The organism is Sorangiineae bacterium MSr12523, assembly GCA_037157775.1.
In the GTDB taxonomy this organism is placed as follows: Bacteria; Myxococcota_A; Polyangia; order Polyangiales; family Polyangiaceae; genus Pendulispora; species Pendulispora brunnea.
The window spans coordinates 13,314,410-13,401,787 of the sequence record CP089982.1; the positions used below are offsets into that span (position 1 = coordinate 13,314,410).

64 protein-coding genes, 2 tRNA genes and 1 pseudogene (1 of these 67 running past the window's edge) are annotated in these 87,378 nt (G+C 64.7%); 34 read left to right on the forward strand and 33 right to left on the reverse strand.

All coding sequences use genetic code 11. The annotated features are described in order from the left end of the window. Together LZC95_53145 and LZC95_53150 are read right to left on the reverse strand one after the other, a co-directional pair. On the reverse strand, positions 1 to 493 hold the beginning of the coding sequence (locus LZC95_53145; GenBank protein WXA95157.1) for an AgmX/PglI C-terminal domain-containing protein. Its footprint begins 1,670 nt before the window's first position; only the first 493 of its 2,163 coding nucleotides appear in the window; its start codon is at positions 491 to 493; its stop codon lies off the left edge, out of view. Between the two features lie 129 nt (positions 494 to 622). Then, positions 623 to 1,567 carry a hypothetical protein gene (locus tag LZC95_53150; protein ID WXA95158.1) on the reverse strand — a complete coding sequence of 315 codons (945 nt, stop codon included), beginning with the start codon at positions 1,565 to 1,567 and terminating at the stop codon, positions 623 to 625. Between the two features lie 123 nt (positions 1,568 to 1,690). On the opposite strand from LZC95_53150, the pseudogene LZC95_53155 reads away from it, so the two are divergent. Continuing rightward, a pseudogene (locus LZC95_53155) lies at positions 1,691 to 2,689 on the forward strand (PLP-dependent cysteine synthase family protein). A 119-nt stretch (positions 2,690 to 2,808) separates the two neighbouring features. Beyond that, positions 2,809 to 4,698 carry a CocE/NonD family hydrolase gene (locus LZC95_53160; GenBank protein WXA95159.1) on the forward strand — a complete coding sequence of 630 codons (1,890 nt, stop codon included), beginning with the start codon at positions 2,809 to 2,811 and terminating at the stop codon, positions 4,696 to 4,698. A gap of 141 nt (positions 4,699 to 4,839) precedes the next feature. On the opposite strand, the gene LZC95_53165 is transcribed toward LZC95_53160, so the two are convergent. Together LZC95_53165 and LZC95_53170 are read right to left on the reverse strand one after the other, a co-directional pair. Continuing rightward, positions 4,840 to 5,226, reverse strand: coding sequence for a VOC family protein (locus LZC95_53165; protein ID WXA95160.1), 387 nt, complete (start codon positions 5,224 to 5,226; stop codon positions 4,840 to 4,842). A gap of 22 nt (positions 5,227 to 5,248) precedes the next feature. Then, entirely contained in the window at positions 5,249 to 6,217 is a 969-nt protein-coding gene (locus LZC95_53170; GenBank protein ID WXA95161.1) for a helix-turn-helix domain-containing protein, read from the reverse strand. 72 nt (positions 6,218 to 6,289) lie between these two features. On the opposite strand from LZC95_53170, the gene LZC95_53175 reads away from it, so the two are divergent. Beyond that, on the forward strand, positions 6,290 to 6,880 hold the full coding sequence (locus tag LZC95_53175; protein ID WXA95162.1) for an isochorismatase family protein: 591 nt from the start codon (positions 6,290 to 6,292) through the stop codon (positions 6,878 to 6,880). Here the strand turns inward: LZC95_53175 and LZC95_53180 are convergent. The 3 genes from LZC95_53180 to LZC95_53190 are packed head-to-tail and all read right to left on the reverse strand — an operon-like array spanning position 6,871 to position 8,061. Next, positions 6,871 to 7,371 carry an SRPBCC family protein gene (locus tag LZC95_53180; GenBank protein ID WXA95163.1) on the reverse strand — a complete coding sequence of 167 codons (501 nt, stop codon included), beginning with the start codon at positions 7,369 to 7,371 and terminating at the stop codon, positions 6,871 to 6,873. The two genes, LZC95_53175 and LZC95_53180, sit on opposite strands and share 10 nt — an antisense overlap. Next, a complete protein-coding gene (locus tag LZC95_53185) occupies positions 7,368 to 7,697 on the reverse strand; it encodes a metalloregulator ArsR/SmtB family transcription factor (protein WXA95164.1) in 330 nt (109 codons plus the stop codon). Before LZC95_53185 ends, LZC95_53180 begins: the two co-directional genes overlap by 4 nt. A 52-nt stretch (positions 7,698 to 7,749) precedes the next feature. Continuing rightward, complete coding sequence (locus tag LZC95_53190) at positions 7,750 to 8,061, reverse strand: hypothetical protein (GenBank protein WXA95165.1); 312 nt, start codon at positions 8,059 to 8,061, stop codon at positions 7,750 to 7,752. A gap of 99 nt (positions 8,062 to 8,160) precedes the next feature. Here LZC95_53190 and LZC95_53195 point away from each other — a divergent pair, with 99 nt between their 5' ends. Next, on the forward strand, positions 8,161 to 8,709 hold the full coding sequence (locus LZC95_53195; GenBank protein WXA95166.1) for a DUF420 domain-containing protein: 549 nt from the start codon (positions 8,161 to 8,163) through the stop codon (positions 8,707 to 8,709). 287 nt (positions 8,710 to 8,996) lie between these two features. Here LZC95_53195 and LZC95_53200 read toward each other — a convergent pair whose 3' ends face one another. Continuing rightward, positions 8,997 to 10,394, reverse strand: a complete 1,398-nt coding sequence (locus LZC95_53200) for an alkaline phosphatase family protein (GenBank protein WXA95167.1) — start codon at positions 10,392 to 10,394, stop codon at positions 8,997 to 8,999. A gap of 210 nt (positions 10,395 to 10,604) precedes the next feature. Then, entirely contained in the window at positions 10,605 to 12,206 is a 1,602-nt protein-coding gene (locus tag LZC95_53205; GenBank protein ID WXA95168.1) for a CehA/McbA family metallohydrolase, read from the reverse strand. Positions 12,207 to 12,343: 137 nt separating this feature from the next. Between LZC95_53205 and LZC95_53210 the strand changes: the two genes are divergently transcribed. Further along, entirely contained in the window at positions 12,344 to 12,955 is a 612-nt protein-coding gene (locus LZC95_53210) for a hypothetical protein (GenBank protein WXA95169.1), read from the forward strand. On the opposite strand, the gene LZC95_53215 is transcribed toward LZC95_53210, so the two are convergent. Next, positions 12,944 to 17,053: a protein kinase gene (locus LZC95_53215; GenBank protein WXA95170.1), complete on the reverse strand. Its 4,110-nt coding sequence runs from the start codon at positions 17,051 to 17,053 to the stop codon at positions 12,944 to 12,946. The genes LZC95_53210 and LZC95_53215 overlap by 12 nt on opposite strands. Before the next feature lie 190 nt (positions 17,054 to 17,243). Then, the gene (locus tag LZC95_53220; GenBank protein WXA95171.1) at positions 17,244 to 19,784 is read right to left on the reverse strand and encodes a GH92 family glycosyl hydrolase; all 2,541 of its coding nucleotides are present in this window, start codon (positions 19,782 to 19,784) and stop codon (positions 17,244 to 17,246) included. Between the two features lie 814 nt (positions 19,785 to 20,598). On the opposite strand from LZC95_53220, the gene LZC95_53225 reads away from it, so the two are divergent. Continuing rightward, the gene (locus LZC95_53225) at positions 20,599 to 22,140 is read left to right on the forward strand and encodes a M4 family metallopeptidase (protein WXA95172.1); all 1,542 of its coding nucleotides are present in this window, start codon (positions 20,599 to 20,601) and stop codon (positions 22,138 to 22,140) included. 262 nt (positions 22,141 to 22,402) lie between these two features. Further along, on the forward strand, positions 22,403 to 22,804 hold the full coding sequence (locus LZC95_53230) for a hypothetical protein (GenBank protein ID WXA95173.1): 402 nt from the start codon (positions 22,403 to 22,405) through the stop codon (positions 22,802 to 22,804). Positions 22,805 to 22,834: 30 nt separating this feature from the next. Here LZC95_53230 and LZC95_53235 read toward each other — a convergent pair whose 3' ends face one another. Further along, positions 22,835 to 24,805, reverse strand: a complete 1,971-nt coding sequence (locus LZC95_53235) for a thioredoxin domain-containing protein (protein WXA95174.1) — start codon at positions 24,803 to 24,805, stop codon at positions 22,835 to 22,837. 157 nt (positions 24,806 to 24,962) lie between these two features. Then, positions 24,963 to 25,412 carry a hypothetical protein gene (locus LZC95_53240; protein WXA95175.1) on the reverse strand — a complete coding sequence of 150 codons (450 nt, stop codon included), beginning with the start codon at positions 25,410 to 25,412 and terminating at the stop codon, positions 24,963 to 24,965. A 316-nt stretch (positions 25,413 to 25,728) separates the two neighbouring features. Between LZC95_53240 and LZC95_53245 the strand changes: the two genes are divergently transcribed. Genes LZC95_53245 through LZC95_53255 form a run of 3 tightly spaced genes read left to right on the forward strand, consistent with a single transcriptional unit; the run spans position 25,729 to position 30,585 of the window. Beyond that, entirely contained in the window at positions 25,729 to 26,673 is a 945-nt protein-coding gene (locus LZC95_53245; GenBank protein WXA95176.1) for a class A beta-lactamase-related serine hydrolase, read from the forward strand. Positions 26,674 to 26,682: 9 nt separating this feature from the next. Then, the gene (locus LZC95_53250) at positions 26,683 to 27,927 is read left to right on the forward strand and encodes a hypothetical protein (protein WXA95177.1); all 1,245 of its coding nucleotides are present in this window, start codon (positions 26,683 to 26,685) and stop codon (positions 27,925 to 27,927) included. Positions 27,928 to 27,951: 24 nt separating this feature from the next. Then, a complete protein-coding gene (locus LZC95_53255; protein ID WXA95178.1) occupies positions 27,952 to 30,585 on the forward strand; it encodes a hypothetical protein in 2,634 nt (877 codons plus the stop codon). 64 nt (positions 30,586 to 30,649) lie between these two features. On the opposite strand, the gene LZC95_53260 is transcribed toward LZC95_53255, so the two are convergent. Further along, positions 30,650 to 30,958 carry a hypothetical protein gene (locus LZC95_53260; protein ID WXA95179.1) on the reverse strand — a complete coding sequence of 103 codons (309 nt, stop codon included), beginning with the start codon at positions 30,956 to 30,958 and terminating at the stop codon, positions 30,650 to 30,652. A gap of 91 nt (positions 30,959 to 31,049) precedes the next feature. On the opposite strand from LZC95_53260, the gene LZC95_53265 reads away from it, so the two are divergent. Beyond that, positions 31,050 to 32,030 carry an SMP-30/gluconolactonase/LRE family protein gene (locus tag LZC95_53265; protein WXA95180.1) on the forward strand — a complete coding sequence of 327 codons (981 nt, stop codon included), beginning with the start codon at positions 31,050 to 31,052 and terminating at the stop codon, positions 32,028 to 32,030. Between the two features lie 4 nt (positions 32,031 to 32,034). Here the strand turns inward: LZC95_53265 and LZC95_53270 are convergent, their stop codons facing one another. The 4 genes from LZC95_53270 to LZC95_53285 form a co-directional block, all read right to left on the reverse strand. Next, entirely contained in the window at positions 32,035 to 32,928 is an 894-nt protein-coding gene (locus LZC95_53270; GenBank protein WXA95181.1) for a M12 family metallopeptidase, read from the reverse strand. 188 nt (positions 32,929 to 33,116) lie between these two features. Continuing rightward, positions 33,117 to 33,845 carry a hypothetical protein gene (locus LZC95_53275; protein WXA95182.1) on the reverse strand — a complete coding sequence of 243 codons (729 nt, stop codon included), beginning with the start codon at positions 33,843 to 33,845 and terminating at the stop codon, positions 33,117 to 33,119. Next, positions 33,842 to 34,396, reverse strand: coding sequence for a sigma-70 family RNA polymerase sigma factor (locus tag LZC95_53280; GenBank protein ID WXA95183.1), 555 nt, complete (start codon positions 34,394 to 34,396; stop codon positions 33,842 to 33,844). Before LZC95_53280 ends, LZC95_53275 begins: the two co-directional genes overlap by 4 nt. Continuing rightward, positions 34,393 to 35,370: a hypothetical protein gene (locus LZC95_53285; GenBank protein WXA95184.1), complete on the reverse strand. Its 978-nt coding sequence runs from the start codon at positions 35,368 to 35,370 to the stop codon at positions 34,393 to 34,395. Before LZC95_53285 ends, LZC95_53280 begins: the two co-directional genes overlap by 4 nt. Before the next feature lie 79 nt (positions 35,371 to 35,449). Here LZC95_53285 and LZC95_53290 point away from each other — a divergent pair, with 79 nt between their 5' ends. Further along, positions 35,450 to 37,156: a proline--tRNA ligase gene (locus LZC95_53290; protein ID WXA95185.1), complete on the forward strand. Its 1,707-nt coding sequence runs from the start codon at positions 35,450 to 35,452 to the stop codon at positions 37,154 to 37,156. Here LZC95_53290 and LZC95_53295 read toward each other — a convergent pair whose 3' ends face one another. After that, positions 37,157 to 37,732, reverse strand: a complete 576-nt coding sequence (locus LZC95_53295) for an NAD(P)H-dependent oxidoreductase (GenBank protein WXA95186.1) — start codon at positions 37,730 to 37,732, stop codon at positions 37,157 to 37,159. 75 nt (positions 37,733 to 37,807) lie between these two features. Between LZC95_53295 and LZC95_53300 the strand changes: the two genes are divergently transcribed. Continuing rightward, the gene (locus LZC95_53300) at positions 37,808 to 38,728 is read left to right on the forward strand and encodes a LysR substrate-binding domain-containing protein (GenBank protein ID WXA95187.1); all 921 of its coding nucleotides are present in this window, start codon (positions 37,808 to 37,810) and stop codon (positions 38,726 to 38,728) included. Here LZC95_53300 and LZC95_53305 read toward each other — a convergent pair. Further along, a complete protein-coding gene (locus tag LZC95_53305) occupies positions 38,701 to 41,412 on the reverse strand; it encodes a protein kinase (GenBank protein WXA95188.1) in 2,712 nt (903 codons plus the stop codon). The two genes, LZC95_53300 and LZC95_53305, sit on opposite strands and share 28 nt — an antisense overlap. A 54-nt stretch (positions 41,413 to 41,466) precedes the next feature. Between LZC95_53305 and LZC95_53310 the strand changes: the two genes are divergently transcribed. Continuing rightward, positions 41,467 to 42,888, forward strand: coding sequence for a hypothetical protein (locus tag LZC95_53310; GenBank protein WXA95189.1), 1,422 nt, complete (start codon positions 41,467 to 41,469; stop codon positions 42,886 to 42,888). Between the two features lie 136 nt (positions 42,889 to 43,024). On the opposite strand, the gene LZC95_53315 is transcribed toward LZC95_53310, so the two are convergent. Continuing rightward, complete coding sequence (locus tag LZC95_53315) at positions 43,025 to 43,810, reverse strand: helix-turn-helix transcriptional regulator (GenBank protein ID WXA95190.1); 786 nt, start codon at positions 43,808 to 43,810, stop codon at positions 43,025 to 43,027. A gap of 63 nt (positions 43,811 to 43,873) precedes the next feature. Between LZC95_53315 and LZC95_53320 the strand changes: the two genes are divergently transcribed. Beyond that, entirely contained in the window at positions 43,874 to 44,128 is a 255-nt protein-coding gene (locus LZC95_53320; protein WXA95191.1) for a hypothetical protein, read from the forward strand. On the opposite strand, the gene LZC95_53325 is transcribed toward LZC95_53320, so the two are convergent. Beyond that, positions 44,109 to 45,038, reverse strand: a complete 930-nt coding sequence (locus LZC95_53325) for a Gfo/Idh/MocA family oxidoreductase (protein WXA95192.1) — start codon at positions 45,036 to 45,038, stop codon at positions 44,109 to 44,111. The genes LZC95_53320 and LZC95_53325 overlap by 20 nt on opposite strands. 309 nt (positions 45,039 to 45,347) lie before the next feature. Between LZC95_53325 and LZC95_53330 the strand changes: the two genes are divergently transcribed. Then, positions 45,348 to 46,289: a PKD domain-containing protein gene (locus LZC95_53330; protein WXA95193.1), complete on the forward strand. Its 942-nt coding sequence runs from the start codon at positions 45,348 to 45,350 to the stop codon at positions 46,287 to 46,289. A gap of 9 nt (positions 46,290 to 46,298) precedes the next feature. Here the strand turns inward: LZC95_53330 and LZC95_53335 are convergent, their stop codons facing one another. Next, complete coding sequence (locus tag LZC95_53335; protein WXA95194.1) at positions 46,299 to 47,609, reverse strand: amidohydrolase family protein; 1,311 nt, start codon at positions 47,607 to 47,609, stop codon at positions 46,299 to 46,301. A gap of 102 nt (positions 47,610 to 47,711) precedes the next feature. Beyond that, positions 47,712 to 48,617 carry a LysR family transcriptional regulator gene (locus LZC95_53340; GenBank protein WXA95195.1) on the reverse strand — a complete coding sequence of 302 codons (906 nt, stop codon included), beginning with the start codon at positions 48,615 to 48,617 and terminating at the stop codon, positions 47,712 to 47,714. A gap of 105 nt (positions 48,618 to 48,722) precedes the next feature. Here LZC95_53340 and LZC95_53345 point away from each other — a divergent pair, with 105 nt between their 5' ends. The 3 genes from LZC95_53345 to LZC95_53355 are packed head-to-tail and all read left to right on the forward strand — an operon-like array spanning position 48,723 to position 50,553. Beyond that, the gene (locus LZC95_53345; GenBank protein ID WXA95196.1) at positions 48,723 to 49,184 is read left to right on the forward strand and encodes an ester cyclase; all 462 of its coding nucleotides are present in this window, start codon (positions 48,723 to 48,725) and stop codon (positions 49,182 to 49,184) included. After that, positions 49,184 to 50,101 (forward strand): NADP-dependent oxidoreductase, encoded by a 918-nt coding sequence (locus tag LZC95_53350; GenBank protein WXA95197.1) that lies wholly within the window; start codon positions 49,184 to 49,186, stop codon positions 50,099 to 50,101. The genes LZC95_53345 and LZC95_53350 overlap by 1 nt, the downstream gene beginning before the upstream one ends. Then, positions 50,098 to 50,553, forward strand: a complete 456-nt coding sequence (locus tag LZC95_53355; protein WXA95198.1) for a DoxX family protein — start codon at positions 50,098 to 50,100, stop codon at positions 50,551 to 50,553. The genes LZC95_53350 and LZC95_53355 overlap by 4 nt, the downstream gene beginning before the upstream one ends. 21 nt (positions 50,554 to 50,574) lie before the next feature. Here the strand turns inward: LZC95_53355 and LZC95_53360 are convergent. Continuing rightward, positions 50,575 to 50,664, reverse strand: a tRNA-Ser gene (locus LZC95_53360). Between the two features lie 41 nt (positions 50,665 to 50,705). Further along, a complete protein-coding gene (locus LZC95_53365) occupies positions 50,706 to 51,590 on the reverse strand; it encodes a bestrophin family protein (protein ID WXA95199.1) in 885 nt (294 codons plus the stop codon). Positions 51,591 to 51,879: 289 nt separating this feature from the next. Between LZC95_53365 and LZC95_53370 the strand changes: the two genes are divergently transcribed. The 3 genes from LZC95_53370 to LZC95_53380 are packed head-to-tail and all read left to right on the forward strand — an operon-like array spanning position 51,880 to position 63,317. After that, positions 51,880 to 54,945 (forward strand): amino acid adenylation domain-containing protein, encoded by a 3,066-nt coding sequence (locus LZC95_53370; GenBank protein WXA95200.1) that lies wholly within the window; start codon positions 51,880 to 51,882, stop codon positions 54,943 to 54,945. Between the two features lie 3 nt (positions 54,946 to 54,948). Beyond that, positions 54,949 to 62,433: an amino acid adenylation domain-containing protein gene (locus tag LZC95_53375; GenBank protein WXA95201.1), complete on the forward strand. Its 7,485-nt coding sequence runs from the start codon at positions 54,949 to 54,951 to the stop codon at positions 62,431 to 62,433. After that, on the forward strand, positions 62,430 to 63,317 hold the full coding sequence (locus LZC95_53380; protein ID WXA95202.1) for a hypothetical protein: 888 nt from the start codon (positions 62,430 to 62,432) through the stop codon (positions 63,315 to 63,317). The genes LZC95_53375 and LZC95_53380 overlap by 4 nt, the downstream gene beginning before the upstream one ends. Before the next feature lie 82 nt (positions 63,318 to 63,399). Here LZC95_53380 and LZC95_53385 read toward each other — a convergent pair. The 3 genes from LZC95_53385 to LZC95_53395 form a co-directional block, all read right to left on the reverse strand. Next, positions 63,400 to 63,486, reverse strand: a tRNA-Ser gene (locus LZC95_53385). Positions 63,487 to 63,554: 68 nt separating this feature from the next. Next, entirely contained in the window at positions 63,555 to 65,873 is a 2,319-nt protein-coding gene (locus LZC95_53390; GenBank protein ID WXA95203.1) for a sulfatase-like hydrolase/transferase, read from the reverse strand. Between the two features lie 6 nt (positions 65,874 to 65,879). Next, positions 65,880 to 68,384, reverse strand: a complete 2,505-nt coding sequence (locus tag LZC95_53395; GenBank protein ID WXA95204.1) for a response regulator — start codon at positions 68,382 to 68,384, stop codon at positions 65,880 to 65,882. Positions 68,385 to 68,457: 73 nt separating this feature from the next. Here LZC95_53395 and LZC95_53400 point away from each other — a divergent pair, with 73 nt between their 5' ends. The 5 genes from LZC95_53400 to LZC95_53420 are packed head-to-tail and all read left to right on the forward strand — an operon-like array spanning position 68,458 to position 73,339. Beyond that, positions 68,458 to 69,669 (forward strand): GNAT family N-acetyltransferase, encoded by a 1,212-nt coding sequence (locus tag LZC95_53400; GenBank protein WXA95205.1) that lies wholly within the window; start codon positions 68,458 to 68,460, stop codon positions 69,667 to 69,669. Between the two features lie 11 nt (positions 69,670 to 69,680). Next, positions 69,681 to 70,562 carry a hypothetical protein gene (locus LZC95_53405; GenBank protein ID WXA95206.1) on the forward strand — a complete coding sequence of 294 codons (882 nt, stop codon included), beginning with the start codon at positions 69,681 to 69,683 and terminating at the stop codon, positions 70,560 to 70,562. Between the two features lie 42 nt (positions 70,563 to 70,604). Further along, complete coding sequence (locus LZC95_53410; GenBank protein WXA95207.1) at positions 70,605 to 71,354, forward strand: Bax inhibitor-1/YccA family protein; 750 nt, start codon at positions 70,605 to 70,607, stop codon at positions 71,352 to 71,354. A 27-nt stretch (positions 71,355 to 71,381) separates the two neighbouring features. Beyond that, positions 71,382 to 72,188 carry a hypothetical protein gene (locus LZC95_53415; GenBank protein ID WXA95208.1) on the forward strand — a complete coding sequence of 269 codons (807 nt, stop codon included), beginning with the start codon at positions 71,382 to 71,384 and terminating at the stop codon, positions 72,186 to 72,188. Further along, positions 72,185 to 73,339 (forward strand): hypothetical protein, encoded by a 1,155-nt coding sequence (locus LZC95_53420; protein WXA95209.1) that lies wholly within the window; start codon positions 72,185 to 72,187, stop codon positions 73,337 to 73,339. The genes LZC95_53415 and LZC95_53420 overlap by 4 nt, the downstream gene beginning before the upstream one ends. Here the strand turns inward: LZC95_53420 and LZC95_53425 are convergent. Continuing rightward, a complete protein-coding gene (locus LZC95_53425; protein ID WXA95210.1) occupies positions 73,336 to 74,085 on the reverse strand; it encodes a 1-acyl-sn-glycerol-3-phosphate acyltransferase in 750 nt (249 codons plus the stop codon). The two genes, LZC95_53420 and LZC95_53425, sit on opposite strands and share 4 nt — an antisense overlap. 54 nt (positions 74,086 to 74,139) lie before the next feature. On the opposite strand from LZC95_53425, the gene LZC95_53430 reads away from it, so the two are divergent. Further along, entirely contained in the window at positions 74,140 to 74,847 is a 708-nt protein-coding gene (locus tag LZC95_53430) for an extensin family protein (protein WXA95211.1), read from the forward strand. Positions 74,848 to 74,849: 2 nt separating this feature from the next. Here LZC95_53430 and LZC95_53435 read toward each other — a convergent pair whose 3' ends face one another. Beyond that, complete coding sequence (locus LZC95_53435) at positions 74,850 to 76,208, reverse strand: sigma-54 dependent transcriptional regulator (GenBank protein WXA95212.1); 1,359 nt, start codon at positions 76,206 to 76,208, stop codon at positions 74,850 to 74,852. Positions 76,209 to 76,363: 155 nt separating this feature from the next. Between LZC95_53435 and LZC95_53440 the strand changes: the two genes are divergently transcribed. Further along, positions 76,364 to 77,878, forward strand: coding sequence for an ATP-binding protein (locus LZC95_53440; GenBank protein WXA95213.1), 1,515 nt, complete (start codon positions 76,364 to 76,366; stop codon positions 77,876 to 77,878). A gap of 10 nt (positions 77,879 to 77,888) precedes the next feature. Continuing rightward, positions 77,889 to 80,897: a carboxypeptidase regulatory-like domain-containing protein gene (locus LZC95_53445; GenBank protein WXA95214.1), complete on the forward strand. Its 3,009-nt coding sequence runs from the start codon at positions 77,889 to 77,891 to the stop codon at positions 80,895 to 80,897. Positions 80,898 to 81,047: 150 nt separating this feature from the next. On the opposite strand, the gene LZC95_53450 is transcribed toward LZC95_53445, so the two are convergent. Then, entirely contained in the window at positions 81,048 to 81,413 is a 366-nt protein-coding gene (locus tag LZC95_53450; GenBank protein WXA95215.1) for a hypothetical protein, read from the reverse strand. Between the two features lie 38 nt (positions 81,414 to 81,451). On the opposite strand from LZC95_53450, the gene LZC95_53455 reads away from it, so the two are divergent. From LZC95_53455 to LZC95_53470, 4 genes are read left to right on the forward strand one after another with little or no spacing between them, the layout of a single operon-like run. Continuing rightward, entirely contained in the window at positions 81,452 to 81,949 is a 498-nt protein-coding gene (locus tag LZC95_53455; protein ID WXA95216.1) for a hypothetical protein, read from the forward strand. Positions 81,950 to 81,989: 40 nt separating this feature from the next. After that, the gene (locus LZC95_53460; protein WXA95217.1) at positions 81,990 to 82,595 is read left to right on the forward strand and encodes a tRNA-(ms[2]io[6]A)-hydroxylase; all 606 of its coding nucleotides are present in this window, start codon (positions 81,990 to 81,992) and stop codon (positions 82,593 to 82,595) included. Next, complete coding sequence (locus LZC95_53465; GenBank protein WXA95218.1) at positions 82,595 to 83,965, forward strand: hypothetical protein; 1,371 nt, start codon at positions 82,595 to 82,597, stop codon at positions 83,963 to 83,965. The genes LZC95_53460 and LZC95_53465 overlap by 1 nt, the downstream gene beginning before the upstream one ends. Then, positions 83,962 to 84,798, forward strand: coding sequence for a hypothetical protein (locus LZC95_53470; protein ID WXA95219.1), 837 nt, complete (start codon positions 83,962 to 83,964; stop codon positions 84,796 to 84,798). The genes LZC95_53465 and LZC95_53470 overlap by 4 nt, the downstream gene beginning before the upstream one ends. A 107-nt stretch (positions 84,799 to 84,905) precedes the next feature. On the opposite strand, the gene LZC95_53475 is transcribed toward LZC95_53470, so the two are convergent. Next, complete coding sequence (locus LZC95_53475) at positions 84,906 to 85,868, reverse strand: hypothetical protein (GenBank protein ID WXA95220.1); 963 nt, start codon at positions 85,866 to 85,868, stop codon at positions 84,906 to 84,908. Positions 85,869 to 87,378 lie beyond the last annotated feature (1,510 nt).

Genomic DNA, 87,378 nt, shown 5'->3' on the forward strand with positions numbered 1-87,378 from the left:
GCCCGTCGAGTGAGGCCACGCGAAAAAGCGCGGCGAGGGCCACCATGGTGAGCGCGAACGCCGTCATGGTGGTGCCCAGGATGGTGCTCGAGCGAGCTTCGGCCATGCCCTCGGCGAACATGCGCGTCGCATGAAAGCCGCTGACCGCCGGCTCCCGCATCACGGCCAGCGTTGCGCGATGGCTCACCGACGTCCCCGCGACACCCACGAAAAAAGGGCCGAGTGCCACGATGAACATGAGCCAGCCCGGGATGCGGCGCCCCGTGATGTACGAGACGCCGAGGACGCCGAGCAGGATCATCGTCAGCGTGTGCGTGCCCAGGCAGAGGTACGAATAGACGCCCCCATTTCGGAAGAGCTGCCAGAAGTGGAGCCCACCGCCAACCTGGGCGCCGATGGCGATGACCACCAGCGGCAGCGGCCAAACGACGAGCACCGCGGCCACGTACACCGCGATCCAGCCCGCCAGTCCACTTCGAGGCAAGGACCCCATGCCCCGAATCTTACTGAAAATGTGCTGCTCGAAGGCGTTTATGCGAGGGCCCTCGCTTCCGTTTCGAAATTTTCGTGGCCGTCGAGGCGCGGCAGCGAGACATCCCGGCGAGATGGCTCGCTCCGCAACTTACGGTGCGGGATTGAAGACGAACGTGTTCTTTCCCTCGGCCACCAAGGTGATGGCGCAGCTGCCCCAGGGGAAGAAATCGCCGCCTTCGACGCTGTCTCCGGCACTGGTCTTGGACTCGAACACGATGGGGCCGGAAAGGAGGCTTTGCAGAGAGCCCGTACCCTTGCGAACGCGCGTGGATTCGTGCGCGGCGGTCACCATGAAGAGACCGTCGTGCGAGATGGATGCGACCGAGATGCAGGCCGCATTGTCCAGCTCTCCCACTTTTTTGAGCGCGGTGGTCGCACTGGCCGAGGGGTTGTCGAGCACGTAGACCCCCGCAGGGCTGCTCTTCTTGCGAACGATGTGAAGTTTGCCGGTGACCGGCGGAAAGAGAAACATCGATTCGGCATTGTTGGTGGGGCCGCAGGTGCCGCTCGCCGAATCGGGAAATGAATAGCTGTATTTTGCAAGCACCGTAGCGTCGGCCGATCCGTTGGGGTCCGGTTCGGCGAGCTTGTAAACGAGTTTGGCGGCCGTATCGAGTACGTAGAGGACACCTTTGCCGTTTTCCTCGCCGTAGACCACGTCCTCCCAGTCTTTGTTCGTTGCGCCTGCAACCTTGTGCTCTTTGACGGTGAATATGCCGTTGGAATTCGCCTTGATGGCGTACACGCTCGAGGGCCGGCCCGAATCGCGAATGACCCATCCCCAGCCCGCATGGTCTTTGCTGGAGGCAAGCCCGGAGGCCTCTCCCAGATCGGGAATTCCACCGGTGGTTTTGACACCCTCTTTCCATTTTCCACCGCACGTTGCCGCGGTCGCCGACGGATCGGCCGCCTCGTCGCCATTGCCAAGGAGCGAGCCGTCGCCCGCGGTGTCGGCGGGTGCACCATCGCTATCGGCGCTGCTGCAACCGAGCAGCAAAGCGGCTAATGCGAATACGTATTTGTGATTGGCCATGAATGAGGCTTAGCCTCCATCGTGGCCATTGTCCCGCGAAATCGTCTTGAGCAAATCCTGCCCAACCACGTGTAATTCATGCCCAATTGCCAGTTAGGTAACTTTGCTGCAAAAATATGGGGCATGGACGAACCCGTACGATCTCGACGCGCGTGTAGCAGCTGGCAGTGTGCGGCGATGGCGAAACTCGAGGCCGATTTCAATCGGTCTTCGGACACGCACCTGCTGAAGATCGACCTGCCGCATTTTCAAGGGGTGCAGCTCTATCTCAAGGATGAATCCACCCACATCACCGGGAGCCTCAAACATCGGCTCGCGCGCTCGCTTTTTCTCTACGGAATCGCCAACGCGTGGATCCAAGAAGGCACCACGGTCATCGAGGCTTCGTCCGGGAGCACCGCGATTTCCGAGGCGTACTTCGCCCGATTGCTCGGATTGCCCTTCGTGGCGGTGATGCCGCGGGGCACCTCGCCCGAGAAGGTCGCCCTCATCGAGTCGTACGGCGCACGGTGTCATTTCGTGGAGGACGCGAGCCAGATGCACGATGCCGCCGAGCGGCTCGCGCACGAATGCCGCGGTCACTTCATGGATCAATTCATGTATGCCGAGCGCGCGACGGATTGGCGGGGGAACAACAACATTGCCGAATCCATTTTCGAACAGCTCTCGCGTGAGCCGCACCCGATCCCGCGCTACATCGTGTGCGGTGCGGGCACCGGAGGTACCTCGGCCACCATCGGGCGATACATTCGATATCGCTCCCATCAGACCGAACTTTGCGTGGTGGACCCGGAGCACTCCGCGTATTTCGAGCACTACAAATCCGGCGATCCCAACGTGATCGTGGTCCAAGGCTCGGGGGTGGAGGGCATCGGCCGCCCGCGTGTCGAAGCGTCGTTCCTGCCGCAGATCATCGACCGCATGATGAAGATTCCCGATGCAGCCTCGTATGCCACGGTGCACTTTCTGCGCGGCATCTTGCACCGCTACCTCGGCGCTTCCACCGGCACCAACGTGTGGGGCGCGCTCGAATTGATGGCCGAGATGCACGCGGCCGGGGAGAGCGGCTCGATCGTGACGCTCATTTGCGATGGAGGGGAGCGCTACTTGCAGACGTATTTCGACCGGACCTGGCTCGAGCGCAACGCCATCGATCTGGAGCCGTACCGTCGCGTGTTGCAGCGGTTTTACGATACGGGAGAGTGGCAACCGCTGGCCGAGCAGACTATGAGGTATCCGCTTTGAATCCGCGAACCATCGTCAGCATCGCTTGTGTGGCCGTGGCGGCCGGTGTTCTGGGGTACGTAGCGCACCACAGTGGCGCTTCCTCTGCGGAGGGCGCGGCGCGCGAGAGTCGTTTCGAGATGATCCGCGCGATGGTGCCGATGCGCGATGGGGTGAAGTTGGAGACGAATATCTTCGTCCCCAAAGGCAAGCATCCGCCGCTGCCCTTTCTTTTCGAGCGCACCCCGTACGGCGCCCGTGACTCCGAGCCGGGAGCGAAGAGCACCAATTTCGACGCGCTCATTGCCGACGGCTACATTTTCGTCGCGCAGAGCATCCGCGGCCGTTTCAAATCCGAGGGAACGTTCGTGATGCTTCGGCCTCCCCGCGACAAAAGCGATCCCAAGTCGGTCGACGAGGCGACGGATGCGTACGATACGATCGAGTGGCTCCTGCACAACGTGCCCGGTAACAACGGCCGCGTGGGCATGCATGGTGGTTCGTACGATGCATGGACGCAGGTGATGGCGCTCCTCGAGCCTCATCCTGCGTTGAAGGCGGTGAACGAGGCGGCCTCGCCCTCGGACATGTTCATCAATGACGACGACCATCACAATGGGGCATTTCGCTTGGCGTATTCCTTCGAATACGTGGCCATGATGGAGTCGGAAAAGGACAAGAATGCCGAATTCGCGTACGACCGATACGATGCGTACGATTGGTTCCTCGGTCTTGGCGCACTTTCGCACGTGAACGAACGGTATTTCCACGGCCAGCGGCCCACGTGGAACGATTACGTGGAGCATCCCAATCGGGACGAATTTTGGAAGCGAAATGCCGTCGGCACGCACCTCGAACGAACGACGGTGCCGAATCTCAACGTCGTCGGGGTTTGGGATCAGGAAGACTTCGTCGGTCCATTGGATATCTATTCACGGCTCGAGAAGAACGACGCCTCGCACATCAACTACCTCATCATGGGCCCGTGGAACCATGGTGGCTGGGCCGGCAAAACCGGGCGCAAGCTCGGCGCCATCGATTTCGGGAGCGACACCGCGCAAGAGTACCGCGAGATCCAGCGCCAATGGTTTGCCCATTGGCTGCACGACGGTCCGTTGGATTTGCCCGAGGCCACGGTGTTCGAGACCGGCTCGAACAAATGGAAGAAGCTCGACCGCTTCCCGCGCGAGGCGGGCGTGACGAAGCGACCCCTCTATTTGCACGCGGACGGGAAGGCGTCTTTCGAGCCGCCGACGGAGGAGGCCGCGCAGGGATTCGATGCGTACGTCTCCGATCCGGCGAACCCGGTTCCGTACCGCCGCAGGCCGATCGGACCGACCTTCTTCGATCCCGAGATGCCATGGCGCACGTGGCTCGTGGACGATCAGCGCTTCGTGGAGGGCCGCCCGGATGTCCTGACGTGGCAAACCGACGTGCTCGATCGGGATATCACCGTGGAGGGCGATATCGTGGCGGACTTGTTCGCATCGACGTCCGGCACGGACAGCGATTGGGTGGTAAAGCTGATCGACGTCTACCCCGAGGACAAAGCGTGGGCGAAGAACCTCGATGCGGGCACGCCCGAAATGCGCGGCTACCAGCTCATGATCGCCAACGACGTCTTCCGCGCGCGTTACCGCAATAGCTTCGAACACCCCGAGCCGGTGCCGGCGAACGAAGTCGTCGAATACACCATCGACCTGCACCCCAACGCCCACGCGTTCCTACGCGGCCATCGCATCATGGTGCAAGTCCAGAGCACCTGGTTCCCACTCATCGACCGTAACCCACAAAAGTACGTCGACAACATCTACAAAGCCCAAGACTCCGACTTCACCAAAGCCACCCAACGCATCTACCGCGCACACGGCGCCGCGTCGGCCATTGTCTTACCAGTGGTCCAGTAGAAGAAGGAAACCGCCAAGACGCCAATGCCGCCAGGATCGCCAGATGAACAAACAATAACTCAAATGAGGGTTTATTGTTGGTTCATCTGGCGATCCTGGCGACTCTCTTTTGGCGATCCTGGCGATTTCTTCTTCATTGCGCTACGCCGTCGAATGGCAGACTGCTTCGATGTTGTTGCCGTCGGCGTCCAACACGAAGGCGCCGAAGTAGTTCGGGTGGTAGTGCGCGCGCACGCCGGGGGGGCCGTGGTCTTTGCCGCCGGCGGCGATGCCCGCGGCGTAGAACGCTTCGACGGCGGCGCGGGTGGGGGCGAGGAAGGCAACGTGGATGGGGCCGGTCGCGGCGCCGGTGCCGATCCAGAATTCGGGCTTGCCAGCGGGGCCGAATCCCACGCCGGCGTAGGTGCCGCCGGTCATCTCGGCGGTGACCTCCTTGACGGGCGCGTAGCCGAGTGGGGCGAGGATCTTCGTGTAGAACTCCTTGGCCTTTGGGAAATCGCTCACCTTCAAGCCGACGTGATCAATCATGCGCGAAACTCCTTCGTGGCACTCAGGGTAGGGGAGAAGCCTTGCCGCGGAAACTCTGGCGGTAGTCGGCCGGCGAGACGCCCACCACCTTGGAGAAATGCTGGCGCAGGGAAAGCGCTGAGCCGAAGCCGCACTCGTCGGCCACGCGCGCGATGGGCATCTCGGTCGATTCCAGCAGGCGCTGCGCCAGGAGCACGCGCTGGTGAAGGAGCCACTGCAGTGGCGTCTCGCCCGTGGTGGCGAGGAAGCGGCGCGCGAAGGTGCGCTCGGACATGGCCGCACGGCGCGCGAGATCGGCCACGTTGAGCTTCTCGCCCAGATGCTGAAGGGCATATTCGCGCAGGCGCGAGAGGCGGTCGGCGGAGTTGTCGTTTTCCTCGATGCGCCGGTCGATGAACTGCGCCTGCCCACCCGCGCGAAACGGCGCCGTGACCAGCGCACGCGCAATCGTGTTGGCCACGTCGGCACCGTGCGCGAGCCGGACCAAGTGCAGGCAGAGATCGATACCCGCCGCCGTACCCGCGGAGGTGAATACCCCGTCCTCGATGTAAAGCGCCTCCGGGTCGACGCGGACACGCGGGTAACGCTCGGCGAGCTGCGGGGCGAGGCGCCAATGCGTCGTGGCGCTTCGCCCGTCGAGCAGCCCCGCCTCCGCGAGCACGAAGGCACCCGAGCAGAGCGATGCGATGCTGACGCCGCGCGCATGCGCCTTGCGCAAGGCCGCGAGCACCCTCGCATCCGGCAGATGATCCGAGCCGCCGGAGCCGGGAACCACGATGAGATCGCACCCGTGGGCGAGCCCCGCGAGCGTGTGCGTCGGCGTGCACGCGAGGCCGCTGTCCAGCTTCACGGGATGAAGATCCAGCGCGCAGCGCCGCAGGTCGAACTTGGGCACCCCGCGATCCGTGCGGTCGTCGCCCCAGACTTCGTTCGCGACGGCGAAATCGAATGTGCCCACCCCCGGGTAGAGAACGAGACCGACGCGCTCCATTGGCAGAATCTTAACCTAGATTGTCATTTCCGCCACTTTCTCGAAGCCCGTTCGAAGCGCATCATCACGGGCATGCTCGACATCGACGAAAAAGCAGCGCTCGTGGTCATCGACGTGCAAAAAGGTTTCGACGACGAAGCCTGGTGGGGCAAACGCAACAATCCTGCGTGCGAAGCCAACATCGGTCTTCTCTTGGACGTGTGGGAAAGCACCGGGCGGCCCGTCGTGCTCGTGCGGCACGACTCGACCTCCGAAGGCTCACCGCTTCGGCCGGAAAAGCCGGGCAATGCCTTCAAAGCCGGCATCGAAGGGCGCAACCACGACGTGTTCGTGGCCAAATCCGTGCATTCCTCATTTCACGGAAAACCGGATTTGCACGCGTGGCTAAAAGCGCGCGGTATTTCCCAGTTGGTCATCACCGGCATTGCGACCAACATTTGCTGCGAGACCACCACGCGGGTCGCGGGCGATCTCGGTTACGACGTGCTGTTCGCGGTCGATGCGACGCACGCCTTCGATCGCAAAGGACCGGACGGGCGCGTGGTCACCGCCGACGAGTTCACGCGTTCGACCGTGGCCACGCTCGATGGTGAGTTCGCGCGCGTGGTGCGCACCGCCGACGTGGTCGAAGGCGTGCGCGCACGTGCACTCGCTCACGCGTAACTTGGCCCGAGCTCCTGGGAGCGCGCGTACCACTCGGGAAGCGGCTGTTTGGTCAAGTGCGCATAGAGCCGCTCGAAGTAGGCATGCGTTCCTGCTGCGAAGCCGCCCGCATGGGTGCGGTTGCGGAACCCGCGTTGCGTGAAGCGCAGGATCGTCGCGTCGCCGTCGCGCGAAAGCTCGTAGCGCGCGATCGTCTGGCCGATGATCTTTTGGTCCCACGTGTGCTCGAACACGTGGGGCGGCTCCCACACGAGCACGCGGCCGGTGAACGTGCGCACTTCGGGTGGCACCGGCGGGCCATCGGCGACGGTTTCGACGATGCCGTCGACGTGCGGCTCGATGCGCGTTTTTCCGAGCCACGCCGCGCGTTCCTCGGGGTCCGTGATGGCTGCCCACACGTCCTCGATGGGATGCGGGAGGCGCCGCTCGAACAAGATCGTGGCGAATCCGTCGTCGACGACGACAAGTCCATTTCTCTTCGAATCCGTCATGGCTTTCTCTTGCTTCCTTTGGCTGCCTTGCTGGCGAGATGGGCTTCCAGGGCATCGAGGTGCCAAGCCCAGAGCTTTCGGTATGGCTCGAGCCAGGTATCGATTTCAGCCAGCCGCTCCGGGCGCAAGGTGTACACGCGGCGTTGTGCATCGACGCGCACGTCCACCAAGCCGACCTCGCGAAGGACGCGCAGGTGCTTGGACACGCCCGGTTGGCTCAGCGCCGGCAACGCGTCCACCAGCTCGCCCGCGGTGCGGCCTCCGCCGACGAGTTGCTCGAGCAGCAAACGCCGGCTCGGCTCGGCAATGGCGGCGAAGACGTCCATACCGGTGTATTGCTCTGCGGCAATATAACCGTCAAGGCAATTTTTGCGGGCGCTACCGGGAGGCGTCGGCGCCCGCGTCGGTCTCGACACCGCCGTCACGGTCGCGGCTGGTGATCTTGTCACCGGCGCGCTGCAGGCCTTTTCCGGCTTTTTCCAGGCCGTTGCCGATGCCCTCGCCAACTTTGCCAAAGGCCTCGCCCGTCTTTTTGATGCCGGTTTCTACGCCATCGCCTGCTTTGCGCGCACCGGTCTCGACGGCTTCACCGGCCGTGTGGGCGTCTTCCTTGATGGCCGTGGAGGTTTTCGAGTGACAGCCGAAGACGCCCAAGGAAACCGCCGCAGCCAAAAACAAGCACCATTTCATCGTATCGACTCTCCATCGTCTCGGGGTTGCGCCCCTAACATAGGGCGTGTAGGCACTCCTGGGTTCCCACCCCGGGACGATTGCTCTATAGGCGCACCCATGGTCGAGTCCACCTTGTCGAAAAGTTCCGATCGCCCGTTTTGGATCGTCAACGCGGTCGTTTCGATTTTGGCGCTCTGCCTGCTGGCCTATCTGCTGCTCATTCGCCAAACGACGCCGGGCGATTCCGCCGCGCTCGCCTTCATGCCCGCGGTGAACGCGTGCTTCAACGCGACCTCGGCGGTGCTCCTGGTGCTGGCGGTCGTGGCCATCAAGAAGAAGAAGGTGGCGCGGCACCAGGCGCTGATGCTGTCGGCCTTTGCATCGAGCGCCCTGTTTCTCGTGGGGTACCTCGCCTACCACTACGTGCACGGCGATACGAAGTACCCCGGCACCGGTGCCATGCGCGGGGTGTACCTCGCCATCTTGGCTTCCCACGTGATCCTGTCGATCCCCGTGGTGCCTATGTGCCTGGCGGCTTTCTACTACGCCTTCCAGCGCAACTTCGTGACCCACAAGAAGATCACGAAAGTGCTCTTTCCCATCTGGCTTTACGTGTCGGTGACGGGCGTCGTCGTTTTCGCGATGCTCCGCAGCGCGTACGGCTGATCGAAGGCCGTCAGTTCGCCACGGTCACCTTCAGGGTGACCATATCGCCGTCGCGGCCGTCGAACACGACAGTGTCACCGTCGTCACAAAAGCAAGAAGAACCGCCAGGAGCGCCAAGGAGAGTCGCCAGGATCGCCAGAGGAACCATCAATAAACCCTTCTATTTGGTTGTATTGCCGTTTCCGCTGGCGATCCTGGCGGCCCTTGGCGTTCTTGGCGGTACCTTCTTCATATTCGCGAATTGTGTTCGCCCATCTCGAGACCGCTGCGCTCCATCGACGTTTGCCTTAGCGAATGAATCGCACGGCGCCGAGGGATTCGGCTTCGCGCAGCCAGCTTTGAATGCGCGCATCGTGGGGACGCTCGTCGACGATGTGGCTCGGGATCGTGCCGTTTTGGATGGCGTCGTCGAGTTCCTCTTGGCTGCTGACGCCAATCGTGGAAAGGGCCGCGGCATCGAGCTCGATCACCGGAGGATTGGCCGGCGGCGGTGCAGGGTTGTCGAACCGCGCCGGGTCGAAGATGTCGGTGAGGGCGTTGGCGGCGGCCGATCGCGTGGTGAGCGCGGGCAGCCCAAAGCGGGCGGCCACGGTGGCAAGCACGGAGGTGTGATCGTAGGCCGTGGTGCTCAAATGGCCTTTCTTCACCGTGGGGCCAATGAGGATGGCCGGAACACGGAATCCGAACTGCCGAAAATCCGCGCGATCGTCTGGAGCGACGGGCGGTGCCACGTGATCCCAGAAGCCACCGTGTTCGTCGTAAATGAGGATCATCAACGAGCGTGACCACTGCGGGCTCTCGGACAATGCCTTGTAAATGCTGGACACGAAGGACTGCCCGAGGCGAATGTCGTGGGCCGGGTGGTCGTCGGACACGGACCAATCGGGATCGATGTACGAGAGCGCTGGCAACGTGCCCGCCTTGGCATCGGCGAAGAACTTATCCATCTTCGCAAAGGTGGTCACGCCGAGCTTCGTCGGCAGGGCACCTGGCAAGAACGGGGTAGAACCTGCATAGTAATTCTTCGTCGACTTGCCCGCTGCACGCATTTGCTCCCAAATCGTCTTGGGCGGGGTGAGAATGTTCGGCGTATTGTTCTTTTTCCCCGCCGAGGTGCCCGCGTGGAGGTAAAGCCGGTTGGGCCAGGTGGGGCCCATGACCGAGGCGTGCCAGTGGTCGCACACGGTGAAGTTGTCCGCGAGCCAATAGTAAAAGGGAATCTGCGTGCGATCGTAATAGGCCATCACCTGGTTCTGGTTCGGCCCCTCGTGCACGATGACGAATTGGTCGTTCTTTCCGCCATTGAATTGCTTGTGGCTCGCGTCGAAACTATGCGGCGGATCGGCCAAGGTGAAGGTTTCGGCGGGGTGGATGACCACCTCCGGCCCGGTGGGGGCAGGGTTCGATTCCGTGCCGCTCGTCCCCGTGACGCTGCCTGCATTGGGGTAGGCGGCATCGCGCTTCAGCGCGCCGAAATAATGGTCGAACGAGCGATTTTCCATCATCACCACGACGATGGTGTCAATCTGCGCGAGCATTTGCAGCCCAGTGGGCTCGCTCGTAGCGGGATGCGCCAGCGAGCCATGTTGAGACCCCTTCTCCTGACCGGTCTCCGAGCCGCAACCAATGCCCACGGCACCTGCGCCGAGAATTTGAAGTACCTGCCGACGAGAGAATCCTTGCATGACCCACCTCCAGAAGACCGCGCAGGACAGTACGCCGTCTCCACCCATGCAACGTGACGTGTGTGTAAAGGTTTATGCCAGTTAAGCGTTGCTTGTCTCAACTTCGTACGAATACGCGAACCGAGGAACGCTCTGATTTACGAAAATCAGCTTTTGGCGCTCTTGGCGCTCTTGGCGGTTTCCCCCCTCTGAATTCAAGCCAGCAGCACGTTAATGTGAGCGACGCCGTCTCGTAAAGAGTGCGATCGCTCCTGCTGCTGCGAGGCACCAGGCCCATGCCGACGATCGCGCCACCTTACCGGAATGACATCCGCCGTCGTTGCTCACGGAGCCGCTCGAGCTGGAAGGGGGTGGTGCGAGCGGATCGGGGCCATTCGGATCGCGCTGCACGAAGAGGTGGCTCGTGATGGTGCTTCGTTGATCGTCGACGCGCACTTCGACACGCCAGCGCGACTCGCCTGCCTCGGCGGTCACACGCGCCTCGTGGACGAAGGGATCACTCGTCACCGGCACCGCGGCTTCGGGCTCCCCGTTTTTGACGAAGTACACAGTGGCATTTTTCCCGGCGGCGCCCGTGATCTTGGCCGACAGAATCGTGCTGCGGGCACGCACGGTGTCGCCCGAGGGCTCGACGCTCGACGTCAGCTCGATCATCGGATCGGCGGGGCTCTGCAGCTTCACGACCGTGCGGCCATTGCGAATGCCTTCGAGGATGGCCTCGGTGCTCAGCGCATCGGCGAGCACCATCGTGGTGGGCTCCGCGATGGGACTCGACGTGGGGCCATTGGTGTTCCCCGCGCGATGGGAATCGCTCCCGCCGAGGGCTGCGACGTGGTGCCCTTTGGCGCAAAGGTCGTCCCAGAAGGCGAGGGCCTTTTCGATGAAGATAAAGCCGCTTTGCTTCAACCCACCGGTCTCGATTTCGACGGCCGAGACGCGGTTTGGATCGACCTCGAGCTTCCACGCGCATCCAATGCACGCGTTGCCCAGGTCCAGCACCGGATGGTTGATGGAGAAGAGGGCACCTTGCGCGCGAATGGCCTCCGCCGCACCATCGATGGTCACCCCCGGCTGCCCCAATTTGTGATCGACCCACCGCGTGGCGCCAATGGCGTTCGCGTGTCCGTGGTACGTGGTGTATTCGATGCCGGGGACGAAGAGCAGATTCGGATGGCGCGACTGCGCGTCGGCGAAAAATTCGAACTGCGTGACCGTGTTGTGATCGGATATCTCGACGAAATCGAGCTGGCGCGACTCCGCGTAGGTTGCAATCTCGTCGAGCGACGGAATGGCATCGGTGCTCTCCAAGGAGTGCACGTGGAAGTCGCCCGCGTAGTAGCGACGGCCCGGACGCGGCGGTGGCGGTGCATACGGCGTGCGCTGCCTTTGCTCGGGCAACGTGGCCGCCGTGCGAAGGACGATCTCCAGGTGGTAGCGCGCGGGCGAGGTCACGACCTTGGCTTTGCCCACGACGACCTTCCACGCGCCCGCGCGAATGGGCCCGCGCACGTACGCGCGTGATGCCGCGAGCCGGCCCACGATGGCCGGCTCCTCGGTGCCTCCGCCCCAACCGCGGTATCCATCGGGATCGTTCAATCCGAAATCGAGAATGTTGGCTTCGGATTGATCGTCGTGGCGCACCTCGATTTCCTCGATGCCCTCCGGCACGTCGAACGGCACGAAAAAATGCTCCGGTCCGTCGAGCGGCACATCTCCATCGAGGACGATGGGCGCGGGGTCGGCGGCGGCCGCGACACGGGGAATGGCCATCAGGCCGAGGGCGAGCGCGAGGCTTTTTTCGAAGGAGCGCACGGGCTTACAATTGCATATTTCGTGGCGCGGTGGTGGCCAAGGGTAAGTGTCCTCGACATGCGATCAGGTGTGAATCGGGCGGTCGATTGGGTCGCTCGTGCGTGCGGGTTTGCCGCGCCGGGACTATGCTCCTATTCATGCGGGTAGTCGCGGAGGAAACCGTCGTCGCACTCGACGTACCTCGAAATCGCGTACCGCCAACCACGAAATTTCGAAGCACATGGATTGTCGCATCGCAAAATGCGTTGCGCGATTGCGGTTTTTTCGACCGCTACACGAAGCTGCTTTCCCAAGTGCATCGCGAAATTCTGCTCACGACCGTGGTGGGCACCTGGCTTCCCATGAGTTTGGCCATGGCCCACTACACGGCGTGCGATGCGCTCGGGCTTTCGCAAGACGACATCAAGACCATCGGGACGATTCTCACGCGCCACTTGAACAACGCTTTCGTCAGCGTGGCCGGTCGCTTTGCCCGCGAAGTCGGCGCAACGCCATGGCTTCCCCTTTCGTACGCGCGCCGCGTCTGGGACCGCATGTGCACCGGCGGGGCCGTCGCCGTTTACAAAGAAGGACCCAAAGAGGCCCGGGTCGAAGTCGTCGGCTGCACCTTGGCTCACATTCCTTATTTCCGCGAGGGGCTGCGCGATCTGGGGGCGGGCCTCGGCAGCCTGTTTTGCCAAGCCATGTACGTCAAGCTCGTGCCGTCGCTCGGGCCCACGACCATCGTCTTCCGCGCGTCATGGGCATGATTCCGCGAGCGCGCGTGCCATACGAAGGTCGCGCGTCCCATGACCTTCCGTGAAGCTCGCCAGAACCGGAGCAAGGAGCGTCTTTGCCTCGGCCATCCTTCCTTGCCGGGCAAGCAAGCGACCATAGCTGCAAGCCAGTCGCAGCTCCCAGCTCCTGGCATGCTGGTCGCGCGCTCGTTCGAGGCCTTGCTCGAAGACGCGAGCTGCTCGGCCATCGTTCGATGTGCCCATGGCGACCAGTATTTCCCCTTTCAACCGAAGGAGCTCCGCATCGCAATAGTGTTCACCCGTTCGCTCCGAGATCTCCATCGCTTTGTCGACCGAAAGCATTGCCTCGTCGAGTGCGCCAATCTGTAGTTGCCCGTGGGCAAGTACGGAAATATACCGCGTAAAACCGACGGTCGCGCCCATCGATGCTCGATGGGCAAGGGCTGCTTGGAGCTCCGCGACCCCCTCGCGCTCACCGCTCTCGATTTGCGTGCACGCCCGGACGACACGTGCCGCGGCACCGACGAAATGGAAGCCATACTCCTCGCACAGACTCAATATTTCATCGATGAGAGCTCGCGCCTCGGCGAACTCACCACGGTCATTGTGCTGCGAGGCGAGAAGGAGCAACCGGATCGTGAGACTGGCCGGATGATCGTACTTGCGCGCGATCCGCACCCCCTCGTGGCAATGGCGAATCGCTTGGTCAGGCTCGCCCAAGAGCCAGAATGTCCAACCAAGATACAGGTGCAACATCGCGCCGACGTCGGCACCCATATGGACACGAATCGCCCCTCCCGCCTCCGCCTCGTAGAGCCGTATCCCTGCCTCCGCATCATTGCGACACACCGTGAGGTCGCCGCAAAAGAGTGCCGACGACACCTTTGCTTTGTACGCGGCGAGGATCATGCCCTGATGCGCGGCTTTTTCAGCGCGGACCATCAATTGGGCGGCCAACTCGCGACCGGTGCGATGCTCACCCCGGACATGGTCCAACTGCTGAATGCTCAACAGCGCCCAGAACGATTGTTCATCGCCGTCGTACCTCTCGGCGAGTTCCCGAATCCGCGAAAGGGTTTCCCGGACACGGTTGGACTCGAGTCCATGCTCGGCGAGATACACGCCGGCCAGCTGGGCCTTCAGCAAAAGCTCACGTCGGTCGCGACCCGAACTCGATGGCAGCAGATCCAGTTGCGCCATCGCACGCGCGTAGTGGTTGAGCGCGTCGATGTTCGCCGACCTTTGCATGGCCTGCTTCGCCGCCTTTTCTAAATAGACGCAGGCTTCCTCGGGGCGCATCGCCTCGGCGAAGTGCCTGGCCGCAATTTCTGGGTTTTGCTCGGCAATTTGAGAGAATTGCGAAACGAGCACCTCGGCGGCTCGCTGGTGCAACTCCTGCCGCTCTTGCTTGACCAGGGATTGGTATGCAGCTTCTTGCACGAGCGCGTGTTTGAACCGACACGTCGCGCGCGATATGGGACCGATGGGGCGAAAAATCCCTGTTTCGACGAGCTGCAGAAGGCCAATCCGGAGTGATTCCTCGGAAAGAGGACACATTGCCCGAAGCAAATCGTAATTCATCTCGCGCCCCAGCACGGATGCCACCCGCGCCAGTTCCCGGCCGGGTTCGGGCAAGGTGTCCAGGCGTGCGCGCAAGAGTGCCTCGAGGGTCGCGGGCACGGCGCCAACCCAGGACGAATGCTCATTTCCGCCCTTTTGGAGCGCGTCCACCACGCTGTACGTGAGCTCCTCGATGAACAGTGGGACGCCATCGGCGCGCTGCACGACTTGCTCCACGATGGCCGCGGGCAGATGGCGCCCGCGACCTGCAAAGCCGATGAGCGCAGCACTCTCGCTCGGCGAAAGCCGAGGTGGAGCGAGGTGATGCAGGATCGAGGAACGCGTCCAGAGCGGCTGAAACTCCGGCCGCGCGGTCACCAGCACCATGGCGCGCATCCCGCCGAGACGTGATAGCCAGCGCTCCAGCAACTCGAGGGTAATGGAGTCGGCCCAGTGCGCATCCTCGAGGACGAGCAGCAAGGGCTCCTGCTCCGCCAGCCGCTGGAACCAGCCGACGAGTGCTTCGAGCATCTGGTGCTTCAGCAAACTCGCATTTCTCGACATCGGCGGCGCGGCCGCATCTTGCGTGGGAAGCCCCAGGAGGGCCGCTTTCTCGAGCGGAGAGGCATTGGGATCCAATCCCACCGAGTGCTCCAGGCCTTCTAGGATGGGCTGGAGTGGACTGCCTTGCGAGTGCGGCCAACATTGGCAGCGCACGAACCGGTGTCCTTCCGTCGCCAGGGCTTCGAGATGCTGCTCGAGCAAGCGCGATTTGCCGATTCCCGCCTCGCCGACGACCAACGCGAATTGGCCTTTGCCGCCGCCCGCCAATTTCCAAAGGCGACGCAGTTCATCGAGCTCGGACCCACGCCCCACCAACGGAGTGACGTTGCCCGCCGCAATCGGGTTGAAGCGGATTCGATTCTCCTTCCGCCGCAACAATCGGTACAAATGTTGGGGCGCGGTTCCATCCTCGGGCGCCACGTCATCGAGCAGCGCGAGCTCGAAGGTGCCCTGCACGAGCATCTGGGTCGGCCGTTCGGTGAGAATCTCGTTCGGCCGGGCGCGGCGTTCGAGCGATTGCGCGATGTCCAGCACCTCGCCTTGCATCCGCAGGGGCGCGGTTTCCGGGTCCACGGCAAGCGGAATGCAGGGACCTGTCGCCACCCCCACGCAGGCGCCACCCGAGCGCCGATGGTCATCGGGCCGAAATGCATCGACGATCAGTGACGCCGCACGCAATGCGCGCTGTGCGCTGTCTTCGTGGGCTCGGGGATAGCCAAAGCACGCTACGACCTGTCTGCCCAGGGAGGATAAAATCGTGCCCTCCAACTGGTGCACGATCGTGGCACACGCTTCGAAAAATTCGCCCACCGAGTCGTCGAGAGCCTCCGCCGATCGCGTGGACGAAAAGGAGCAAGCCATGGCGGTAATCTGACGTCGCTCGGCATTCGCCGGTAGCCTGTGTGCTCGTCGTTGCCGAAAGCTCGCCGGCGATGCCTCCAAGTCCGGGCTGCTGGCCCCCGTGTTGCTGGCCCCCGTGTTGGATTGTCCGCGCAGGGCATGCTCGAGGAGCACCTCCAAGGCAACCAACTCGTCCAGCAAGTCGTCTGCGCTACCGAATCTCGCACTCTTCTCTTTTTCGAGCGCACGCTTTGCGATTTCTTCGGCTTCCTCGGGAAGCTCGGGCCGTAGCCCTCGCAGCGACGGCGAAGGATCCGACGAGAGCACGGCATTGCGCAATTCGGCAATGTGATGGCCGGTGAACGGAGAAACTCCGGTGAGCAATTCGAAGAATATGACCCCCGCTGCCCAGATGTCCGTTTGGCCATCTTGAACGTGACCATGCCATTGTTCGGGCGACATGTACTGGGGGGTCCCAAGGAAATACTCGCCGGCGACGTCGCTATCCGCGGTCATTTGCGCCACACCAAAGTCGAGAACCTTGGCCGTTCCGTCTCTCGTGATGAAGACGTTGCTCGGCTTCAAGTCGCGGTGCACGATCCCGGCACGGTGTGCGTGCGATAATCCCTTGGCGACGTCGATCATGAGTCGTACTGCTCGCCGGACATCGACGACCGCTTCGTTCGTCTCCCGTGCACGGCGCATGATGACGTCGAGGGGGTGCCCTTCCAGATGCTCCATCACGAGAAAGGGGTGCCCTTCGTCTTGCCCGATATCGAACATGCGCACGATGTTTTCGTGATTCAAACGCGCGCACGCCTGCGCCTCGTGCTGAACACGTCCGAATGCCTCCTTCGTGTTCAGGTCTTTGCGCCGGAGAAACTTTATCGCCACCTTTCGATCGAGAACGGTGTCCTGCGCGAGAAACACGACCCCCATACCTCCGGTGCCCAGGGGCTCGAGCAGCTCGAATCGCGTTTGGGTCATTCCGCCAAGCCGTTTTCCGGGCTTTAGGCCGGCGTTGACCGCGTTCGCCGGATCGAGCGTATTGTCGCGCGGCCGGTTCACCCAACGAGCACCGTCCGTCAGCGTCCCCACCGCGCTTTCCGGCGCGATGGGCATACCTTGGTCCTGTTTCGTCCTCATCGGCTGCAGGTAGAATGCCACGTCGCATTCACGATGCCTGCGTGGCGACAGCAATTCGTCGCTGGCATGGCGCTCGACCTACATCCCGTCACCTATGGACCCGCCCTGCGGTGTCATCCTGGCGCGAAACGCTCCGTCGCGGGCACTCCCAAGGGAGAGCCCGCGTCCGAGCCTAGCCTCTATCCAGTCCTCACGGCGGCGGAGGGAATGACGGCGGGGTATCCGCGGGATCGGCTCCCCAAGCCTTGTTCGGCTGCGGCGATACTGCAAAATCGAGTGTCCCATCGCCCGCGAGGAACGACTCGGGCACCCATGCGCGCGCCGACGTCTGTCCGTTCACGCTGACGCTTTGCACGTAGCGCGTGTTCGCCGTGGCGCCGGGTGCGTTGATCGTGATGGTTCGACCCTTGCTATTGCGAATCACCGCCTTGGTGAACAAGGGCGTGCCCAGCAGCAACTCGGAGCGGCCGATGTACTGTGGGTACAGCCCCAATGCCGACCAGGCGTACCACGCGGACATGGCGCCCAGGTCGTCTTGGCCCGGAATACCGATTTCGCTGTTCTTCCAGTGCTCGTTGATGATCTCGCGCACCGTGTCCTGCGTCTTGTACGGTGCGCCGACGAAGTTGTACATCCAGGCCGCGGCCACCGAAGGCTCGTTGTTGATCTCCGCGTGCTCGCCGCCCGACCCGGTGAGCGCCCAGAGGCCATTGTCGAAATGGAAGAATCGGTCGAGCCGCGCCGTCGCCTTCTCGTTGCCGCCCATGGCCTTGAAAAGACCGCCGACGTCGTGCTGGATCATGAAGGTGTACTGCGCACTGCTGCCCTCGGCGAACCCGTCTTCGGTGCTCGGCGAGAACGGCGTCACCCAGGTGCCGTCGTACCTGCGGTCCTGGATGTAGCCGCCCGTGGAGTGTGCGGCAGGATTGAAATTGTTGCGCCAGTAGCCCGACCGCCGCAGGAATTCATCGTGCGTCGCACTCTGCCCGAGACGGGCCGCGAGCTGCGCCACGCCGAAGTCGGCCACCACGTCTTCCAATGTTTCGCTGGCACCGCCCCACGCATTGCCTTCCTCGGCGCGGGAGCCGTACGCCGGCACGTAATGGAGCGTGAGGTACTTGTCCAACGACGGCCGCTCGCCCACGACCATGACGTTCCACCCGCGCTTGCTCTTGTCGTCCTCCGTCACCGTCGTGGCGGCATGCACCATCGACTTGAGCGCGCTCGTCGCGTCGAAGTTCGTCCCGCCGAAGGCGTAGATGCTCGGCACCGCCGCATGCCCGGGATCGCCGGTCATCACGTGCGTGCCGCCTTGTGCGTGCGTCCATCGATCCCACACGCCATTGTTCTGATCGGCCTGGTTGAGGAGCGATTGGGCGATGTCACCGCCGATGGTCGGCTCCAGAAGGGTGACCAATTGCAATTGGCCTCGGTAAACGTCCCAGCCGGAGAAGTTCGCGTATTGGGCGTTCTGGCCGGCGCTCAGTTTGTGGACGTTGTTGTCCATGCCGACGTAGTCGCCGTTCACGTCGTTGAAGACGTTCGGGTGCAAAAGCGAGTGGTACACCGCCGTATAGAAGGTGGTGCGCTGGTCGTCGGTGCCGCCGGTGACCTCGACGCGATTCAGCTTCTCGTTCCAGGCGTCCCACGCCTTTTGCTTCACGCTCTCGAACGTCGTCCCTTGCGGGTTCTCCGCATCGAGGTTGGCCTTCGCGTTCGCCGCGCTCACGAACGAGATGCCCACGCGCATGTTGACCGGCTGCCCGCCGGTGTCGAACACGGCATAGGCTCCGGACCCTTTGCCCGCCGGCGGGTACCCATCGTTTCCGTAGCTGGTGCCCCCATTGGACTGGGTGCTTCCCGGCGTGACAACGTTGTCATGCCAAGACCCGGTCGCAGAAATGGGGCGGTCGAACTCCGCATGGAAGTAGAGCGTGTAGTAGCTGCGGCGATCGACGTTGCCCGCGGTCCCATAGATGTACCCACAGAAGTTTCCGCTGGTCACCGATCCCGTGATGGTGCGCGAGGCGGCATCGATGGAGACGTGCGCCTCGGTGCTACCCAGCTCGGAATTGGAGGCGCGGATCAACAGGGTGGCCGGCTTGTCGGCCGGGTAGGTGAATCGCGCCGACCCCGTGCGCATCGTTGCCGTGAGCTCGGCGCGAACCTTGGAGTCCATGGTTACGCCGTAGTAACCGGCGATGGCCTGCTCGTTGGGGCGCAGGAACGTGCTCGCGTAAATCTTGTCCGTCGTATCGGCCGTCGGCGATGTCGTGACCGTACCGGCGTGCGGGAAAAAGGGAATATCACCAAATGCGCCCGCGCAGCCCGTGCCCGACAAATGCGTTAGGCTAAAACCGCGGATCTTCATTGCACTATGCGCATAGCCGCCGGGCGCCGGCGTGCGCGTTTGATTGCCCCTGGTCGTTTCCGGGCTGAATTGAAGCATGCCGAAAGGCAAGTCGGCGCCCGGCCAGGTCTCCCCGCCCTTGGTGCCAATGATGGGATTGACGAAGCGAGCCAAGCCAGTGGGAAGCGGTCCGGACGAATCGGGTGGATTGGCCGAATCCGCTGCCGAATCTGCCAGCGGCGAATCAAAGGCAGCGTCCGTCCCGCGAACGATGGAATCCAAGGCGGCGTCGTTCTCTCCACCTCCAGAAGGAGGCGTCGATGGATCCGACGAGGAGCACGCCCCCGCGATGCCGAGGGGGGTCAGTGTAAGTGCCAACATTAGAGAGCGCTTCATGCGACGGACTGTACCAATTAAAGACAGTAAGGGAACTCTTCCTGTCCCAATTGGCGAACCGGACGCGAATGGGACACGGTACCGACCGTTCAGCCTCGCCCTTCGCACGCAGCGCCCTCCCGCAGTCCTCTTCTTCCAAGACTGCAATCGGCGTTCATTGTATTTGCAACTATCGATGTCGAATCGTCGACATTGGACTTCGTCGATTTTAATATTCGTCAAGTAACGATTTGTTGATGAACACCTCCAATCCTCATGATATGCAATCTGCCGTGCGTATCTCCATGGGTGCGGCCAGACGATTTGCAGTCCCGCAAGTGGGGTCTGGGGCGCGCCAGAGCGGCACCTGCAGGTGGGCATCCGGACGAAGCCTTTGCAACAAGGCCCGGGACGCGATCCCCTGTTCCTTTGTCGGGTGAGCTTTCCGCTCACTCGACCGAAAGTGGTGGAGGTCTGCTCTTGATAGCTCCATGTGGGGGCTTGCCCTTGGTTCCGTTCTGCCCATCGTGCACGTTTGCGCAATAGGCTCCTTTCCCGGAGATCGGCGTCGTTGTCGGCGCATGATTCCCATGTAGTGGGGACGACAGCCTATTACGCAATTCGCGTCATTCGATGAGGCGTACTTGAGACACCGGTGTCATCCGGTGGCGACTTAGCATCGTTGCACCCGCCGCGCGCCGTGGCGGTCGAGCCAAGGCCTCTCATTTCACCAGAGAGGTCGCAGGTGGTGCCGTGCCGGTTTTGCCATGAGGGGCGAAATCCGGATTGGGAGTCGTGTTGTCTCTTTTGGAGGTTTCTCATGACGATCAAGTCACCGTTCATCCGTGGCGTCCGCGGTAATTGGCTGTCTCTGGTTGGTTTGACGCTGCTCGCTTGCGCTCCCGCCGCTTGCTCCGGAAATTCCGAGGGCGATGATTCCTCCTCACAGGCCCCCGGCGTCGCCGTCGACACGCTCCCCAATGCGCAAGTCGTCGATGTGGAAGCGGCCACCGGGATTCCGACCCTCGTCACCGGCGATCTCGGGCCGGCGAAGGGCCATGCCCTCTCGGCCATTGCGGCCGTCTTCCACGCCGATGCGTCGGAGCTCTCACTGAAGAACGAGTTCACCGATCCGCAGGGCGAGCAGCACACGCGCTACACGCAATTCAAGAATGGCCTCGAGGTCATTGGCGGCGAGCTCGTGGTGCACAGCCGCGCCGGCGTGGTGTACGCCGCCAATGGCAGCGCGCGCGCGGACATTGCGGGCCCGCCGAAATCCGCCATTTCGACCGCGGCCGCCGTCTCCGCCGCCCTGGCCGGTCGCGTGGGCCTCGCCGCCGAACCGCGAACGGAGCTCGCCTACAAGCGCAGCGAGGCGGGTGACTCTCTTCTTCTCGTCCACAAAGTGACGGTGACCGGCACGCAAGACGATGGCACCCCCATCGCCGATCTCGTGTTGGTGAACGCGGCCGACGGCGCCATCGTCGACGTGATTCCCACCATTCACACGGCCCGCAACCGCGAAGTGCACAACCTCAATGGTGGCACGAGCCTCCCCGGCCCCGTGGCCCGCACGGAAACGGGCGCGGCCAGCTCCGATGCGGTGGTGAACAACAACTTCGCGCGCCTTGGCTCGACGTACGACGCCTACAAGGCACTCTTCAACCGCGATTCCATCAATGGCAGCGGCTCGAAGCTGATTAGCTCGGTCCATTACAGCAGCCGTTACAACAATGCGTTCTGGAATGGCACGCAGATGGTGTACGGCGATGGCGACGGCAACACCTTCTCCAACCTGGCCAACTCGCTCGACGTCACCGCGCACGAGTTGACCCACGGTGTGACCTCGAACACCTCGAACCTCACCTACTCCGGGCAGTCCGGCGGATTGAACGAGTCGCTCTCGGACATCTTCGGGCAGGTCGTCGAATGGTACGCCGCGGGTAAAGTCGTCAGCGCGGGCACGTGGCAAGTCGGCGAGGACGTGTACACGCCGAACAAGGCGGGCGATGCCCTTCGCTACCTAAACGACCCGAAGAAGGACGGTCGCTCGCTCGATTACTATCCGGATTTCACCTCCAGCGTGGACGTGCACTACAGCTCGGGCATTTCCAACCTCGCCTTCTATCTCTTGTCGCAAGGTGGCAAGCACCCGCGCGGAAAGACCACGACGCAGGTCACCGGCATTGGCATCGAGAAGGCCGCGAAGATCTTCTACCGCGCGAACACCTCGATCTTTACCGCCAGCACGACCTTCTCGCAGGCGAAGACCTGGACGGCCCAAGCGGCCCAACAACTCGGTTACACCACGGCCGAGGTGAACTCGGTACGCGCGGCGTGGACCGCCGTCGGCGTTCCGTAATCCAAAAAGACTCATATGCGTGACGTCTCGGCGAGTGTGGGCCTCGTCGAGGCGTCCCGCATCTGGGATTGCTCATCCCAAATAAGCGGTCGCGGCAAATGGACACGTGTCCGGACAGATGTCCGCGCGTTAACCTTTCCTCGGTGAAAACTGCGGGAATGTGCGCGCGACATCACCGGCACGTGCGTTGCTGAATGGTGGGCCACGGCGGGAGATACGGCGGACGAAATTAATCGGACGGCGCCCGCGAAAGGACATCATCATGCGACTTACCATCAAGCGTCTGCTCCCGCTCGTCGTTCTCCCCGTTGCCTTCGTGGGGCTGAGCGCGATTTTTCATCACGACGATCACGCAAAGGATGCGTCGGCGGCCAACGCTTCGCGCATCGTGAGCGTGACGGACGACGTGACGGACCGCGATGCTCCGCTCACGCCGCGCAACCGTCCGGATCTTTTCGTCTATTCGGCGCGCACGCAGGGTTTGGCCGAAACCAAGGTGTTCGTGGAGCACCGCAACGGTAAGAAAGAGCTCGTCTACATCGATGCAGAGCCCGGCGAGCTCGTCGACGTCAGCGCCGACGGCTCGCACGGAGTGTTTCGCCGCTACATCACGCCCGGCAAAACCGAGACGTACACCATCGACTTCAACAATCACGCAAGCTGAGTCGACGGTGCGAGGGGCAATGGAAGTACCTTACTTGCTTTCGGCGAGCGCCCGGTCGATGACCTTGCGAAACTTCGGATAAGGCTCTGCGCCGTTGATGAAGTACCCGTTGATGATGAAGCCCGGTGTGCTGTTGATCCCGGCCTCGCTCACGGCCTTGACGTCCTCGTCGACGACGGCCCGGTGAGTTTGATGGTCGAGCGCCGCCTTGAACTTGGCGAGATCGAGCCCCGCTTGCTCGGCGTACTTCTCCATGGCCTCCCGCTTGAATCCGTTTTGGGTCGGTTGGGCGGCGAAAAGTAGATCGTGCATCTTCCAAAAGCCGTCCGAGCCTTTCTGCTTGAACGCCTCGAGGCTCGCCTGGGCTGCAAGCCCGGCGTCCTCGTGCATGGCGAGCGGGAAATGGCGCCACGTTAGCTTCACGCGGTCGCCATAGTTTTTCATCACTTCCTTCATCGTATCCTCGGCGCGCCGGCAGTAGGGGCACTGGAAGTCGCTGACCTCGACGATGGTCACCTTCGCATTGGGATTGCCCTTGGTCGGCGCGTTGATGCGTGCGGGGAGCGTTTTCTTCTCGAGGTCCGGTGCGCCCTTGCCGTCTTTGACGAGCGTGTCGTAGAGATCCGCCGGTTTCGTGCCTTTGGCGAGAAGTGCGCCGGCTTTGGCGATCTCCTCGTCGATGACCCCTTTGAACCTATCGAAAGGTTCCGCACCGACGATGCGCCGTCCATTGACGAAGTAATGCGGCGTGCTCGCGGCGGCGAATTCGTCGGCCAGCTCCTGATCGGCGTCGATCTCTTTCTTGTATTTGTGCTCCTTGATGGCGCTCTGAACGCGCTCCACCGAGAGCCCGAGCTCTTTGGCCATGCGCGCAAAATCCTCGTCCTCGAGCTTCGGCGCGGACTCGAAAAGCTTGGCGTGCGCGTCCCAGAAGCCTTGGTCTCCTTTTTCGGCGCGTGCAGCGAGTGCGAATTGCGCAGCGGCTTCGGCATGTTTGTGAATCGATACAATCGGCTGATTCTTCCAAACGAAGCGCACTTTGTCGCCGTACGCGTCACGTACTTGTTTCATGGTCGCCTCACTGCGTTTGCAGAAGACGCATTCGAAATCGGAGAACGCGACGATGGTTACAAGAGCTTTGTCGGAGCCGAGCACGGGGCTCTTACCGATCGGCACCTTCCACAAGCCGTCGTCTTTCGCCTCGGCGCGCGGCGGCGGTGGGGCGTTCTTCGCCTCCTTCGAGGATCGCGTATAAATTTCGCTCTTAGGTACGCCCGCCGCAATCTTCGCCTGCGCCTTACCGAGCTCCTGATCGATGACCGCCTTGAACTTGTCGTAAGGTTGTGCGCCCGAGAACGCAACGCCGTTGATGAAGAAAGCGGGCGTTGCGTTGACATTGAGCTGCTGAGACAGCGCTGCATCCTGCGCGCATTTGCTCGCCCATTTGTGCGAGGCGAGACCCGCTTTGTATTTCGCCATATCGGTGACGCCCGATTGTTGCGCCCAGCGCTCGTAACTCTCGGGTGAGAGTGCGTTTTGGTTGCGGAAGGCCAGATCGTGGAACTTCCAGAATGCCTCGCTGCCTTTGAGGGCGAAGACACCCTCCGCGGCTTCGGCCGCCGATTGCGCGTGCGGATGATTGGGAATGGGCAAGTGTTTCCAGATAATGCGGACTTTGTCCGGGCCGTAGTTCTGTTTGATCTGCTCCAGCGCAGGTTCGACGCGCCCACAGAATGGGCATTCGAAATCGGAAAACTCGACGATGGTGACCGGCGCCAGGCGATTGCCCCACATGGGGTCGTTGCTGTCGACCGGAATGGGCGAATCCGAATCGCTCCACGGTGCGGTATCCGCCCCCGCGGATTCACTGCCGCGAAGGGTCTGCAGACGGTGCGCGTCGTAGCCCCACATGAGGGCGCCGCCGGAGAGAAAGCTCAGGAAAAAACCGATGATGGCGACTCCGCCGGGGACGTCGCGTACTTCTTGGGTATTTTTGGACATGACGAATCCTTTGCGTCCAGGCCCAGGGGCCCGCGCGAAACTCGAAAATGGGAATGGCGATGGGCACAGCGCTGCGCCAATGCGCGCGCGAACGTGCCGCGTTCTCGGTCAAGAACGGAAATAGCCGTGCAATTCAGGCCGCGATAAGGCCCCGTGATCAGGCAAGCCGCGGCGGACGTTCGATCGAGTGACGCACGCCAGCGGGCGCGGTTTCTTGGTGAATCGGCCACGCGACGAAGCCTGTTAGAGGCATTCGCAGCGCGTGCGCGTTCCCAGGGGGCAGCCCTTCCGGGGCGGCTTCGCCGGAGGAAGAAGGCGAGGGGTGATGCCCTTGCTCGTAGCTATGGCCTTCGAACGTGGGCAGGCAGCTCGCGTCGGGCTCCCCCACGTCGACGGAGGCGCTTGGGCCATCCAACGTCGGCGTCGGGGCAAACATGGTCGCGCCGCGAATGTCGCAAAGCGGGGCCGCGCGCGACGGGACACTGGGGACGGCGGGGGCCGTGCGGGAAACCATACCTGGAAGCTCCGAAGCCCACGCAGGCGCCGCCGTGAACCATACCGCCATGGTCACCAGAAGGGCCAAGAGGAACTTCAGCTTCGGATGCATTCCGCGCTTCCTACTCTGCACGGGCGCGCCATTCGATGCAAGGCATTGGCGCTCGCGGGGCAAAAATGAAGAGGGGAGAGAATTCACATGAAGGCGGGAAGGCGGGAAGGACGTACGGCGGGCGCGGTGCGGAACACTTTTTAGGGTTTCCAGTTCGTCCGCTGGACGAGTGAATTCCCAAAAACCTTCCCGCCTTCCCGCCTTCCCGCCTTCCCGCCTTCCCGCCTTCATATGAATTTTCTCTTCTTCTTCAGCGCGACTGGGGAGGCGAGGATCCGGTGGGCTGATCCAGGGGGTTGCCGTTTAGACTGCGCGCATGATTCGTTACGTTGCGATGGCGCTTCTCGTGGGCGCCTGTTCCTCTTCCTTGGGCAGTTCCGCACCGCTTCCGATTCGGCCCACCGTCGCCACGGTGCGGGCGCCCGAGTTCGATCGGGTGCTTTCGACGATAGCCACCGAGACGGCGGGCGAGTTTGCGAAGAAGGGGCTCACGCCCGAAGGGCTCTCCATTGCAGTGATCGATCTTCGAAGCGGTCGCTCGGGCGCGTACCGGGGCGACGTTTCGTACTATCCCGCGTCGGTGGTGAAGCTTTGCTACCTCGCCTATTACGAGGCCTCGAAAGAGGCGCGGCAACTCATCGACACACCGGAGCTCGCCCGGGCCGTCAAGGACATGGTGACCGTCTCGTCGAACGACGCGACGGGCTTCGTCGTGGACTCGATCACGGGCACCACCTCGGGGCCGGAGCTCGAGGGCGACGAATGGGAGGCCTGGAAGACGAAGCGCAATGCCGTCACCGAGTGGTACCACCGCCGTGGGTACACGAACCTCAATGCCAATCAAAAGACGTTTTGCGAGGATAGTTATGGTCGGGAGCAGGCCTATCGCGACGGCGGAAAGAATCGCAACCGGATGAGCGCCCTGGAGGCGGCGCGCATCTTCGCCGAGATCGTGCGCGGCGAGGTGGCCGGCCCCGCCGGAACCAACGAGATGATGGCGCTTCTGGAGCGCGCGAGCGGGGAGGTGAAGTCCGAGGAGGGGGAGCTCGAGAATGCCAGGCTCGCGGGACGGGCCCTTCCAAAGGGCTCCCGCATCTGGGCAAAGTCCGGCGACGCGTACGACGTGCGTCATCTGGTGGGGCGCGTGCTCCTTCCCGATGGCCGCGATTTCGTCGTTGCCGTGTTCACCAAGGGCGTGAAGTCGGAGCTCGACGTGATCCCAAGGGTCTACGAGCGCATCGGGGCGCAATCCTTGCTCTGAGCACCCGCCATGCGAGCGTGGATGGCCTTGGGTTGCGCGCTGATGGCGCTGGGATGTGGCTCCGACGATGGCGAGGATGCCGTCACGCAACCAACGCAACAGGTGTCGCAGCCCGCGGTGGCGGCAGCGGCCTTCCCGCGCCTGGACGCGGCCACCGTGGACAGCTACCAGCTCACCGCGGGCTCCACCTTCACCGAGTATGCGAATCGCATTGCGGAGCTGGAAAGGATTCCGCAGCTTCGCGCCAAAGGCGTTTCCGACGTACTCGCGTCGGCGAACCGCACCGGGCGCAATTTGTGTCATCCCACGCACCTGAATGCCAACTTGAATCCAAAGGGATTCTGCTGGCAGGACGGCGAGGACGACGACGAAAACGTGTGGATCCCCCAAGGCGTGACCGGCTCCGGCGACGCCAACCCTGCCTCGGGCACGGTGAATGGCCGCCGCATCGTAGTGGCCACGTGGCACACCAGCGGTGACACGTTCCTTCGCGTCTCCTTTGCCGACGTCACCGATCTCGCGCACGTGACCTATCGCCACGTTCTGCTCGTCGAGCCAACCTCGAATACCAACTTCGCCGCCATCCCAGGACATGGCCACGGTCTCACCTGGTACGCCAATTTCCTTTGCGTCGCCACCACCGGAAGTGTGATTCGCGTGTTCGACGTGCGCCATCTCTGGTCGATGGACACGAGCACCGCCGAAGTCGGGCGCGGCAGCGACGGGAAGTACCACGCGCGCTATCACGCCTTTGCCTTGCCTCAGGTCGGGGCCTATTGGTACCCGGGCGGTGGGGCTTGCGCGAACACCACCGGGACGCGTCCCTGTTTCGCGTCGCTCGCGTTCGACCATACCGGCGCTGGCTCACTCATGGCGGCGGAGCACGTGCCGCGTGGAAAGGGGCGCGTCGTTCGTTGGCCCATGGATCGAACGAGCGGCTTGCTCGCGACACAAGCCGATCAACGGGTGCACGCGTCGGAGGGCTTTCTCTCGCCCGTGTGGGCCATGCAAGGCGCCGTCGCGCGCGATGGGTATTTCGTTCTGACCGGGTTGTGTCCGGAGTACGCGGACGACCCACCGGCCGATCGTCCGTCGTGCCTTCACGGCGGAGTGGGTGGCGTGTCGACATCGCGCCTCGGGCAGGCCCCCGTGAACAGCGAGAATCTCTCGTATTGGCCCGCGACCGGTGAACTCTGGCTCATCAACGAGCAGCTTCGTGAGCGGGTGACGGTGCATATTCCGTGGCCGCGTTGATTCGTTGAGAGCTAACGTGCGGGCGTGAGCTCGAGATTACTGCGCAGTGTGCTTGCAGGTGTGACCGTTCTCGTGGCGGCATGTACGTGCGCCACCGGCGAAGACGAGGAAGCGCGCCTTTCGCAAGGAAACGCGCTGACCTTGTCGTCTGGCTGGTTTTTGCAGGACGTGGCGAAGGTGCGCGAATCCGGCGCCGCGGTCTCGCAAGTCGGTTACGCGGCCTCGGGCTGGTACGCGGCGACGGTGCCGGGCACGGTACTGACGAGCCTGGTGAACGACGGTGTGTACCCCGAACCGCTGTATGGCGAGAACAACCGGCCCGACAAGATTCCCGAGAGCCTGTGCCGTACTTCGTATTGGTACCGCACGGAGTTCCATGTCCCGCGTGTGCGCACCGGAAAACACATTTGGCTCAACTTCGAGGGCATCAACTACACGGCCGATGTCTGGGTGAACGGCCAGCAGATTGGCACCATCGAGGGCGCCTTCGCGCGCGGCATCTTCGACGTGAGCGGCTTCGTCGAGCCGGGGGAGGATGCCGCCGTTGCCGTTCTCATCCACCCGCCGCCGCACCCCGGCGATCCGGAGGAGAAAACCATCGCGACCGGCGCGGGGGTGAACGGCGGCGTTCTCGTGCAGGACGGACCCACGTTCCTCTGCACCATCGGGTGGGACTGGCTGCCGGGCATCCGCGATCGCAACATGGGCATTTGGCAAAAGGTGACGCTTTCCACGACGGGGCCCGTCAAAATCGAGGACCCGTTCGTCACCTCGGACCTTCCGCTTCCGCGCACCGACTCGGCGGATCTCGCCCTCGAGACCACGCTGCACAACGTGACCAATGCGCCGCAGGCTGGCGTGCTCCACGCGATGTTCGACGGCGTGCACGTCCAGCGCAGCGTCACCCTCGAGCCGAACGAGTCACGCACGATCAAGCTGGGCGCCGACACGGTGCCCGAGCTCCACGTGCTGAATCCGCGCCTGTGGTGGCCCAACGGCTATGGGCCGCAAAACCTCAATACGATGCACCTTCGGTTCGATGTCGTGGCGGGCGGTGGCGACGGCCAAACGTCGGACCGGCGGGACGTCACCTTCGGCATTCGCGAAATCAGTTACCACGTGCCGGGGACGGAGAATCTGACCTTGTCGGTCAACGGCGTGCCGGTCATCGCCAAAGGCGGCGATTGGGGCTTGGACGAGGGCTTGAAGCGCATTCCGCGCGAACGCCTCGAGGCCCAGGTTCGCATGCACAAGATGGCCAATTATACGATGATTCGCAATTGGGTTGGCCAGAGCACCAGCGAAGACCTTTACGATCTCTGCGACCAATATGGCCTTTTGCTCTGGGACGAGTTCTTCCAGCCGAACCCGTTCGATGGCCCGAATCCGGACAACGTGCCGCGGTATCTGGCCAATGTGCGCGAAAAGGTGCTGCGCTATCGGCACCATCCGTCGGTTGCGCTCTGGTGCGGGCGCAACGAGGGCGATCCCGAGCCGGCGGCCATCGACGAAGGCATCCAGCGGATCATGTCCGAACTCGATCCGCAGCGCCTCTACCAGCCCAATTCGTCCGACGGGCGGGGCGTTCGCTCGGGCGGGCCGTATTCATGGCGCGAGCCGCGCAAGTTTTACGAGTTTCCGCGGGACGAGGCCTTCAAGACGGAAATTGGCAGTGTCTCGATTCCGACGTTGGAAGCCGTGCAGGCGATGATGCCGGAGAAGGACTGGAATACGATCAACGACGACTGGGCCGAGCACGATCTCGCGCGGGGGGCCCAACAGGGGCGCGACGATCCTCGGATGTACGCGGATGTTCTGACGAAGCGCTATGGGGCCTGGTCGGATCTCGGGGGCTTCGTGCGCCGCGCCCAATTGATGAATTACGAAGCGTACCGCGCGATGTACGAGGGGCGCTTTGCGAAGCTTTTTGCTCCGACGACGGGCGTCATTACGTGGATGAGCAATCCTGCACAACCGAGTTTCGTCTGGCAGCTGTACAGCCATGATCTGGAGCCGAATGCATCGCTGTTTGCCGTGCGAAAGGCGTGTGAGCCGGTTCATATTCAAATGAACCAGAATGACTTTCACGTGATGGTCATCAACGATGGCACGCAGGCGGTGTCCGATCTGACGGCGCGCGTTCGGGTTTACAACTTGGATGGGACCTTGAAGGCCGAGACGCAAACCCCGGTGGTGGCGCGCGCCTCGTCGGCGACCGACGCCGGCGCCATCACGTGGCCCGCGGGCCTGTCCGCGGTGCACTTCGTGAAGGTCGAGCTACGCGATCCGCAGGGGCGGGTGCTCTCGGACAACTTCTACTGGCGCGCCCTGCCCGAGCACCCCGACGATTTCACCGCGCTGAATTCTCTCCCGACCGCCGCGTTGGCCATGAACGTCACGCGCCGCGATGCGCAAGGCAAGTTGCTCCTCGATGTGACCTTGTCCAACCCGACCAACACGGTCGCCCTCCTGGCGCACGTCCAACTGCGCAACCGGCGCACGAACCAGCGCATTTTGCCGGTCTTCTACAGCGACAACTACGTTTCCCTATTACCGGGCGAAACGCGCACCCTCACCGTCGAAGCCGCCGCCAAAGACTTGGGCCGCGACGCCCCGCTCGTGATCCTCGACGGCTGGAACGTGACCAACATGCGGTGAGCCACGGCTCCATGGATCGCCGGCATCACGCTCGTGGGGAAGGCGTGCGAGTGGGCGGAGAAGGCTAATTGGGTTGCGCGATGCGGTAGTACAAGGGGCGCGAGGCGCCGCATTGCATGCACGTGATGTGCGTTACGCGGAGGCGCTGGCCGTCGTGTTCTTCGGCGACGTGTTCGTCGATGCGCACGCTGGCACCGCACAGAGCGCACGGTAGGGCGCGGGCGTGGGATTCGACCACGGATGCGGAAACGACGACGATGGGGCGCTCGGGGGCACCGCCCGGTTCAAACGTGGCGATTTTCCATTTGTCGCGTACCAGTTTGGCGGTGGCGCGCTCGCGGGCGCGCCGTTCGGTTCTCGATCGCTTCGTCACCCGGCGCAGTCTAGCATTGTTGAATCTGGCTCATCCCAATGTGAAATCCGTTTCACTGGTTTCACCTGTGGGCGGCGCTACCTTGGCGAGCATGAGTTCACTTGGTAAATCCTTTTTCTGCCTCGCCTTCCTCGCTCTGGCCGCCTGCTCGTCGGACGACGATGGCAAGGAAAACCCGCCGCCGTTGCCTCCCTCCGTCGTGGCTTCCTTCGACGCCGCCCAAGGCCAGCTTCCCGAAGGCATCGCCTTTCGCGATGGCTCGGCGTACGTCGGATTTGCTCCGCTGGGCATCATCGCGAGGGTCAACCCGGCGACGGGCGCAATTCAGACGTTTGGCAAGCTGCCCGGGCCCTCGTCGCCCACCTCGGGATTCATGACCGGCCTTGCATTCGATGCGCAAGGCTCGCTCTATGCGGCATTGGTATCCCTGACCGGCGACGTCAAATCCGGCATCTACCGCGTTGGCAAGGATGGCGGCGACGCCACACTCTTTGCCGAGCACCCCGATTTGAAGTTCCCCAATGGTCTCGAATTCGACGCCGGCGGTCGCCTTTGGGTCACGGACTCGAACAAGGGCGCCGTGTTTCGCATTGCGAGCGATGGCACCGTCTCCTTGTTCTCGGACCATGCGCTCCTCGCGGGTCAGCAGGGCTATTGCGGTCCTGGGACGGATTCGGGCTTCGTCATCGGCGCCAACGGCATCGCCCTCGGGCAGAACCTCGTGTACGTCGCCAACACCGACAAGGCGAGCATCGTCGAAATCGCCATCAACGCCGACGGCACCGCGGGCGCCACGCGCACCGTTGCAGGTCCCAACTGCGAGCTGCTCGGCGGCGCCGATGGACTCGTGCGCGCGCCGAACGGCTCGCTTTTCGTGGCGGCCAATCGATTGAACCAAATCGCGCGCATCGAACCCAACGGCACGATGGCGTTGCGCGGTCGCGGTGCACCGCTCGATTTTCCGGCGAGCCTCGTCATCTCCAATGACACCTTGTGGATCACGAGCTTCGCCCTCGCGAATGCCAACGCCGGGACGAACCCGAAACCGGCCCTGCTTCGCTCGGCCTTCTAACGAACTACGGATACAGCTTGGCGACGGCCTCGAGATCGCCGGGGCTCAACACGTCGCGTTGGCCGATGGGCTGACCATCGTTCGCCACGATGGTCGGCTGGCCATTCTTCGAAAAGGCATATGGGCCGTAGTGCATGATGGACCCATAGTCGTACGAACCGATGTCGTCGCCGTCGGAGACGTGCTGCTCGAAATTGTGCTCCATGCCTTCGGTAACGTTATCCATGTTGATGGTCACGTGCTCGTTGCGATCTTCGCGTGACTGCTCGTGCCAGAGTCCTACGGCGTGGCCAATCTCGTGAATGGTCGCGCCGGTGCCGCAGCCTTCGGCCAGATTGATGTACTGCACACCGCCTTTGCGTCCGACGGTGGAGCTGCAGCCATCGCCCGCCCGGAATTGAATGTAATCCCGATACTGGCGCTGATTCTCCGGCGTACGCTCCACGAACGTCAGGGACGTGTGCTCCCGCCAATGGGCAATCGCGTCGTGCACGCGCTGCACGTTGGGCAAACCTTCCTGGACGGTGTACGCGACCACCTTGTTCTTCCAGCGACGGTTCTTTCCCGGAATCGCGACACCCTGCGGTGTGACGCTTTGCCCGCGCAGAATGCCCGTCGGCAGCAATTGCTCGCCGGTACGGTCGAGCAGAATGTCGCCCTCGAAAACCGCTTCGCCGTTCACTTCGGAATATTGAATCTTCTGCAACTCGCCGTTGGGCCCGAGTGGGAAATACCCCGTCTTCACGGGAGCATTCGCAGGTATTGCCGTTTCGGCCGCCGTTTGCGTGTGCTCGGCGGATGTTTGCGCGGAAACTTCGGCAGCAGGTCCTCCACTGGAGCACGCCGCGGCGCCCATGGCCAGAATGGCGACCATGGATGCAGATAGAATTTTATGCATATCGGCCCTCGTTTTATTTTGCTCGAAGCGTCTTCGGTTCCCTTCCCACCACTTCGGTTCGGGAGGGGTATACGAGGATATGGCCATGCGCCCCCGATGTCATCACCTGGGACACCATGTTCATGATCGATGATTCGATATTTCGGATCGAGATTCGAAAATATCGTCAATCGTGTAATTCGATGTCGTTACGGCGCGGAGGCTACGGCGGCTTGGATGGCGGGCAGCAGCACGCTCCGGGGATATCGCTGTTGGAAGCGAATCGCGCGGCGTTTGGCGTCATCGGTGCGATTGAGCAGAAGTAAGGCTTGAATGGACAGGGCCTCGCGTTCCTCCGCGAGAAGGCCCGAGGGGAATCGCGATTTGTGGCGATCGGTTGCGCGCAAAGCCTCTTCGCCCTCGCCGCGGTTCAAGGCGGCGCGTGCGATATCCAGCAATGGGCGCTCGCCCGCCAATTGTCGGCTCGTGGGGAGCGCCGCCGCGGAAGGGCTCGGCGCCTGCGGTGCGCCCTCGTCCGGGATCTCCAACGCGACCGTCGCCGACGGCGCCGCGGTCACGGCCGACGGCGAAGGGGCGGCGCGATCGACATAGACGATTTGCGTCGCGGGTGGCGCGGCCGTCTTCGCAGCATCGAACATGTGCATGCCCAGAGCGCCCACCACGATGCCGAGCGCGAAGATCGCCAGCACGGCGCAAACGCGACCGACACGACCGAGGCGCTTACGCGGGCGCAGCATCGCGCCGGAAACGCGATTTTCCGCGCCGTCGGGACCTCCCTCATCGAAGCCTCCTCCTCCGATGGATCGCTCGAGCCGCTCCCACGCGCGTTCCTCCGCGCCCCGCGGCGGGCCGTCGGCGTGGCGCTCCGCGCGGACCAGACGCGCCAAGGACGGCGTCAGAGGCTTGGGCTCTTTCATCGCCCACCTCCTCGCCGCACGGCGGCCGCAAACTCCTCGCGCGCGACACGAAGGCGCGAATAGGCCGTATGCAACGGGATCGCGAGGGAGGCCGCAATCTCGGCCATTGGCACCTCGTCGATCTCGTAAAGGATGAACACCGCGCGCCGATCGAGTGCGATGCCCTCGAGCCCGATTGCGGCGAGTCGCTGATCCTCCGCGCGTTCGAGAAGCTCGTCCGGCGCGGGGCGTGGATCGACCGACTCATCGCCGTCGAACGACGAACGAAAGCGAATGCGCGCCTGCTTGCGGTAGTCGGACGCAAAGCGGAACGCGAACGCGAAGAGCCACGGACGAATGGGGCGGCTCGGATCGTAGGTGTCGAACCGACGATGTACGGCGAGGAAGACCTCGTGCACGACATCGTCCAAGTCGGCGCTGTCCACGCCAAGGCGCCGCAGCGATGTCCAAACGTAGCGAAATTCGGCCGCAAAGAGGCGCCGGAAAGCGTCATCCCGCGCGTGTGCGACCTCCATCTCCTCGTCTTGGATGGTGCGCGCGGCTTTTGTCATAGATTCACGATCAACCCGAGAAGCACGCTGCCTGTGATGGCCGGCTGCGTGTAAACCGTGCGCCGGTCGATGCGAAATTCGGGGCGGGTCATGGGCAGACCCACCTCGGTGGCGCTGAACAGGGCGAGGGGACCGGTGAGGTTCAGCTCGACCCCGAGCCGCGCGCCCCCGCTGGCAAAGAGCGTCGAGGTCGATCGCGGTCCCACGATGCTGCTGGAGGAGCCGTTGAGCACCCCCAACGAAACCACGGGGCAAAGGAAGGCCGGCCCCGCGTGGAAGCACGGCACGATCGAGCCGAGCAGAACATTCGACGAGATTTGGCCTTCGGGCGCGACATCGGTCGAGGTCCCAAGGTCCGCGCGACCCTCGATGGCCACCGAAAAGGTCGTCGCGCGCAGCCCGGCGAAGGCCGACATGCCAAACGACGCCGCCGGTTCGACGCCAAAAGCGCCAATGAAGGTCGTTCCCACGAATGGCCGCGTCTTCGGAGGCGGCGAATTCGTCGCCTCGTGCGGCTCCTCGGCCACCGGCGGCGGGGGTTGGGGCGGCGGCGGTGTGGGCGCCGGCGGAGGTGCCTTCGCGAAGTCGATCACGTCGCTGTTGGCGTCGGGGGGCGGTGCCGACCGCGTCAGGCTCAATGGATCGATGGCAATGCTCACCGTGAGCGCCATCGCCGCCACCACGTCCTCACAGCGATCGGTGCGCTCGGCCAGCGCGCGGGTACCGCGCTCGATGCCGTTTTCGTCGAGAAGCTCGACCTCGCCGCGGTAGAGGCCTGCCACACGCGTGACGCGGGCCACGATGGTGACCGGCGCCGTATGCCGAAACGGCTCGTAGCCGAGGCGCGCAGCCACGGCCGTGCGCAGCGCGTCCTCGTCCGGGCACGCCGTCGCTCCTGCACTGCGCACGTAGACGAGCCGTGCCGTCGGATTCGCGTGCGCCTTCGCACCGAAAAGGAGGACCCCGACGCCCATGCACAAGGAAAAAAGCCGCAGATTGCCCAAGCCGCCCGCCAGTATATCGCGACAGGCACTGTGCTAAGGAGCTCCGATCATGCTCTTTTCGCGAGCCCTTCTGACGACCGTCAAGGAAGCGCCGGCTGATTCGGCCAATGTGAGTCATTTGTTGCTGACCCGCGCGGGGTTCATCCGGCGCGTGGGCGCGGGCATGTACGACTTCTTGCCGCTCGGTCTTCGGGTGCTCCACAAGATCACACGCATCGTGCGCGAGGAGATGGATCGCGCCGGCGCGCTGGAGATCCTCATGCCGGCCCTTCTTCCGGCGGAGTATTACAAAGAAAGCGGTCGCTGGGACGGCTTCGGCGACACTCTTTTCCGCCTCAAGGATCGCAAGGGGAGCGACCTTCACCTCGGCCCGACGCACGAAGAAATCGTGACCGATATTGCGCGCCGCGAAATCCGCAGTTACCGCGATATGCCGAAGAATCTTTATCAGATTCAAACCAAGTTTCGCGACGAACCGCGTCCGCGCGGCGGTCTTTTGCGGACACGCGAGTTTCTCATGAAGGATGCTTACTCCTTCGATATCTCCGAGGAGGCCGCGCTCGCGAGCTTCGAGCGCATGCGTGTCGCGTATTGTCGGATTTTCGATCGCATGGGCCTCACATACCGCATGGTCGCCGCCGATTCGGGTGCCATGGGCGGCTCGATGAGCGCAGAATTCCAGGCCCTCGTCGAATCGGGCGAAGACGCCATCGTCGCTTGCGGCACATGCGATTACGCCGCCAACATCGAAATCGCGACCGTCCAATCTTCCTCGCCCGACGACGTGGCGCTGGAGGCAATGCAAAGGGTGCACACCCCGGGCAAAGGTTCCATCGATGACGTAACGGCGTTCCTCGGCATCGGGCCGGGGCAGATGCTCAAGTCCTTGCTCTACGTTGGCCAGCACGGCGAGATCGTCATGGTCGTGGTGCGCGGCGATCATGCGGTGAACGAGGTGCGCCTTGCCCGCGCCCTTGGGGTGGCCGAAGTATCCCTCGCCACCGAGGACGACGTAAAAAAGGCCACGGGGGCGGCCGTCGGCTTTGCCGGGCCCACCACCTTCCAGGGGCGCATCGTGGTCGACCGCGCGGCCTCGCACGTGCGCAACGGCGTCGCCGGCGGCAACGAGACCGACTACCACATCACGGGGGTCAACTACGGGCGCGACTTCACCGGCGACATCGTTGACGTTCGCCTCGCCGCAACGGACGATCCCTGTCCGCGTTGTGCTGGCGGAAAGCTCGCCTCCTACCGCGGTATCGAGGCCGGGCACATCTTCGTTCTGGGCACGCACTACGCCACGAAAATGGGGGCGATGTTCAGCGACGAACGCCAGGAGAGCCATCCCATCTGGATGGGCTGCTACGGCATCGGCGTCTCGCGCCTGGTGGCCACGGTGATCGAGCAGCACCACGACGACAACGGCATGCACTGGCCCAAGGCCATCGCGCCCTACGACGTGTACATCGTCACGGTGGGCAAGGATGCGCCGGTGCTCGAGGCCGCGCGCAAACTGCATGACGCGCTCGAGGAAAGCGGCGTCGAAGTGCTCTGGGACGACCGCGACGAGCGCCCCGGCGTGAAGTTCAAAGACGCGGATCTGCTGGGCATCCCGCTGCGCGTCACCCTGGGCGCGAAGGCCCTCGCGGGCGGACATCTCGAGCTGAAGCCGCGCAGCGAGGCCGATCCGAAGAAGGTCGAGCTCATTCCCATCGCGGCCGCCGTGGAGACGATCCGCGCGCGCGTTCGCAGCTGATCACGCGGCCACCTGCTCCGCCGGAAAGAGCGCTGCAACTTGGGCGCGGGCCGCGGCCAGCGCCGTCTCCCGCACCTCGCGCATCGCGAGCCCTTCGGCGCGGACGAACTCGATGTCGCGGATGCCCACGAAGCGCAGCACCGTTTCGAGATGCCCCTCGTGCATCTGCACCACGGGCGAGCCTTCGTAGACGCCGCCGCGTGTGGCGACCACGTAGGTCTTCTTGTCGGGCACGAGCCCTTCGACGCCGGCGGGGCCGTATTTGAAGGTCTTTCCGGCGATGACGACGTGATCGATCCACGCCTTGAGCCCGCTCGGGATGGCGAAGTTGTAGAGCGGCGCGCCGATGATCACGACATCGGCGGCCTTCAGCTCTTCGATCAGCGTGTCGATGAGCGTGGCTTCGCGCTTCTGGGTGTCGCCATCGATGTGCGACAGCGGATCGCTGGCGAGGTCGCGGTAGGTCACCTGAAGGTCCGGATGACTCGAGCGGTACCCGTCCACGATGGACCGGGTGAGCTCGCGCGAGACCGAGGAGGAACCGAGGATGCTGGAGTCGAGATGAAGAAGTTTCATGTCGATCATCCTGCGCCGGACACCAAAGCTTCGTTAGATAGTTGATTCGAGATAGATTGTTCTATCCATAGGACAATGGTCGACCTCAACGATCTCTACTTTTTCGCGCAGGTGGTGCAGCGCGGGAGCTTCACGAAGGCGGCGCGCGCCATCGGTGTTCCCAAGTCGCGCCTCTCGCGGAGGGTGGCCGAGCTCGAGACGCGCCTCGGCGTGCGGCTGCTTCAGCGCACCACGCGCCGTCTGTCGCTCACCGACGTGGGGAGCAAGTACTACGAGCAGTGTCAGGCCATGCTCGCCGCCGCCCAAGCCGCGGAGCAAACGGTGGAGAACCTTACCGCGGAGCCGCGTGGCCAGCTTCGCGTCACGGCACCGCTCGGTGTCGCGCAGGACGACGTCGCCGTGCATCTGGCGAGCTTCCTGCGTCGATACCCGCGCATTCGCATGGAGCTCGTGGTGACCAATCGCCGCATCGATCTCGTCGAGGAAGGCGTCGACGTCGCACTGCGCGTGCGTCCGCGTGCCGAGGAAGATCCGCACTTGGTCACGCGCCATTTGCGCATCGCGCGCGCCTTGGTCGTGGCCTCGCCTGCATTCCTGAAACGATACCCCGGCCTCGAAAAGCCCGAAGACCTACGACATGTGCCGGCGCTCGGCTTCGGCACGCGCGCGGGCACGGTGCATTGGGTGCAGACCGGTCCGGCCGGCGCGCTCTCCACGGTGGAGATCTCGCCTTTTTTCTTCTCCGACGACTTCATCGTGTTGAAGTACTTGGCCGTCGATGGCCTCGGCGTGACCTTGCTGCCCGAGGTGAACTGCAAGCACGAACTCGCGCGCGGCCAGCTCGTGCACGTGCTGCCGGAGTGGCAATCCGACACCGGCATTCTGCACGTCGTCTACCCCACGACCCGCGGCCTCTCCCCCACCGTCCGCGCCTTCATCGACTACCTCGTTACTACGCTAGGAGAGCTTCACAAGCCCTTGCAGCCGAGCGCTTGACGGCGCTGTTTGGCCGTATGGGCGGAGATCGAGCGCGGCTTGGCCTCGCCCCATCGCTGAACGACCACGCCGTAGGCTCTGCAGGCGCCTTCTTTGTCGCCGGTGTGCTCTTTCGCGTCGCCGAGCCAGAGATGGGCGCGCGTGTTCATGAAGGGTTGCTCCAGCACATGGCAGCTTCGGGTCATTGGCTCGAAGAGGGGCACGGCCTCGGCGTATTCGCCGACCATCATGCCCACGTGCCCTTGCAGCGTGTCGGTGAGAAGGGTCAACGAGGCCGGCTGCTCGAGCGAGCCCGCAAGCGGCACGGGCGGCGGGCGCAGGCTCCAGGCCTCCATCGCCATCTCGCGCGTTTCGGCGGCCCCGCCCCATCGAAGCGACCATGCCTGGCGCTTGTCCAAGGTGGAGAGCGCGCTCTTTTCCCATGCTTCGGTCAAGCTTCGCCAGCGCTCGCGCGGGATGCGGCCTTGCCGCAGCAAGGTGCCGTACATCATGGGCTCGTAGGGAATGGCGCTCCAGAAGCCCTCGGTCCATGCATCTTTTCGCCGCAAGAATTGCTCGGCCGCGTCCGCCGCCTGCGCAGGGCGCCCCGTCTCGGTGTAGAGCTCCACCTGCATGGCGGCTGCGCGCGCATGGTCGAACAGCGTCGCCGAGTCCTCGATGCGCGCCGAGAACTCCGCGACGAGCTTCTCCAGGTTGACGAAGTCGCCCCGCAACGCGGCGAGCGATGCGCGGTGGAACACGTACAGGGCTTCGCGGCTCTCTTCGTGCGTGTTGTTGCGCCAATGCTGCAGGGCGGTCTCCACTGTTTCGGCCGGCGCACCCTCCGAGGCCAGTCCGTTCGCGAGGTGGCGGTACGCGCCCGAGCTGCGGGGCACGTTCGTGATCCATTGCCGCGCGGAGGCTACCGTCTCGCTGCACTGCCCGCGCGCGCTCAAGATGCGGATGCGATCGAGCAGGCACTCCCCCGAGCCAGGCGCCACGAGCATGCACTGATCGAGCGCATTCATGGCTTCGTCGGCGCGTCCGAGGCGGAGCAGGGCGCCCGCCTCCTGTTGCCAGGCTTCGCCGTACTTCGGATCGACCGCGATGGCCCTTCGCGCAAAGTCGATGGTCCGCTCGAGCGCCGACTGGTCCAGCGCGAGAAAGGTATGGGCCATGGCCGCAAGGGTGAGCATTTGCGCATCGCGCGGGTAGCGATCCACGGCGACTTCGAAGCGGCGCGCCGCCTCCTCGCGGTTGGCCGGCTCCTGCCCCACGAGCGGCGCCCACGCATCGAGCAGCACGCGATCGCGCTCGCTCAGCGCATCGCGCATGGACATGACGCGGCGAAACTGCTCGCGCTCCTTCGTCACCGTGTAGCGGAAATAGGCGGTGACGAGCAGCTGCAGCTGCACTTCGGGGCAGAGCGGATCGGCCGCTGCGGCTTGCTCGAAAGCCGGCCGCGCGAGCTCCCACGTGGCCTCGCGCTGGGCGGCCAGGCCTTCGCGGTAGCGGATCTCCGCCGTCTTGTTGCACGAGGCCGAGAGCGGCAGGGCGGTCACCGGCATGTCCGAGGCCGGCGTTTTCGGAGGTGCGCCAAGCACCGGGGGCGCTGGAGGCTCTTTGGGCGACCGAAGCAAGAGCGCGCTGCCCGCCGCACCAACGAGCGCGAGCGCGACGAGCCACGTGCGCTTCGAACGCAGACGCGGACGCCGCCACCTGGGCTTGGCCGTGGTCTCGGGCGGCCGCGCCGCGAGCAGCCGCGGATCGACCAGCTGCGCGTCCGCCGTCGCGATTTGTAGGGGCTCGGCCGCGCCCGCCGCCTGATTCAGCGCGGCCGCGATGTCGCCCATCGAGGCGTATCGATCTTCGGCGCGCTTCGCCAGCGCGCGGTCGACGACCTGCGCGATCTCGAAGGGCACGTTCGCGAGCGGCTTGGCCACGACCTGGAGCACCGCCGTGGCAAGGGCAGTGGTTCCGCGCGACTCGGGCCAGGGCATCTTTCCGCTGAACAACTCGTAGGCCATCACGCCCCACGCAAATTGATCGGCGCGCCCGTCGAACGGTTCGCCCCGTATCTGCTCGGGGGCCATGTAGCCCGGCGTTCCCACGACGGTGGAGGCCGAAGCGCCCACACCGCCCCCCTCCGACCAGGACGCGTGCGACGAGCGCGCGATGCCGAAATCGAGCACCTTCGCGCTGCCCGTGTCGTCGCGGATCATCACGTTGTCGGGCTTCACGTCGCGGTGAACGAGGCCTTTTGCGTGCGCCGCGGTCAGCGCCTCCGCCACCTCGGCCATCCACCGCAGCTTGGTGGGGAAGGGGAGCGCGGCCCCGATAAACTCGCGCAGAGGCCGGCCCTCGACGTACTCCATCGCGATGAACGGGATGCCCTCGCGCACGCCGACGTCGTGGATGGCCACCACGTGGGGGTGGTTCAACGCGGCTGCGGCCCGGGCCTCGTGCAAGATGCGCGCAGAGGGCGCGTCCGCGGACTCCTGCTCGTCCTTGCGGAGCACCTTGAGGGCCACCCGGCGCTGCAGGCGCAGATCGAAGGCGCGAAAGAGCTCCCCCATGCCTCCGGAAGCGATGCGCTCCTCCAGTGCGTAGCGCGCGCCGAACACGATGCCCGGTTGCAAGGCGATCTCCGGGCGATCTCCAGCGGCCGCCGTGATATCCGTCTCGCTAGGGGCATCGCTGTGCATCCTGGATCTTCGAGCATACATCACCTTCGGCTCGTACACGTCTTCGCGGCGAGCGTGTTCCTCCATGCGAGCTCGGCACGCGCGGACACCGTACCGGCCATCACCAACAGCGACTACGGGCTTGACCTGTTTCAAGGACCCGTGACCACGGCCAGTCGGGTCATCGGAATGGGCGGCGCATATACTGCGCTCGCCGAGTGGTGCGAGGGCGAGTACTCCAACGCCGCATCCCCCGCCGTTCGCGCTCCCTACAGCGTGGGGAAACGAGAACTCGACATATGCTTCGGCTTCACCAACCCCGGTGCGTTCGCTGGCAACGACTTCGAAAATCGAGGCGCACAGTTCTCCTCGTTGCCGACTCGTTTCACGAACGCCACGACCTTCAACTTGGGCCTTCAACTTCAATATGGCCCATTCGGGGGCACCGTCGTTTACGATCAATTGCACGTCGGCCTGGAACAATCGGGGGGTAAAAGCGACATCTCCGCGGTCATCGACCGCGTGACCGGCTCGTTGGCCAGCTCGTTCTCGAACGATCAACTCTTGTTCGGAGTCGGCTTCCGCACGGTGGCCTTCAACTTGAACCAGGTCACCGGTGATGGAAACCTGGTCGGTGGCAACGAAACGACGCTGGTCTCGCGCACGGGGGCGGGCACGCAGTTTGGCGTGATCTGGAAGCCGCGGACGTTGCCCTTCCGCCTCGGTGCCACCTTGCGCTCGGAGCTGGTGGTGCGCGAAATCCGCGGCATCAGCGAGCTGCCCGACGGCTCGCAGGTGGCAGGCAATCGCATTTTGCCGGACCATTTGACCGTGCCGTGGGAGGTCGAAATCGGCACCGCGCTCGAGCTCGGGCGCAGGCCGCTCAATCCTCCGCGCGTGGGCGACGCGGTGCTCGAAGAGCAGGTGCGGGCCCGCTACGATCGCCGGCGGCTCTCCCGGGCCACGGGCTACGCCGAGGAAATCGCCCGGGCGCCGGAGGCGATGCGCGAGCGCGTGCGCCGCGGTCTGGAGCTGCGCGAGCTTCATCTGCAGAACGAGGAGGAGGATGCCATCGGGCGGGAGATCGAAGGCTTTCTCAAGGCGGAAAAGGCGCAAGCGGCGCTCTGGGACCGCCATCAAATGCTGCTTCTGGCAAGCGTGCTGGTGACCGGCCCCGCGCCCAACTCGGTGGGCATCGCGGACTTCGTGGCCCAGCGCCACGCTTCGTCGGGCGAGCATACGGTGCTTTCCGTGCGCCTAGGCTACGAGACGGAGGTGGTTCGCAACTGGGTCATTCTGCGTGGCGGTACCTACCTCGAGCCTACCCGCTTCGAGGACAGCTCCCCTCGCGCCCATTTCACCTTGGGCACGGACATCAAGCTTTTCCGTTTCAATCCACTGGGCATCTTCGGCGACGACCCCTGGCGCCTCCGCCTCGCCGCCGACCTCGCCCCCCGCTATTTCAACTGGGCATTCGCGTTTGGCAAGTACCATTAGCAGTGGTGCTGACTCAAAAGGAGAGGATTCACATGAAGGCGGGAAGGCAGGAAGGGTTAAAGAATGAGAGGATTGCGAGACCGGAACTCTAAAAACCTTCCCGCCTTCCCGCCTTCATGTTCAATCAAATCATTCTTTAGAGTTTCCCGACACCGATCGCGTATTGTTTTGGCGTGGTTCCCATCGCACGGCGGAAGGTGGCGATGAAGGCGCTGACGCTCGTGTAGCCCAGGTCGAAGGCGATGTTCGTCACGTCCCGTCCGGCGGCGAGTTGCTCGAGGGCGACGAGGATGCGCAACTGGGTGCGCCATGTACCGAAGGACATTCCCGTCTCGGTGCGGAAGCGGCGGGTCAAGGTGCGCTTGGCGAGGCCACCGACGTGCGCCCATTCTTCCTCGGTGCGGGCATCGGCCGGGCGGCTCAGCAAGGCGCGTGCGATGCGCAGGAGCGACGCCGAGTGCGGCATGGGCAGGTGCAGGGGCTCGGAGGCGGCGTGGTGGATCTCGTCGACGAGTACGCGCGCGATGCGCTCCTCGGGCGGCGTGAGGGCGCGCGTTTTCGGCGTCCATGTGGCGGCGCGTTCGATGGTCTCGCGCAAAAGCGAGGTGACTTGGAGCACGCGCGGCGCCGTGGGAAGCTCGGCGCAGACCGAGGGCACGAGGTACAGCGACCATCCGTCGGCGGGACCGTGGATGCGCGCGGCATGCCGGACCCGGGGCGGGATCCACATGGCGCGCCCCGGCGGCATCACCCAGCGGCCCGCGTTGGTCGAAACGGTGACGAGCCCGAACACCGACGCAAAGAGCTGCGCACGCGCATGACTGTGCGCCGCCGTCTCACGGTCGCGCTCGTCCTTTCGCAAAACGGCCACCACGGCGGGCCCATCTTCGCGATCCACGATGGTGTCGAGACGTTGGCCCATCTGCGTTATTTTTAGTCCATAACGCGCGAGTTTGGCCAATCGGGAAGCCCTAAATCCATGGCCATGAAACCTGAAGACATCCTTCCCGATGACATCAACCACACCGTTCTCGACGGGGTTCGCGTTCGCAAAGGCTCGGTGGGCGCGTTCATCGCCAATGCGCGCACCTTCCTCGACCCGGCCTCGAGCGACGAAGCACGGCGCGACGCCGAGCGCGATTTGCTCGCGCTCGTGCCCGCCGTGCGCGCGGTAGGCCTGTTCGACCTCTTCGAATTGCGCGATCCGCGGCTGCGCGCCCTCATCGAGAACGCGCGCTGAGCTCGATCTGCTTCACGATGTGCTCGCACAATTCGTGCGTGCGCAGTGCATCGCGCGCGGAGAGCACGGTGCCCGAGCGCACGGCCTGGAGAAAGGCCTGACACGCCTGCTCGAGGCCGCGCTGCCGGGCCACGGGGACCCAATCGCCGCGCCGATGCGTGGTGGGATGGCGGTCGTGGTCGATGACGTCCGCGATTTGGATCACCTGCCGCTTCGCGTTTGCGCCAGAGACCTCGAGGACTTCCTCGGTCGAGCCGCTGACCCGGTTCTGTACGCCCAGCGCGGTGAAGCCCGCGCCGGCGAGGGTGAGCACCACGTGTTCCAGCCGCCCATCGTGGACGCGCGCACGCACATCGGTGTGCTCCACCTCGCCGGGCACGAGAAAGCGCAGCGTGTCCACCACATGGACGAAGTCGTCGAAGATGGCCGTGCGGATGTCCTCTGCGCACCCACGCCGATGCTTCTGGAACACCACGAGATCCCGCGGCCGCTCCCGCGCCTCCACATAGGAGGGGGCGTAGCGCCGATTGAATCCCACGAAGAGCGATAAACCTTTTTGCTCCGCCAATTCGACCAAATGGCGTGAGCCTTCCAGTGTGTAATCGAGCGGCTTGTCGACGTAGACGTGCACACCCGCTTGGAGCAACCGTGCCACGATGGGCACGTGCTGATCGGTGGAGGCGTGCACGAACGCCGCACGCAGACCGCTTTGAATGAGCGCCTCCAAATCCGTGTAGCGCTGGGCGATGCGGTAAGCATCACCGATGCGGTCCAATTTGGACTTGTCGCGCGTCATCAGCCGCAGGTCGAGCCCCGGCTGCGCCGCGAGGGCCGGCAAATATGCTTTCTGAGCAATGTCGCCCAGCCCGATGATGCCCACCGCCAACGTGTCGCGTTCCGTCGTATTCATTTCGTGTGATCCGGGACTACACCATCCGGACACTCCAAGGAATCCGTAGGGCAGTCACGCTTCCTTATCTTTCGTGGAATGACACACATGAAAACGTCGAGTGCAGTTGTAGGGATCGCTTTGCATCCGCTCGCCGATGCCGTACCGGACCTAACCGTCACGCTTGGTTCGCGCGCGACGCCCGCCGGCGAATTCATGATTCGGCTCGCAGTAACCGCGAATTGGTCTTCGTTTCATTTTCTTTGATCGCAAATCGGATATCGCGACATTCACGGGGGGACACTTGCTCTTCTTTGGAGGCATCTCAAAATGACGATTTATTTTGGTAAGGTCGCTGCTTGTGCATTGCTTGGAACGCTGGTTTTGGTCGGCTGCAGCAACGACGACGATGACAATCAGGCGCCCACCGCCAATGCAGGGACGGCCCAATCCGTCAAAGTGAATCAGAAGGTGACGCTCGATGGATCGAAGAGCAAAGATCCGGACGGTGACAAACTCACGTTCAAGTGGGCCGTCACCAAGCAACCGCAGGGGAGCACGCTCAAGATCGAGGAAACGACGGACAAGCCGAGTTTGACGCCCGCCTTTCCCGGCGAGTACGAAATCGAGCTGACGGTGAGCGATGGACAGGCTTCCGGTAAGGCGACGGTGAAGGTTACGGCCACGCCCGAAGGTCAGAACGGAAAGCCGACGTCCAGGGCATTGGGACCCACCAAGGTCCTGGTGGGCTCCGACGTGGTGCTCGATGGTTCGCAGAGCTCCGATCCCGATCAGGGTGACGCGCTCACGTACAAATGGGCGCTGGGGACGAAGCCGGCGAACAGCAATGCGGCCTTCGCCGACACGGCGGCGGCCAAGCCGAAGTTCAAGGCCGATCTTGCCGGCGAATACATCGCTTCGCTCATCGTGAACGATGGCAAGGCGGACAGCGGCGCGGCCGAGGTGAAGATCAAGGCCGTGGCGACGAACACGAAACCGGTTGCCAATGCGGGCGCCGCGCAAAGCGTTGCGGTCAATGCCTCGGTCACGCTCGACGGCAGCGCGAGCTCCGACGCCGACCAGGGCGATGTGCTGACCTACAAGTGGACCCTCAAGTCCAAGCCGGCGGGCAGCGCCGCCGCGCTGAACGACGCCACCGCGAAGAAGCCCACCTTCACGGCCGACAAGGCGGGCGAGTACGCGATCGAGCTGGTGGTGAACGACGAGCTCGAAAACAGCGCGGCCGTCACCGTGAAGATCACGGCGCAGTAACCCGGCGAATTACGCGCCAAGCACGTATTCGTGCGAGGCTTGCACCAGGCGGCGGGCGCGCTCGAGATCGGCCTCGAGGCGCCCGCCGCGTTTGAGAACGCGACCCTCGACCAACACCGTGTCGACGTTGCCGGGGTGCGCTGCGAGCACGATGGCATCCGCGGGGGAACTCAGTGGTGCGAGGTTGACGTCCGTGGCGCGGATCAAAAGAATGTCCGCGGCCTTGCCCGGGCTCAGTGAGCCGGTGCGGCGCTCCAAGCCCGTGGCCCGTGCCCCTTGCAATGTGGCCCAGCGCAGAACGTCGCGTGCGGAAACGCGCGCCTTACGCGACTCGAGTCGATCGCGCCGTGCGACGGCGAAGGCGGTGCGCATTTGGGTGAACATGTCACCGCCGGCGGCCGTTTCGCTGTCGATGCTCAAACTGGGGGTGAGCCCGGCCGCCAACATGCGCCCCAGGACAGGCACGGCGAGGCCGTCCATCCCGAGCTCGATTTGCGCGGAGACCGACACGGTAACGCCGTGATCGGCCAAAAGCTTCAGCGCGTGGTCCGTGGCACCGGCGCCATGGACGACGGTGATGTCCGGGCGGAGCAAGCCGGCGGCGTGCATTCGCTCGATGCCTCGATTTTCTGGCCCCGGTTCGCCGACCGCGACATGCGTCGTAATGCGGACCCCGAGCTCGCGTGCGAGCGCGAAGTCCTCGGCCATGGCCACGTCGCTGCTGAAGTCCGGACCACTTGCGGCCATAGCCAAGGTGAGGAGCCCATCGTCGCTGGTGAACCGCTCACGACGCAGCCTGCGAATGTCGGCCGAATGCCGTCGCGCCGCGGGATCGCTCCCCGGCGGCGGCTCGATGAACGTGCCACCATGGCCGAAGACGGCGCGAAGTCCCGAGTCGGCGAGTGCGGCGACGGCAGCATCCGCGTGGGCCGGCGAGTTCTGGATACGCGACCAATCGAGCAAGGTGGTGACGCCGCTGTCGATGGCCGTCAGCGCACCGAATAGCGTGCCGGCGTACACATCCTCCGGGCGCGTGCGTCGGCCGGCGGCAACCATAGCTTGCGCGAAATAGTCCCCGAGCGACCAATCGCCGCCACGGTGCCGTAGGGTCGTCTGCCACGTGTGGCGGTGCGTGTCGACGAAGCCGGGGAGCACCAGCATGCCGGAGGCGTCGAGGATCTCTGCATCATCGGCCGCGAGCGAGGGACCGATGGCTGCGATCGTACCGTTCTCGACGAGGAGATCTCCATGTGGAAGGTCCGCCGCGGATTCGTCGGTGCGGACAATCCAGCCGCCGCGGATGAGGGTTCGTTGCGTCATGATGGTAATTCCTCGTCGAAAAGGTTGATAGAAAGCTTTATGAAAAGCTTTCTAAGTCGTAGATCGCCCGAGCCTCTTCGTCAAGCTCTCCAAGCGAATTGGCTAACGGCGACAGACCTCCGCGAGCATGTCGCGGAGCCAGCGTTGTGCCGGGTGCGCATCGTTGCGCCTGTGCCACGCGAGCACGAAGGTCGTGATGGGCAACGCCAGCGGTGGTTCGAAGACATGGAGCGGAAAGGCCGCGGCGGCGTGTTCCACCACGCTCTTCATGAGCGTTGCGACCAGATCGGAGGAGGCCACGATGCCCGGCGCAGCGAACATGTGCGGCAGCGAAAGACCCAATCGCCGCGATAGTCCGAGTTCCGCCAGCTTCTCATCGACGTGGCCACGCCGGTCTCCCTCGGGAGAGACCAAGAGGTGCGGGTACGCGAGAAAGCGCTTCAACGTCACTTTCTTGGCCAAAAGAGGATGACCCTCGCGCACGACGCTCACGAAGCGCTCCTGAAAGAGCGGCTGGCTGATGACATTGGTCCCCCAACGGGCCGGAACGCCCACCGCTGCGTGCGCGGCGCCGCTTTCGAGGAGCTCCTCGGCCTGCTGCCGATCGGTGAAGCCGCGCACGTGCACCACCACCCCAGGCGCCTCCACCTCGATGCGTCGGACGAGACGGGGCAGGACCACGAATGCGGGATGGTCCGAGAGCGCGAGGGTGAACGTCGCCTTCGAGGCCGCGGGCTCGAAGGCCTGTGTGAAATCGAGCGTGCGTTGGATCTGCGCAAGGGCATCGGACAGCGGGGTACTGAGATCCAGCGCCCGCGGCGTGGGCTGCAGCCCGGTCGGACTGCGCACGAAGAGCTCGTCGTGAAAGAGCGCGCGCAGGCGAGAGAGCGCCGCACTCATCGCGGGCTGCGTCCGACCGATCCGCGCGCCCGCCCGCGTGACGTTGCGTTCGGCCATGAGCGCGTCGAAGGCGACGAGCAAATTGAGATCGATGCCGTGCATATCCATGTCGTGGATGCGCAAGCATATCAATTATCGATTGGGAAGATGTCGGGGCCGTACCTAGCTTCCTTTCGTCGGCAGCCGTCGACCTCGAAAAACGGAGTCCCCATCATGCGTGCGACGACCCCAAACGGGCTCGCGGCGGGCGATCTGCAGATCGTGCAGACGTTCTACCGCGCGTTCAGCGACAAGAAACCCGAGCTTCTCGACGAGGCGGTGACGCCGGATTGGGAGGACATTCCTCTGGCACCCGGTCAGGGCCCGGGCCCCGATGGCCTCAAGCCGATTCTCCAGTCCATCGTGGCGGCCTTCCCGGACCTGCGCATCCACGTGGAGGACGTCATTGGTTCTCACGGTCGCATTGGCGTTCGCGCCAAAATCACGGGCACGCACCGCGGCGAGTTCTTCGGGATTGCCGCGACGAACCGGCCCATCTCGGTGGCCCTCCACGAATTCCACGAGATGGACAACGGCCGCATCAAGCGCACATGGCACCTCGAGGATTGGTTCGGAATGCTTCTCCAAATCGGAGCGTGGCCTCCGGCTCGCTCCCTTCACCCGGAGAGTGCGTGATGAAGGCGCTTCGCCTGCACGGCTATCATGGCGAGCAACACATCTCCTTGGACGACGTTGCCGCACCGACTCCGGGGCCCGACGATGTCTTGGTGCGCGTGGCCGCTGCCGCGGTCAATCCGCTCGATGCAAAGCTCGCTCGGGGCTACTTCCGAGACGTCTTCCCGCTAAAGCTCCCTTACGTCGTGGGAACCGATCTCGCGGGCACGGTCGAATCGGTGGGGGCCCGCGTGACCGCGTTTCGCCCGGGCGATCGCGTCATGGCCCGAATCGAAGCGACGATGGGAGGAGCCTTCGCGGAGTGTGCCGTCGTACCTTCGTGGCTCGTCGTCCCCGTGCCGACGCAGTTTGGCTTCGAGGAGGCCGCCGCCTTCGGCACCATCGGAGGCACGGCGTGGCAAGGGCTGTTCGAGGTCGCCCAGATCAACGCATCGACGCGCCTGCTCGTGACGGGCGGCGCCGGCGGCGTCGGAGGAATGGCCGTGCGGCTCGCCGCCTCCATCGGTGCGCGGGTTTTTGCGACGGCGCACGCCCGCGGCCTCGAGTTCGCAAAACGACTCGGCGCCGAGCGCGTATTCGATGCCGAGGGCAAGCTCGATCTCGACGACGTCGACGTCGTCTTCGACACGGCGGGCGGTGAAGGGCAGCATCGGCTGTTCGACGTCATCCGCGACGCGGGAATGCTCGCATCCATCGTGCAACCGCCGGACGGAGATATGGGGCGCACCCGTGGCATCGACGCGCGCTTCGTTTTCCACGAATCGAATGGTTCGCGCTTCGCCGTGGCCACGAATTACTGCGCGGCGCACCAGATCAAGCCGTCGATCGACTGCGTGATGCCGCTCGAGGCCGGCCCGGAGGCCATCGCGCGGGTGGCCTCGGGAAAGGCTCGCGGAAAGGTGGTGTTGCAGCCATGAACCTGAACGCACTGCGCGCAAACCCCGCCGTGGCCCTTCTCGTACTTCGCGTGGGCCTGGGCATGAGCCTGTTCTTGCGGCACGGCGTGGAGAAGCTCACGGGCTTCTCCGAAATGGCCGCGCGCTTTCCCGATCCATTCCACATGGGTCGCGTGCCGAGCCTCGTCATCGCACTCTTGTCGGATGGCATTGCCTCGCTGCTCATCGCGGCGGGGGCGGGAACGCGGCTGGCCGCTGCCTATGTGGCAGGCAACGTCGCGGTGGCGTGGCTCTTCGTGCACCACCTGGAGTTCTTTGGTCCTCAGGCCGAGCACGGAGAGCTCTGCGCCCTCTACGTCTGCGGTGCCTTGACGCTCGCCCTCTCGGGCGCGGGCCCCTACAGCATCGATGCGATGATGCGCCGTCGGAGCGATGCAACCGTAGGGTCGGCTGCCAACGCGGCCCGACTCTAGGATGCACCTTCAGATGGTGCCTGGCGGAGAGAAGGGGATTCGAACCCCTGGTACCCTTGCGGGCACACCTGATTTCGAATCAGGCACCTTCGGCCTCTCGGTCATCTCTCCGCCGGCCACCTTCGTCGATTCACCGATGCATTGTCAAGGCTCTACAGCGCCCGTGTGTGCAAGATGTCCTCGGCGCTGCTGGCAATGGTCTCGGCGAGGCGGTCGATAGGCAGATCGTTGGGATCTTCCCCGAAGGGATCCTCGATTTCTACGCCGATTTCGTCGATGCCAATGAGGGCGAAGGCCAGAATGGCGCTGGCCATGGGTGTGTACCACCTCGTCGCGTCCGCCATGGCAAAAGGAACCGTGAGGGTGAAGAGCAACACCGCCAGCTTAATGTGCTGGGCGTACGCGAAGGGGATGGGGGTACGGACGATGCGCTCGCAGCCGCCGAGGGCATCGAGGAGCGCCGTGATGTTCGGGTCGAGCAGCAGCACATGGTGTGGTGCGAGCACCCCGCGGCGGGCGAGGTCCTCGATGCGCTTCGACAGAAACGAGGCCACGACCGGCGCGCGCGCCTTCTTCGGTTCCAAGATGGCCCGTTCCTCGGGCGTGAGCCGTTCGCCCAGCGCGCTCAAATCGCGCTGGGAGCGGAGGCTTTGCACCGCGAGTGCGAAGAACGCGCTCAGGTAACGTTGGACATCCTCGACCGCGCGCTGCACCTCGGGCTCCTGGCGGGTGCCGACGAAAGCCGCCACCTGCCGCGCCATGTCGCGCGAGCGATTGACCATGGTGCCGAGGAGCTTTCGCCCTTCCCAGTAACGGTCGTACGAGGCATTGGTCCGAAAGACGAGGAGCAAGCCAAGCGCGACGCCGATCAGGGTATGGGCAATGGCCGGGATCTTGAACCCGACGCTGGCATTGAGCCCCGCGGCCAGAAAGCCCACCACGCCCACGATGAGCACACGGCCGAGAAGCCGCGGGCCAATCGTCCCGCGAAAGCGGAAGGCCACCGCGAGCCAGTTTTTCGCCTCGTAATCAATCACGGCTCGAGCGTTGCGTTGAAGGCCGCATCCCTGTCAAGCGGACAAAGCGAGCTCATCTTCATGCCGTGCTGAAAGGTGCGTTGGCTGGGACGGATCACTGGACGTGCGGATGTTCGCCCTCGCCATCTCGTATTCGTAAATGCCATTCGCCGTTCTCAATTGTCACATATTCGATTTGAGATGACGTCATTCGGACAGCAAATCTCCGGATTGGAGAACTGGCGCGACACACTGGGCCTTTCCAATACCAGGCTTGCAGGACATTCCGCCCCGCCCTATTTCGTTTTGAATGGCTGCGTCTGACGCAGAATCGCTCTATCAGCTTTTCCAAGCATGTGTGCGACGGTATCCGCAACGCATCGCCGTGCGCTTCGGGGCCCAGGCGCTGACCTATTCGGAATTGCACGAGCGGGCCGAGTTCCATGCGGCGAGGCTGCTGGATCTCGGTGTGACGCCGGGCATGCCCGTTGCGATGCTGACGGAGCGTTCCCTGGAGATGATCGTGGGCATTTGGGCCATTTTGCGGATTGGAGCCGCTTACGTGCCCATCGATCCCGAGTATCCGCAGGAACGGATTCAATCGATTCTGCGCGACAGTGGGGCGCTCGTTCACCTGACGGTGCCGTTTCTCGCGCAGGACGCGCCACCGGGCCGGGCAGTCCTTCCACCCGCGGGGCCTGCCGCGGGGCCGGCGTACATCATCTACACGTCGGGCTCGACGGGTGCGCCAAAGGGGGTTGCGGTGACGCATCACAATGTGATCCGAACCGTGGCTCGACCCAATTACATCGATATCGATGCAAAGGACTGCCTTTTGCAATTGTTGAACTACGCCTTCGATGGGTCGGTGTTCAACATTTTCGGCGCACTGCTCAACGGCGCCACGTTGGTGTTGGCCCAACGGGACGATGTTGCCGATCCCGAGAGGCTGGCCGCGGTGATCCGCGATTCCGGCATCAGCGTGTTGGTCCTTACGACGGCGTTGTTCAATGTGTGCATCGACTACGATCCCTCGATTTTCGATTCGGTGCGAAAAGTGCTGTTCGGCGGTGAGCAGGCTTCTGTCCCACATGTGAAAAGGGCATTCGAGCATCTCGGGCCGGGAAAACTGGTGCACGTATACGGCCCGACCGAAACCACGGTGATCTGCAGCGCCCACACGATCGAGCGCGTTGGGGAGACGGTTCCCATTGGAAAAGCCGTGGCCAATACGCGCCTCTACGTTCTCGATGCAAATCGAGAGCCGAGTCCGATCGGCGAGCCCGGTGAGCTGTACATCGCAGGGGAGGGGGTGAGCCAAGGCTATTGGAGGGATGCGGAGCTAACGCGTCAGCGGTTCGTGCCGGATCCGTTCGTCGCCCGAGGCGAGGCCAACACGCTGCCGCTGATGTACAAGAGTGGCGATCTGGTGAAGTGGCAAGAGGACGGGGAGCTCGTTTTCATCGGGCGGGTCGACCAGCAGGTGAAGGTGCGAGGATTCCGAATCGAGCTCGGAGAGATCGAAACGCGCTTAATGGAGCATCCGCAGGTGAAGCAATGCGTCGTGGTGCTGAAGGCGCAAAAGCTCATTGCATTCGTTACGACGGCGGAGGTCGTGGACGGCGATGCCTTGAAGGCGCACCTTCGTACGACCTTGCCTTATTACATGATTCCCGAGCGGTTCGTGCACCTGCCGCGCTTGCCCCTCACCGCGAATGGAAAGGTCGATCGACAAAAGTTGGCGAGCGATGCCGGCGAAGGGGCGCACCCCGGTCCGCGCGTGCCGGCGCGTACGGCGCGCGAGGAGACCTTGCATCGGATTTTCGCCGAGGTGCTCGGCGTACCCGAAGTGGGCGCGGACGAGGGCTTTTCCGACATTGGGGGCAATTCGCTCAACGCGATCACGTTGGCAGCGCGGTTGAAGCGCGCGGGATTCTCCGTGACGACGCGGGACATTCTGCATTGTCAAACCATCGAGCGCCTGTTGGCGGAGGTGTTGCCCCTGCCAGCACGGGAGCCCGCCGCTTCGCAGGATACTGGCACGGGGCTGCGACCGTTGGAGCAACTCGACGTCGAGGCCGTGCGGCGCCTTTTGGATCCGTCGCTCGCGCACAATGACCAAATCCTCACCAGCACGGTCGTGGCGAAAGAGTATCCGCTCTGCGCAATGCAACAATTGCAAATTGGCTTCGAGACGCCCGCCTGTTTTGCCATGCATCCGCTGAAAGGCGCGGTGGAACTACCTGCCCTGCAGAGAGCCTATGCCGCTTTGATCGCGCAGCACGGATTGCTGCGAAGCGCGGCCGTCGAATCGGGCGAGCGGCACGTTTGGCGCGAATACGAACACCGCGCGGAGGAGTTGCCGTCGATTCCGGTGATCGACCTCGCGGAGTACGCGGGCTCCACGTCCGCCGTGCAGGCGCGGGTCGAGCAGGTCGCTACGCGCGTGTACAAGGGGGCGCAGATACTCCACCAGCTCGTGTTGGTGCGGCGAAACGGCAACGAGCACTTCCTGGCGTGGATCGTAAGCCACGTGATCCTCGACAAGGTCACGCAAGAGATTCTCACGCGTCACCTGATGCGACACTACGAGGATGCGCTTCAAGGACGACCCCCGCGCACCGAGGCTTCCCCGTCGTTCGAAGATTACACGCGCCAATTGGCCCGCGGTCCGCAGGGCATTGGCATGCAGCACATCGTGCAGTCGTTCCGTCTTCGCAAGTTTTACGAAGCCAAACAAACCGCCAAGCGCTTGGTCACGGCGACGGCGTCGCACTCGGCGACCAATTTCAATATCGTGCTACCCCTGCGGAGCGCATGGCAAGTGGAGAATACCCTGGAGGTGGCACTCACTGTTCATGCCAAGGGCCTCCAACGCTACCTGCAGATGGATTCATTGCCCCTGCTGTTCGTGACGGAGGGGCGGCAGTACGAAGGCCGGCGATATTACGATACCGTGGGTGAATTCACGGATGCCGTACCCCTGCTCGTGGATGCGCGCTTCTCGTCCCAGGAGATCACCGGGTCCGTCGTGGAGCGGATGGACCTGCTGAAAAAGCACAATTTGAACTTCCTGCACCTGCTGTTGGATCCCGCCGCGCGGGCGCTGTGGCCCGAGGTGGCCCGGCTGATGGACGCGGGAGAAGGGTTCGAGGACTTCGATATCTTGATGTTCAATTTCCTGGGCAACGTGGACGACACCCCCGTCGAGGAGACGTGTCGGGTGGAGCCGCACCCATTGCCGATTCAAACCCTGCTCAATGGCATTACCACCGTATGTTCCGATACGCTGGTTTGCTCATTTCGCACGAGCTGCGCGGTGGACGTCGCTCGAATTCGAGCATGCTTCGAACATGCCGCGTCGGAGTTGCCCTAACCAATGGCATCGCCTGGCAAGTATCCGCTCACGCCCTCGCAGCAGCGGATGTGGATCATTCACCGACTGAATCCGGGCAGTACCGCCTACAATTCGCCCGTCGTACGGACCATCCGCGGAAACGTGGATCCCCAGCGGCTGGAACGCGCCTTTCTGCAGTTGGTGCAGCGGCACGAGCAGCTCCGTGCGGCGTTTTGCCTGCGCGGCACCGAGCCGGTGCAAGAGATTCACGATGTTTCGTTCTTCGAGTTGACCTACGTCGAGGGCGTGGCCGCCGAAGACGTCCCGGAGAAGATTTCCGATTTCATAAGGCCTTTTTCGCTGGAGCAGGCACCGCTGCTGAGGGCTGCGGTCTTTCGTCTGGACGCGGTCTCCGAGTACGTCCTCGTATTGGATCTGCACCATATCGTTTCCGATCTTCGGTCGGAGGACATCCTCGTTCGTGATTTGTTTCGGCTGTACCACGGAATGCCGCTTCCCGAGCTTGGTGCATCTTACAAGGCGCACGCGGAGTGGCTAGCGGAGCATGCGACCGTTGCCCAGTTGCGGAGCGAGGAGGACTTTTGGCTCTCGAAATTCGCGGGTGAGCTTCCCGTATTGCAACTTCCGGCCGATCGTCAAAGGCCCGCCGTTTTCGATTTTCGCGGCACGATTCGCCACTTCCCCATGGGGAAAGAACGGTCCGATGCGTTGCGCGCGTTTTCGGCGTCGCAGGGTATTTCGCTGCGCGACCTCGCGCTTGCGGCCTTGTTCGTGTTGCTGGGCAAATACAGCTTTCAAGAAGACATCATCGTCGGTGTGCCCCACGAGGTTCGGCCTCGGGACGATATGGCGGAGCTCGTGGGGCTGTTCATCAACACATTGCCCATTCGCGCGCACGTTCATCCGGACAAGGTCGCGCGAACGTTGCTGGCCGAGGTTCGCGACGATGCGCGCGAGGCCCGTCGGCACTTTCTCTACGATGTGCGATATCTGGTGGAAAAGCTGCAGCCGCCGCGGGACCCGAGCCGCAATCCCTTGTACGACGTTTTGTTTTTCCATCATCGCCTGCAAACGGCAACCTACGGAGAACTCGAGGTGGCGCCCCGCGAGTTCGTCCACGACAAGGCGGAGGTGGACCTTACCTTCGGTCTGCTGGAGACCGATGACCAACTGAGTTTTACCATCGAGTATGCCACGGCCTCGTTCGAGGCCTCGACCGTCGTCCGGATGGCCGATCACTACCGGCGCGTGCTCGACGTGCTCGTTGACTCGCCCGATGCGCGTCTGGGCGACATGGACATTCTCTCGATCGAGGAGCGGCACCAACTGGCGTCGTTCAATGATACGGCGCGCAGCTATCCTTGGAGGACAATCGATCGGCTCTTCGAAGAGCAGGTCGCGCGAACACCGGATCATCCGGCGATGCGATATCGGAACGAGACGATCGACTATCGCGAGCTCGACGCGAGGGCCAACCGTGTGACCAATCTGCTGCGGGCGCGTGGCGCCGCCCCGGGCGACGTCGTCGCGCTGCTGGCCCAGCCCTCGCTCGAGATGATCGCCGCCCTGCTGGGCATTCTCAAGGCCGCGTGCGCCTACCTGCCCATCGAGCCGAGCTTCCCGGTCGAGAGGATCGCGCACATGCTCCGATCGAGCGATGCGAAGTTGTTGCTGACGCAACTTCCTGCGCCCTCGCAGCTACGAAACGTCGAGATCGTCGAGCTGGGTCAGGCCGAACGCTACCCCGCCGACGCATGGCAAACGCCCGAGGAACCTGACCCGGCGGCACCCGCATGCGTGTTTTACACCTCCGGTTCCACGGGAAATCCGAAGGGTACCCTGGTGCGGCACTACAATGTCGTCCGGACCCTCGCGAATGCCAATTATCTTACGGTGCATCCGTCGGACCGGCTGCTCCAATTGGCAAGTTACGCCTTCGATGCCTCGCTGTTCGAAGTGTTCGGAGCTCTGCTTCATGGCGCCACCTTGGTCGTGGCCGACGAGGATTCTCGGCGAGACCTGGGCCGCATCGCCACGCTGCTTGGCGACGAACGCGTATCCATCGCCTTCATGACGGCGGCACTGTTCAATGCCATGGTGGACGAGAAGCTCGAGGCCATGACCGGATTGCGCAAGATCCTGACGGGCGGGGAGCGCGCCTCGGTCCATCACATGCGCAAAGCCGTGGCGCAGCTCGGTCGCGGCAGGTTGCTGCACATGTACGGCCCCACGGAGAGCACCGTCTTTGCGACGTATTACCCCGTTGATCATGTGACGGAGGACGCGGCCGGCATCCCCATTGGATACCCGTTGTCGAATACCAGGGTCTCCATTCTGAATGGCCGCTCCCCCGTGCCCGTGGGCGTGGCAGGCGAGGTATGCATCGCAGGGGATGGCCTGGCCGCGGGGTATTTGGACGAAGCGCTCACGGCGCAAAAATTCGTCGTCATCTCCGGCGAACGCGTCTACCGCACCGGCGATATTGCCAAGTGGCGCGACGACGGCACCATCGAATTCATCGGCCGAAAGGATCGGCAAACGAAGATTCGCGGCATGCGGATCGAGCCCGAGGAGATCGAGGCCGCGCTCCAGAGCCACCCCGGGGTGAAGGCGGCGGTAGTGCTCGTTCGCCAAGATGGTCGGGGCGACAAATATTTGCAGGCTCTCTATGCCTGTATCCGCGGTGGCGCTCCCACGCCCGACGAGCTGACCGCCTATGCGAGTCGCCGCTTGCCCTCCTACATGGTCCCGACCTCCCTCGCCATGGTGGAGGCTTTTTCCCTCGATGCCAATGGCAAGATTGACCGCCGGCGTTTGCCATTGCCCGCACTGATAGAGACGACGGACGGCCCAGTGCATCCTCCCGTCACGGAGGACGAGAAGGCGATTGCGGCGATTTGGAAAGAGCTATTGAATCCACCGTGCGTGGATATCCATCGGAGCTTTTTCGAAAGCGGTGGCCACTCGTTGACCGCGGCAATTTTGTCCAGTCGACTCGAGCAAGCGTTGCACGTGGCCATTCCGCTGCGTGACATCTTCGAGCATCCCACCATTGCGGGGCTGGCCACGCGCCTCTCCAGCAATCCGAGGGGCCAGGCGCACCATTGGAGCCCGGTGCCGAGCAGCACGAGGCAAGCGTATTATCCATTGAGCTTTTCCGAGCGCATGGTGTACGTGCACCAACATGCGACCAAGGGAAATCATGGCTACCACTCCATTTTTCCCATGCTCGTCGAGGGCACTCTCGACGCCGATCGACTGGAGCGCGCCCTTCGCGCCCTCGTGCAGCGGCACGAGGCATTTCGGAGTGCGTACGTGCTGCAAGACGGCGTGCCCGTCAAAAAGGTCGTGGACTGTGTCGATTTTCATCTCGTTCGCGAAGAAGGAACGGCGGCCGACGTTCCGGCGATCGCGTCGATACTTCGGGAAGCCTATGACCTTGCCACCCCACCGCTCTTCCGGGCGTGCCTGTTGACCGTAGACCCCGAGCGGCACGTGCTCGTGCTGGCCAATCATCATATCGTGTCGGACGGCGTCACCGAAGCGCTGCTCATGCGCGAAATTGGGCAGCTCTATCGGGACGAGTCATTGGACCCGTGCCCCTTGCAATACCGAGATTATGCCGTCTGGCAGCAACGCCAATGGGAGGAAGGCCAGTATCGGGCGCAGGAGCTACACTGGTTGGAGCACCTGAAAGGGCCATTGCCCGTCTTGGAGCTGCCGCTCGATCGCCCGCGGCCTTCCGAAGCGAGCTTCGAGGGCCATACCGTGGCCGTTCGACTGAGCGCGGAACGAACGCGCCAATTGCGCGAGTGCGCGGCGGCGCACCAAACGACGTTGTTCACGCTCCTATTTGCGGCGTACACCGTGCTGCTGCACAAGTACTCCGGGCAAGACGACCTGATCGTGGGCGTGCCCGTCGCCAACCGCACGCACCCCGATCTGCAGGCGATTGCCGGGATGTTCGTCAACATGATTCCCTGGAGGACCCGTCCCACCCCGGACATTCCCTTCGCGGATTACGTCCAAGGCATCAAAATGGCCGCGGTATCCGCGTTCGAATGCCAGGACTACCCCTTCGAACGCCTCGTGCATGCGTTGCAAGGGGAGAGGGACCCGTCGAGAAATCCTATTTTCGATACCATTTTCGTATTTCAAACCACCGGGCCGGCCGTCCTAAACATCGAAGGTTTGCACATTGTGCCGTATCCGCTGCCCGACGCGTCGGCCAAGGTGGATTTGACGGTCGAGGCGTTCGAGTACGCCAACGAGATTCATCTCTCCTTTACATATGCCACCGCCCTTTTCGAAGAGAGCACCATCCGGCGCATGGCGGAGTCCTTCGTGTGTCTGCTGTCGGACATCGTGCTGCAGTCGGAAAAGCCGCTCCGCTCCCTCGCGTGGCTCACGGAGGCCGATGCGACCCGACTCGTTCATGGATTCAATCCTCCCGCCACGGCGTACCCCAAAGAGAAATCGCTGTATCAACTTTTCGAATCGCGCGTGCAGCAGCAACCGCGGCATATTGCCGTGCGTTTTGGCGACGCGGCCCTGACCTACGAAGAACTGCACGCGCGTGCCGAGTCCCTTGCCGAACGGCTGTTGGATCTCGACGTGATCCCGGGCACGCGCGTTGCGATGCTGACGGAGCGCTCACTGGAGATGGTCGTCGGCATCTGGGCCATTCTAAGGATAGGTGCCACGTACGTTCCCATCGACCCCGGCTACCCGCAGGAGCGAATTCAATCGATCGTGCGCGACAGCGGCGCACGCGTATGCCTGACGACCGCCATGGTCCACGCGGAGGGTGCGCGCGCAGGCCGGTCCAACGTTCCGCCGGTGGGGCCGCCCAGTGGACCTGCGTACATCATGTACACCTCCGGTTCGACGGGTGCACCCAAGGGAATTGCGGTTTCGCATCACAATGTGATTCGAACGGTGGTGCAAACGAATTACATCGCCATCGAGCCTGGGGATAGAATTCTGCAGCTCTCGAATTATGCCTTCGACGGCTCCGTGTTCGACATTTTTGGAGCATTGCTCAACGGCGCCACGTTGGTATTGCCCCGAACGGAGGACATCACCGATCCCGAGCGATTGGCCGCGGTGATCCGGGAGTCCGGTATCAGCGTGTCGTTCATCACGACGGCCCTGTTCAACGCGTGCATCGACCACGATCCATCGATTTTTGGCCCGCTGCGGAAGGTGTTGTTCGGCGGCGAACAAGTTTCCATCCCACACGTGAAGAAGGCGTTCGCCCATCTGGGGCCGGACAAACTCGTGCACGTGTACGGCCCGACGGAAACCACGGTGTTCAGCAGCGCCCACCTCATCGAGCGGGTTGGAGAAATGGTCCCCATTGGAAGGCCACTGGCCAACACGAGGGCCTACGTCTTCAATGCAAACCAAGAGCTGAATCCCATTGGCGTGCCCGGTGAGCTGTACATCGCAGGGGAGGGGGTGAGCCAGGGGTATTGGAACGACGCGGAATCGACGCCGCAGCGGTTCGTGCCCGATCCATTCGTGCCCGGTGCGGTGATGTACAAGACGGGGGATCTGGTGAAATGGCAAGACGATGAGGAGCTCCTCTTCATCGGGCGAGCCGACCTGCAAGTGAAGCTGCGAGGGTTCCGAATCGAGCCCGGGGAAATCGAGGCGCGGTTGCTGGAGGATCCGCGGGTGCAGCAATGTGCCGTCGTGGTGAAGGACCATCGGTTCATCGCCTATTGCACGGCCTCGGAGCCTCTGGACGATGCAGCGCTGCGAGCGCATCTCGAGAAGACGCTGCCCTATTACATGATTCCCCATCGGTTCGTGCAATTGCCGCAGCTGCCCCTTACCCCCCAAGGGAAAATCGACCGGCGAAAGCTCGCGACGCTCGCGGAGCCGCGGACCCGTTCCGACGCGGTCGTCGAGCCACGCTCACCCGTGGAGCAGTCGCTGGCCGCCGTATGGTGCGAGGCTTTCGGGCTCGATGCGGTGAGCGTGGACGACAATTTCTATGCACTGGGAGGGCACTCGCTGAAGGCGCTGCAGATTGTAAGCCTGTTGCAGAAGCGCGGGCAGGTGCTCTCGGTAAGCGATCTCTTTCGCTACCCGACCATCCGCGAGCTCGCCACGGGGGTCGTGCGGCAGCTGGAAACCAAGCCGAACACCGGTGCCATTGCGAGCACGCACGATGGCATTCCCTTGTCGGCCGTCCAATATCGCTTTTTCCAGCGAGGCTTGGTGGACCGCAATGTCTTCAATAGCCCATTCCTCGTAGCGTTGAACGAACCCGTCGCACCCGCCGTCATCCAGCAGGCCCTGCACGGAATCCTGGAACGGCATCGCATCCTCACGGTTCGTTTCGAAGAGCATGTCCCCGGTCGCTGGCGGCAGCATTACGGGATGCCCGACCCCCGGCGGTACTTCGCGCGGGTCGATCTCTCGAGCATCCCGCCGTCGGAGCACGACGCCACCATCTCCGCGCGCAGCGCCGCGCTTCAGGGCGAATTCGCCATCACCGAAGGGCATTCGTGCAAGGTATTGCTCTTCGAGAATTACCAGCATCGGCGCAAGCAGGTCCTTCTCTTTCTGTTTCATCATTTGGTGTTCGATGGCATCTCCTGGGACATCTTCCTCGACGAGTTTCAACGCCATTGCCGAAACCAGCCCATCCCGGCCAACCACGCGACCTCGTATGCTGAATGGTGTTTGCACTTGGGGCGCTACGCAAAGGGGGAATCCTTCGCGGAAGCGGCCGCCCATTGGCAGGGCGTGGCGAGGCGTGGGCAGCCCTTCTTACCCGATGAAACCGCCCGGCCGTATGCGCTGCAGAAGGAAATGGTCCACCACATCACGCGGCCTCTTCGCAGCGCCGACGATGTATCCAGCCTGCATCGTGCGGTCCAGTCCTACCAAGCGAATACCTTTCATCTACTGTTGGCCGCATTTTGCTGCGCCTGCCGCGATCTCCAGCCACGGACGTCGCTGCCGCTCTACGTGATGAGCAGCCAGCGGGAATCCTTTTTCGACGACGTCGACCTGGCGCAATCGATAGGCTTTTTCGCGGGCGCTTATCCTATTTGCATCGACATGTCCCCCGAGGGCGACGTTCCGGCGGTCGCGCAGGACGTCAAGCACACGCTCCTCGGTGTCCCCAAAGGAGGGCTCGACTATTTTGCCATGCGATTCATGCCGCCCTTGGCGGGACGGTACGAAGGACTCGACCACCCGTACCCCATGTTGTTTCACTACGTGAATCACCAGGACCGTGCACCGGGTGACTTTTGCACCCCGCTGCACTTGCCGGTGGGGCTGACCCACTCGCCGGACAACCCCTCGGCGTACCTCGTGAATGTAACGGCCACGCTCGATGCGGATGGCCTGCAATTGACGATATATCACAGCCAGGCTCACTTCCGGGCCGACACCATCGAGGAGCTTTCCAGAGCCTTCGAACGCCACCTGCAACGCCTCGTCCAGCACCTGCCAGCGGACGACCATCAGAGCGCCGCCCAATGAAAATATTCGAGTTTTGCCCCTTCTTCAATGAACGCAAAATCGCAGAGCTCAAGGTCAAAGAGGCCGGCTACTGGATCGACGAGCTTCATTTCTGCGAAGCGAACAAGACGTTCAGCTACGAGGACAAGCCCTTCAACTTCGATACGGCGCTCGTGGGCCGCAAAGTGAAATACCATCGCCTGAGCGCCGAAGAGCACTTCGAGCCCCTGCGCGCCGACCCATCGTATTACCGCCCGGATACGTGCAAGGCCGAGCTCTTCGATGATTGGTATTGGCACCTGCTCGCGCACAACGTTGGATATGGCAATGAGGCCGTACAGCGCAATCATTGCCGTCTTCTCAAGGACACCGTGGGCGACGACGACATCGTCATTCTTTCCGACGTCGACGAATTCCTGGATAGCCGCTTGGCCGATCGCATCGTCGACGCCGTGAAGCGCCATCAGGTCATCACCGTGCGACTCCACTTTTCGGTGTTCTACCTGAATCTCTTTTGCGACAAGAGCCACGGTGCGAACGATTTCAGCTACCGCACCTACGCGATGACCGGTCGCTATTTTCGAAAGATGCCCTTCACCGCCGACTACCTTCGCAAAAAGGGCATTTCCGAGGGCCTCGTGCGCACCGTGCACTGTCCCGAGGGCTTCATGGGCTTTCACCATTCATGGTTGCAACATGCAAGCAATGCCTTCGACAAGCTGAAGGCCTTCGAGGCCAATGTCGCGGACAAAAGACTCATCCGAAGCGACTTCGCCGAACAATGTATCCGCGACATGCGGCTGCCCTATATCGACGCCAACCTGTACGTCGCCAACGACAAGCCGTTCCTGCGCTCCGTTTTGGAGTCCGACACGGAAGGCCTCTGGTTCGGCGACGCGCGCTAAAGCTTGGGCCCGTCTACCGGACCGGAAAACGACGCCTCGGGAACAACCGAGGCTTCTAGGTCGCAAGTGCCGGAAATTTCAGCGGAGAGAGAGAGATTCGAACTCTCGGTACCCTTGCGGGCACACTTGATTTCCAATCAAGCACCTTCGGCCACTCGGTCATCTCTCCGTTGCCTTGCGGGGGTCCCGCGCAGCGACACGACGTCTAGCACACCGGCTGCGCCTGGGGCAGAGAGATCATCGCCCCCACGCTTTTAGGGCCCCCGCCGACTTCGTATCCAGGGTGACGGGCTCCCGCGGGACCGCGGATTCGCCGGGTTCGTGCAGGATCGCGAAAAGCATTCGCTCCAGGGCCTCGGTTGCCAGGGGATGCGTCGAGCTCACGTCGGCGATGCAGGCCGGCTCGATCAGCACGTCGCACAGGTCCTCGCGGCGATCGGAGCCCCGCAGCACGAAATTTCCCAGGCGAAGCGCGTAGCGGTTGCCCGCCGTCGCCAAAAGCGGTCGCCCCGACTCGGGAACCGAGCCCGCCATGGTCCGGTACAGATCGACCCCGCGGAAATAGCTCGATGGCGAAAGCGCCAATGCGTTGGCCATCGACGTCGCCAGATCGACATCGGCCGTCGGGGCCTTTACCCGCTGCCCGCCGGCAAATCCGGCCGGGGGAACCACGACCAGCGGCACCCAGAGGAGCGGCTCCTCCGGCGGCTCGCCCTCGCCGAAGGGAACGTGGCTCGGGCTATGGCCGATCTCATCGACCGACAGATCGCCCGTCACGAACAGGGTCGTGTCCGCATCCCGCCCGGTCCGGCGCAGCGTCGTCAAAAGCCGCCCGAGGGCGGCATCGTGCGCGGCGACCGCGTGCGAGTAGAGCGCCCACGTTCGGGCCCGGTCCGTGTCGCCGAAATGAATTGCCGGCGGCACGTGGCGCGCCTTCGAGAGCAGCTCCGCGGCGTGTTTCGGGTCGATGCTTCCCGTGTAGCCCGACGGTTCGAGGCCCTTGAGTTCCTCGCCGGTGATGTCCCACGGAGGGTGCCCGCCGCGCGCATGGATCACCACCAGGAACCGGTCGCCCTTGTGCGCTTCGATCCACTCGGCGGCGTCGTCGAACACCCGGGTGGCGAGCACGTCTTCGTCCGGACCGTGCGCCACGAAGGTGCCCCAACCCCGGTCGAATCCGAACAGGGCCGACGTGAGCGGATTCGCCGTGAACATCGCGCTCACGACCCCGGCCTGCCGCGCGACGTCTGCGATGGTCGTCACGCCTTGGGGCAACCGCGCGTCGAAATCGTTCACCGCGTTCGCGCGGCCCGTGCGTCCGCTGAGCATCGCCGCCAACGCCGCGTGCGACAGCGTACTCGTCGAGCGGTGCGCGTCGAACACCAGGCCGCGCGCGGCCAGCCCGGCGAGCTCCGGCGTGGGAAGCACGCCGCCGTAAAGCGAGAGCGTTTTTGGCTGCAGCTCGCCAAACACCACGAGCACCACCCCGCGCCCGTGCGGCGCCGGCGGGGCCTCGGGGGCCTTCGGTGCCACGATGCCGGGATCGCCCAGGAGCACGCGTGCGCCCGGCGTCGCGCGAATCACCTCCACCTCGAACGCGCCCACCGTGCCGGTCACCGGCCGGCCCAGATCGCCGAGCGACGCCTCGGCCTTGGTCCACGAACCCCCGTGCGCGGAGAACGTCGTCTCGGAGATTTTCCCCGTGCGATCGGCGAGCACGCTCATGCGAAGCTCGGCGTCGCCCTTGCCTGCGATGCCGGCGAAGGCCTGGGCCGTGCCGCCCTGCGGAATCCAGCCAGTGCAACGCACGAAGCCGGGCGCGCGCAATGAGAGCGCCCGCCGCGCGACACCGTCGAGCGTCGGATTGGCCGTCACGTCGTTGCGGGTCGGTGCAGCGTAATTCGCGTCCGGCTCGCCACGGCCAATGTGGATCCAATCGATCTCCGCGTACGCCTCGCCCGCCGCGGCTTTGGGCACGCCGTTGAAGCGCAGGAGCAGCTCGTTCGCGCCCGTCGTGGTCAACTCGCTCGAGGCGCGCGCCGTGAGGATCTTCGTTTCACCTTTGACCAGGCGCCAGTTCCCCACCGGCTTTCCATTCAGGTACACGCTGATCGACTTGGCCGCGCCGCCGCGCACGCGCGCCTCCACGAAGGAGTCCGTCGCCTCCGGGTTCTCGGGCTTCTCGCCGAAGTCCCGCTCGAGCGCGACGAACTGCAACGAGGCGGCCTTCTCGCGAAAGCGCGTCCACGTGGCCCCTTCACGTTCGAGTGTCTCGGGCGTGGGCCGGCTCATCGCGTGCGCGCCATAGCGTGCGCGCGTGCTGGAATCGCCCAGGTCGAGCAAAATTCCGCGATGGCCCAAGGTGCAGCCTTCGAGCTCCACCGCATCGATGGATCGCGGTGGGGCCGGCGGCGTGGTCGGCGGTGCATTCGAACCGGTCGGCGCCGTGGCGGCCTCCGTGGAGGACTCGCCACGTCCGCAGCGATCGCACGCCGCGCAGGCGGAGAGGGCGACCATCAACGTGGCGCCGCGCGCGACTCGCTTCGCATGGATCACGGGGACCTACGGTTCGATGGTCGATGCATTCGGCGCGTGTAGCAGCTCCGTGGCCGCAAGGTCCATGTCCGTCATTGGACCACGGCTCGCTGCAACGGCTTTGACGCCTGCATCTTTCGCGCTCGCTTCCTTTGCGGGCCCTTCCTTCGCGGTGGGCTCTTTGCCCTTGCTTCGCGCGGAGGCCGGCTGCGTCGCGGCAGCCGACACGACCGGCGCCGGCGCCACCTCGGGTTGCTCGGTGACCTCGTCGCGCGAATCGAACGCGGGGGCCGGCACCGCACCGGCCGCGGCGGCAGCATGCGCCGGCGCCGGTGCACCCGTGGCCAGGCGCGCGGCGAGGGCTGCCACCGCCACCACGCTGAAGAGCCCCATGCTGAACCACCGTCGCTCGCGCTTTTTCGGCGGCGCCGGATTCCTCGCCGGCACGGGCTTCACCGCCACCGACGTCATCGGCGTGACCGACCCCGCGCCCATCGACTCGATCAGCGCCACGTTGGACGACGAAGGCTCGGGCTCGGCCGCGGGCACCGGCTCGGGGCTCACGTCGACCTCGACCCCGGCTTCCGCCTCCGCGCTTCGCGTCTCGAGCTTCTCGCCGGACTCCATGCGCAAGGCGCGATCCACCGCAGGGCGCAACAGATCCTCCCCCTGCACACCGCGCACCTCGCGCACGGCACCGCGCGATGCCACATCGAGCAGCGCCGACTCGAGCAGCACCGGATCCACGTTTCCACGCAGCATCACCTGCCGCGGCGACTCCCCGGCGGACACGCGTTCCACCAGCCGCCGCACCGGCTCGGGCGTCGCGCCGAGGTAGCCGGAGATGATCTCCGAGTCCACCGTGACTTTGGTCACCGACAGGATGCGCGCCCCGGACAGGAGCTGCGCCGCACCGCGTGCGCACGCAATGGGTTCCGCAATTTGCGCGCGCAAAGAGCCCAGAAGCTCCGGCTCCAGCGGCTCCTCGCTCGGCGACACGTGAAAGCGACCGGCCCACACCCCGAGCATCGCCGCCAGGGCGCGGCTTCCGCGAAGGACGGTGCCATCAGGCGCCGTCCGCCACGCGCGGCACGGCACGCCGTCTCGGATTTCCAGCTCGTACACGAAGGAGGCATCGCGCAGGCAGACGTGCGACTTCGGCCGGGTGCTGCACACCAACTCGAGCAGCGAACGCACCGTCAGCCCATCGAGCCGCCCGCGCACCTCTTGACGCCCACGAAGCCGCGCCTCGATGCGCGCCCGCGGCCATAGCGCCTCGCGCACCCGCGCGAGGATCGCCCGCGCGTCGCTTTCCTTGCGCAGGTAGCCCGCCGCCCCGGCGCCGAGCTCGCGCACGCGCTGGAGCATGTCCTCTTTCCACGAGAGCAGGATCACCGGCGTATCGCGCAGCGCCACGTCCCGCGCCAGAAGCCGGGTCAGCTGAAAGCCATCCAGCTTGGGCATGAGCACATCGCTCAGGATCAAGTGGGGCGCCGTCTTGTACGCGAGCTCCAGCGCCTCGTCGCCGTTGCGCGCCTCGGAAACCACGCAGCCCGTCGTGCGCAGCAGGTCCGCGATGAACCAGGTGACGCCCGGATCATCGTCGGCCACGAGCACGCGCCGCCCATCGAGCCGCACATCCGCCGCCGCACCACGTCCGCGTGAAAACGCGCGATCCGCCCCCGCCTCGCTCGCCGCCTCGGCACCCGTCGTCTGGGCCGGCTTCTCCGCCTTGGCCACCGGCTCCGGCAACGTGATCTTCACCGTCCGGCCGCGGTGCTGATCGGCCGCCTCCAGGCACGCTGCGAAAAGCGCCTCCTCGCCGGCCGGCTTCTTCAGCGTCTTGGCCACGCCCAGCGCAATGAACCGCGCCTCTTCCGACGCCTCCTCGAAGCGCCCGAGCACCACGATCGGCAGCAGCTCGGCCCGTTCGAGCAACGTCTCCACCAGCTCGTCCGCGCCTTCGATGTCGCCGTCGACCACGACCACATCGGGGTTCATCTCCTGCGTGAGAACCGCGGCGTACGTCGCATCGGTGGTGCGCTCGCACTCGAACGAGGCCTTCGATCCCGTCGCCTCGGAAATGGCCATCGCAATCGCGTCTTCGCCCACGACCAGCGCCGTGTGCGGCGTTTCGGCCGGGGACGGTGCGCCGCCTTCGTCGGCCGCCCGCCGCGAGGAGACGTCTTCCCAGGCCAGAACCGGCAAATCGTCGAGCAGCCGCCCGATTTCGTCGAGGTCGCCTTGCGACAGAGCACCGTTCGGCCCCATCCGGTCCAAAATCGATTCCGCCCGCGCAATCGCCACGCGCGTGGAGTCGAAATGAAGCAGACGCGCCGCCGTGCCGATGGCGTGGAGCCTGCGCCGTACGTCATCGCGCGGCCCCCGCGCCTTCGGATCCGCCTCCAACGCACCGAGCGCCGTACGCACGTCGCCGGCTTTTCGTCCGAGGGTGCCGACGAAGTCGGCCTCCATACCGCCGAGCCTTCCGCTCGCCGCGCCCGTCAGGTTTGGCTTCGCTGCGCCCATCATGTTGGAGGCCGTTATCAGACGCGCGGAGAGTGGGCCAAATTGTCCGCGATCTTGACATATGCTTGGGTTTCCCATGGCTAGCCCGCTTCCGCTTCGGTTCCGCCAAGCCCACGAAGACGACATCGGACGCCTCCTCGACATCCAGCTGGGCGCATTTCCCGATTCGCGCAGCTTCGAGGCGCGCAAGCGCCACCTGCAACAGCGCATCTTCGGCGACTTCGGCGACCTGTACGTCGCCACGCACGGCAGCCAGCTCCTGGCGCAGGCCTTCGTCTACCCCATTCAAGGCTGGTTCGGTGGCCGGCGGGTTCCGCTCGGTGGCATCGCCAGCGTGGCTGTCGCCGCCGAGGCGAGGGGGCGCGGCGTTGCGCGTGCGCTGCTGGAGCACGTGCACGAAGTCTCGCGCGCCCGCGGCGATGCGCTGACCCTTCTCTATGCCTTCCGCCATGGTTTCTACCGGCGCCTCGGCTACTCCGCCGTGACGCCGATGGTCCGGCTCGAGGTGGCGCCCGCGGCCATCCCCGAGGCGTGGGTCTCCGCCGCCCGCGGCGCATTCCGCATCCTCGATCGCGACGATCGGGACGAGCTCGTGCCGATGTACGAGCGCGCGGCCCTCCGCGCGACCGGCTGGCTACGACGTCGTTCGCTCGCCTGGGAGCGATGGCTGCTCGACGATCGCCGCGCGTGGTTCATCACCAACGACCGCCGAGGCTACGTCTCGTGGTTCCTCGAGCAGACCGAAGATCATGCGGCCACGCACCTGGTCGTGCGCGATTTGGTGGCCGAGGACGATGCCACCTGGCGTCTCATCTGGGGCCTGCTCGGCGCGCAGAAGGACCAGATCCACGCCATCGACGTCTCCGTGCCGCACGACGATCCCGCGCTGCATGCCCTCGTCGACATCGACGCCAACCGCTTTGGAACGGAGCGCGTCGAGCACCCTCTCGGTACGGTCTACGCCGGCCCCATGGTGCGCGTGCACAGCGTAGCGACCGCGCTCGAAGCGCGCGGCTACATCGTCGACGGCGATCTCGTCGTCGGGGTCGCCGGGCAGGAGTCGTACGCGCTCGAGGTGCGCGGAGGCACCGCGCGCGCCACCGTCACGGATGCACCGTGCGATCTCCTCTTCTCGGACGCCGCGATCCTCAGTAGCGTCCTTTACGGCGCGGTTCGCCCTTCGCAGCTGACGCGCGCCGGGCTCGTGACCGTTCGCGATGGCGGAAGCCTCGCGCAGGCCGACCACCTTCTGGCCCTTCCCGCGTTCCACGCGCTCGATCCGTTCTGAGAAGCCATCCCATGCCGTCGATTCCGCCGCGCCCCTCGCAGCCCTCCCGTCCGCCGTCGCAGCCGCCGCTTTCCGATCTCCCGCCCCAGGCTTCGCGCCTCACCCGGTTTGGAAGCGCCGTGGGCGTTGCGTTGGTCGCGTCGGTTCTCGCATCCGGGCCCGCGGCGTTGCGGGTGACCAGCTCCCTCGAGGCGCGCGGCATCTGGCCGGGCCTCGCGGCCGCCACCTTGGTGCCGATGATCGTCTCCGTGCTGACCCTTCGCCAGGCGCGCGTGGGCCTGCGCGCCTTCTCCCTGGGCGACGGGCGCAAACGCAGTTGGTCGCTCTTTCTCTGGGTCGGCTTCGTCTTCTTCACCCTGCTTGCGTTCGGCGCCATGCTTCGTGCGACCACGCACCACCATGCCTTGGCCGGCGCCACCTTCGCCATCCTCACGGGTGCGGCCGCCATCGTTCTCGTGCCCATCTCGCTTCGCCTCGGATCGATCGCCGCACGCTGGCAGAGCGAAAACCGACGCGTGCTCCTCGCGGCCTTCGTCGTGGTGCTCCTGGCGGGTGCCCTTGGCGTCATGCTCGTGCTCGCGCGCATCCTTCCGGGCGGTGCGTCAGGCGCAACACCCGCCGTGTCCGCCAACTTGGTCGACGTGCTGGCGTTCGCCATGGCCGCCCTGCTCGCTTCCAGGCCCGAGTTCGAGGCGCGCCGAACGCTCGCCCTCTTCGGTCCGCCTGTGGCGGCGGCCCTCTTCATCTTCGGGGTGCGCTACCTCTCCGCGTCGCCCATCATCGGCGTCACCGTCGACCAACGTGCGCCGGCGTTCGGCCCCGCGGTCTCCATTTTGGCTGCGCCCGACCGCGCGCCCGAAACGGGAAGCACAGGTCGCGCCCAGCAACGTTGACGCCGTGCCACGCATTGTTACCTTGGTGGCGCGATGTATGAAATGAACCAGTATTCCAGGTCGTACGGCGCAGCGCAGGTCCGCTCCGCGGAGTCGGTGGCGAGCTACCTGCGGCGCGTGTACCTGCTTTTCACCGGCGGCGTTTTCTTCGCCATCGCCGGAGCGCTCGCCGCGCTTTACCTTGGCGAGCCTGCCGTCATCCGCGCCGGCCGCGGCGTCACCCTGGAGGTACCGCCTCTGGTGGCCTTTGGGATGCAGCACTGGCTCATGATGATCGTCATCTACCTGGGCGCGTTCTTCGCGGCATCCGCGCTGCGTTGGCGTCCGGGCATCAACGTAGCCGCGCTCTTTGGCTACACCACCATCACCGGCGTTTTCCTCGCGCCGACGCTCTTCTTCGCGCAGCTCATGGCCTCGCAAGGCGCCACGCTCGACGCATCGCCGGTGCGTGATGCGTTCTTGCTCACCGGCCTCGCCTTCACCGGCCTCTCCGGCTACGTGCTGGTCACGCGCAAGAATTTCTCCTTCATGGGTGCCGCCCTCAACATGGGCCTCTGGGTCATCATCGGCGCGTCGTTCTTGGGCATCTTTTTGCACTCTGCCGTGTTCCACCTGGCGATTGCTAGCGTCGGTGTTCTGCTCTTCTCGGGCTACATCCTCTACGACACCTCGCGACTGCTTCATGATCGGTCGCAGAACGATGCCGTGGGCGCTGCACTCGGACTGTTCCTCAACGTCGTGAACCTGTTCCTCTTCCTGCTGCGCATCCTGTCCTCGTCGCGCGAGCGCTGAGGCCTTTCCGAAAGCCGAGACATCATCATGGGCGTTCGCCGCCAGCTTTGGGCCGCGGGTATTCTTCTCGCGACCGTCACTGCGGGCGATGCCCTCGCAGAATCTCCCAAGGCCCCGTCCCCTGCAGTGCCGCCGCCATCCGCGCAGCCGCAGGGCACGGGGCTCGCTGTTCTTGCCGGTCGCGATGCGGCCGATGCGGCATGGCCGCTGGCCCAACAGCTTTACGCGCGTCCTTCGCTTCGTCCCGTGGGCCTCGACGAGCCCCACGCCCGCGTTCTCGCCGGCGAGGACCCTGCCGCGGACGCGCCGACGGATCTTCGCGAGCTCGCGGAGACGCGCGATGCAATCCGCGGGGAGGATGCGCCCTCTCGCCAGCTTCTCGCATCGATCGCGCGGCAGCTTCACGTGCGCGGCGTTCTGGTGGTGCGCCTCCCGGCGGAGACGGTGAGGCCCAATCCGACGGCGCGCATCTTTCTCGCCGACACCGGCACCTTCGACGCGGCGAGTTACGCGCCGGATGCGTCACCGGCCGGCAAGGCCGAGCGGTGGAACTGGTCGGGCACGGTGGGGTCGCTCGATCGCGCCTACGGTGTGCCGTCGTCACCAGCCGCGGCACCTGCACCGGCATCACGCGCCGCCGCGGCGCCGCTGGGGGTCACGAGCCCTGCCGGTGAGCCGGCGAAGCGCGACGGCGGAACGAGTCGTCCGTTTTATGCCTCGCCTTGGTTCTGGGGAGCGATTGGGGTCGCCGCCTTAGGTGGAGTGGGAATCTTCTTCGCGACACGAGACGGAAGCAACGACACGATCCATCTTCAGATGCAGGTACCTCGATGAGACGTCTGCCGTCCCTTGCGCGTGTATTTTTCCACGTGCGCCTCTTTGCGTTGACCCTGGCCGTTCTCCTTTCCCTCGCCACCGCGCGGCCTGCGCTCGCAGGGGAGCCCGTGGTCAGCGCCCCTCGGGACGCGCCCCTCGTTCTCCAGCCCAACGTCGTCAAGATTCCGCCCGTTCCCGGGTCGTATTCGGACAAGGATCTCGGCTGGCTCCACCTCCGCTACGTGCCCAACGCGCGCGAGCGCCTCGAACCGATTCTGCGCGAGGCCGAGGAGATGAAGGCGCAACTGCGCGACTGGTTCGGCACTCCGGTTCTCGATCAGGTGGAGGTGCGCATCGCCCGCACGACCGACGAGATGGCCGCCCTCGCGCCCGATGGCCTTCCGCCGCCCGCCTACGCCACCGGCGTCGCCTACGCACCGCTGCACCTGGTGCTGCTTTCCCTCTCCGCGCCGGAGGCCAGTGCGGAGGCGCCGGATCTTCGCGAGGTCTTTTTCCACGAACTGGTGCACGTCGCGTTGTACGACGCCGTCGCTGGTCGACACGTGCCACGTTGGTTCAACGAGGGCCTGGCGATCCATGTCTCGGGTGAGAGCCGGTTCCTTCGCCTGCGCACGCTCTGGGAGGCAACCCTTTCGCGCCAGACCATCCCGCTGGCGGATCTCGATGCGGCGTTTCCGCAAGATCGCTACGAGGTGAGCATCGCCTACGCCGAGTCGGCGGACTTCGTGCGCTTCCTCCTCCGCGATGCCGATCGCGTGCGATTCGCATCGCTCATCGAGCGCGTGCGCAACGGCACGGCGTTCGATCGCGCGCTCGCCGATGCCTACGGCACCGATCTGCGCAAACTCGAGTACCAGTGGCGCGAGGAGATCGCCAAGCGCTACACCTTCCTGCCCGTCCTCACGAGCGGCTCGCTCCTATGGGTCCTCGTCTTCGCCGCGCTGGTCGTCGGCTACATGCGCAAACGCAAGCGCAACAAGGCCATCCTCGAGCGGTGGGAGCGTGAGGAAGCCGCCCTCGACGCGGCCAAAGCCGCCGCCGCGGCAGCTGCCGTCGCCGCCGAAGCTCCTGCTTCGGAAAAGATCGCCCCACACCCGCCGGGCCTTCCGCGCATCGAGTACGAAGGCCGCTGGCACACGCTTCACTAGCAGCCGTACCGATCGCGTAGATCGGGAAGCACGGCGGCGATGGCGTCGCGGGATCGATCCCGCAGCGCGCCCACGTCGGCCGCCGTCAGGTGCTCCGTGGCCAGGGGCTCCAGGATCTTTGCGCAGGCATGCCCGCGCGCGATCCAGGGCGCCGCTTTCGGCCGCAGGCCCTTCGTGCCGGCAACGGCAATGGGAAGCAGCGGCGTCTTGGTGCGAATGGCCAGATCGAACGCGCCATCGCGGAAGCGCATCTCGTCGTCGTTCCGCGTGCGCGTGCCCTCGGGAAAAATCATGATGGAGATGCCGCCCTCGAGGGCGCGCTCGCATTCGTCCATCATGGACCGCACGCTGGTGCCGTCGCCGCGACGAAGTGCAATGTCGCCACCGAAGGTCAGTGCCCAGCCGGTGAGCGGCTGCTTGAACAGCTCCTCTTTGGCAACCCACCGCATGTCCCACGGCAGCCGGGCGAGGAGAAAAGGGTCCGCCTCGGAGGGATGGTTCGCGACGACCACGTGGGCCTTCCGCTCGATGTCCGGCGGCGGCTCCCCCTCGATGGTGAAGTTCCACAGCGGCGTGAGCGCGCCCGCCGTGCGTCCGAGGCGCCGCATCCAGCGCCCCGGCGCGCGCTGCGTCACATCACCGCGGTGCCGCAGGTGCGAGACGGCCAGGATGGGCAGAAACGCCGTGACGCACGTCACGAACTCCAGGTGGGTGTAAATCCCCAGGGCCGCATCACGGATCTTCATGCGAGGCACGGGGAATTAGCGCGCCGTCGGCGACGTTCGTGTCACGATCCTGCCATGTCTTCGAGCCGCGCGGCCCCGCGTCTCTTCGTGCTGGCATGCTTGGCATGCGTCATCGTGGCGCTTTTTCGGCAGGGATGGGTGCCCGCCGCGGTGAGCCCCGTGCCCGCACTCGACCTGGACGCGCCCGCGGAATGGCTCCTCGATTGGCAGCTCGCCGCGTTGAAGCATGACCGCGTGGCGTGCGAACGCACCGTACGCCAACCCTGGGTGGACGCCACGCCGGTGGCCGATCGCCCGCTGGAAGCTGGCTGCGGCTGGGAAAACGCCGTTCGCTTCTCCAAGGTGGGCGACGTGAGCATCGCCGTCGACCGCCTCTCGTGCGAGGAGGCCGGCGCCTTCGCCTTGTGGATCGCGCGCGACGTCCAGCCGCAGGCCGAGTCATTCTTCGGCCGCCGCGTTCGCAGCATCGGCCACATGGGCACGTATGCGTGCCGCAACGTCGTGGGCACGCGCTTCGGTGGTTTCATGCGCAGCGAGCACGCGTCGACCAACGCCATCGACATTGGCTCCTTCACGCTGGCCGACGGACGCACCATCACCGTGGCCAAGCATTGGGGCGGCGACGGCCCCGAGTCACGTTTCCTCCACGCCGTCCACGATGGCGCCTGCCGCTACTTCCGTGTCGTCCTAGGCCCCGACTACAACGCCGCCCACCGCGATCACTTCCACTTGGATCGCGGCCCATTCCCCGGTTGCCACTGAGTCTAGCCGAGGCCGTGTTCGGCCAGCTTGTTGTACAGGGTGCGCCGGCTCACGTTGAGCAGGCGCGCAGCCAAAGTGCGGTTGTTCTTCGCCTGCGCGAGCGCGCGGATCAGGGCTTCCTTCTCGGCAGCCAGGCGGTGCGCATCCAAGGAGGCGCCGTCGGTCTCGAGCTTGGGTGCCGACGAGGATGCACCGGCCGCAGGCAGCTCGCGCTCCACGTCCGCGCGCCGGATGGTCATGCCCTCCGTCAGCACGACCAGGCGCTCCATCAGGTTCTGCAGCTGCCGCACGTTGCCCGGCCACGCGTACGCGCGCAGCGCATCGATCGCGGCGGACTCGAGCTCCATGCCGGCCTTTCCATTGGCCTTGCCCAAGGTCTTCACGAAGTGCCGCGCCAGCGCCTCGATGTCCTCGGCGCGCGCGCGCAGCGGTGGCACGTGAATGGGCACCACGTTGAGGCGGTAGAACAAGTCCTCGCGGAAGTCGCCCTTGGAGACCATCGCCTCGAGATCGCGATGCGTGGCCGCGACGAAGCGCACGTCGACCTTGATGGTCTGCGTGCCGCCCACCCGCTCGAACTCGCGCTCTTGCAGCACGCGCAGAAGCTTCACCTGCACCTGCGGCGTGATGTCGCCGATTTCGTCCAAAAAAAGCGTTCCTCGGTGGGCCAGTTCGACGCGGCCTGGCTTGCGGGCCTGCGCCCCGGTAAATGCACCTTTCTCGTAGCCGAAAAGCTCGCTCTCGAGCAGCGCATCGGGCAGCGCCGCGCAGTGCACCCGCACGAAGGGCTGCTCCTTGCGTGCGCCCTGCTCGTGAAGGGCGCGGGCGACCAGCTCTTTGCCGGTTCCCGTCTCGCCTCGAATGAGCACCGTGGCCGTGCCCGACGCCACCTTGCGCACCGTGCCCAACACCTGGTGCATCGCCGGTGAGCCGCCGACCATCACCGAGCTCTCATCGCGCACCAAGAGCGGCGGCGCGCGCCCGGCCTCGGGCTTCGCATGCGCAAGCGCCTTCTCGACGACGAACAAGAGCTCCTCCCGCTGGAACGGTTTGAGCAAGAAATCGCGTGCGCCCGCCTTCATGGCCTCCACCGCCAAGGGCACCGAGCCGTGCGCCGTGAGCAGGATGACGGGCAGCTCGGGGAAGGCGACACCCAGCTTCGCCAGCAGGTCCATGCCGCTCATGCCGGGCATGCGCACATCGGAGATCACCACGTCGAACGCGCTGCTCTCGAGCACTCCGAGCGCCTCCTCTCCCGAGGTGACGTGGCGCGTCTGAAAGCCTTCGTGCTCCAAGAGTGCGGCGAGCACCTTCCCCACGGCGACGTCGTCCTCCACGACGAGCACGGATTGGTCCCTCATGCCACGAGCATCGGCCGAAGAGCGCGAGTGTGCAATCCTCTGCACGCCCCAGCACCTCACTGCACACTCATCCCCGTGCCCGTGCCCGTGCCCGTGCCCGTGCCCGTGCCCGAACAAACCAATGGCCTGCCCATTGCAGCCCGCCGTCCTCACCCATGCCGCCCACCCTCGACTTTCGCGACGCGACGTTCCTCCTTGCCGCGGTCGGTCACCTGGCCTTGGCCATCCTCTGCGTCTCGCGTGGCGGGATCCGCGGCCGCCGAGGGCCTCTCGCCTTTCCCCTGGCGTTGCTCGCCTTCGATCTCTTCGGCTGGACATTCGCTGTATTCTGCAATCATCTCGCCCCCAGCGCCGCCTGGCGCGCCTTGGACGCGGTGTTCTCGGCGCTCGCCCCGCCGGTGGTCCTGCACGTGGTGCTCGCATTCGTGGGCCGGCTGCGGGTGCGCCGCCTTCTCGTGCGCGCTCTCTACGCCGGCTATGCGCTCTTTGCGCTTTCGTCCATCGCAACGACCTCCATCGAGTCGCGTGCCTGGGCGGCGGTGTTTCTCGCAGGCTGGCTGCCCACGTTCGTGTACGAGGTGTGGCTTCTCGTCCAGCACCTTCGCGCCAGCGGCGATGCCGACGAGAAGGCGCGCACCCGCTTGATGCTCGGTGCCCTGCTCGTGGGCGGTGCATTTGCCTCCACGGATCTCTGGCACGACGCCGGCGTCCCGCTGCCGCCGCTCGCGCCCATCGGCACCTTGCTTGCGACTGCACTCGTGGCCGTGGTGGCGCTGCGGTTTCGCCTCTTCGAGCGCAACCTCGGCGCGACCACCTCGCTTTACGCCGTGTCGGTGGCCGCGTGCGCCGTGCTTCTGTACCTGACGCTCTTTCAAGGCCTGCGCGGAAACTTGCCCGCGATGACCTTCGGCATCACCGTCGTCACCCTGCTTCTCACCGCCTTCGTGCGCGAAGCCACCAGCTCGTTCTCGAATTACCGCGAACGGGTCGAGCGCCTCGCGGTCATGGGGCGCTTCTCGGCGCAGATGGCCCACGACCTGAAAAACCCGCTGGCGGCGCTGGTCGGGGCGGTGCAGCTGCTCGAGCTCGACGCAGGCGCCTCCGGGCCGCGTGCCTCGGGCCGCGACTTTCATGCGCTCATCCTCGAGCAAGCGGAACGCATCCGGGCCATCGTCGAGAAATACGAGCGGCTCGGCCGGGTGGAGCCCGTGCGGTCGCGGGTGCAGGTGAACGATCTCGTGAAGCGCGTGACCGCCCTGCAGCCGCACGCCAGCCGCGAGCTGAAGCTCGACCTGGAGCTCGACCTCGATCCGGCGCTGCCCGATTGCGAGCTCGACCCGGATCTGCTCGCCGGCGCCCTCGAGAACCTCGTGCGCAACGCCGTGGAGGCCATGGACCGTAGCGGCTCCGTCGTCGTTCGGACGCGGGTGGACGCGCACGATGGCGCCCCGGCCTCGTTGATCCTGGCCGTCGCCGACACGGGCGAGGGCATGGATGCACGGCAGGTCGAGCGCGCGTTCGACGACTTTTATACGACGAAGGCCACCGGAAGCGGACTGGGGCTCCCCTTCGTCCGCCGCGTCGCGCTCGCGCATGGCGGAGACGCCTCCCTCACGAGTCGGCGCGGAGCGGGCACGACCGTCGAGATTCGTCTGCCGCTGGCGTGCTAATTCCAGAGAGGTGCCGCTTTCCGGACCGTTCGACCGCATCCTTGCGCTGATGGCCGTGCTTCGCACGCGCGCGGACGCGGTGCGCGACGGGGTGTACATCGTTGTCTGTCTGCTCTTCATGGCGGGCATTCCCGGCAGCGCCGTTCGTCCCATCGTCTACGAGCGCGTGGCGCCGCCGGTGCCAGAGACCATCCGCGATCGCGACGCCGCGCTGGACGTGGACGTGCGCACCAGCGAAGGCGAGCGCTTGCCCCACGCGCGCGTGCGAGCGCTGGCCGTCATCGACGGGCGCGTGCACGCGGCAGGGGAGGGGATCACCAACGCCGATGGCTTCGTGCACATCGAGCACCTGCCGCGCGCCGAGCACTGGGTGCTCGCCGATGCGCCGGGGCGCGCACGTGCTGCGACGACGGTGGCGCTGACCCAAGGCGCACGCAGCGTGGTGCTGTCCTTGGAGCCGGAGCATTTCCTGGACGTCGACGTAAAGGACGAGCGCGGGGGCGGTCTCGCGGGCGTCGAAATCGAAGTCACAGGGCGCGATCCGCTTCCCGTCGGTGCCCGCACCGATCTGGACGGCCACGCGCGCGTGGGCCGCTTGACCCGTGGTCCCTACGTCGCCACGGCGCGCCTGCCCGGCCTCGAAGAAGTGACCCAGCGCGGACTGCTCGAGGGCTCGACCGCGCACTTCGTGCTGCGCCGCCTCGGCGTCATCATCGCGCGCGTGCGCGATGGCGGCGAGCCGGCGCCGGGGGCGCGCGTGCAGATCAGCGGCGCCACGCTTTGGCCCCCGCGCGCAGCCGAAACCGATGCCAACGGGCAGCTTCGCATCGCGTCGCTCTCGGCGGGCACCTACGCCTTGCGCGCCAACCGCGGGGATCGCGTGAGCGCCATCGAGCTCGACGTCGCGGTGAACGGCGGCGACGAGCGCGAGGTCGAGTTGAACCTCGAGCCGGGCATGCAGGTCGCGACCCGGGTCATCGAGGGCGACCAAGAGGGCGCGAGCGACGCCATCCCCATCGTCGGTGCACGCGTCACCTTGGTCGAGGGCGGGCTCTCACCTTTTCCCATCGAAGGCGTGACCGATCGCGATGGGCAGGCGCGGCTCGGCCCCATCGCCCGCGGATCGGCGGCCCTTTCCGCGCGGGCCGACGGCTACGTTGCGCGAGGGGGCATTCCGGTGCCCGAGTCCCCGAGCGGCCCCGTGGTGATCGCGCTTCCGCGCGGCGGCACGGTCATCGGCCGCGTGACCGACACCCGCGGCTTTCCCGTGGACGGCGCCACCATCGTCCTCTTCGGCACCGACTTTCACGGCGCGCCCATCGACGACGATCCGCGCCGCACCAGCTTTCGCGATGCGCACTTCAGCGCAACGCTCGCCGGGCCGCGCCCGCTCGTTCCGGCCGGTGAGCTCGGGGTGATGCCCGGCCCCGTGCCGCCGATCCCGCGCGCGACCGATCCCGCCCCCGGCGTGGCCTCCATGTCCGTGAGCGATCCCTCGGGCAAGCCGCCGGAACCCTGGGTCACACGCGCCGATGGCACCTACCGGGCCACGCCGGCCACGCCGGGCCGCATCCGCGCGCTGGTGCGCCACCCGCAGTATGTCGAGGTGACCAGCGATGTCGTCACGCTTGCCTCGGGCGGTGAGGCCCGCATCGATGTCGTGATGCATGCCGGCGGCTCGCTCGAAGGCCATGTCGTCGATGCGCGCGGGCACGCCATCGACGGCGCCCGCGTCACCGTGAGCGCCGTTCGCGGCGGGCTCGAACGCGCAACGCGCACCATGGCCGACGGCAGCTTCGCCTTCGCCTCGCTGCCCGAGTCCATCGGCCTGACCGTCACGCGCGACGACAACCCGGGCTCGCCCAGCGTGAATCTGCCGCTGACCATTCCCGACGGCCAGAAGCGCGAAATCACCGTCACCATGCCCGATCCGCGCCCGGCGCTCCGCGTCCGCGTGAACGACGATCGCGGTTACGCACTCGATGCCGTGCAGCTCTCCGCGAGCTCGCTCGACCCGGATGCGCCGTTGCGAAGCACCGCCTACACCGATGCACGCGGCGAGGCGAGCATCCCCGGCGCCCGCGGTGTGGCCATCCGCCTCGAAGCCCGCGCGCCCGACCGCGCCCCCACCATCGTCACCGTCGACGCCGATGCCGTGGAGCCCGTGATCGTGGCCCTCGGCCGAGCCGAGAGTGCGACCGGCGAGGTGCGCAGCAGCCGCGGCGATCGCCTGCAGGACGCCGAGATCGTCCTTTACACCGAGATCGGCGCCCGCCGCACGCGCACCGATGCCGAGGGGCTCTTCACCCTGGGCGAGCTGTCGCCCGGTCCAGCGCGTCTCGTGGTGCGTGCCGCCGGCTATGCGCCCGCCGAGCGGTCCGTTTCCATTGGGAAATCCGGGGGCAATCGTCCCACCGCGCTTGCCCGCGTGGAGCTCAAGTCCGAAGGCTCCGTCAGCGGCACCGTGGTCGACGCGCAAAATCGACCCGTGCAAGGTGCACGCATCGCCCGCGACCAGGTGCCCACGTACCTCGCCGTCGGCGCCACGCCGCGCGGCATGGCGGTGAGCGATGCGCAGGGGCGCTTCCGACTCGGCGAATTGGAAGAAGGGGCGGTGACCCTGGAGGCATTCGCGCCCGACGTGGGCCGCGTGCGCCTGGACGGCGTTCGCATCGTGGCCGGGCGCACCACGTCGGGCATCGTCCTCGCGTTTCCGCGCGACGGTGAGAAACGCGAGGCCTCCACCGCTAGCCCCGACATGGCCGGCGTCGCCGTCACCTTGGGCACCGACGAGGACGGCGACATCGTGCTCGCCGCCGTCGCCGAGGGCAGCGCGGCCGAGCGCGCGGGGCTCGCCCCAGGCGACGCGGTCCTCGAGGTCGATGGCGCGGCCGTGCATACGATGCCCGAGGCTCGCGCCAAGCTGCAGGGCCCCGCCAACCTCGACGTCATCATCAAGGTGCGTCGCGGCGATGCACCGCTCACGCTCCGCGTCGCACGGGAACCCGTTCGCCGGTAGCGCTTCTCTCCATGAGGAGATTTTTTTTATGGACTCTCCATGGAGAGATTTTTTTTGATGGATTCTCCATGGGGAAATTTTTGATGGATTCTCCATCGAGAAATTTCTTTTGATGGACTCTCTCGATGGAGATTTCTCTTTTCTGGTGGCTCAGTGTTCCCGCCGCAGGGTCATGCGCTTGCCCTCGAGCACCGTCCACTGCATCGTGTCGTCGTCCACGAACACGAAGGTTTGCGGCTCCTTGCTCCCGTCGGACTCCGTGATGACCACGACCGTGTTCTTCTCCGCGCGGACCACCTTGAAGGCACTGCTCGACTTCTCGCTTGGCGTCGTGACGGAGACTTTGCCCTCGCGAAAGTCCATCTCGGTGCCGGTGGCAAATGCCGTGGCCGCCGCCTCCTGCTCGGGCGTCACGCCCTCCACCTTGGTGCCGCGCCAGTGCCCTTCGAGCTTCTGCTCGCCTGATTTATGACAGCCTAGGGCGAGGAGAAGAATGAGGACGGTCGCTCGGCGCACACGGCGAAGTCTACTGCGATTGCGCTATGTCTAAAAGCGTGGCCGAGAAACGTCGTCTCCCCGTCCTGAACAGCTCTCCGCAGGAGCCTCCGCCCGAGGAGCGTCCTGCATGGCACTGGGCGGGCTTCGGCGTCGTCATCATCCTCGCCGCCTGGTTGCCGCTTGCGTACGTCGCCGAGTTTCTCAAGGGCCGCGCCATTCGCGCCTTTTTGGGGCCCGTCGAAAGCGAAGATCAAGCGACCCTGGCCATCGCCGCGCTCTCGTCGGGCGATCGCGCGCGCCTCACCTCCGTTCTCGTGGGCCTTTCCGCGCTGGCCCTCGCCGCGGGATCCCTGGCGGGCGGCTACGTGGTCGGCCGCTGGAGCGACAAGGCCGGGTGGCGCGAATCCGCCGCCGCGGGCGCCGCTGTCGGTGCGCTCACCGGCCTGCTGGCGTTCGCATCGGGCGGCTCGCCCACGGCCTTTTTGCCCGCGATTCTCACCGTGGTCATGGCCGCCCTCGGCGGCTCGTGGGGCGCCCGCCGCAAAACGCCCTAAGAAGACGGGCGGCCGCCGACGTGCTAATTCGCCCGAACCCATGTTTTGCTTGAAGGTGCGGAGCGATGCGGCCTGGGCCAAAGAGGCCGTCGCCCATTTCGACAAGGTCCTCGTGGACCATGCCCATTGCGAGATGAAGGCCGCCTCGAACGCGCTGTCCCTCGCCGCGCGCCACCCCGACGACCTCGCCCTCGTGCGTGCGCTCACCGACCTTGCAAAGGAGGAGCTCGACCACTTCCAGCGGGTGCTCGCCATCCTCGAGGAGCGCGGCATCGCCCTGGGCACGCCCGAGGTCGACACCTACGCGGCCGAGCTGCGAAAGGCCTCCAAGGAACGCCCCGCGGGCTGGCCCGTCCTCGTCGATCGCCTCCTCGTCGGTGCCCTCATCGAGGCGCGCTCGTGCGAGCGGTTCAAGCTCCTTCTGGGCGAGCTCGACCCCGGACGCGAACCCGAGATGCATGCATTCTACAGTGAGCTTTTCGCCGCCGAAGCGCGCCATTACCGCACCTTCTGCGATCTGGCCATCTCCGCCGGCGGCGTTTCGCGCGAAGACGTGGAGGCCCGGCTCGAGCACCTGAGCGTCCTGGAAGGTCAGATCGTTTCTCGATTGGCAAAAAACGAGTTTCGCGGCTTCATTCACGGGTAATGAGCTCGTTTTCGGGAGGCCCGCCGGACCTCGGCGACATTTTCGGCATCGACCGCGACGTCGAACACGCCTACCGCGCCTGGCAGACATGGCGCATTGCCCTGCGCGCCGATCCAGAGGCGCACGCCGACGAAGACGTCTTTCTGCTCTCGTCGCATCGTCGCGTCGCGACCAAGTCGCTCTTCGACGGCTTGGCCGCCCAGGTCGATCCAGCCGGCGCCCACGAGGGCCTGCGGCGCTGGGTCGCCTTCCTCCTCCAGGCCCGCAACACGCACGATTCGGACGTCACCCTGGCCCGCGAGGCCGCCTTGCGCGAGGACGATGGGCGCCGCGTCAGCTACCGCGAAGCTTGGCGCGCCGTGGTGCACGAGACCGCGCGCGGCAAGGCCATCACCGCGTTCGATGCGGCCGCCGAGCGCGGCCCGGCCATCGCCGCACCGTTGCGCGAGCGGCGTGCACGCCGCGAAGAAGTGCTCCGTCGCCTCGGCCTCGAGGGCGAGCTCCTGCCCAAAGAGCTCGCGTTGCAGGGCGCACTCGCCGAGGCGATCCTCGCGGCCACGCACGACCTGGCCGACGCCTTCCTGCGCGAAGAACGAAAGCACGAGGGGGCCGCCGCCCCGCACCCCGTCGATGCCATCCGCATCGCGTTGGCCCGCAGCGCGCGCGAAGGGTGGCCCTCGCGCCTCGCCCCGCGCTGGTTGCACGAGTTGTTCGGCGGATGGCTCACCGGTGCCGCACGCTTCGAGCTTGGGCCGCTGCCCCCGGCCATTTCCGGTGCGAGCTTCGTGCGCGCGCTGGAGATCTTCGGCCAGAGCTTTCGCCGCGCCTCCTTCGAAACCCGCAGCACCTTGCCCTTCGCCCTGCGCACGGATCCGCATTTCGTCGATGCCCACCGCACCGGGGCCCTCACGGCCTCGCTGGCCGCCTCGCCGGTTTTCCAGCGCCGTGCGCTCGGTTTGGGCAAGGACGCCGCACTGCTCCAAGCGCGCACCTTGGGCAAAACCCTGCTCTTTACCCTGCGCCTGTCGGCGGCCCGCGTTCTGCTCGGGGCGGCCCGCGCCGACGCTGCGGCCTGGGATGACGTGACCGCGCGCCTTTTTGGGGCGCCCGCCGCCCGCTCCCTGGCCGGCGCCTGGCCGGAAAGCCGCGACGACGAAGGGGCCCGCTTCGTGGGCGTCGCCACGGTGCTGCCTTGGGCGCGCAGCCTGGTCGACGAATTCGACGAAGACTGGTTCTTCAATCCGCGCGCGTTCGAAGCTTTGCGCGCGAGGACGTTGTATCCTGCACGCGCTTGGACGGAGGGGGAAGCCTTGGAGCCATCGCAAACCGCACGCGACATCGGTCGCCATTTCGAGGAGCTATTCGGGTGAGACGCACCGCTTTCCTGCTGCTTGCTGCTCTCGCCGCCCTGGCGGCCTCGCATCACCGCCAGGCCTTGGCCGCACCGACGCCCGAAAAGCCTTCGCCCTCGCGAACTGCAGGGCCACAGCTTCCGCTTTTGCCGAGCATCCCGCGTGTCCGCGTCGAGGTGGCCAAGGCCCACGTCCTCGTCGTTCAAGACGTGAACCTGCCCCGGGGCAACTGGCGCGGCGGCGATCTCGAGTTCTTCGTCGCCTACGGCGCCCCCGGCGCACCGTTCGCGTTCGACGCACACTTGATGGCCGTGCCCGACGGTGCCCTCGAGCCGGAGACCGAGGAGCGGGGCAGCCCCGTGGCCGTCGAGCGCGCGATCCGCCGCCCGGCCAACTCCAACGTGTACCTGCTTCTCGGTCGCCCCCAGATGGCCGGTGCCATCGTGCGCATCAAGGACGCCGACTTCCGCCGGGCGCTGGGCACCCGCAACATGGCCGCCCTCCGCCTGCGCACCATTCTCCCGCTCCCGGAGCTCGATGCCCTCACCGGGCGCGAAGTCCTCGTGCGCCTGGGCACCGAAGCGGGCAACCCGCTCACGTTGGGCCGCCTGCAAGTCGCCTCCATCGAGAAGGACATCACCCTCGAGCACGCCGAGGCGCATCTTTGCGGCAAGGACGCCGATCCCTACCCCCTGGCCATCGCCATGCGCCCCGGCGCCACCGGCGCCTTCCAACGGGCCACTCCGGACCCCAAAGCGCCCCCCAAGGGCACCGACGCCCCCACCGCCCCCGTCCTTGCCGTCCGCCACACCACGGACGACTTGTGCATCCGCTTTTGGACGAAGGACTAAAGCGCCGCCAACGCTTCTCGTTGACGTCTTACGTCGCCGTCGCCATCAACGACCACGTCAACGTAAGACGACAACGTCAACAGGTTCGCGTTGATGTCAACGATGGTCTACGGGTTCGGATACGGATCCGAGTTCGTCATCCCCGTCCCGCTGTCCTCGCGGGAGTCCGAATTGGCGCCCTTGGGGTCGACGAAGTACGTCAGCGCCACCGAGAACAGCGTCATCGGATGGTCTGTCGCGACGTCGCGACGACCGCTGAGCTCGACGCTCCATTTCTTGTCGACGTAGCCAACGCCGCCCGAAAGTGTGTGCGCTTGCTGGCCTGCGTCGTAGCGGTAGCCCGCCCGCAGCGGCACGTGCTCCATCAGCACGAACTCGCCGCCCAACATGAAGCGCCCCCGCGTACCCTTCCACGTCGTGAAGTCGGCCAACGCGTTGGCCTCCACCGCGAAGAGCTGCGGACGCATGTAACCGATGCCGCCGGCCAACGTCGTCGGCGCGAGCGACGTCCCTGGATTGGTCAGGTTGTGACCCACCAGCCCGAAAAAGAGCCCGGGCACCGGCGTGACGGAGACGCCGGCGTCGAAGGTGAACTGGCTGAAAATCGGATCCCCGCGCGTCCCATCCGAGATGTAGCTGTCGCGGAACGGACCATTGGCGACGCTCTGGTTCACCCGCAGGTAGCGCCCCGTCACACCGATGGAAATCTGATCGCCCAGCGGCATCGCCAGGGCGAGCCGCAGATCCGTCCACTGACGGCGAGCGCCGTCGGGATCGAGCTGCGACCACACACCGCCGAAGGCGCCCGCGACCTTGCTCGTCTGCGAGTCGGCAATGGCCCCGCCGAAGTTCGTGCGCCGCGCATCCGGCGAAAATGTTGCCAGGGCAGCAAAATGGTACACGTGCGTGTACGGCAAGTTGGCGGGGTTCAGCCAGAGCGCCGTCGTCGACGTACCCGTCGCGTTCTGCGCGCCACCCATGGCGACCGAGCGAGGGCTCTGGACCTCGCCCAAGTCGTAGCCTTGCTGCGGCGTCGTTGACGAAGGGTCAGCGACCGCCGTTGCGGCCATGGTCAGCACCGATGCAAACGATGCGAACGACGCTGCGCGCACCGCGTTCGAGTGACAACTTGTACGACCACGCGGCTTCTGCAGCGACCGGTCGCGGGCGGACTTTTTTGACGTGAGCGAAGAGGTGAACGGCATCGGAAGCGAGCTGCAGACCTCCGACGTCAACCGCGATCGGCGAGGGTCCGTGTTAGCTGGCGGCGACCCTAACAAGGTCCCTTCCCATAAGCAATTCCCGCGAAAATACGCGGGAAGCGGCCACTCTTGACAGTACGATCCACGAGAAAAACGCATGACTCGCTGGTCCCATCGCATGGGGGACGAGCGTTTCAGCCATCATTTTCTATATTTACGTGCCATCACCCCGACCGGAAAGCGTGCGAGCGACATTTCACAGGTGATCTACAACCAATAATGCTCTGTCATTTCGCGCACTTTGGTCATTCGTGCACATCGCCGTGGACGAGCTCGAAAAAGCGATGCTAGGAGCATGGTTCGCGTTTCGGACGCGGTGCTGTCACGCCGTTGCCCTTTTGACGCGATCGCTAGAGCTTTCCGAACCTGTTCAGAGACCTGTAGCGTTCTTGTTCCCGCCGACCGATGGATCAAGGTCCATGTGGTTAGCAGGGACTCTTTTGTCTTCGCTTCAAGATCACCGGTTTGTTCCTCGCCAAGTTGGGGGCGCGCCGGTGAGTGCCAAGCTCCAAGTAGTTGCAAGAAGGATGCGCAGCAAACCCGCGTAGCAAAGAGTGATGCATCGTTGGAAGTTCCCCGCACGTTCTCGCGGGGTGATTGGTCTCCGCGTCAGCGGATCGCGCCGGTACCTCGCATGAGAGCGAGGTCAGACTCTGGGAGGGGTTCCGCAGTACCTAAAACTTTGGGAGAACGATTTACTCGCCAATGTTTTTTCGATACGGACGCTCCAATCGCCTTCGAGGTGAGAGCAGCAACCCCGCAGCCGGAGTCACGTCTGGGGGGTGGCTCCTGACTAGCCTGAGGGACGGAGGGGGAGGGAGGGACGCCTTGCCATGCTGGCCATGGTCGAGACGTTCCCTGGCAACGCCCGCACAGCGGGGACACCTGTCAACTTTGGCCATTCGGCAAGGCAATCCAGCGGGGGAATCAACGATGAATGCGGTTGTCCACAGCCTGTGGATAATTTGTTGGGAAACGTGCGCGCGCTGCGCGTGAAGGGATTTTCGTGCGGCGGAAGTGATAGCGGAAGTGACAGAGTGACTCTGAAAATGGCCGGGTCTGTTCGATTTTGCGGACAAACCACGAGAGCTCGAACGTAGATCGCAGAGTTCGCGTGGTTTTTGGTATCTGGCCCCTCTGAAGGCGTATCGTGCCGGATCCGCGTCACCCACGGTCACGTGCGGTGCGGGGAACCTTCGCGTGCATGCAAGAGGAAACACTCTTCGCCGCCAGGTTGATTCGAAGCGAAACGTCCGGCGGGGTGGGGCCGACAAATGAAGACGAGCCTAAGCAACGCAGGAGCGGGTAACGGGAACCG

Excerpts from the sequence above, each read along its gene's own strand:
- LZC95_53150 (WXA95158.1), bottom strand. The coding sequence starts at position 1,567 with ATGGCCAATCACAAATACGTATTCGCATTAGCCGCTTTGCTGCTCGGT.
- LZC95_53165 (WXA95160.1), bottom strand. The coding sequence starts at position 5,226 with ATGATTGATCACGTCGGCTTGAAGGTGAGCGATTTCCCAAAGGCCAAG.
- LZC95_53170 (WXA95161.1), bottom strand. The coding sequence starts at position 6,217 with ATGGAGCGCGTCGGTCTCGTTCTCTACCCGGGGGTGGGCACATTCGAT.
- LZC95_53175 (WXA95162.1), top strand. The coding sequence starts at position 6,290 with ATGCTCGACATCGACGAAAAAGCAGCGCTCGTGGTCATCGACGTGCAA.
- LZC95_53180 (WXA95163.1), bottom strand. The coding sequence starts at position 7,371 with ATGACGGATTCGAAGAGAAATGGACTTGTCGTCGTCGACGACGGATTC.
- LZC95_53185 (WXA95164.1), bottom strand. The coding sequence starts at position 7,697 with ATGGACGTCTTCGCCGCCATTGCCGAGCCGAGCCGGCGTTTGCTGCTC.
- LZC95_53190 (WXA95165.1), bottom strand. The coding sequence starts at position 8,061 with ATGAAATGGTGCTTGTTTTTGGCTGCGGCGGTTTCCTTGGGCGTCTTC.
- LZC95_53195 (WXA95166.1), top strand. The coding sequence starts at position 8,161 with ATGGTCGAGTCCACCTTGTCGAAAAGTTCCGATCGCCCGTTTTGGATC.
- LZC95_53200 (WXA95167.1), bottom strand. The coding sequence starts at position 10,394 with ATGCAAGGATTCTCTCGTCGGCAGGTACTTCAAATTCTCGGCGCAGGT.
- LZC95_53210 (WXA95169.1), top strand. The coding sequence starts at position 12,344 with ATGCGGGTAGTCGCGGAGGAAACCGTCGTCGCACTCGACGTACCTCGA.
- LZC95_53215 (WXA95170.1), bottom strand. The coding sequence starts at position 17,053 with ATGAGGACGAAACAGGACCAAGGTATGCCCATCGCGCCGGAAAGCGCG.
- LZC95_53220 (WXA95171.1), bottom strand. The coding sequence starts at position 19,784 with ATGTTGGCACTTACACTGACCCCCCTCGGCATCGCGGGGGCGTGCTCC.
- LZC95_53225 (WXA95172.1), top strand. The coding sequence starts at position 20,599 with ATGACGATCAAGTCACCGTTCATCCGTGGCGTCCGCGGTAATTGGCTG.
- LZC95_53230 (WXA95173.1), top strand. The coding sequence starts at position 22,403 with ATGCGACTTACCATCAAGCGTCTGCTCCCGCTCGTCGTTCTCCCCGTT.
- LZC95_53235 (WXA95174.1), bottom strand. The coding sequence starts at position 24,805 with ATGTCCAAAAATACCCAAGAAGTACGCGACGTCCCCGGCGGAGTCGCC.
- LZC95_53240 (WXA95175.1), bottom strand. The coding sequence starts at position 25,412 with ATGCATCCGAAGCTGAAGTTCCTCTTGGCCCTTCTGGTGACCATGGCG.
- LZC95_53245 (WXA95176.1), top strand. The coding sequence starts at position 25,729 with ATGATTCGTTACGTTGCGATGGCGCTTCTCGTGGGCGCCTGTTCCTCT.
- LZC95_53250 (WXA95177.1), top strand. The coding sequence starts at position 26,683 with ATGCGAGCGTGGATGGCCTTGGGTTGCGCGCTGATGGCGCTGGGATGT.
- LZC95_53265 (WXA95180.1), top strand. The coding sequence starts at position 31,050 with ATGAGTTCACTTGGTAAATCCTTTTTCTGCCTCGCCTTCCTCGCTCTG.
- LZC95_53270 (WXA95181.1), bottom strand. The coding sequence starts at position 32,928 with ATGCATAAAATTCTATCTGCATCCATGGTCGCCATTCTGGCCATGGGC.
- LZC95_53275 (WXA95182.1), bottom strand. The coding sequence starts at position 33,845 with ATGAAAGAGCCCAAGCCTCTGACGCCGTCCTTGGCGCGTCTGGTCCGC.
- LZC95_53280 (WXA95183.1), bottom strand. The coding sequence starts at position 34,396 with ATGACAAAAGCCGCGCGCACCATCCAAGACGAGGAGATGGAGGTCGCA.
- LZC95_53285 (WXA95184.1), bottom strand. The coding sequence starts at position 35,370 with ATGGGCGTCGGGGTCCTCCTTTTCGGTGCGAAGGCGCACGCGAATCCG.
- LZC95_53290 (WXA95185.1), top strand. The coding sequence starts at position 35,450 with ATGCTCTTTTCGCGAGCCCTTCTGACGACCGTCAAGGAAGCGCCGGCT.
- LZC95_53295 (WXA95186.1), bottom strand. The coding sequence starts at position 37,732 with ATGAAACTTCTTCATCTCGACTCCAGCATCCTCGGTTCCTCCTCGGTC.
- LZC95_53300 (WXA95187.1), top strand. The coding sequence starts at position 37,808 with ATGGTCGACCTCAACGATCTCTACTTTTTCGCGCAGGTGGTGCAGCGC.
- LZC95_53305 (WXA95188.1), bottom strand. The coding sequence starts at position 41,412 with ATGCACAGCGATGCCCCTAGCGAGACGGATATCACGGCGGCCGCTGGA.
- LZC95_53315 (WXA95190.1), bottom strand. The coding sequence starts at position 43,810 with ATGGGCCAACGTCTCGACACCATCGTGGATCGCGAAGATGGGCCCGCC.
- LZC95_53320 (WXA95191.1), top strand. The coding sequence starts at position 43,874 with ATGAAACCTGAAGACATCCTTCCCGATGACATCAACCACACCGTTCTC.
- LZC95_53325 (WXA95192.1), bottom strand. The coding sequence starts at position 45,038 with ATGAATACGACGGAACGCGACACGTTGGCGGTGGGCATCATCGGGCTG.
- LZC95_53330 (WXA95193.1), top strand. The coding sequence starts at position 45,348 with ATGACGATTTATTTTGGTAAGGTCGCTGCTTGTGCATTGCTTGGAACG.
- LZC95_53335 (WXA95194.1), bottom strand. The coding sequence starts at position 47,609 with ATGACGCAACGAACCCTCATCCGCGGCGGCTGGATTGTCCGCACCGAC.
- LZC95_53340 (WXA95195.1), bottom strand. The coding sequence starts at position 48,617 with ATGGATATGCACGGCATCGATCTCAATTTGCTCGTCGCCTTCGACGCG.
- LZC95_53345 (WXA95196.1), top strand. The coding sequence starts at position 48,723 with ATGCGTGCGACGACCCCAAACGGGCTCGCGGCGGGCGATCTGCAGATC.
- LZC95_53350 (WXA95197.1), top strand. The coding sequence starts at position 49,184 with ATGAAGGCGCTTCGCCTGCACGGCTATCATGGCGAGCAACACATCTCC.
- LZC95_53355 (WXA95198.1), top strand. The coding sequence starts at position 50,098 with ATGAACCTGAACGCACTGCGCGCAAACCCCGCCGTGGCCCTTCTCGTA.
- LZC95_53370 (WXA95200.1), top strand. The coding sequence starts at position 51,880 with ATGGCTGCGTCTGACGCAGAATCGCTCTATCAGCTTTTCCAAGCATGT.
- LZC95_53375 (WXA95201.1), top strand. The coding sequence starts at position 54,949 with ATGGCATCGCCTGGCAAGTATCCGCTCACGCCCTCGCAGCAGCGGATG.
- LZC95_53380 (WXA95202.1), top strand. The coding sequence starts at position 62,430 with ATGAAAATATTCGAGTTTTGCCCCTTCTTCAATGAACGCAAAATCGCA.
- LZC95_53395 (WXA95204.1), bottom strand. The coding sequence starts at position 68,384 with ATGATGGGCGCAGCGAAGCCAAACCTGACGGGCGCGGCGAGCGGAAGG.
- LZC95_53400 (WXA95205.1), top strand. The coding sequence starts at position 68,458 with ATGGCTAGCCCGCTTCCGCTTCGGTTCCGCCAAGCCCACGAAGACGAC.
- LZC95_53405 (WXA95206.1), top strand. The coding sequence starts at position 69,681 with ATGCCGTCGATTCCGCCGCGCCCCTCGCAGCCCTCCCGTCCGCCGTCG.
- LZC95_53410 (WXA95207.1), top strand. The coding sequence starts at position 70,605 with ATGAACCAGTATTCCAGGTCGTACGGCGCAGCGCAGGTCCGCTCCGCG.
- LZC95_53415 (WXA95208.1), top strand. The coding sequence starts at position 71,382 with ATGGGCGTTCGCCGCCAGCTTTGGGCCGCGGGTATTCTTCTCGCGACC.
- LZC95_53420 (WXA95209.1), top strand. The coding sequence starts at position 72,185 with ATGAGACGTCTGCCGTCCCTTGCGCGTGTATTTTTCCACGTGCGCCTC.
- LZC95_53425 (WXA95210.1), bottom strand. The coding sequence starts at position 74,085 with ATGAAGATCCGTGATGCGGCCCTGGGGATTTACACCCACCTGGAGTTC.
- LZC95_53430 (WXA95211.1), top strand. The coding sequence starts at position 74,140 with ATGTCTTCGAGCCGCGCGGCCCCGCGTCTCTTCGTGCTGGCATGCTTG.
- LZC95_53435 (WXA95212.1), bottom strand. The coding sequence starts at position 76,208 with ATGAGGGACCAATCCGTGCTCGTCGTGGAGGACGACGTCGCCGTGGGG.
- LZC95_53440 (WXA95213.1), top strand. The coding sequence starts at position 76,364 with ATGCCGCCCACCCTCGACTTTCGCGACGCGACGTTCCTCCTTGCCGCG.
- LZC95_53460 (WXA95217.1), top strand. The coding sequence starts at position 81,990 with ATGTTTTGCTTGAAGGTGCGGAGCGATGCGGCCTGGGCCAAAGAGGCC.
- LZC95_53465 (WXA95218.1), top strand. The coding sequence starts at position 82,595 with ATGAGCTCGTTTTCGGGAGGCCCGCCGGACCTCGGCGACATTTTCGGC.
- LZC95_53475 (WXA95220.1), bottom strand. The coding sequence starts at position 85,868 with ATGGCCGCAACGGCGGTCGCTGACCCTTCGTCAACGACGCCGCAGCAA.